The 86,343-nt window shown below is 66.8% G+C and carries 89 protein-coding genes, 4 tRNA genes and 2 pseudogenes; 58 read left to right on the top strand and 37 right to left on the bottom strand.

Annotated features, from left to right (window positions below; genetic code table 11):
* Together dnaE and PMI02_RS02650 are read left to right on the top strand one after the other, a co-directional pair.
* The coding region (gene dnaE / locus PMI02_RS02655; protein ID WP_007678330.1) for a DNA polymerase III subunit alpha at window positions 1–3,364 on the top strand (3,364 nt) is incomplete at its 5' end.
* Window positions 3,365–3,483: 119 nt separating this feature from the next.
* Window positions 3,484–5,082, top strand: coding sequence for a long-chain fatty acid--CoA ligase (locus tag PMI02_RS02650; protein ID WP_007678329.1), 1,599 nt, complete (start codon window positions 3,484–3,486; stop codon window positions 5,080–5,082).
* A gap of 21 nt (window positions 5,083–5,103) precedes the next feature.
* On the opposite strand, the gene PMI02_RS02645 is transcribed toward PMI02_RS02650, so the two are convergent.
* From PMI02_RS02645 to PMI02_RS02630, 4 genes are all read right to left on the bottom strand, one after another.
* Window positions 5,104–5,373, bottom strand: coding sequence for a hypothetical protein (locus PMI02_RS02645; protein WP_007678328.1), 270 nt, complete (start codon window positions 5,371–5,373; stop codon window positions 5,104–5,106).
* A gap of 62 nt (window positions 5,374–5,435) precedes the next feature.
* Window positions 5,436–6,233 (bottom strand): enoyl-CoA hydratase/isomerase family protein, encoded by a 798-nt coding sequence (locus PMI02_RS02640; protein ID WP_036501914.1) that lies wholly within the window; start codon window positions 6,231–6,233, stop codon window positions 5,436–5,438.
* Between the two features lie 92 nt (window positions 6,234–6,325).
* Window positions 6,326–6,859, bottom strand: a complete 534-nt coding sequence (locus PMI02_RS25710; protein ID WP_007678326.1) for a hypothetical protein — start codon at window positions 6,857–6,859, stop codon at window positions 6,326–6,328.
* A 35-nt stretch (window positions 6,860–6,894) separates the two neighbouring features.
* Window positions 6,895–7,965 carry a PA0069 family radical SAM protein gene (locus PMI02_RS02630; protein ID WP_007678325.1) on the bottom strand — a complete coding sequence of 357 codons (1,071 nt, stop codon included), beginning with the start codon at window positions 7,963–7,965 and terminating at the stop codon, window positions 6,895–6,897.
* A 99-nt stretch (window positions 7,966–8,064) separates the two neighbouring features.
* Here PMI02_RS02630 and PMI02_RS02625 point away from each other — a divergent pair, with 99 nt between their 5' ends.
* Together PMI02_RS02625 and PMI02_RS02620 are read left to right on the top strand one after the other, a co-directional pair.
* Window positions 8,065–8,655 (top strand): TetR/AcrR family transcriptional regulator, encoded by a 591-nt coding sequence (locus PMI02_RS02625; protein WP_007678324.1) that lies wholly within the window; start codon window positions 8,065–8,067, stop codon window positions 8,653–8,655.
* 138 nt (window positions 8,656–8,793) lie between these two features.
* Window positions 8,794–9,639 (top strand): TauD/TfdA family dioxygenase, encoded by an 846-nt coding sequence (locus PMI02_RS02620; RefSeq protein WP_007678323.1) that lies wholly within the window; start codon window positions 8,794–8,796, stop codon window positions 9,637–9,639.
* 112 nt (window positions 9,640–9,751) lie between these two features.
* Here the strand turns inward: PMI02_RS02620 and PMI02_RS02615 are convergent, their stop codons facing one another.
* Window positions 9,752–10,975, bottom strand: coding sequence for an NADP-dependent isocitrate dehydrogenase (locus PMI02_RS02615; RefSeq protein WP_007678322.1), 1,224 nt, complete (start codon window positions 10,973–10,975; stop codon window positions 9,752–9,754).
* 145 nt (window positions 10,976–11,120) lie between these two features.
* On the opposite strand from PMI02_RS02615, the gene PMI02_RS02610 reads away from it, so the two are divergent.
* Complete coding sequence (locus tag PMI02_RS02610; RefSeq protein WP_007678321.1) at window positions 11,121–11,882, top strand: crotonase/enoyl-CoA hydratase family protein; 762 nt, start codon at window positions 11,121–11,123, stop codon at window positions 11,880–11,882.
* Window positions 11,883–11,941: 59 nt separating this feature from the next.
* Here the strand turns inward: PMI02_RS02610 and PMI02_RS02605 are convergent.
* Window positions 11,942–12,016, bottom strand: a tRNA-Val gene (locus tag PMI02_RS02605).
* A 132-nt stretch (window positions 12,017–12,148) separates the two neighbouring features.
* Window positions 12,149–12,523, bottom strand: a complete 375-nt coding sequence (gene cpdR, locus PMI02_RS02600; RefSeq protein WP_007678320.1) for a cell cycle two-component system response regulator CpdR — start codon at window positions 12,521–12,523, stop codon at window positions 12,149–12,151.
* A 147-nt stretch (window positions 12,524–12,670) separates the two neighbouring features.
* Between cpdR and PMI02_RS02595 the strand changes: the two genes are divergently transcribed.
* Window positions 12,671–13,618, top strand: coding sequence for an N-formylglutamate amidohydrolase (locus tag PMI02_RS02595; protein WP_007678319.1), 948 nt, complete (start codon window positions 12,671–12,673; stop codon window positions 13,616–13,618).
* A 290-nt stretch (window positions 13,619–13,908) separates the two neighbouring features.
* Here PMI02_RS02595 and PMI02_RS02590 read toward each other — a convergent pair whose 3' ends face one another.
* Complete coding sequence (locus PMI02_RS02590; RefSeq protein WP_007678317.1) at window positions 13,909–14,703, bottom strand: SapC family protein; 795 nt, start codon at window positions 14,701–14,703, stop codon at window positions 13,909–13,911.
* Between the two features lie 114 nt (window positions 14,704–14,817).
* Window positions 14,818–16,239 carry an FAD-binding oxidoreductase gene (locus tag PMI02_RS02585; protein ID WP_007678315.1) on the bottom strand — a complete coding sequence of 474 codons (1,422 nt, stop codon included), beginning with the start codon at window positions 16,237–16,239 and terminating at the stop codon, window positions 14,818–14,820.
* 191 nt (window positions 16,240–16,430) lie between these two features.
* Between PMI02_RS02585 and PMI02_RS02580 the strand changes: the two genes are divergently transcribed.
* The 3 genes from PMI02_RS02580 (at window position 16,431) to PMI02_RS25705 (ending at window position 19,684) form a co-directional block, all read left to right on the top strand.
* Entirely contained in the window at window positions 16,431–17,036 is a 606-nt protein-coding gene (locus PMI02_RS02580) for a hypothetical protein (protein ID WP_007678314.1), read from the top strand.
* 154 nt (window positions 17,037–17,190) lie between these two features.
* On the top strand, window positions 17,191–18,690 hold the full coding sequence (locus PMI02_RS02575; protein ID WP_007678312.1) for a DEAD/DEAH box helicase: 1,500 nt from the start codon (window positions 17,191–17,193) through the stop codon (window positions 18,688–18,690).
* Window positions 18,691–18,871: 181 nt separating this feature from the next.
* Window positions 18,872–19,684 (top strand): sugar phosphate isomerase/epimerase, encoded by an 813-nt coding sequence (locus PMI02_RS25705; protein WP_007678310.1) that lies wholly within the window; start codon window positions 18,872–18,874, stop codon window positions 19,682–19,684.
* A 7-nt stretch (window positions 19,685–19,691) separates the two neighbouring features.
* On the opposite strand, the gene PMI02_RS02565 is transcribed toward PMI02_RS25705, so the two are convergent.
* Window positions 19,692–21,980, bottom strand: a complete 2,289-nt coding sequence (locus PMI02_RS02565; protein WP_007678308.1) for an ATP-dependent helicase — start codon at window positions 21,978–21,980, stop codon at window positions 19,692–19,694.
* Between the two features lie 116 nt (window positions 21,981–22,096).
* On the opposite strand from PMI02_RS02565, the gene PMI02_RS02560 reads away from it, so the two are divergent.
* Window positions 22,097–22,687 (top strand): hypothetical protein, encoded by a 591-nt coding sequence (locus PMI02_RS02560; RefSeq protein WP_007678306.1) that lies wholly within the window; start codon window positions 22,097–22,099, stop codon window positions 22,685–22,687.
* Window positions 22,688–22,757: 70 nt separating this feature from the next.
* On the opposite strand, the gene rsmD is transcribed toward PMI02_RS02560, so the two are convergent.
* Window positions 22,758–23,312 carry a 16S rRNA (guanine(966)-N(2))-methyltransferase RsmD gene (gene rsmD, locus PMI02_RS02555; protein WP_007678304.1) on the bottom strand — a complete coding sequence of 185 codons (555 nt, stop codon included), beginning with the start codon at window positions 23,310–23,312 and terminating at the stop codon, window positions 22,758–22,760.
* Complete coding sequence (locus PMI02_RS27815; protein WP_007678303.1) at window positions 23,309–24,931, bottom strand: pseudouridine synthase; 1,623 nt, start codon at window positions 24,929–24,931, stop codon at window positions 23,309–23,311. Before PMI02_RS27815 ends, rsmD begins: the two co-directional genes overlap by 4 nt.
* Window positions 24,932–25,056: 125 nt before the next feature.
* Here PMI02_RS27815 and PMI02_RS02545 point away from each other — a divergent pair, with 125 nt between their 5' ends.
* The gene (locus PMI02_RS02545; RefSeq protein WP_007678300.1) at window positions 25,057–26,388 is read left to right on the top strand and encodes an MFS transporter; all 1,332 of its coding nucleotides are present in this window, start codon (window positions 25,057–25,059) and stop codon (window positions 26,386–26,388) included.
* A gap of 7 nt (window positions 26,389–26,395) precedes the next feature.
* On the opposite strand, the gene PMI02_RS02540 is transcribed toward PMI02_RS02545, so the two are convergent.
* The 4 genes from PMI02_RS02540 to trpB are packed head-to-tail and all read right to left on the bottom strand — an operon-like array spanning window position 26,396 to window position 29,998.
* A complete protein-coding gene (locus PMI02_RS02540; protein ID WP_007678298.1) occupies window positions 26,396–27,712 on the bottom strand; it encodes a folylpolyglutamate synthase/dihydrofolate synthase family protein in 1,317 nt (438 codons plus the stop codon).
* Window positions 27,712–28,488, bottom strand: a complete 777-nt coding sequence (trpA, locus tag PMI02_RS02535) for a tryptophan synthase subunit alpha (protein ID WP_007678288.1) — start codon at window positions 28,486–28,488, stop codon at window positions 27,712–27,714. Before trpA ends, PMI02_RS02540 begins: the two co-directional genes overlap by 1 nt.
* Window positions 28,488–28,688 carry a hypothetical protein gene (locus tag PMI02_RS02530; RefSeq protein ID WP_238538956.1) on the bottom strand — a complete coding sequence of 67 codons (201 nt, stop codon included), beginning with the start codon at window positions 28,686–28,688 and terminating at the stop codon, window positions 28,488–28,490. Before PMI02_RS02530 ends, trpA begins: the two co-directional genes overlap by 1 nt.
* Before the next feature lie 47 nt (window positions 28,689–28,735).
* Window positions 28,736–29,998 (bottom strand): tryptophan synthase subunit beta, encoded by a 1,263-nt coding sequence (gene trpB / locus PMI02_RS02525; protein WP_007678284.1) that lies wholly within the window; start codon window positions 29,996–29,998, stop codon window positions 28,736–28,738.
* A 288-nt stretch (window positions 29,999–30,286) separates the two neighbouring features.
* Here trpB and PMI02_RS02520 point away from each other — a divergent pair, with 288 nt between their 5' ends.
* Window positions 30,287–30,754: an outer membrane beta-barrel protein gene (locus PMI02_RS02520; RefSeq protein ID WP_007678282.1), complete on the top strand. Its 468-nt coding sequence runs from the start codon at window positions 30,287–30,289 to the stop codon at window positions 30,752–30,754.
* A gap of 94 nt (window positions 30,755–30,848) precedes the next feature.
* Here the strand turns inward: PMI02_RS02520 and PMI02_RS02515 are convergent, their stop codons facing one another.
* Entirely contained in the window at window positions 30,849–31,493 is a 645-nt protein-coding gene (locus PMI02_RS02515) for a phosphoribosylanthranilate isomerase (protein ID WP_007678281.1), read from the bottom strand.
* 48 nt (window positions 31,494–31,541) lie between these two features.
* Here PMI02_RS02515 and PMI02_RS02510 point away from each other — a divergent pair, with 48 nt between their 5' ends.
* Entirely contained in the window at window positions 31,542–31,964 is a 423-nt protein-coding gene (locus tag PMI02_RS02510; protein ID WP_007678279.1) for a DUF4019 domain-containing protein, read from the top strand.
* A 5-nt stretch (window positions 31,965–31,969) separates the two neighbouring features.
* On the opposite strand, the gene PMI02_RS02505 is transcribed toward PMI02_RS02510, so the two are convergent.
* The 6 genes and pseudogenes from PMI02_RS02505 to radC all read right to left on the bottom strand — a co-directional run bounded on the left by PMI02_RS02505 (window position 31,970) and on the right by radC (window position 37,100).
* Entirely contained in the window at window positions 31,970–32,731 is a 762-nt protein-coding gene (locus PMI02_RS02505; RefSeq protein ID WP_007678277.1) for an SIMPL domain-containing protein, read from the bottom strand.
* A 122-nt stretch (window positions 32,732–32,853) separates the two neighbouring features.
* Entirely contained in the window at window positions 32,854–33,546 is a 693-nt protein-coding gene (gene pyrF, locus PMI02_RS02500; RefSeq protein ID WP_007678275.1) for an orotidine-5'-phosphate decarboxylase, read from the bottom strand.
* Window positions 33,543–33,914 carry a LapA family protein gene (locus PMI02_RS02495; protein WP_007678273.1) on the bottom strand — a complete coding sequence of 124 codons (372 nt, stop codon included), beginning with the start codon at window positions 33,912–33,914 and terminating at the stop codon, window positions 33,543–33,545. Before PMI02_RS02495 ends, pyrF begins: the two co-directional genes overlap by 4 nt.
* Window positions 33,915–34,049: 135 nt before the next feature.
* The gene (gene purB / locus PMI02_RS02490; RefSeq protein WP_007678269.1) at window positions 34,050–35,363 is read right to left on the bottom strand and encodes an adenylosuccinate lyase; all 1,314 of its coding nucleotides are present in this window, start codon (window positions 35,361–35,363) and stop codon (window positions 34,050–34,052) included.
* Window positions 35,364–35,512: 149 nt separating this feature from the next.
* Window positions 35,513–36,283 (bottom strand): NRDE family protein, encoded by a 771-nt coding sequence (locus PMI02_RS02485; RefSeq protein ID WP_007678267.1) that lies wholly within the window; start codon window positions 36,281–36,283, stop codon window positions 35,513–35,515.
* Between the two features lie 56 nt (window positions 36,284–36,339).
* Window positions 36,340–37,100 (bottom strand): annotated as a pseudogene (gene radC, locus PMI02_RS02480) (DNA repair protein RadC).
* Between the two features lie 52 nt (window positions 37,101–37,152).
* Here radC and PMI02_RS02475 point away from each other — a divergent pair.
* The 9 genes from PMI02_RS02475 to PMI02_RS02435 all read left to right on the top strand — a co-directional run bounded on the left by PMI02_RS02475 (window position 37,153) and on the right by PMI02_RS02435 (window position 44,377).
* The gene (locus tag PMI02_RS02475) at window positions 37,153–40,380 is read left to right on the top strand and encodes a YdbH domain-containing protein (protein ID WP_007678263.1); all 3,228 of its coding nucleotides are present in this window, start codon (window positions 37,153–37,155) and stop codon (window positions 40,378–40,380) included.
* A 47-nt stretch (window positions 40,381–40,427) separates the two neighbouring features.
* Window positions 40,428–40,679 carry a YnbE family lipoprotein gene (locus PMI02_RS02470; RefSeq protein WP_238538955.1) on the top strand — a complete coding sequence of 84 codons (252 nt, stop codon included), beginning with the start codon at window positions 40,428–40,430 and terminating at the stop codon, window positions 40,677–40,679.
* Window positions 40,679–41,068 (top strand): YdbL family protein, encoded by a 390-nt coding sequence (locus PMI02_RS02465; protein WP_007678259.1) that lies wholly within the window; start codon window positions 40,679–40,681, stop codon window positions 41,066–41,068. The genes PMI02_RS02470 and PMI02_RS02465 overlap by 1 nt, the downstream gene beginning before the upstream one ends.
* Before the next feature lie 360 nt (window positions 41,069–41,428).
* Window positions 41,429–41,749 carry an AtpZ/AtpI family protein gene (locus PMI02_RS02460; protein ID WP_007678257.1) on the top strand — a complete coding sequence of 107 codons (321 nt, stop codon included), beginning with the start codon at window positions 41,429–41,431 and terminating at the stop codon, window positions 41,747–41,749.
* A 54-nt stretch (window positions 41,750–41,803) separates the two neighbouring features.
* Window positions 41,804–42,586 (top strand): F0F1 ATP synthase subunit A, encoded by a 783-nt coding sequence (locus PMI02_RS02455; RefSeq protein ID WP_007678255.1) that lies wholly within the window; start codon window positions 41,804–41,806, stop codon window positions 42,584–42,586.
* A gap of 46 nt (window positions 42,587–42,632) precedes the next feature.
* Window positions 42,633–42,857: a F0F1 ATP synthase subunit C gene (locus PMI02_RS02450; protein ID WP_007678253.1), complete on the top strand. Its 225-nt coding sequence runs from the start codon at window positions 42,633–42,635 to the stop codon at window positions 42,855–42,857.
* A 107-nt stretch (window positions 42,858–42,964) separates the two neighbouring features.
* Window positions 42,965–43,459: a F0F1-type ATP synthase subunit beta gene (locus PMI02_RS02445; RefSeq protein WP_007678246.1), complete on the top strand. Its 495-nt coding sequence runs from the start codon at window positions 42,965–42,967 to the stop codon at window positions 43,457–43,459.
* Window positions 43,452–44,033, top strand: coding sequence for an ATP synthase subunit B (locus tag PMI02_RS02440; RefSeq protein WP_007678241.1), 582 nt, complete (start codon window positions 43,452–43,454; stop codon window positions 44,031–44,033). The genes PMI02_RS02445 and PMI02_RS02440 overlap by 8 nt, the downstream gene beginning before the upstream one ends.
* 155 nt (window positions 44,034–44,188) lie before the next feature.
* Window positions 44,189–44,377: a hypothetical protein gene (locus PMI02_RS02435; RefSeq protein WP_007678239.1), complete on the top strand. Its 189-nt coding sequence runs from the start codon at window positions 44,189–44,191 to the stop codon at window positions 44,375–44,377.
* A 99-nt stretch (window positions 44,378–44,476) separates the two neighbouring features.
* Here PMI02_RS02435 and gloB read toward each other — a convergent pair whose 3' ends face one another.
* From gloB to aroA, 5 genes are all read right to left on the bottom strand, one after another.
* On the bottom strand, window positions 44,477–45,247 hold the full coding sequence (gene gloB, locus PMI02_RS02430; protein WP_007678236.1) for a hydroxyacylglutathione hydrolase: 771 nt from the start codon (window positions 45,245–45,247) through the stop codon (window positions 44,477–44,479).
* Between the two features lie 35 nt (window positions 45,248–45,282).
* Window positions 45,283–45,684, bottom strand: coding sequence for a VOC family protein (locus PMI02_RS02425; protein ID WP_007678234.1), 402 nt, complete (start codon window positions 45,682–45,684; stop codon window positions 45,283–45,285).
* A 158-nt stretch (window positions 45,685–45,842) separates the two neighbouring features.
* Complete coding sequence (gene rpsA, locus PMI02_RS02420) at window positions 45,843–47,564, bottom strand: 30S ribosomal protein S1 (protein ID WP_007678225.1); 1,722 nt, start codon at window positions 47,562–47,564, stop codon at window positions 45,843–45,845.
* 217 nt (window positions 47,565–47,781) lie between these two features.
* On the bottom strand, window positions 47,782–48,402 hold the full coding sequence (gene cmk / locus PMI02_RS02415; protein ID WP_007678222.1) for a (d)CMP kinase: 621 nt from the start codon (window positions 48,400–48,402) through the stop codon (window positions 47,782–47,784).
* Complete coding sequence (aroA, locus tag PMI02_RS02410; RefSeq protein WP_007678219.1) at window positions 48,399–49,730, bottom strand: 3-phosphoshikimate 1-carboxyvinyltransferase; 1,332 nt, start codon at window positions 49,728–49,730, stop codon at window positions 48,399–48,401. The genes cmk and aroA overlap by 4 nt, the downstream gene beginning before the upstream one ends.
* Before the next feature lie 220 nt (window positions 49,731–49,950).
* Here aroA and PMI02_RS02405 point away from each other — a divergent pair, with 220 nt between their 5' ends.
* The 8 genes from PMI02_RS02405 to PMI02_RS02370 all read left to right on the top strand — a co-directional run bounded on the left by PMI02_RS02405 (window position 49,951) and on the right by PMI02_RS02370 (window position 54,970).
* Window positions 49,951–50,271, top strand: a complete 321-nt coding sequence (locus PMI02_RS02405) for a TIGR02300 family protein (protein WP_007678217.1) — start codon at window positions 49,951–49,953, stop codon at window positions 50,269–50,271.
* A gap of 165 nt (window positions 50,272–50,436) precedes the next feature.
* A tRNA-Ala gene (locus PMI02_RS02400) sits at window positions 50,437–50,512 on the top strand.
* A gap of 199 nt (window positions 50,513–50,711) precedes the next feature.
* The gene (gene ffh / locus PMI02_RS02395) at window positions 50,712–52,175 is read left to right on the top strand and encodes a signal recognition particle protein (RefSeq protein WP_007678215.1); all 1,464 of its coding nucleotides are present in this window, start codon (window positions 50,712–50,714) and stop codon (window positions 52,173–52,175) included.
* A 38-nt stretch (window positions 52,176–52,213) separates the two neighbouring features.
* Window positions 52,214–52,675: a 30S ribosomal protein S16 gene (gene rpsP / locus PMI02_RS02390; RefSeq protein ID WP_007678213.1), complete on the top strand. Its 462-nt coding sequence runs from the start codon at window positions 52,214–52,216 to the stop codon at window positions 52,673–52,675.
* Between the two features lie 3 nt (window positions 52,676–52,678).
* The gene (rimM, locus tag PMI02_RS02385; RefSeq protein WP_007678211.1) at window positions 52,679–53,194 is read left to right on the top strand and encodes a ribosome maturation factor RimM; all 516 of its coding nucleotides are present in this window, start codon (window positions 52,679–52,681) and stop codon (window positions 53,192–53,194) included.
* Window positions 53,191–53,892, top strand: coding sequence for a tRNA (guanosine(37)-N1)-methyltransferase TrmD (trmD, locus tag PMI02_RS02380; RefSeq protein ID WP_007678207.1), 702 nt, complete (start codon window positions 53,191–53,193; stop codon window positions 53,890–53,892). The genes rimM and trmD overlap by 4 nt, the downstream gene beginning before the upstream one ends.
* Window positions 53,893–53,932: 40 nt before the next feature.
* Entirely contained in the window at window positions 53,933–54,301 is a 369-nt protein-coding gene (rplS, locus tag PMI02_RS02375) for a 50S ribosomal protein L19 (protein ID WP_007678203.1), read from the top strand.
* 396 nt (window positions 54,302–54,697) lie between these two features.
* A complete protein-coding gene (locus PMI02_RS02370; protein WP_007678201.1) occupies window positions 54,698–54,970 on the top strand; it encodes an HU family DNA-binding protein in 273 nt (90 codons plus the stop codon).
* Between the two features lie 256 nt (window positions 54,971–55,226).
* On the opposite strand, the gene PMI02_RS02365 is transcribed toward PMI02_RS02370, so the two are convergent.
* Both PMI02_RS02365 and PMI02_RS02360 read right to left on the bottom strand, forming a co-directional pair.
* Window positions 55,227–56,078, bottom strand: coding sequence for a hypothetical protein (locus tag PMI02_RS02365; RefSeq protein WP_007678199.1), 852 nt, complete (start codon window positions 56,076–56,078; stop codon window positions 55,227–55,229).
* Window positions 56,079–56,139: 61 nt separating this feature from the next.
* Complete coding sequence (locus PMI02_RS02360) at window positions 56,140–56,970, bottom strand: RNA methyltransferase (protein WP_007678197.1); 831 nt, start codon at window positions 56,968–56,970, stop codon at window positions 56,140–56,142.
* Window positions 56,971–57,153: 183 nt separating this feature from the next.
* On the opposite strand from PMI02_RS02360, the gene PMI02_RS02355 reads away from it, so the two are divergent.
* The 3 genes from PMI02_RS02355 to pssA all read left to right on the top strand — a co-directional run bounded on the left by PMI02_RS02355 (window position 57,154) and on the right by pssA (window position 58,961).
* Window positions 57,154–57,239, top strand: a tRNA-Tyr gene (locus tag PMI02_RS02355).
* A 154-nt stretch (window positions 57,240–57,393) separates the two neighbouring features.
* A complete protein-coding gene (locus PMI02_RS02350) occupies window positions 57,394–58,143 on the top strand; it encodes a phosphatidylserine decarboxylase (protein ID WP_007678186.1) in 750 nt (249 codons plus the stop codon).
* Window positions 58,140–58,961: a CDP-diacylglycerol--serine O-phosphatidyltransferase gene (gene pssA / locus PMI02_RS02345; protein ID WP_007678183.1), complete on the top strand. Its 822-nt coding sequence runs from the start codon at window positions 58,140–58,142 to the stop codon at window positions 58,959–58,961. Before PMI02_RS02350 ends, pssA begins: the two co-directional genes overlap by 4 nt.
* Here the strand turns inward: pssA and PMI02_RS02340 are convergent.
* A complete protein-coding gene (locus tag PMI02_RS02340) occupies window positions 58,933–59,214 on the bottom strand; it encodes a hypothetical protein (protein ID WP_007678170.1) in 282 nt (93 codons plus the stop codon). The genes pssA and PMI02_RS02340 overlap by 29 nt on opposite strands.
* Window positions 59,215–59,608: 394 nt before the next feature.
* Here PMI02_RS02340 and PMI02_RS26870 point away from each other — a divergent pair, with 394 nt between their 5' ends.
* From PMI02_RS26870 to PMI02_RS02270, 15 genes are all read left to right on the top strand, one after another.
* A complete protein-coding gene (locus PMI02_RS26870) occupies window positions 59,609–59,773 on the top strand; it encodes a hypothetical protein (protein ID WP_157222337.1) in 165 nt (54 codons plus the stop codon).
* Between the two features lie 376 nt (window positions 59,774–60,149).
* Window positions 60,150–60,902 carry a 30S ribosomal protein S2 gene (rpsB, locus tag PMI02_RS02335; RefSeq protein WP_007678168.1) on the top strand — a complete coding sequence of 251 codons (753 nt, stop codon included), beginning with the start codon at window positions 60,150–60,152 and terminating at the stop codon, window positions 60,900–60,902.
* A 116-nt stretch (window positions 60,903–61,018) separates the two neighbouring features.
* On the top strand, window positions 61,019–61,942 hold the full coding sequence (gene tsf / locus PMI02_RS02330; RefSeq protein WP_007678166.1) for a translation elongation factor Ts: 924 nt from the start codon (window positions 61,019–61,021) through the stop codon (window positions 61,940–61,942).
* 160 nt (window positions 61,943–62,102) lie between these two features.
* Entirely contained in the window at window positions 62,103–62,399 is a 297-nt protein-coding gene (locus tag PMI02_RS02325) for a hypothetical protein (protein ID WP_007678164.1), read from the top strand.
* A 314-nt stretch (window positions 62,400–62,713) separates the two neighbouring features.
* Window positions 62,714–63,436, top strand: coding sequence for a UMP kinase (pyrH, locus tag PMI02_RS02320; RefSeq protein ID WP_007678163.1), 723 nt, complete (start codon window positions 62,714–62,716; stop codon window positions 63,434–63,436).
* A gap of 3 nt (window positions 63,437–63,439) precedes the next feature.
* Window positions 63,440–63,997: a ribosome recycling factor gene (gene frr, locus PMI02_RS02315; protein WP_007678162.1), complete on the top strand. Its 558-nt coding sequence runs from the start codon at window positions 63,440–63,442 to the stop codon at window positions 63,995–63,997.
* Between the two features lie 31 nt (window positions 63,998–64,028).
* Window positions 64,029–64,718, top strand: a complete 690-nt coding sequence (gene uppS, locus PMI02_RS02310; protein ID WP_007678160.1) for a polyprenyl diphosphate synthase — start codon at window positions 64,029–64,031, stop codon at window positions 64,716–64,718.
* Entirely contained in the window at window positions 64,705–65,481 is a 777-nt protein-coding gene (locus tag PMI02_RS02305) for a phosphatidate cytidylyltransferase (protein ID WP_007678158.1), read from the top strand. Before uppS ends, PMI02_RS02305 begins: the two co-directional genes overlap by 14 nt.
* Window positions 65,482–65,486: 5 nt before the next feature.
* Window positions 65,487–66,638, top strand: coding sequence for a 1-deoxy-D-xylulose-5-phosphate reductoisomerase (gene dxr, locus PMI02_RS02300; RefSeq protein ID WP_007678157.1), 1,152 nt, complete (start codon window positions 65,487–65,489; stop codon window positions 66,636–66,638).
* Window positions 66,639–66,652: 14 nt separating this feature from the next.
* Window positions 66,653–68,032 (top strand): RIP metalloprotease RseP, encoded by a 1,380-nt coding sequence (gene rseP, locus PMI02_RS02295; RefSeq protein WP_007678156.1) that lies wholly within the window; start codon window positions 66,653–66,655, stop codon window positions 68,030–68,032.
* Between the two features lie 174 nt (window positions 68,033–68,206).
* Window positions 68,207–70,858 (top strand): outer membrane protein assembly factor BamA, encoded by a 2,652-nt coding sequence (bamA, locus tag PMI02_RS02290; protein ID WP_036501906.1) that lies wholly within the window; start codon window positions 68,207–68,209, stop codon window positions 70,856–70,858.
* A complete protein-coding gene (locus PMI02_RS02285; protein WP_007678154.1) occupies window positions 70,858–71,556 on the top strand; it encodes an OmpH family outer membrane protein in 699 nt (232 codons plus the stop codon). Before bamA ends, PMI02_RS02285 begins: the two co-directional genes overlap by 1 nt.
* Window positions 71,557–71,575: 19 nt before the next feature.
* Window positions 71,576–72,031 carry a 3-hydroxyacyl-ACP dehydratase FabZ gene (gene fabZ / locus PMI02_RS02280; protein ID WP_007678153.1) on the top strand — a complete coding sequence of 152 codons (456 nt, stop codon included), beginning with the start codon at window positions 71,576–71,578 and terminating at the stop codon, window positions 72,029–72,031.
* A 101-nt stretch (window positions 72,032–72,132) separates the two neighbouring features.
* Entirely contained in the window at window positions 72,133–72,360 is a 228-nt protein-coding gene (gene rpmE, locus PMI02_RS02275; RefSeq protein ID WP_007678152.1) for a 50S ribosomal protein L31, read from the top strand.
* A 208-nt stretch (window positions 72,361–72,568) separates the two neighbouring features.
* A complete protein-coding gene (locus PMI02_RS02270) occupies window positions 72,569–73,165 on the top strand; it encodes a superoxide dismutase family protein (protein WP_007678151.1) in 597 nt (198 codons plus the stop codon).
* 54 nt (window positions 73,166–73,219) lie between these two features.
* Here the strand turns inward: PMI02_RS02270 and PMI02_RS02265 are convergent, their stop codons facing one another.
* Window positions 73,220–73,852, bottom strand: coding sequence for a 2OG-Fe(II) oxygenase (locus tag PMI02_RS02265; RefSeq protein WP_007678147.1), 633 nt, complete (start codon window positions 73,850–73,852; stop codon window positions 73,220–73,222).
* Window positions 73,853–74,022: 170 nt separating this feature from the next.
* Here PMI02_RS02265 and PMI02_RS02260 point away from each other — a divergent pair.
* The 10 genes from PMI02_RS02260 (at window position 74,023) to PMI02_RS02220 (ending at window position 82,452) form a co-directional block, all read left to right on the top strand.
* Window positions 74,023–74,099, top strand: a tRNA-His gene (locus tag PMI02_RS02260).
* Window positions 74,100–74,216: 117 nt separating this feature from the next.
* A complete protein-coding gene (gene ccmC, locus PMI02_RS02255; RefSeq protein ID WP_007678144.1) occupies window positions 74,217–74,948 on the top strand; it encodes a heme ABC transporter permease CcmC in 732 nt (243 codons plus the stop codon).
* 4 nt (window positions 74,949–74,952) lie between these two features.
* Window positions 74,953–75,093, top strand: coding sequence for a hypothetical protein (locus PMI02_RS27560; RefSeq protein ID WP_007678141.1), 141 nt, complete (start codon window positions 74,953–74,955; stop codon window positions 75,091–75,093).
* A complete protein-coding gene (gene ccmE, locus PMI02_RS02250; protein ID WP_007678139.1) occupies window positions 75,093–75,545 on the top strand; it encodes a cytochrome c maturation protein CcmE in 453 nt (150 codons plus the stop codon). Before PMI02_RS27560 ends, ccmE begins: the two co-directional genes overlap by 1 nt.
* Window positions 75,542–77,524: a heme lyase CcmF/NrfE family subunit gene (locus PMI02_RS02245; protein WP_007678136.1), complete on the top strand. Its 1,983-nt coding sequence runs from the start codon at window positions 75,542–75,544 to the stop codon at window positions 77,522–77,524. The genes ccmE and PMI02_RS02245 overlap by 4 nt, the downstream gene beginning before the upstream one ends.
* Entirely contained in the window at window positions 77,521–78,072 is a 552-nt protein-coding gene (locus tag PMI02_RS02240) for a DsbE family thiol:disulfide interchange protein (protein WP_007678126.1), read from the top strand. Before PMI02_RS02245 ends, PMI02_RS02240 begins: the two co-directional genes overlap by 4 nt.
* Window positions 78,069–78,488, top strand: coding sequence for a cytochrome c-type biogenesis protein (locus PMI02_RS02235; protein ID WP_007678124.1), 420 nt, complete (start codon window positions 78,069–78,071; stop codon window positions 78,486–78,488). The genes PMI02_RS02240 and PMI02_RS02235 overlap by 4 nt, the downstream gene beginning before the upstream one ends.
* Window positions 78,485–79,153, top strand: a complete 669-nt coding sequence (locus PMI02_RS02230; RefSeq protein WP_007678122.1) for a tetratricopeptide repeat protein — start codon at window positions 78,485–78,487, stop codon at window positions 79,151–79,153. Before PMI02_RS02235 ends, PMI02_RS02230 begins: the two co-directional genes overlap by 4 nt.
* A 125-nt stretch (window positions 79,154–79,278) precedes the next feature.
* On the top strand, window positions 79,279–81,237 hold the full coding sequence (locus PMI02_RS02225) for a potassium transporter Kup (RefSeq protein WP_007678120.1): 1,959 nt from the start codon (window positions 79,279–79,281) through the stop codon (window positions 81,235–81,237).
* Window positions 81,238–81,330: 93 nt separating this feature from the next.
* Window positions 81,331–82,452, top strand: a complete 1,122-nt coding sequence (locus tag PMI02_RS02220) for an energy transducer TonB (RefSeq protein ID WP_007678118.1) — start codon at window positions 81,331–81,333, stop codon at window positions 82,450–82,452.
* A gap of 22 nt (window positions 82,453–82,474) precedes the next feature.
* Here PMI02_RS02220 and PMI02_RS02215 read toward each other — a convergent pair whose 3' ends face one another.
* The 5 genes and pseudogenes from PMI02_RS02215 to PMI02_RS02195 form a co-directional block, all read right to left on the bottom strand.
* A complete protein-coding gene (locus PMI02_RS02215) occupies window positions 82,475–83,122 on the bottom strand; it encodes an inner membrane-spanning protein YciB (RefSeq protein ID WP_007678116.1) in 648 nt (215 codons plus the stop codon).
* A gap of 1 nt (window position 83,123) precedes the next feature.
* Window positions 83,124–84,086 (bottom strand): signal recognition particle-docking protein FtsY, encoded by a 963-nt coding sequence (gene ftsY / locus PMI02_RS02210; RefSeq protein WP_007678114.1) that lies wholly within the window; start codon window positions 84,084–84,086, stop codon window positions 83,124–83,126.
* Entirely contained in the window at window positions 84,083–85,261 is a 1,179-nt protein-coding gene (locus PMI02_RS02205; RefSeq protein ID WP_007678113.1) for a MiaB/RimO family radical SAM methylthiotransferase, read from the bottom strand. Before PMI02_RS02205 ends, ftsY begins: the two co-directional genes overlap by 4 nt.
* Window positions 85,258–86,076, bottom strand: a complete 819-nt coding sequence (gene dapF / locus PMI02_RS02200; RefSeq protein WP_007678112.1) for a diaminopimelate epimerase — start codon at window positions 86,074–86,076, stop codon at window positions 85,258–85,260. The genes PMI02_RS02205 and dapF overlap by 4 nt, the downstream gene beginning before the upstream one ends.
* 54 nt (window positions 86,077–86,130) lie before the next feature.
* Window positions 86,131–86,343: pseudogene (locus PMI02_RS02195) on the bottom strand (EAL domain-containing protein); the annotation flags it as partial.

Below are 86,343 nucleotides of genomic sequence, written 5' to 3'. Positions count from 1 at the left end.
GGGGCAGACCCTGCCGATCGACTGGCTGGCGCTCTTCGCGCAAAACGAGGCGGGCTGGCTCAACCTGTGCCACCACGTCAGCCGTGCGCATCTCGACCGCCCGCTGGAACTGGACCCGCACGTCAGCCTCGAATCGCTGCGCGGCTATACCGACGGGCTGATCTGCCTCACCGGCGGCAACGAAGGCGCGCTGGCGCGGCTCTATGCAGCCGGCCGCCACGAGCAGGCCGAAAGCTACTGCGACACCCTGCAGTCGCTGTTCGGCGACCGCCTCTATATCGAGATCACCCGCACCGGCGAGCCCGAGGAGGACGAGAGCGAGGAGAACCTGATCGCGCTCGCGTTCGAACGCGAGATCCCGCTGGTCGGCACCAATCCCGCGCAGTACGCCGAGCAGAAGTTCCACGCCGCGCACGACGCGCTGCTGTGCATCGCGAACTCCACCCACATCGACGCCGCCGACCGCCAGCGCTCTTCCTCCGAACGCTGGGTAAAGCCGGTCGCGACGATGCAGGAGCTGTTCGCCGACCTGCCTGAAGCGCTCGCCAACACGCTCGTCGTCGCGCAGCGCTGCGCCTTTGCGCCGCCCAGGCGCAAGCCGCTGCTGCCAAGCCTCGCCGGTGACCGCGAGGGCGAGGCGCGGATGCTCGCCGACGATTCGCGCCGCGGCCTCGCGGCCCGCCTCGCGCCCTACTGGCCCGAGGTCACCGAAACCGAACTCGACGAGGCGATGGCGCTGGCGGGCGATGCGCGCGTCGCCGCGTACGAAGCCTTGCGCGAAAAGGGCGTCACCGAGGACTTCCTCGTCTATGCCGACCGCCTCGATTTCGAGGTCAAGATCATCGTCGGCATGGGCTTCCCCGGCTACTTCCTGATCGTCGCCGACTTCATCAAGTGGTCGAACGACAACGGCATTCCGGTGGGCCCGGGCCGTGGTTCGGGCGCCGGCTCGGTGGTCGCCTGGGCGCTGACCATCACCGGCCTCGACCCGCTCAAGCTGGGCCTGCTGTTCGAACGCTTCCTCAACCCCGAGCGCGTGTCGATGCCCGACTTCGACATCGACTTCTGCGAAACCCGGCGCGGCGAGGTGATCCGCTACGTCCAGGCCAAGTACGGCGGCGACCACGTCGCGCAGATCATCACCTTCGGCAAGATGAAGGCCCGCGCGGTGCTGCGCGACTGCGGGCGCATCCTGCAGATGAGCTACGGCCGCGTCGATTCGCTGTGCAAGATGGTGCCCAACCATCCGACCGACCCGTGGACGCTGACCGAGACGATCAACGGCCGCAAGCAGCACGGCGTGACGAAGGACGGGCCGGTGCCCGAGTTCCGCCGCGAATACGACAGCGACCCCGACGTGCGGCGCCTCGTCGACCTCGCGGTGCAGCTGGAGGGACTGCCGCGCAACTCGTCCACCCACGCGGCGGGCGTGGTCATCGGCGACCGTCCGCTGGCGCAGCTGGTGCCGCTCTACCGCGACCCGCGTTCCGACATGCCGGTAACCCAGTTCGACATGAAATATGTCGAGGACACCGGGCTCGTGAAGTTCGACTTCCTCGGCCTCAAGACGCTGTCGGTGCTGCACAAGGCGGGCGAGCTACTGGCGCGGCGCGGGATCACCATCAACCTCTCGACGCTGGGCTGGGACGACCCTTCGGTCTACGAACTGCTCAAGCGCGGCGACACCGTGGGCGTGTTCCAGCTGGAATCGGAAGGCATGCGCCGCACCCTGGCGGCGGTGAAGCCGACCAACTTCGGCGACATCATCGCGCTCGTCTCGCTCTACCGTCCGGGCCCGATGGACAACATCCCGTTGTTCGGCCGCCGCAAGAACGGCCTCGAAGCCATCGAATACCCGCACGAAAAGCTCTCGGTGATCCTGGGCGAGACCTACGGCATCTTCGTCTACCAGGAGCAGGTCATGCAGGCCGCGCAGATCCTGGCGGGCTACTCGCTCGGCGACGCCGACCTTCTGCGCCGCGCCATGGGCAAGAAGGTCCAGGCCGAGATGGACGCGCAGCGCCAGCGCTTCGTCGAAGGCTGCAAGCGCGAATCGGACATCGAGCCGGGCAAGGCCAACGAGCTGTTCGACCTGATCGACAAATTCGCCGGCTACGGCTTCAACAAGTCGCACGCCGCCGCCTACGCGCTGCTCGCCTATCACACCGCGTGGTTCAAGGCGCACTACCCGCACGAATTCTACGCCGCCGCCATGTGCTTCGACATGCACCAGTCCGAAAAGCTGGCGATCTTCGTCGACGACATGCGCCGCAACGGCATCGAACTCGCGGCGCCCGACATCAACAAGTCGGAGGCCGAGTTCATCGTCGAAGAGACGGCGGAGAGCCACGCGGTGCGCTATGCGCTAGCCGGTATCCGCAACGTCGGCGAGAAGGCGATGGAGGCGATCGTCGCCGAGCGCATGGCGAACGGCCCGTTCGAAAGCCTCGACGACGTGTTCCGCCGCGCGCCGGCCGGCTCGATGAACCGCCGCCAGCTCGAAAGCCTCGGCGCGGCGGGCGGGTTCGATTCGCTCGAGCCCAACCGCGCCAAGGTGCTCGCCAACGCAGACACGCTGCTCGCCGAAGCCGACCGCTCCTCGCGGGAGCGCAACTCCAGCCAGCACGGACTGTTCGGCGGCGAGGAACATGCCGAGCAGGGCCTGCGCCTCGTCGATGCGGAGCCGTGGAGCCGCACCGACCAGATGACCAAGGAGCGCGAGAACTTCGGCTTCTACTTCGCCGCGCACCCGGTAGAGCAGTACCGCGCGGTGGCCTCGGCCAACGGGGCGCGCACTTACGGCAGCCTCATGGCGGGCGGTGGCGGCGGCGGGAGAACCGGCGCCGTGATGGCCGCGATGGTCGAGAACGTGCAGCGCCGGAAGACCAAGCGCGGCAAGGACTTCGTGCTCGCCGACTTCTCCGACCAGTCGGGCAACTTCTCCGCCTCGTGCTTCGAGGAGAGCATGGTCGAGAACTTCGTGCGCTGGGCCAAGGAAGGCGCCTGCATCCTGCTCAACGTCGAACTTGATTCGCCCAGCGCCGACGAGCCGCCGCGCGTTACGGTGCGAGGTGGTCGGCCCCTGGCAGAGGTCAAGGCGGATGCGCGCATGGTGCTCAAGCTCGACATCGACCGGATCGATGCGGTGCAGGAACTTGCGCTGCTGATGCGCCCGGGCGCCAAGGGCAGTGGCGAGGTGATCGCCACGCTGCACCTGGGGCAGGGGCGCGAGCAGAAGATCCGCCTCGGCCGGGACTTCGCGCTGGACGGCGAGTTCGCCGAGCAGTTGCAGAGCGTGACGGGCATCTCGAACGTCTCGCTCACCGCCAAGCGCGGGCCTGAGGGAGTGCGGCTAGCGGCCTGACGGCCCATCATCCCCGGGCAAGCGCGTTTGCCTACAGAGGATACTGTACCGAATTTACAATCCGCTTCGTTGAAAAGAGCGCATGGACCCTCGCGCGACGTGTTAGCGGGAGACACACGGTGCTGGGCGGGATGCAGGACTGGGAAATGCGCGTCTCGGGTCTTATCGACCACGCGGCGCGCGCGCATCCCACGCGCGAGATCGTTACCCACTGGGCCGACGGCACGCAGTCACGCACCAACTGGCACGACCTGCGCTGCGACGCGCTGCGCATGGTGCAGGCACTGCGCCGGCTCGACATCTACCCCGAGGACCGCGTCGCCACGCTGGCCATGAACCACGCACGGCACCTCGCCAGCTGGTTCGGTATCACCGGCGCGGGCTGCGTGCTCCACACCATCAACCCCCGCCTGTTCGACGATCAGCTCGACTACATCGTCAATCACGCGCGCGACCGGGTGCTGATATATGATGTGGCCTTCCACCCCATCGTCGAGCGCATGCGGCACCGCTGGCCGACGATCGAGCACTACATCTGCTTCGACGACCCTCACCATGCCGTGACCTTCGCCGACTGGATCGCGGTCGAAGACGGCGACGCTTTGTGGAACCCCGGCGACGAGCGCGGGCCGTGCATGCTTTGCTACACCAGCGGCACCACGGGCGATCCCAAAGGCGTGCTCTATTCGCACCGCTCCAACGTGCTGCACACGCTGTCGATGCTGCAGCCCGCATGCCTAGCCATCGAGCCGCGCTCGTGCGTGCTGCCGATCGTGCCGATGTTCCACGCCAACAACTGGGGCCTGCCCTGGGCCTGCGCGGCGACAGGGGCGAAGATGGTCTACAGCCAGGTCGCCGATGCCGCCGTACTCTGCGACCTGATCTCCGCCGAGAAGGTCACCCATGTCGGTGGGGTGCCGACGGTGTGGTTTTCGATGTTCGAGCACATGGAGGGGACGGGCAGGCCGATGCCCACCTTCGAGATGGCGCTTTCGGGCGGCTCGGCGGTCCCGGCCAGCGTTGTCGAGCGGCTGATGCGCGGCGGCATTCGCGTGGTCCAAGCCTGGGGCATGACCGAAACCTCCCCGATCGCGACGGTGACTTACGAGCCGCCCGAGTGGGACGCTATGACGTTCGACGAGCAGGTCGCGTGCAAGTCGCGGCAGGGACGCGCGGTCTATGGCAGCGAAGTGCGCGCCGTCTCGCTATTCGACCCTTTCAGCGAAGCGCCTCGCGACGGTGACACCCCGGGCGCGCTGCAGGTGCGCGGGGCCTGGACGGTCAAGCGCTATTTCGAGGCGGAGGAGGACACGGTCGGCTCAGATCGCTGGTTCGACACCGGCGACGTCGCCGCAATCTCGGCGGAGGGGGTGGTACGCCTCACCGACCGCACCAAGGACCTGATCAAGTCAGGCGGCGAGTGGATCAGTTCGGTCGACCTGGAGAACGCGGCTGTCGCGCATCCTGACGTGCTTGAAGCCGCCGCCATTGCCGTTGCCCATCCGCGCTGGGACGAACGCCCGCTGCTGGTCGTGGTTCGGCGACCGGGCGGCGCGGTTTCGGTCGAAGCCCTGCTCGTGTTCCTTGCCGATCGCGTGGCGCGTTGGTGGCTGCCGGATGCGATCGAATTCGTCGAGGCCCTGCCGCACACCGGCACCGGCAAGATCAGCAAGAAGGACCTGCGCCTTCAGTTCCGGGATTATCGCCTGCCGGAGTGATCCACCCCGGCAGGCAGATGCTTACTTGCTGGTGTTCACCGCGTTCTCTGCCGCGTCGCCGACCTTGGTGGCGGCATTGCCGACGTCGCCCGCGGCTTCCGCGATGGCGTTATCCTTGCGGCTCTCGCTCGAGTTCTGCGTGAACAGATAGATCCCGCCAACCACGACGACGAGCAGGATCAGCGCCATGATGATCCCCATGCCGCTGCTGGAACGGGGGCTTTCGTGGATGATCGTGGTGTGCGTTGCCGGGGCGTCCGAAGGCGGAGTGACTACGGTTTCGTCTGCCATGCTAAGCTCCTGTCCGTTATGTTTCTTGGCGGGAGCAACGCGCAACGGGACCAGGGGTTGCCTTAGCGGTCGCGGTACTGCGGGGGGCGCCGCTCCCTGAACGCAGCGACGCCTTCTTCGAAATCCTCGCTCATCAGCATCATCACCTGCTGGCGGTCCTCCAGCGCCATCGCGTCGGACAGGGAGCGCGCATCGAGGTTGCGGTTGATCGCGTCCTTGGTGAGGCGCAGCCCCATCGGCGCGTTGGCGGCCATCTCCTCCGCGAGCGCCAGCCCGGTATCGAGCAGGGCATCGGGCGCCACGACCTCGCTCAGCAGCCCGCACGATAGCGCCTTGTCGGCGGTCATGAAACGGCCTGTCAGCATGTATTCCGACGCGACCGAGGCTCCGACCAGGCGCGGCAGGAAGTAGCTGCAGCCAAGGTCGCAGCCGCCCAGACCGACCTTGATGTAAGCTGCGTTCATGCGCAGGTCGCTCGTCCCGAAGCGCACGTCGCTCGCCAGCAGCAGCGAGAAGCCCGCTCCGCAGGCCGCGCCGTGGCCGAGCCCGATGATCGGCTGCGGGCAGGCGCGCATCAGCTCGAGCAGGCCCGTGATTGCGCGCTGGAGGCGCCAGTAGTGCTGCAGGGTGCCGCGCGACCCGTCGTTCTCCCACCCGCCGAGATCGAGTCCGGCGCAGAAGGCCCGGCCCTCGGCGCGCAGCACGACGACGCGCACGTCGAGGCGTTCGGCCAGCCCGGCAAAATAGTCACGCAGCGCGAAGGTCAGCGGTTCGTCGAGGGTGTTGAGTGCCTGCGGGCGGTTCAGCGAAACGATCTCGGCCGCGCCCCGCCGTTGGATCAGGATGGGGTCGTCGGCCATGGCTGTCCCTTGTGTCATTGCGGCCGACCCTCGGGCGGCCGGAAGGGGAGGGCAAGTCCTGCGGCGGCGGGGCGGATTGTCCGGGGGGGAGATCAGGTCGCGATGTGGACTTGCTCCGCTTCGGCGACCCGGACGTGGACTTGGTAGTAGTACTTGCCCGAGGGCTGGCCGCCGGTCGTGAAATCGATGCGGACCTGCCGGGCGATGCCGCGCACGATCACGCGGTGGCCGTTCAGGCGTTTGCGGATCTGCGCCAGGTCGTTCGTCCCCGCGATCGCCCGCATGGCGCCCGGCGTGACGGCGACGGTCAGGCAGTTGCGGTCGCGGTAGTCCTTCTCGGAATTGAGATAGAACATGCCGTCCTGTTGCCCGACCTCGATCACCGCCATGTCGAATATCCCGGCGACCCCCGCCTTGTCGCCGAGGTAGGAAGCATAAGTCACCGCCTCGATCGCGGAAAGGCAGCCTTCCGCGCAGGATGGGTAGGGGCGCGCGCGCCGTTGTGCCGGCGGGGGCGTGTTCACCGTCTTTACCGGGGGATGCGCGGCGAGGGTGGCAGCGTCGATGGCGGGCGACCGGGCCGTAGCGGGCTCGGCGGCCAGGATCGCAAGAATTGCCGGGATCATCGTCGCATGGCTCCTCGAGATGGCGATGCCCAAAGCTATAACAGCGAGAGTTGACCGTCCAGCGACGGCCGGCGGAACTGCGCGCAGTCCAGTTCAATGCGCGGACCGGTCATGCCGAGGCGGGTGGCGGCGACGCGGAAGCGGCGGCGAAACAGGTCGGCCCAGACGCCTTGTGGGCGCATGCGGGTGAAGAACTCCGGGTCGTTGTCGCGCCCGCCGCGCATCGAGCGGATCGTCGCCATGACTTTCCCCGCGCGGTCGGGGAAGTGCGCGTCCAGCCATTCGCGGAACAGCGGCGCGACCTCGTGCGGCAGGCGCACGATGATCCATGTCGCCGAGAACACGCCCAGAGCCGCCGCTTCCTCGAGGACCGCTTCGAGGAAATGGTCGGTAATCGCCGGGATCACCGGGGCGACCGAGACGTGGGCCGGCACGCCTGCCTGCGCCAGCCGCCCGAGCGCCGCCATCCGCTTGGCAGGGGACGCCGCGCGGGGCTCCAGCTTCTGCGACAGCACCGGATCGAGGCTGGTGACCGAGATGCCGACATGGACGAGGTTTCGCGCCGCCAGTTGCTCCAGCAGGTCGAGGTCGCGCAGCACGCGGTCGGACTTGGTGGTGATTGTCACCGGATGGCCCACTTCGAGGCACAGTTCGAGCACGTCGCGGGTGATGCGATAGCGAGTCTCGATCGGCTGGTAGGGGTCGGTATTGGTGCCCATGGCGATCGGCGCGGGCTTATAGCTGGGCTTGGCCAGCGTCTCCCGCAGGAGCTTGGCGGCGGCCGGCTTGGCGAACAGCTTCGTCTCGAAATCGAGGCCGGGAGAGAGGTCGTGATAGGCGTGGATGGGCCGCGCGAAGCAGTAGATGCAGCCATGCTCACAGCCGCGATAGGCGTTGACCGAGCGGTCGAACCCTATGTCGGGCGAGGTATTGAACGAGAGGATCGAGCGCGGATGTTCTTCCGTCACGGTGGTCTGGGCGTGGCGGCCGGGTCCGTCTACCGTTTCGGCATCGTCGAGCCAGTCCCCGTCGGCCTCGCGGGCAGGCAGGTTGAAGCGCGCGCTTGCCGCCCCGCTCACTGCGCCTCTGCCCTTGATCGTTTCCATGAGTCGCAAATGAACAAAAAGAGAACAAAAGTCAATCCGGTGCTCCCCGGTTGATCTTGCGCCCCCGCGCCCCTAGGCCCGTCACAAAGGGGAAATACTATGGCAGGCGCAGCACGCAGGGTCGGAGCCGAGACGTCCGCGACGCGGGCGCTCATCGTCGATGCGACCAATCAGCTGATCCGGGACGAGGGCTACGCCTCCGTCAGCACCCGCCGCGTCGCCGCCCGGGCAGGGCTCAAGCCTTCGCTGGTCCATTACTATTTCCCGACCACCGACGACCTCTTCGTCGAAGTCTCGCGGCAGGGCGCGGCCGAGAGCGACCGCATGATCGAGGCGGCGCTGACCTCCGAAGATCCGATGCGAGCGCTCTGGCAGTTCTTCGCCGACACCAGCCGCACCGCGATGGCGCTCGAATTCATGGCGCTCGCCAACCACCGCCCGGCCGTGCGCGAATACATGGCCGAGCACAGCGAGGCGATGCGCGCGCGGCAAGTCGAGATCTTCCGCCGCATCCTGGGAGACCGCATCGACCGGCTCGAGGGCTTCGACGCAGCGGGCCTCAGCGTCATCCTCGCAGGGATCGGCCGCGCGATCGTGATGGAGGAGGGGCTGGGCGTCAGCACCGGCCATGCCGAGGCCATGCGCATCGTCGAAACCTGGCTCGAACGCCTGGCGCCGTCCGAGAACTGAGCGACATACCGCGCCAGCGGTGACTTGCACGGCCGATCAGCCTGATCGGGCAACCACGCTTGACCCTCCCATGCGTTTGGGAAATGTGATAACAGCGTTCTCACATCCGAACGATGACCCAACCACGGGAGAGTCCCAATGTCGGTCGAAACCACGACCAAGCTCAAGGTCGAACACGTCAAGCCGAAGATCGGCAGCCGCATCCTGAACACCAAGGAAGAGCTGCTTTCCGGCGAACTCGCGGGCCAACTCCGCGAGGAATTGGAAGCGCGCGGCATCCTCGTGTTTCCGGAAATCCAGTTCGACGACGCCGAGCAGATCGCCTTCACCAAGACGCTGGGCGAATACGCAGCCGAAGGCGCCGACGGCGCGCCGAGCAAGATCACGCTCGACGTGAAGGAAAACCCGGCCGCCGCCGAGTACCTCAAGGGCTCGCTCTACTGGCACATCGACGGCACCCGCAACGAAGTGCCGATCCTGGCCTCGCTGCTTTCGTGCAAGGTGCCGAGCCCCAAGGGCACCGGCAACACCGGGTTCTCGAACACCTACGCCGCCTACGATGCGCTGCCGGACGAGGACAAGGCCAGGTACGAGGACATGCGCGTGCTGCACGGTCCCTGGGCCTCGCTGTTCTACTACGAGCCCGAACCCAGCCTCGCCAAGCTCAAGGGCATGCAGGGCATCGGCGAGAAGGTGCTGCCGCTGGTGTGGAAGCACGCCTCGGGCCGCAAGTCGCTGGTGCTGGGCTGCACCTGCCACCACGTCCTCGACGTCGATCACCTCGAGAGCGCGCGGATCATCCACGGCCTGCGCGAATGGGCGACCTCCGAGGAGTTCACCTATAGCCACGAGTGGTCGGTGGGCGACCTGGTGATCTGGGACAACACCGGCACCATGCACCGCGCCGAGGCCTACGATCCCGAGTGCGGCCGCATGATGCACCGCACCAAGCTCGAGGGCGAGGAGCCCTGGGCGATCGACTGATCCTGCCTCCCGAGAGGGTGAAGAAACGGAAAAAAGGCCCGCCGACTCATCGAGTCGGCGGGCCTTTTTCTGTTGGTGGGCCGGCAGCGTTTCCGCGGCCGGCCTCAGCGGATCAGGCCCAGGTGGCCATTTCCGCGTCGAGGTTCTCGACGATCGCTTCGAAGAACTGCTCGGTGGTCATCCAGGACTGGTCCGGGCCGATCAGCAGAGCGAGGTCCTTGGTCATCTTGCCGCTCTCGACGGTCTCGATGCAGATGCGCTCGATCGTCTCGGCGAACTTCACCACTTCGGGCGTGTTGTCGAACTTGCCGCGATAGGCGAGGCCGCGCGTCCAGGCGAAGATCGACGCGATCGGGTTGGTCGAGGTCGACTTGCCCTGCTGGTGCTGGCGGTAGTGACGGGTCACGGTGCCGTGGGCCGCTTCCGCTTCGACGGTCTTGCCGTCGGGCGAGAGGAGGACCGAGGTCATAAGGCCGAGCGAGCCGAAGCCCTGCGCCACGGTGTCCGACTGCACGTCGCCGTCGTAGTTCTTGCAAGCCCAGACGAACTTGCCCGACCACTTGAGCGCCGAGGCGACCATGTCGTCGATCAGGCGGTGCTCGTAGATGATGCCGGCGGCCTTGAACTTCTCTGCGAAGCCTTCCTTGTCGAACACTTCCTGGAACAGGTCCTTGAAGCGGCCGTCATAGGCCTTGAGGATGGTGTTCTTGGTCGACAGGTACACCGGCCAGCCGAGGTTGAGGCCGTAGTTGAACGAGGCGCGCGCGAAGTCGCGGATCGATTCGTCGAGGTTGTACATCGCCATGGCGACGCCCGGAGCCGGGAAGTCGAACACGTCGAGGTCGATCTTCTCGCCGTTGTCGCCGTCCCACACCAGGCGCAGCTTGCCGGGGCCGGGGATCAGGGTGTCGGTGGCCTTGTACTGGTCGCCGAAAGCGTGGCGGCCGACGACGATCGGGTCGGTCCAGCCCGGAACCAGGCGGGGCACGTTCGAGATCACGATGGGCTCGCGGAAGACCACGCCGCCCAGGATGTTGCGGATCGTGCCGTTGGGCGACTTCCACATCTTCTTGAGGCTGAATTCCTCGACGCGGGCTTCGTCGGGGGTGATCGTCGCGCACTTGACGGCGACGCCGAATTCCTTGGTGGCGTTGGCGGCGTCGATGGTGATCTGGTCACCCGTCTCGTCGCGCTTCTCGACCGAGAGGTCGTAGTACTTGAGGTCGATGTCGAGGTAGGGGAGGATCAGCCGTTCACGGATCCACTGCCAGATGATGCGGGTCATTTCGTCGCCGTCCATCTCGACGACGGGGTTCGTAACCTTGATCTTTGCCATTCAAAAACACTCCCCTGGGGTGAGAATTGCCGCCGTCTCTAGGCAGCGTGGGCGCGCATGGCAAGGCCATGGCTGGGCGCATATCGGCTTTACAGGCCGGGTCGGGGCCTCCAGCCTGTCACTAATCGCAGGAGAGGAGCGACTGATGGAAGATGAGGTGCTCGTTGCCGAGCGCGGCGGCGTGCTGGAAGTCACGATCAACCGGCCGGGCCAGCGCAACGCCATGACCAGGGCCGCCGCGCAGGCGATCGGCGCAGCGATGGATGTGCTCGATGCGCGCGATGACCTGCGCTGCGCGATCCTGACCGGAGCGGGCGGCAGCTTCTGCTCGGGCATGGACCTCAAGGGCTTCCTACGGGGCGAACTGCCTGTCGACGAACGCGGCGGATTCGGCGGTATCTGCACCTGGACGCCCAAAAAGCCAATCATCGCCGCCGTCGATGGTCCTGCGTTTGCCGGCGGGTTCGAACTGGCGCTCGCCTGCGACCTGATCGTCGCCAGTGCCGACGCGCGCTTCGGCATTCCCGAGGTTAAGCGCGGGCTGGTCGCGGGCGGGGGAGGCGTGGTCCAGCTTCCGCGCTTGCTGCCGCGTGCCCTGGCGATGGAACTGGCGCTGACGGGCGACCCGATCGGCGCTGCGCGCGCGCTCGAACTGGGGGTCATCAACCGTGTGACGGAGGGGCCGGCGATCGAGGCTGCACGCGAACTCGCCCAAGTGATCGCCGCCAACGGCCCGCTGGCAGTGGCGGCGTCGAAGGGGATCGTGCGTGATTCGTGGCTCTGGCCGCTGGACGACCTCAGCGCCTATCAGAACCCCTACGTCGCGCCCGTGTTCGCCTCGGAGGATGCGCGCGAAGGGGCGCGGGCCTTCGCCGAAAAGCGCGCACCGGAGTGGAAGGGGCGCTGAAGCGATAGGGCAAGAAAAAGCCCGCCAGGTCACGGGGACCGGCGGGCGTTTTTACGGAATGGTGGGCGTAGCAAGGATTGAACTTGCGACCCCTACGATGTCAACATAGTGCTCTACCACTGAGCTATACGCCCATTCCGTAATGGTTCCCGTCGGCGAGCCGCCGGTGGCCATTCGAGCGCTCCGACCGGGTGTCCCCGCCGGAGGACTGGCCCTTTAGCCTCGGGTTTTTCCCGTGGCAAGCGCCTTGATGAGAAAAATTTCAGTTAGAGGGTCGCGTGCTCGGTGAGGCCGAAAATGCGCTGCACTTCCATAACGATGTCGCGCAGGTGGAAGGGCTTGGACAGCACCTTGGCCTGGGGCGCCTCGCGGCTGGCGCGCAGGGTTACGGCCGCGAATCCGGTAATGAACATCACCTTGGTCATCGGCGAGATCTCGGCGCACTTCTGCGCGAGTTCGATGCCGTCCATCTCGGGCATGACGATATCCGAGAGCAGGAGGTCGAAGTGGTCGCGTTCAAGATGGGGAATCGCCGCAGTGCCGCGGTCCACTGCAACCACGCTGTAGCCCGCATTTTCGAGCGCCCGCGCAAGGTAGGTGCGCATGGCGTCGTCATCTTCGGCGAGGAGAATGCGGATCATCGCTGGGTATCCAATTTCAGTGCGTGCGACGCGTCGTTTTATGTCAGCATCCCATAGCGCACCATCGGTTAAAATTCTCATCCGATTTGACCCTGACCGGGAACGGGACGCTTTGACTCAATCCGGCAAAACGCACAGCGTCGCAACATGATCGAGCGGCCCGATGAGACTGATTCGCAAGTGGAACGCGGTGGACGAATCCCCGGTGCTCCCGGGGCCGCGGCGTTCGTTCTCGACGCCCGCGAGGCCTCCGAAATTCCGGTGGTGATTGCTGCCCCGCATGGCGGGCGGATATATTCGCCGTTCCTGCTGCGCGATTTTCGTCACAGCAAAAGTACCCTGCTCCGGCTGGAAGACCGTCACGTCGACAAGCTGGCGAAGGGTGTGGCGTCGGCCACGGGAGCAAGCCTGCTGGTCGCCCATGCTGCTCGCGCGATGATCGACCTCAACCGCGCGCCCGACGATGTGGACTGGGAAATGGTCGAGCGCGCCGCCCATCCCGCCGGCGGGGCGCCGATGCCCAGCCGACGCGCGCGAAGCGGCCTCGGCCTGTTCCCGCGTCGGTTGCCGGGGCTGGGTGAACTGTGGCGCCGCCGCATGGGCGCCAGTGACCTCGCCGAACGCATCGCCGGGATTCACGAGCCATATCACCTGGCGTTGGAGGCGGAGCTAGCGAGGCTGAAAGAGCGGTGGGGCGCGGCGCTGCTGATCGACCTGCACTCGATGCCGCCGCTCGGTACGCGGCCCGGCGTCCCAGCGGCGCAAGTGGTGATCGGGGACCGATTCGGAGCAAGTTGTCACGGCAGCGTGGTCGCCGCGACCTTCGCCCATTTCGCGCAGTGCGGGCGCGAGGCGGCGCACAATCGTCCCTATGCGGGCGGCTACGTGCTCGAACGCCATGCCAATCCGCGCAAGGGCATCCACGCGCTTCAGGTGGAGATCGATCGCAGCCGGTATCTCGATTCGGCGTTCGCCGAGCCGGGCGCTGGCATGGCGGGGATGATCGAGGACCTGGCGGAGCTGGTACGCCGCCTGGCTCCGGTGGTGGCTGACCTGGGGCAGGATGCCGGGGCCTGGCCACTGGCCGCCGAATAAGCCGGCGCTTCGCCTAAGTTTCTGGCGGACATTAAAAAACCACCTCGCGCGATGCGCGAGGTGGCCAAGGTTCAGGGAGGAGGTGCATCGAAATGCACCAACCCGAACGGGCCATGAGGGTAGCGCCGGCCGGGCAAGACCTACATACGCACCCCTCGGCAGATATTCAAGCGATTCGTCATGACGAGCTGATAAGAAATGTCCAGCTATGTATTGACGATGCTCGGAGAATTGGGCGGGACTGTGACAAAAGTGTCATAACCCCGCCCGCTCGATGGTGAATCAGCCGTTCACGCTGGCGTGGCGTCAGGGGTCTGCGCCGGCAGATTGGGCACCTTGCCCTGCGCGGCCTGGCGGCCGAAAATGTCACGCACGAGGTCGAGCGAGAACAGGTGCGCATAGATGAGCGGCAGCAGGCCGTTCTGGTTCCAGGTACGCAGCACGTCGCCGCGCACTTCGCGCAGCTTGTTTTCGTCGACCATCTGGAAGCCGCGGTAGTTGAACGGGGGCATGCCGTTGCCGAGGTCGATGTTCAGCTCGCCGTCCATCAGCAGCTTGTGCTTGGTCAGCTCGGCCATGAACTGCGCGGTCTTGGTGCCGGCGATCTCGAAGTTCTCGCAGAACTTGAGCATGTTGACGGTGGCGTCGCTGGCCTGGCCGTCTTCGTTGAAGAGGGGCTCACCTTCGTCGAGTTCGCCGACCAGTTCGCTGGTGGGATCGACGCAGAGCGACAGCTCGTCCGCATCCGAACGCAGCTTGGCGAGCATGAAGGGGTAGCGGCGCGCGTAGGCCGGAATGTAGATCGAGTCCTTCACGGAGCCGTCGTCCTCGACGAAGACGTTCACGCCCTCGTTCATGCCCATCAGCACGAGCGGGATCGGGTCCGGGCCGGCGGTGAAGATGATCGGGAAGCTGCGCTGGGCCTGCGGGAACTCCTCGACCGTCAGCGGCACCGAGTTGATCCCGGCGAGCCAGGTCGCCTTGTCGGTCGGGCGGGTCTTCCACGTCGCATGCTGCTGCGAATTGAGCGGAATGAGGTCCTTGTAGAACAGGGGCAGGGCAGGATTCTGAGGCGCGCTGGCCATTGCGATACTCTCCGCGAGGTGGGGCAATCTATGAAGCCGCCCGCTTTAGTGGGTGGACCCCGGCCGCGCAAGCACGGCGCCCCGCCGTTTCGGGGGATTCTGAGGTGGGCGTTCCTAGACCAGCTTTCCCGGATTCAGCAGCCCCTGCGGGTCGAGCGCCTGCTTCACAGCTCGCATCATCAACAACGCTACCGGATCGCCCAGCCGCACCAGTTCGTCGCGCTTGAGCTGGCCGATGCCGTGCTCGGCCGAGATCGAGCCGCCCCACTCGGTAACCAGATCATGCACGCGCCGGCGGATCGCCTTGCCCTCATTCGCATTCCACGCCGCGCCATCGCTCACCTGAGGGGCGATGACGTGATAGTGGACGTTGCCGTCGCCCAGATGCCCGAAGGCGATCGCCTCGGTCCCAGGGAATTCGGCTTCCAGCATCGGCGCGGTGGTCTCGACGAATTGCGGCATCAGCTCGACCGGGACCGAAATGTCGTGCTGCACGGCGGGGCCGCGCGCGCGCTCGGCGGCGGGGACGGTCTCGCGGATCAGCCAGAACGCCTCGGCCTGGCTTTCGCTCGCGGACATCGCGGCGTCTGCTAGCAGCTCGCGTTCGAAGGCGTCGGCCATCATCGCTTCGCAGCGATCGCGCAGGGTGGCGGCCGATGCGCGGTCGGCGACGACTTCGATCAGGACGTGCCAAGGGTGGCGGCCCTCCAGCGGGGCGCGGGCCTGCGGCATATGGTCCTTTACCGCGTCGATGCTGGCCTGGGGCATGACCTCGAAACCTTCGAGGGCCTCGCCGGCCATGTCGTCACAGTGGAGCAGCAGCGCGCGCGCGGCAGGAAGCGAGGAGACTCCCGCCCAGATCACCACGCGCTCGGCGACCGCGGGCAGCAGCTTCAGTGTCGCGGCGGTGACGATGCCCAGTGTACCTTCCGATCCGATCAGCAGTTGCTTGAGGTCGAAGCCGCGGTTGTCCTTCTTGAGCGGGGTGAGCATCGAGAACACCTGCCCGTCCGCCAGCACCGCCTCCAGCCCGAGCACCAGCGCCCGCATCGAGCCGTGCCGCAGCACCTGCGAGCCGCCAGCGTTGGTGGAGATGAGCCCGCCCACTGTCGCCGAACCCTTGCCGCCCAGCGTCAGGGGGAAGCGCAGGTCCTTCGCCTCGGCCGCCTCGTGCAGGGTCTGGAGCACGACGCCGGCCTCGCAGGTGACGCGCCGGGCCTCTATGTCGATCCCGCGGATCGCGTTCATCCGGCGCAGCGAGAGCAGCAGGGCCTCGCCGCTCTGGTCCGGTGTCGCGCCGCCCGACATGCCCGAGTTGCCGCCCTGTGGCACGATCGGCACGCCGTGTCTGCCGCAGAGCCGCACCAGCGCGGACAGCTCGCCCACGTCGGCAGGGGAGGCGAGGGCGCAGGCCCGGCCCGTGAAGCGCCCGCGCCAGTCGGTGAGCCAGGGGCCGATAAGTTCGGGATCTCGCGTCAGGCCGCGCGGGCCGAGAAGGGCGGAAGCCTCGTCGAGGAACGTAGGAGAAGCGGTCATGGCGCCCGATATGGCACAAGGCGCGCGCGGTTTCACCCACCTGCGGCATGTCCTGGTGCGTTGCACAAATGCATCGCCTGGTTTCAGGAGTGATGCAGGAAGGTTAAGCCCGGGTTCAAGCTCTTGCCGTATGGGGGACATGTCGGCATGCCTCAGCACTCGAGGCCGACGTCCGGGACACACGATCGAGAATGAATTTCGCCTCCGCCCTGCTGTATCCCTTCCTCATGCTGCTTCCGGCGGCCGGTGCGGGCGACGTCGTGTTGCCCCAGGACGGCTTGCGCGGGCAGAGTGAAGCGATGGAGGTTCCGGCCGAGGCGCGTGTCTGGCCGCAGGTGGAAATCCCCGGGGCGGCGCCCGATGCACCCTACGCGGGAAGCCTGATCCGCCATGCCTTGCCGCAGGACGCGTGGCAGATGCGCATCGAGCAGCGCATGATCATCCGCATAACGCCGCGCTCCGGCGCTGCGGTGCCGCCTGAAATGTTCATGGACATGCCGGGCGGCGACGGCATTCCGCAGTTCACCGAACGCAAGATCGGCAAATGCCTCTCCATCGCCGGGATCGCCAGCGTCCGACCAGACCGCTCCAACAAGCTCCTGCTGTTCATGCGCGACAGCCGCATCGTCAGCGCGGAACTCGACCGCTCCTGCCGGGCGCGCGACTTCTATTCGGGCTTCCTGCTGGAACGCAGCGACGACGGCCGCATCTGCGTAGACCGCGACAACCTGCTTTCGCGCAGCGGCATGAGCTGCAAGCTGACCCGTATCCGGGAACTGGTCGAACAGGACCGGTGAGTCGCCCACCAGCGCCGAACGCGGAATTCCTTGACTTTCAGGGCGTTTCCCGCAAAGGGCGCACTGTCGCGCAACAGGTGCCTCGACGGGCAATTGCTCCGTCCGGCGCCATGTCGCCCCATTGACCAAGTTTTTCCGGAAAAACCAAACGCCTATGAGCTTTGCCGATCTCGGCCTCTCTGACGAATTGCTCCAATCGGTCGAGGCCGCCGGTTATACCGAGCCGACTCCGATCCAGGCGCAGACGATTCCGCCCGTGCTGATGATGAAGGACATCATCGGTATCGCGCAGACCGGCACCGGCAAGACCGCCGCCTTCGTGCTGCCGATGATCGACATCCTCGGGCATGGCCGCCGCCGCGCGCTGATGCCGCGATCGCTGATCCTTGAGCCTACGCGCGAACTCGCCGCGCAGGTAGCCGAGAACTTCGAGAAGTACGGCAAGAACCACGACCTGAAGATGGCGCTGCTGATCGGCGGCGTGCAGATGGGCGACCAGCTCAAGGCCCTGTCCGCCGGCGTCGACGTGCTGATCGCCACGCCGGGCCGCCTGATGGACCTGTTCGAGCGCGGCAAGATCATGCTCACCGGCTGCGAACTGCTCGTCATCGACGAAGCCGACCGCATGCTCGACATGGGCTTCATCCCCGACATCGAGACGATCTGCTCGAAGCTGCCGGCCAACCGCCAGACACTGCTGTTCTCCGCCACGATGCCGCCGGTCATCAAGAAGCTGGCCGACCGCTTCCTGACGAACCCCAAGTACATCGAAGTCGCGCGTCCGGCCTCGAACAACACCAGCATCGTCCAGCACAAGGTCGCGGTGTCCTCGCGCGGCAAGCGCGAAGCGCTGCGCCAGATACTCAAGACCGACAACGTCACCACTGCGATCGTTTTCGCCAACCGCAAGACCACTGTGCGCGAACTGGCCAAGAGCCTGAAGAGCTACGGTTTCTCGGCGGGCGAGATCCACGGCGACATGGACCAGGCATCGCGCAACGCGGAACTGGAACGCTTCAAGGCCGGTGAGATCAGCATCCTTTGCGCTTCCGACGTCGCCGCGCGCGGGCTCGACGTGAAGGGCGTGAGCCACGTCTTCAACTTCGACACGCCCTGGCACCCGGACGACTACGTCCACCGCATCGGCCGCACCGGCCGCGGCGGCGCCACCGGCCGCGCCTTCACTTTCGTCGCCCCCGAGGACGCCGAGGCGATCGCCAACGTCGAGAAGCTGACCGGCGGCCCGATCCCGATATACGATCTCGCGCTCGGTGAAACGGGCGAAGCGAGTGCGGCAGCGCCGGCCCGCGAAAGCAAGTCGAAGCGCGGTGAAAAGCCCGCCCGCGAGGAAAAGCCCAAGCGCGAACCGCGCGCAAAGCGCGAGCCCCGCGCTGCCATCGAAGCGCCCGAAGCAGTGGAAATCGCGGTCCAGCCCGAGGCAGCGGCGCCGGTGGCCGAACGCGCCCCGCGCGCCGAGCGTGCGCCCCGCGCCGAACGCGCACCTCGCGCTGAGCGGGCTCCGCGCGCGCCGAGCCGCGAACCCGCAGCTGAAGAACGCACGCCCGCTCGCCGCACACCGGCACCCGCCGCTGCGCGCGACGATGCGTGGAACGGCCCGATCCCTAGCTTCCTCAACGTCTCGGCGCTGTTCTGATCCATCTGCGGCCGGGGCCTCCCGGTCGCGGCCGGAACTTCCGCTGAAACCTTCGTCGCCGCCGCGCAGGCGGGGACCTCGTTTGTTCCCTCTGCATTGCAAGGAAGCGGGGGCAACGAGGTTGATGGTGGAGATCTAGATTGTGGTTCATCCCGGGCAGGACAGCCACTAGGCTGGCCGGATGAGCACAGCCCCCGTCCATCCCCGCCTCTCCGTCAGCGTGGTCTGCGCCGCGCGCTGGCCGCTCGAACGCACGCTGGACCTGCTGCGGCGCCTCGGCGTCGGCGCGGTGTCGCTGACCCTGGCGCGGCTGGGCGATCAGCCCAAGGACGCCATCGCCGTGGTCCGTGAAAGCGGGATGTCGGTCGCTTCGCTGGGCACCGGCGGCGCTTCGCTGATAGATGATGCCCAGACCACCCTCGCGCACCTGCGGCCTCTGATCGACACGGCCGCCGCGCTCGGCTGCACCAATGCCTTCACCGTCTCCGGCCCGGCCCGCGCGCACATGCCGACCGATGAGGCGTTCGATCGGCTGACCGCGATGATCGGGCTCGCCAACGGTTATGCGATCCAGTCGGGCGTCAGGCTGGGGATAGAGCACAATTCCATCGCGACGCGGCAACTGGGCTTCATCGGCTCGCTGGCCGACGCCTGCGAACTGTCACGCCGTGCGGATACCGGCGTCGTCGTCGAGCTGCAGAACTGCTGGTACGAACGCGACCTGCCGCGCCTGTTCCGCGAGAACCAAGAGCGTTTCCTGATCGTCAACGTCAGCGATTTCCGCCTCGGCGAGCCGCTCGCCTTCAACCGCCGCGTGCCTGGCGACGGCTCTATCCATCTCGAATGGCTGCTGGGGGAACTGCTGGAGGCGGGCTACGCCGGGCTGTTCGACCTCGAATTCCTCGGCCCCGCTATCGAGGAGGAGGGCTACGAGGCGGCCATCACGCGCGGGGTCGATTGGCTGGCGGAACGACTGGCCAAGTGGGGTGTGTGAGCCGCGCTCAGGCCGGTTTGACGAAGCTGTCGATCACGCGCTTGCGACCCGAGTGCTCGAAGTCGATCTCCAGCTTGTTGCCTTCCTGCGCGGCGACGGCGCCGTAGCCAAACTTCTCATGGAAGACCCGGTCGCCCACGCCGATGTCGGCGCGGGGCTTGGCGGCGAAGCTGGCGGCGCTGCGAGTGCTTTCGGCGACGCGCTTGGGCTTGGTATCGAACTCCTGCGCCGCCGCGCGCTGCCAGCCGGGGCCGCGCGTGACGATCCGCGAGGGCTGGATGCGGGCGACGTCGGCGAAGGGATCGCCGTGCTCCGACCACTGCGCGCGCCATAGCGAGGCACCGCCCGATAGGGTGGTCTCGGCTTCCACATGATCGTCAGGCAGTTCGGCGATGAAGCGCGAGGGGATCGAGCTGGTCCACTGCCCGTAGATGCGGCGGTTGGCGGCGTGGAGGATCGTGCATTTCCGCCGCGCCCGCGTGATCGCGACGTAGGCGAGGCGGCGCTCCTCCTCCAGGCTGGCGAGGCCGCCTTCGTCGAGCGCCCGCTGCGAGGGGAACACGCCTTCTTCCCAGCCGGGCAGGAACACGTTGTCGAATTCCAGCCCCTTGGCGGCGTGCATGGTCATGATCGTGACCTTCTCCTCGTCTGCCGCATTCTCGTTGTCCATGACGAGGCTGACGTGTTCGAGGAAGTCGCCGAAACTTTCGTATTCCTCCATGGCGCGCGCGAGTTCGACGAGGTTTTCGAGGCGGCCGGTCGCCTCGGCGGTCTTCTCCGCCTGCAGCGCGTCGGTATAGCCGCATTCGTCCATGACGGTGCGCAGGAGGTCGGAGGGCTTCTCGGTGGCCGAGATGTCGCGCCAGCGGGCGAAGTCGCGCATCAGCGAGAGGAAGGAGTTGCGGGCGCGCGCCGGTAGCTCGTCACTGTCGGCGATCTCGATCGCGGCGGCCGTCAGCGGGATGCCGCGCCGGCGGGCGAGGGTGTGGATGCCCTCCAGCGCCTTGGCGCCAAGGCCGCGCTTAGGGGCGTTGTAGATGCGCTCGAACGCGAGGTCGTCCTGGGGCTGGGCGATGACGCGCAGGTACGCCAGCGCATCGCGGATCTCGGCGCGCTCGTAGAAGCGGAAGCCCCCGACGATGCGGTACTTCATGCCGATCGAGATGAAGCGGTCCTCGAACTCGCGGGTCTGGTACTGCGCACGCACGAGGATTGCGACCTGGTCGAGCGGGGCACCTTCGCGCTCCAGCCGTTCGATCTCGTCGCCCACACGGCGCGCTTCCTCCGGGCCGTCCCAGACGCCGACGACGCGCACCTGCTCGCCGGCATGGCGCTCGGTCCACAAGGTCTTGCCGAGGCGCTGGCTGTTCTCGTTGATGAGGCCCGAGGCGGCGCCCAGGATCTGCGGGGTGGAGCGATAGTTCTGCTCCAGCCGGATCACCTTGGCGCCGGGAAAGTCCTTTTCGAATCGCAGGATATTGGCCACTTCCGCGCCGCGCCACGAGTAGATCGACTGATCGTCGTCGCCCACCACGCAGATGTTCTGGCGCCCCTGCGCGATCAGGCGCAGCCACAGGTACTGGACCTGGTTGGTGTCCTGATACTCGTCCACCATCACGTACTTGAAGCGCTGCTGGTACTGTTCGAGCACGTCGCGGTGGGTGCGCAGGATGTTGAGCATGTGGAGCAGCAGGTCGCCGAAATCGCAGGCGTTCACCGCCTTCAGCCGGTCCTGGTAGAGCTGGTAGAACTTCTGGCCCTTGCCGTTGGCGTAAGCCTCGCTCTCGCCCGCGTCGATGTCGGCGGGGTTGAGGCCGCGGTTCTTCCAGCGGTCCAGCAGCTGCGCGAGCTGGCGGGCGGGAAAGCGCTTTTCGTCCACGCCCTCCGCCACGATCAGCTGCTTGAGCAGACGCAGCTGGTCGTCGGTGTCGATGATCGTGTAGTTCGATTGCAGGCCTACCAGCTCGGCATGGCGGCGCAGCATCTTGGCGGCGATCGAGTGGAACGTGCCCAGCCACGGCATGCCCTCCACCGCCGGGCCGATCAGGTGCCCCACGCGCTCACGCATCTCGCGAGCGGCGCGGTTGGTGAAGGTGACGCAGAGGATTTCGCTCGGCCAGGCGAGGCGATTGCGCACCAGATGCGCAAGCCGGGCGGTCAGCGCCGCGGTCTTGCCGGTGCCTGCCCCCGCCAGCATCAGGACCGGCCCCTCGGTGGTCAGCACGGCCTCGCGCTGAGGTTCGTTGAGGCCTTCGATCAGGGCCTCGGGAGGAGGGGGGGCTTGCAGATTGTTCACCGTGAACAACTAGGGAACGGGATGGCTTGGTGCAAGCCCGCTTCGTCGCAGGCACGGAACAATTCCCGGTGCGGTTCGTCGGTCAGGTAGCAAGAAATATAAATGGAGAGTGAGAAATGCGTAAGTTATTGCTCGCAGGTTCCGCTGCCCTCGCCATGATGGCAATTCCCGCCGTCCATGCGCAGGACGCGGGCGCCATGCCCGCCGCTCCAACAGCGGCATCCACCCCCGCTGCTCCCGCCCTGACGGCCGAGCAGAAGGCGATCCACGACGCCTGGACGCCGGAGCAGAAGGCCGACTACGCCTCGTGGCCGAACGACTACAAAGTCTATTACTGGACGCTCAATGCCGAGCAGCAGAAGGGTTACTGGGCTCTGACCGGCGACCAGCGCGGCCAGATCTACAAGATGTCGCCCGAGCAGCGCCAGATGGCGTGGAACTCGGTCGTACAGCAGATGAACGGCCAGACGCCGGCTACCCCTATGGGCCAGGCGAATCCTCCGGGGGAGGGCATGCCGACCGCCGGTGTGCCTGATCCGCAGATGGCCGGGCAGTCCGCTCGCCCCGCCATGCCGGCGGATGAGAACTACCAGGGCGGGCCGTACAAGGGCGCGCTGACGCCTCCGCCCGCGACGGCGATGGACAAGAAGTACCCCAAGTGCAGCAAGACTGTGACGGACGGCTGCGTCAATCGCGGCGGGGTCTGATATAGCGATAGGCCATCCCGACCGTCATCCCAGCGTAGGCTGGGATGACGGTCGATTTGAAGCCGCCGTTCTAGCCCGTTCGACGCATCAGGTGCAGGCGGGCCTTGCCGACGTCGCGCTCGGTCTCGGTTTCGAAGCCGCGGATCGACACGCTCTCGCCCTTGGCGGTTTCGAGGCTGACCCAGGTGGTTTCGCCGATCCAGCCGAGGCGGGCGAGCTTGTCGATCGCCACCGCGCCCGCGCCCGTATCGTAGGGCGGGTCGAGCAGCACGAGGTCGAGCGGCTCCTTGGCCGGGCCCAGCGACATCACTGAACTCGCCCGTACGTCGCAGCTGGCCTGCGCGCGCAGGGCGGCGATGTTGGCGCGCAGCGCGCGGATCGCGGCAGCGTCCTGGTCGACGAAGAGGCAATGCGCCGCCCCGCGCGAAAGGGCTTCGAGGCCCAACGCACCGGACCCGGCGAAGAGGTCGGCGACTTTCAGGCCCTCGAAGTCGCCCAGCCGGCTCACCAGCATCGAGAACAGCGTCTCGCGCGTGCGGTCGGCGGTGGGACGGGTAGTGTCCCCCTGCGGCGCGGCCAGTTTGCGGCCGCGCCATTCTCCGGCGATTATACGTAGTCCGCTCAAGCCTCGGGCTCCTCGGCCTCGGGTTCGTTGGCTTCGGGCGCGGCAGGCTTGTCAGCCCGGGCATTGGCTTCGCGCGCGGCGCTTTCCTTCAGCGTGCGGCGGAAGTTCTCGAGGTCCTTCTGCGACACTTCGCCCGCCGTCCCCTTGGGCATGTCGCCCAGCACGAAGGGACCGTAGGCGACGCGCAGCAGGCGGCTGACCTGCAGGTCGAGCGCTTCCAGCACGCGGCGGACTTCGCGGTTCTTGCCCTCGGTGAGCGTCATCTCGATCCACTGGTTGCGCCCGGTACGGCGCTCCATGTTGGCGTTGATCTTGCCGTAGATCACGCCGTCGACCTCGATGCCTTCCATCAGTTCCTCGAGGCGGCTTTGCGTGATGTCGCCGAAAGTACGCGCGCGGTAAGTGCGCGGCACGCCGGTCGAGGGCAGTTCGAGCTGGCGCTTGAACTCGCCGTCGTTGGTCAGCAGCAGCAATCCCTCGGTGTTGAGATCGAGGCGGCCGATCGGCATCACGCGGCCCGAACCTTCGGGAAGGGCGTTGCGAAGCGCGCTGTAGATCGTCGGCCGTCCGGCGGGATCGCGCTCGGCGGTGATGAGGCCGGCAGGCTTGTGGAACAGGAACAGACGGGTGTGTTCCGGTTCCGCGATGAGGTTGCCGTCGACGGTGACGCCGGCCAGGCTGGTCAGCACCGTGGAGGGCGCCTCGACGATTTGATCGCCGATGCGCACACGGCCTTCGGCGATCAGGCGCTCCACTTCGCGGCGGCTGGCGACGCCGGCACGGGCGAGCAGCTTGGCGATCCGCTCGCCGTCGCGGGCGGGGAGAAGCGGGTTCTTGGGCGTCGGCTTGGCGGCGCGGGGCGCCGGGCCGGGGTTGGCGATGGGCCGGGGCGGGCGCGGAGCATCGCCGCGTCCGAAACGTCCGCCGCCGCTACGCTCGTCGCGCCGATCGTCACGGGGACCTCGCGAGTAGGTGGCGCGGGGGGCACCATCGCGCGAGGCGCCGCGCGGAGCGTCGTCGCGCGAATAGGCACCGCGCGGCGTGCCGCCCCGGTAGGCCTCACGCGGCGCTGCGTCACGCGGCGCATCGTCGCGGCGAGGAGGGCGCGGGCTGGCGCCATCGCGCGGTGCGCTGCCGCGCGGGGAATCGCCGCGAGGGCCGCCGTCACGGGAGTAACCGCCGCGTTGCCCGCCACGAGGCGAGTCCTCGCGGCCTGCGCCGCCACGGTATCCGCCGTCACGCGGCGCGCCGCTGCGGGGGGCATCACCGCGAGGGGCTCCGTCGCGCGAACCGCGATACCCGCCGTCGCGAGGAGCCGCGTCGCGCGAATAGCCGCCGCGCGAGCCGCCGCCGCTGCGAGGGCCGTCGTCGCGGCCGCCTCCGCTGCGCGACCCGCCTGAATTGTAGCGCGGAGCGCCGCCGCCAGGGGTTTCCTCGCGGCCTCGGCCGCTACGGGGCGCGTCGCCGCGCGGGGAGCCCTCACGAGCGCCGCCGTCACGGCTGCCGCCGCGAGGGGAACTGCCGAACGAGGAACGATCGCGGGAAGAGCCGCCGCCGGAAGAACCATGGGGCGGACGGCCGCGACCGGAGCCGCCGGACTTGCTGGGTGGTTTGGACATGACGGGCCCATACCTGTTGATCGCCGCTTCATCCAGCCTTCCCTTCGCGGCAGGCCCCGCTAAGTTGCGGCCATGTTCGCCCAGGTGGCGCCCATGTACGCTTAGGTAGCTTCAAGGAGACAGGCGTGGACGCCGATAGCAGTGTTGAGCGTCGCGGTGCCTGGGGCTCGGTAAAGCCTTATTTTGAAAAGGAATCGCTCGCCTCGTTCATGCTCGGGCTGTCCTCGGGCTTCCCCTATGCGATGATCGGCGCGACGCTGACGACCCGCCTGGCGCAGGACGGGATCGACAAGAAGGTCGTGACCGCCTTCACTCTCGCCTTCCTCGTCTACAACCTGAAGGTCTTCTGGGCCTGGATCATCGATGGCGTACGCCTGCCGCTGCTGCACCGCATGGGCCAGCGCGTCTCGTGGATGCTGGTCTGCGGGCTCGCGGTGATGGCCGCCGTCGTCAACCTTGCGCTGGTCGATCCCGGGGCCAACCTGCAGGCCACCGTCATTGCGGCCGTGCTGGTGGGCGTGGCCGGTGCCAGCTTCGACATCGTCATCGACGCCTACCGGATCGAGACGCTCAAACCTTATCAGCTCGGCACCGGCTCGGGCATGAGCCAGTACGGTTGGCGCATCGGCTCCGCGGGCGCGGGCGCTTTGGCGCTGGTGCTGTCGGCGCGCTACGGCTGGAGCGTAGGCTACATGGCCTGCGCGCTGTTCGCACTGCCGGCCATGCTCACCGCCCTGTTCCTCGGCGAGCCCGAGCGGCGCAAGGTGGTGGTCGAGAAGAAGGGCGTCGCAGAAGTCTGGAGCTCGATCGTCGGCCCCTTCGGCGAGTTCTTCCGCCGCAACGGGGCGTTCCTGGTGCTGCTGTTCATCCTCGTCCACAAGATCGGCGACACGCTGGCGAACCTGACCTTCCGCCTGCTGTTCGACGACCTTGGCTTCACCAACGACGAGATCGCGATCTACGATATCGGGCTGGGCTTCTGGGCCTACATGATCGGCGTCTTCATCGGCGGCGTCGCCTATGCGCGGATGGGCCTGAAGCGGTCGGTCATGCTCTCGCTGGTGCTGATGGGCGTCTCCAACCTCAGCTTCGCGGCGTTGGCAGCGGCGGGCCACAGCAACTGGGGCATGGCCGGCGCGATCGGCTTCGAGAACATCGCCAGCGGCTACGGCGGCGTGGTGGTGATCGCCTATTTCTCGGCCCTGTGCGACCTTCGTTACACCGCCTCGCAATACGCGCTGATCTCGGCGGCGGCGAGCGTGGTCGGGCGGCTGCTTACCGGCACGACGGCGGGCGCGCTGATCGAGGCTATGGGTTACGTGAACTTCTACCTGCTCACCACGGTCGCTTCGTTGCCGGGCATGGTGCTATTCTGGTGGATGAGCCGCTCGGGACTCGTCGATCAGGCAATGGGTTCGGCGGGCGAGGTGGACCCGGACGAGGACGTGTTTGCCTGAGAGGCCTTCAGTCCGGCCACTCACCGTTCTCACGCAGCACCGCGCCCGCGAGGTAGAGCGACCCAGCGACCAGCACCGAGCGCGGGTTTCGGCGTTCCAGCTCGCGCAAGGCGGTCGCGACGTCCGGCGCGCACGTGGTCTCCACCGGCCAGCCTGAGAAAGCCTCGGGGGGCAGGCAGTTGTGGCCGGGCACCGGCACCAGCGTGACGCTCTCGACGTGGCGGTGCAGCGGATCGAGCAGGGCGCCGGGGTCCTTGCCCTCGATCATGCCCAGGACGAGATGCGGCGCGATCTCCTGCTCTGCGAGGAACGTCGCGAGCGCCAGCCCCGCATCGCGGTTGTGGCCGCCGTCTAGCCACACCGGGGTGCCGGGAACGAGCCGGGTGAGGGGGCCGTCACCCAGTAGCTGCATTCGAGCGGGCCAGCGCGCGGCGCGGATGCCCTTGGCCATCGCCTGCGGGTCGATGCGCAGCAGGTCCTGCCGGCGCAGCATGGCGACGGCGAGTGCGGCATTGTCGGCCTGATGGACGCCGGGGATATGCGGCAGCGGCAGGGTCAGCGACCCGTCGCCGTCCTCGAAGTATAGGGCGTCGCTGGTCGCTCGCGCGTTCCAGCAGTCGCCGCGCCAGAACAGCGGTACGTGTTCGGAGGCGGCCAGCGACTGCAGCACGGCCATGACGGGCACCGGATACCCTTGCGTCACCAGCGGCACGCCGGGGCGGCGGATGCCCGCTTTCTCGAAGGCGATCCGGGCAAGCGGTTCGGCGGGAGTGCCGTCCTCAGGCGCGAGGAGGAAGCGTTCGTGGTCGATCCCCAGCGTCGCGATCCCGCAAACGAGTGGGGCGGGCAGGACGTTGGTTGCGTCGAACCGGCCGCCGAGGCCGACCTCGATCACGCAGGCGTCGGCCGGATGGCGGTAGAAGGCGAGGAAGCTGGCGGCGATGGTGACTTCGAAGAAGCTGACGCTCAGGCCTTCCGAGGCATCCAGCACTTCGGCCAGCAGTGAGGCCAGCTCGTCGTCGCCGACAAGCTCCCCTGCAATGCGGATGCGCTCGTTGTAGCGGACGAGATGCGGGCTGGTGATCGCGTGGACGCGGTAGCCCTGCGCCTCCAGGATCGCACGCAGGTAGGCACAGGTCGAACCCTTGCCGTTGGTACCGGCTACGTGGAAGGCGGGCGCTATCGCCAGGTGCGGATCCCCCAGCCGCGCCAGCAGTTCGCGGATCGCGTCGAGCCCGATGCGTCCCTGCGGCAGCGACAGCGCGGCGAGCCGGTCGAGCTGGGCCTGGACGGCGGCCGCGTCGGACACCGCGAAGTCGCGCATCAGCGCGCCGAATGCACCGCTTGCGCCAGCGCCGAGGTCAGCTCCCTGAGCGGGCCCGCGGCCTTGTCGCCGTGCTGCTTGACGAGGTCGACGAGCGCCGAGCCGACGACGACGCCGTCGGCAACCTTGGCGATGGCGGCAGCCTGCTCGGGCGTGCGCACGCCGAAGCCCACCGCGACCGGGATCGTGCTTGCGGCCTTCAGCCGGGCGACCGCTTCGTCGATCGAGGTCTGCGCCGCCTGCTGCATGCCGGTGATGCCCGCGACGGAGACGTAATAGAGGAAGCCCGAAGAACCCTCCAGCACCGCCGGAAGCCGGCCGGCATCGGTGGTCGGCGTGGCGAGGCGGATCAGCGAGACGCCCTGTGCGCGCAGTGCCGGACCGAGCGCGGCGTCCTCCTCGGGCGGGATGTCGACACAGATGACGCCGTCGACGCCGGCCTTGGCGCAGGCATCGGCGAACCACTCGGGGCCGCGCACGGTCATCGGATTGGCATAGCCCATCAGCACCAGCGGCACCTGCGGATGGCGCGCGCGGAAGGCGGTGGCGATGGCGAAGATGTCGGAGGTCTTGGTGCCCGCTGCGAAGGAGCGCAGGTTCGCTTCCTGGATCGCCTGGCCGTCGGCCATGGGATCGGTGAAGGGCATACCCACCTCGATCACGTCGGCGCCGCCCTCAACCAGCGCATCGAGGTTGGCGGCGGTATCGCCGTCGCCCCCGGTAATGAAGCAGACGAGCGCGGGGCCTTTGGCGAATGCGGTTTCGAAGCGGGTCATCAGGAGAACAGCGTCTTTCCGGAAAAGCGGAGAATGGCGGCGGTCAGGCCGATGAACAAGGCGAGGTAGGCGAGACTGACGGCGATGTCGGCCCAATCACCCCGGAACGCGAATGCCCAGAAGTAACCCGCTCCCGAGAGATTGAAGGAGCGGGCGCGCACGAGGTCCGCGAGCACCCGGATCGCCGGGAAAACCGCCATCCAGAGGACGGCGGCGTCGATCAGCGACCGTTGCCACCCGCCCTTCTTCAAAGTTCGACCCCCAGCGCCTCGGCAACGGTGAAGATGTCCTTGTCACCGCGTCCGGAGACGTTGACGACGAGGATCTTGTCCTCGTCCATCTCGGCGGTCAGCTGCGGCAGGGCGGCGAGGGCGTGGGCGCTTTCCAGCGCGGGGATGATGCCTTCGAGCGCGCAGCACAGCTGGAACGCCTCGAGCGCCTCGTCGTCGGTGATCGGCACGTAGCGCACCCGGCCGCTCTCGTGCAGCCAGGAGTGCTCGGGCCCGAGGCCGGGGTAGTCGAGGCCCGCGCTGATCGAGTGGGCCTCGGTGATCTGGCCGTCTTCGTCCTGCAGCAGGTAAGTCTTGTTGCCGTGGAGAATGCCGGGCTTGCCGCCGGTAAGGCTTGCCGCGTGCTTGCCCGTTTCGACGCCGTGGCCTGCCGCCTCGATCCCGACCATCGCGACTTCGGCGTCGTCGAGGAAGGGGTGGAACATGCCGATAGCGTTCGATCCGCCGCCTACGGCCGCTACCAGCATGTCGGGCAGGCGGCCCTCGGCCTCCAGCATCTGTTCGCGCGTCTCGTTGCCGATTACGCTCTGGAAGTCGCGGACGAGTTCCGGATAGGGGTGCGGGCCGGCAGCGGTGCCAATGATGTAGAACGTGTCGTGGACGTTGGCGACCCAGTCTCGCAGCGCCTCGTTCATCGCGTCCTTCAGTGTTTCCGCGCCGCTGGTAACGGGGTGGACCTCGGCGCCGAGCAGCTTCATGCGGAAGACGTTGGGCTTCTGCCGCTCGACGTCCTTGGCGCCCATGAAGATGACGCAGGGCAGACCGAAGCGTGCCGCGACAGTGGCAGTGGCGACACCGTGCTGGCCCGCGCCGGTCTCGGCGATGATGCGGGTCTTGCCCATGCGCATGGCGAGCAGGATCTGGCCGACGCAGTTGTTGATCTTGTGCGCGCCGGTGTGGTTCAGGTCCTCGCGCTTGAAATAAATCTTCGGGCCCTTGCCCTCCGGCGCGAGCGCGCGGAAGTGCTCGGTGATGCGGGGCGCGGGGTAGAGCGGGCTCGGGCGGCCGACGAAGGTCTTGAGCAGGTCGTCGAACTGCGCCTGGAATTCCGGATCATGCCGGGCCGCGCGGTATTCCTTCTCCAGATCGAGAATCAGCGGCATCAGCGTTTCGGCGACGTAGCGTCCGCCGAACTGACCGAAGTGGCCTGTCTCGTCAGGGAGCGTGCGCCAGGAATTCTTGGCCAGGTTCGCGGGCGCGGGAGTCGGCGAGGAAGTCATGGGCGGATGATCTGTCATGACACCGGCGATTGGCAGAGGGGCAGGCGGTTGTCCAGACGCCTTTGCAGCAGGGGCCCGCCTGCATGGGCGATGGGAATGGACCGGCTCCCCTTCAATTGCAAACAACGCAACTGGCTTGCCGCAAAAGCATCATAATGTCTCAAAGCTGCAGTTTCGTGACGTTTTGGCGCATTTAAAGTAATTTTCGTTCATCTGCGCGCAAGGAGGGCAGGCCCAGCGGCGGGGCTCCCGGTGAGGGCCGGGACTTTGAATACTGGAGTTTAGAATATGCGTATTGCACTTGTTTCGTTTGCCGCCGTTGCCACCCTGGCTGCCGCCGCTCCCGCCATGGCCAACGAAGCCCGCGTCGAAACGCGCGGCGGCGTGATTTGGAACAACAGCGACACCGAAGCGACCGCAGGCATCGCGGCCGGCTACGACTACGACCTTGGCGACAAGCTGTTCGTCGGTGTGCAGGGTTCGGCCGACAAGATTCTTACCGGCGGCACGCGCGTGTCGTGGGGCGCCGGTGGCCGCGTCGGCATGAAGCTCACGCCCGCCACCAAGGCTTACGCGCTGGCGGACTGGGAGTCGAAGAACACCCGCTACGGCAACAGCGCCGTGGGCGTCGGTGGCGGCATCCAGCAGGACGTCGGTTCGCGCTACTACGTGAAGGCGGAGTACCAGCACCTGCTGGTCGGCGACAACACTCCCGACGCCGATCGCGGCGTGGTGGGCGTGGGCGTGAAGTTCTGATCGTTCGCGACTGATCAGCTTACGCTCGCCGCAAGTCCCGAGTGGGCGAGCGTGAAGCCAAGGAAAGGGCGGTCCGGCAACGGGCCGCCCTTTCTTATTGCGCGGAGCGGACGGCGGCGCAGAAGGCGGCGATGCGGCTCTCGTCCTTGACGCCGGGCGCGCTCTCGACGCCGGAGGAAGTATCGACCAGCGGCGTGCCCGTCCGCCGGATGGCATCGGCCACGTTGGACGGATCGAGGCCGCCCGCGAGGCCCCAGGGGGCGGGCCCTTTCCAGTTGGCCACGAGGCTCCAGTCGAAGCTGAGGCCCATGCCGCCGGGCAGGGTGCCCTTGGGCGTCCTGGCGTCGAACAGGATCAGGTCGACCGCGTCGGCATAGGCGGACGCGCGCTCGACGTCGCGGGCGCTGGCCACGGGCAGGGCCTTCCACACGGGAATGCCGAAGCGGGCCCGAAGCTGGGCTGCGCGCTCGGGCGTTTCCTCGCCGTGGAGTTGCAGGGCGTCGAGGCGCGCGGCGGTCACCGCCTCGCCGAGCAGAGTGTCGTCGGCATCGACGAACAGGCCGACGCGGCCGATCCGGCCCTCCGCCCGTTCGGACAGCAGCGCGGCCTCGGCGGGCGTCACGGCGCGAGGGCTCTTCGGAAAGAATACGAGCCCGATGTGCGCGGCACGCGCGCGCATTACCGCCTCGAGGCTGGCGGGCGTGCTGATGCCGCAGATCTTTATCGCCGCTGTTGGCATGTGCGCTTTCCGGACTAGATTGCGTGCCGCACCGTCAGGGGGACACCGATGAAACGACTGGGCCGCTATCTAATGCCATTCGCTGCCGCCGCAATGCTCGGCGGGTGCAATGTGCAGGCCTCGATAAAGGAAGCCGAAGCGGAAGTGGGGCACTTCCATCACGAACTGGATGCGGGGAACTGGCAGGCGGTGTGGAAAGGAGCCGACCCGGAACTGCGCAAGGCCGGTACGCGGGCGCAGTTCGGGCAGTTGCTCGAGGCGGTGCACCGCAAGCTGGGCAATGTGAAGTCGACGAAGCAGGTCGGCTGGAACGCCAATGCGACCACCGGCGGCAGCTTCATCACTGTCGCCATGGAAACCACGTTCGAACGCGGCAGCGCGGCCGAGCAGTTCGTCTATCGCAAAGGCAACGCCGACCAGCTTACGCTGGTCGGCTACCATATTCAGTCGGAGCAGATGATGGTGAACTGACGTTCTTACGGGGCCAGTTCGAACTGCACCGTCACGTTGACGTTCATCTCCAACTCCCCAGCGGCGACCGGCGGCGAGGGCGCGGCGGCGACGTCCATCGCTTCCTTGCGCATGTACATCACCGGCTGCGGGGCATAGCCGCCGCTCTCACCGATCGAGACGATGCGGGCGACGCGAAGGCCCGCAGCCTTGGCGTAGAGGTCGGCGCGGGCGCGGGCGACCTTCATCGCTTCGATCCGGGCTTCGTCCTGCGCCGCCTCGGGCTTGTCGAGCATGAAGTTCGGGCCGTTCACCTGGTTCGCGCCCGCCGCCACGAGCGCGTCGATCACCTTGCCCATGTCGCCCAGCTTGCGCTGACGGACCGAGACGTTGTTCGTGGCTTGGTAGCCGACGATCCGCTGCGGGCCGTCCTCGTAACTGCCGTCGGGCAGGCGCTTGGGCTGCGAATAGACGGGGTTGACGCTGAGGTTGCTCGTCTGGACATCGCGGTCGGCGATACCGGCACGCTTCAGCGCGGCGATCACCTGCGTCATGCGCGTGGAGTTGGCCGAAAGCGCCTCACTCGCGGTGGCGCCCTGCGTCGTGACGCCGGCCGAGTAGCTCGCGAGGTCGGGCGTGCGGGTGGACGAACCCTGCGCGCTCACTGTCAACAGCGTGTGCCCGGCTTCGATCGCGGGGACAGGGCCCACCTGCTGGGCCAGCGCGGGTGCGGCGGGAAGCATCGCTGCGCCCAGGGCACTCGCGGCGATCAGGTTCAGGTGTTTCATTTCAGGTCGCACTCCGTTCACTTGTTTCCGGAGCAACGATCTGGAGGCCGAGGGGTTTCGCGGCGCTGAACGGCAGGGTGAGTGATTGTTAAGGTGAGTGGATGTTAGGGTTGATCCAAACCTTAGAGGGTAGCCTCGATCGCTCGGGCGGCCGCCAGCGGGTCCTCCGCCCGGCTGATCGGGCGGCCGATGACGAGTACGCTGGCGCCGGCGTCGCGAGCTTCGCGCGGAGTGACGATGCGCTTCTGGTCGCCGTGGGCGCCGTTCGCCTTGCCGTCGGCGGGGCGCAGGCCGGGGACGACGAAGTAGCCGTCCTTCCACTGCCTGTGGACCGCGCCGACCTCGTGGCCGGAGCAGACGATGCCGTCGAGCCCGGCGGAGTGGGCGAGTTCGGCAAGGCGCAAGGCCTGCTCGTGCGGGTCGGCGGCAGTGACGCCGATCGCGGCGAGATCGTCGCCGTCGAGGCTGGTGAGCACGGTGACCGCCACGACCTTGCAGTTTTCTCCGGCAGCGGCCTTGGCATCCTCCATCATCGCCCGGCCGCCGGCGGCATGGACGGTGACGATCGAGGGCTGGAGGACGTGGATCGCCTGCATCGCGCCGGCGACGGTATTGGGAATGTCGTGCAGCTTGAGGTCGAGGAAGATCGGCAGGCCGGTCTTGTGCAGTTCGTGGACGCCGTGGTGGCCGTGGGCGCAGAAGAATTCGAGCCCCAGCTTGATCCCGCCGATGTGCCCGGAAACCTTGCGCGCCAGAGCCTCGGCGGCGTCGAGGCGGGGCAGGTCGAGGGCGAGATAGACGGGATTGTGGTTCATGGTTTCAGCGGTTCCGACGGGTTTTCGATGGCGAAGGCGGGGTCCGTCTCGGGGACGGCCGCCGGAGTGGTGACGGGCACGGTCGCGGGATTGGTCAGCGCGGCGGTGGAATTCGCGCGGAGCGAATTTTCCAAGCTGGCGATGCGGCGGTTGAGCCGCCAGCGCACGGCGCGCAGGTAGAGCCATACCGGCAGCATGCCGAGACCGAAGAACAGCAGGGCGACGAAGCCCACCGGCCAGTCGAAGTGGATGTAGTTGCCGTTTTCGAGCGGCCAGAAGTTCACCGGCGCGGTGTTCCAGTTCATCGCGATGAACGCCACGAGAATCGCGGTGACCACGACCCACGCGATAGTGCGGATGACCTGCATGCTACCTCCTGCTTTCCCCCGCGGAAACACGGATGCTAGGCGGGATTTTTGGGCAAGGGAAGGGTGGTCCTTGGCCGATTGCTGCACCTTTTCCTCGATCCCGATTTTGCAGGACCGAGGAAAGGGAAAGCAGGCTCAGGCGCCGAACACCCGGGCGAAGATCGTGTCGACGTGCTTGAAGTGATAGTCGAGGTTGAACTTGTCCTCGATCACTTCGGCAGGCAGCGCGGCGGCGACTTCGGGGTCGGCCTTGAGCAGTTCGAGCAGGCTGAGCTGGCCGTCCGATTCCCACACCTTCATGGCGTTGCGCTGGACGAGGCGATAGCTCTCGTCGCGCGAGAGGCCGGCCTGCGTCAGCGCCAGCAGCACACGCTGCGAGTGGACGAGGCCGCCCATGCGGTCGAGGTTCTTCTGCATGCGCTCAGGGTAGATCAGCAGCTTGTCGATCACGCCGGTCAGACGGCCCAGCGCGAAGTCGAGAGTGATCGTCGCGTCGGGGCCGATGAAGCGCTCGACCGACGAGTGCGAGATGTCGCGCTCGTGCCAGAGCGCTACGTTCTCCATCGCCGGGACGACCGCCGAACGGACGACGCGGGCGAGGCCGGTGAGGTTTTCTGTGAGCACAGGGTTGCGCTTGTGCGGCATCGCCGACGAGCCCTTCTGGCCGGGCGAGAAGTATTCCTCGGCCTCGAGCACTTCGGTGCGCTGGAGATGGCGGACCTCGACGGCAAGACGCTCGATCGAGGAGGCGATGACGCCCAGCACCGCGAAGAACATGGCGTGGCGGTCGCGCGGGATGACCTGGGTCGACACGGGCTCGATGCCGAGGCCCATCTTGTCGGCGACATATTCCTCCACCGCCGGATCGACGTTCGCGAAGGTGCCCACCGCGCCCGAGATCGCGCAGGTCGCGACGTCCTCGCGGGCGGCGACGAGGCGCGCGCGGCAGCGGGTGAACTCGGCGTAGGCTTCGGCCAGCTTCAGGCCGAAAGTCACCGGCTCGGCATGGATGCCGTGGCTGCGGCCGATGGTCGGGGTGTACTTGTGCTCCTCGGCACGGCGCTTGATCGCGGTCAGCAGGGCGTCGAGGTCGGCGATCAGGAGGTCGGCGGCCTTGACCAGCTGCACGTTGAGCGTGGTGTCCAGCACGTCGGAGCTGGTCATGCCCTGGTGCATGAAGCGCGCTTCGGGGCCGACCTGCTGGGCGACCCAGTCGAGGAAGGCGATGACGTCGTGCTTGGTGACGGCCTCGATGGCGTCGATCGCGGCGACGTCGATCGTCGGGTTCGTCGCCCACCAGTCCCACAGGGCCTTGCCGGCGCTCGGCGGCACGGTGCCCATCTCGCCCATCTTGACGGCGGCGTGCGCCTCGATCTCGAACCAGATGCGATAACGCGCTTCGGGCTCCCAGATCGCGGTCATCGCGGGGCGGGAATAGCGGGGGACCATGTTCGACTCCTGTGGCTCTGACCGGCGAGCCGCTAGGCGGCGGGGGCTCGAAAGGCAAGGGTGGTGGCGGGGCAAGTTGATGAAGTACGTGCGGGCGGGGTGTGTATGAAAGGGTTTTTCTCCGGCGGACATGATGGCCCGCGGGCATCCTAGCGGCGATCGGCCTTGTAGGAAAATCCCGGGTGATCGCGCCGAGGCCAGGCGAAATCGAGCCGCACCTCGCCGGCCGCCCGGCCTTTCGCGTCGAAGCTGCGCTCGACGATGGTGCCGCGCCCCTGCCGGTCCACCGCGGCGACGGTGCTGCAGCGCGTGCCGTAGACCTCGTCGCGGATGAAGACCGGGGCGAAGCGCGGCTCCGGTCCAAATTCCGGGCGCATGGGCGAAGGAGCCGGCTTCTCGTCACGCAGGGCGGCGAGCAGCGGCTCGACCTCGCGTTCGCCGACCACGAGCCAGTCGGCGATGGCCTGGCCGACCTGCAGCGTCTTGGGCCAGGGCACGTCGAACCCGCCGTTCGAGAGGCCGTGGATGCCGGGCGTGAGCGGGCGGGTCTCGACTGCGGGATGGTTGGTCAGGAACGACGCCTGTCCGCCCTCGGCGAGGATCAGGTTGAACGGATTCATCCGTGCCATGTCGTCCGGCGTCGTGCCCGTCAGCAGGTCCGTCACCAGCCGCCCGCGCGAGGGCCGGCCGGGCTGGGCGCCTTCGGGCACGCGGTAGTTGGTGACGAGCGCGAAGCGGCCCGCCTCGGTGACGCCGAGCCAGGTGCCGCCGCCGGTCAGGTCGGTGCCGGCGATGATCCCCGACCCGTCCTGCCAGCGTGAAAGCGGCGCGGCCGGGCGGGCGTGGAACTCGTCGCGGTTGCCGGCGGCGACAAGCAGCCAGTCGGGATGCATGTCCCAGGCGATCGCGGCGACGCACATGTCAGGTTGCCCCTGCGACGGTCATGCGCCGGAATGACGGGCAAGGAAAATCCATCTCAGATCAGCCCCTTGGCCTTGAGGCTGACATGCCCCTCGCGTCCGATCACGACATGGTCGTGGACCGTCACCCCGAGCAGGCGCCCGGCCTCGGCGATGCGGTTGGTGATCTCGATGTCGGCGCGGCTGGGCTGGGGGAGCCGGAGGGATGGTTGTGGACGAGGATCAGCGCCACCGCGCCGAGGTCGAGCGCGCGGCGGATGACCTCGCGCGGGTGGATCGCCGCCTCGTCGATCGAGCCCTCGCCGACCAGGTCGTCCAGGATCAGCATGTTGCGGGTGTTGAGATAGAGTACGCGTACGCGCTCGACGGTGAGGTGCGCCATGTCGATCGTCAGGTAGTCGATCAGCGCCTGCCACGAGGCGATCACCGGGGCCTCGCGCACTTTCTGGCGCGCCATGCGGGTGGCGGCCACGGTGACGACGCGCAGCGCCGCGGCGGTCGCCTCGCCCATGCCGGGATGCAGGGAGAGCGTGCGAGGATCGGCCTGCAGCACGCCCGCGAGCGAGCCGAAGCGCTGCAGCAGGCTGCGGGCGAGGGGCTTCATGTCGCGGCGCGGAACCGCCTGCATCAGCAGGAGTTCGATGACCTCGTGATCGCCCAGCGCTTCCGCGCCGCCGCCCAGCAGCCGCTGGCGCAGGCGCGTGCGGTGGCCGCTGGCGTCATGAATGGGGGCGTGGGCGACGACCGGGACGGCGTCGTTCACCACGTCGGGCGAAATACGCGGGCTGTCATCGAAGAGTGGTGGCTGGTCTGGCATGTGCGCACAAACAATTGCCTTTCCCGCGCGTCCAGCGCAAGTGATGGAGCGCATGGCGCAAGAGCAGGACCAGTTCCCGGACACCGACGAAACTGCAACCGGGGAAGCCCGAGTGCGGCGCATGCGCTGGCGCGGGCCGGTCATCGGAGTGGGGGTGCTGCTGTTCGTGGCGCTCGGCGCCGCGTGGCTGTCGCGCGAGGAGATCGCTGGGAACCTCATCCAGCGCCAGCTCGATTCGCTGGGGCTTCCCGCGCGCTACGAGATCGTCAGCATCGGCCCGTCCGAGCAGGTGATCCGCAACCTCGTCATCGGTGATCCGCGCCGTCCCGACCTGACCGTGAAGGAACTGCGCGTCGCCACCCGGCTGGCGTGGGGCCTGCCGGGGATCGGGCGCATCACCGTCGTCAAGCCGCGCCTCTACGGGTCTTATCGCGCCGGGAAGGTCAGCTTCGGTAGTCTGGACAAGGCGCTGTTCACCGGCGAGGGCGGGCCGTTCACGATGCCCGACCTCGATCTCGGCATCGTCGACGGGCGCGCGCTGATCGACAGCGACCATGGGCGCATCGGCGTCAAGCTGGCGGGCGAGGGCGCCCTGCGCGGTGGGTTCTCGGGCGAGGTGGCGGCAGTATCGCCGGCGCTGGAGAGCGGCGGCTGCAAGGCAGGCCGCACGACGCTTTACGGCAAACTCACCACTTCCGCCGCGAAGCCGCGCTTAGTGGGGCCGGTGCGGATTCAGGGACTATCGTGCCCCAGCCAGGGGATGCGGCTGGCGCAGGCCGGTGCGCAGCTCGACCTGACGCTGGACGAGGCGCTCGACGGCGGCGAGGGCACGGTCGGCCTCTCCGCCGGCGCGGCGAACTACGGCGTGCAGACGATCGCGGGCCTCTCCGCCACGAGCCGGCTGACCTATCGCAAGCAGGCGCTCAACGCGACCTACCGCGTCACCGTGCGCGGACTGGCGACCCCGCAGGCGCGCCTCGGCAACCTGGTCTTCGACGGGCGCGCGCGTTCGGCGGGCGGCTTGGCCCGCTTCGACGTCGAGGGCGACCTGACCGGCAAGGGCATCGCGCTGGGTGACACTCTCGACCGCGCGCTGGCGTCGGCACAGGGCGCGGCCGCCGGTACACTGGGTGCGCCGATCGCGGCGAAGATTCGCGGCGCGCTGGCGCGGGAGACGCGCGGCAGCACGCTGGACGCCAACCTCATCGTGCGGCGGTCGCAGGACGGGCTCAGCCTCGTCGTCACGCGCGGGTCGCTGCGCGGGGGGAGCGGCGCCTCGCTGCTGGCGCTCTCCCGGGTGCAGGCGCTGTTCGATGGACCGGGCGGCGGCGCCCCGCGCGTCACCGGCAACTTCGCGACCGGGGGCAGGGACCTGCCGCAGGTCTGGGGCCGGATGGAGACGGCGGGCAATGGGCGCCTGACGATGCAGGTCGCCATGCCCGACTACCGGGCCGGATCGGCCATGGTCGGCGTGCCGCGCCTGTCGCTGGAGCAGGGGCGCGACGGCGCGCTCGCCTTCACCGGGCAGGTGCTGATGAGCGGCGAACTGCCCGGCGGCTCCACCCGCAACCTGCTCGTCCCGCTCGACGGACGCTGGAATGCGAACGGCAGCCTCGCGGTCTGGCGTGGCTGCACCGACGTCGCCTTCGACGCCTTGCAGTTCTCCAGCCTAGCGCTCGACCGGCGGCGGCTGACGCTGTGCCCGTCGCGCGGCGGCGCGATCGTCCAGGGCCAGCCCGACAACCTCCTGTTTGCGGCGGGCGCCACCGCGCTCGATCTCTCGGGCAAGCTGGGCGAGACGCCGATCCGCATCGCCACCGGACCGCTCGGCTTCGCCATGGGGGGCGGCAGTCCCGGCGTCATCAAGGCGAGCGCGATCAAGGTCGCCCTCGGCCCGGCGCAGACCGCCTCGCACTTCAATATAAGCCGCCTCGACGCGCAGGTCGGCAAGGACATCGCCGGCACTTTCGACGAGGCAGACATCGGCCTTGCCGCCGTCCCGCTCGACATGAAGCAGGCGGCGGGCCGCTGGAACTACGCCGGCGGCGTGCTGGCGATAGAGGGTGCCCGCTTCACGCTGGTGGACCGCCAGCCGGTTGCCCGGTTCCAGCCGCTCGTCTCGCGCGACGCCGCCCTGCGTCTCGTCAATAACCGCATCACCGCGCAGGCCCTGCTGCGCGAGCCGAGCACCGACCGCGCCATCGTGCGCGCCGACATCGCGCATGATCTCGGCACCGCCGCCGGGCACGCCGACCTCGCCGTGGACGGCATCGTCTTCGACGACCGGCTCCAGGCGGACACGCTCTCGCGCACGCTGCTGGGCGTCGTCTCGGGCCTCAAGGGGCAGGTCCACGGCACCGGCCGGATCGACTGGAATGCGAAGGGCGTGACCAGCCATGGCCGTTTCGCTACCGAGGGCGTTGACTTCGCGGCGGCCTTCGGCCCGGTGCAGGGCCTCTCGGGCGAAGTTGTGTTCACCGACCTGCTCGGCATGGTCACCGCGCCGAACCAGACCGTGCGCATCGCCTCGGTCAATCCCGGCATCGAGGTGATCGACGGCACGCTCTCCTATGAAGTGAGACCCGGCTACAACCTCCAGGTCAACGGCGCGCAGTGGCCCTTCATGGACGGCACGCTGAACCTCGATCCCGCGCGCATGCAGATCGGCGTCGCCGAAACGCGCCGCTACACCCTGCGCGTCACCGGCCTCAATGCCGCGACCTTCGTGCAGCATCTCGAGATGGAGAACATCAACGCCACCGGCATCTTCGACGGCGAGATGCCGATGGTGTTCGACGAGAACGGCGGGCGGATCGAGAACGGCTTCCTCGTCAGCCGCGCGCCGGGGGGCAACGTCTCCTACATCGGCGCGCTGACCTACAAGGACCTCTCGGCGATGGGCAACTTCGCCTTCGATGCGCTGAAATCGGTCGATTACCGCAACATGGAGATCGGGCTGGGCGGCTCGCTCTCCGGCGAGATCCTCACCCGCATCAGCTTCGACGGGTTGAGCCAAGGCACCGGCGCCAAGCAGAACTTCCTGACCAAGCAGATATCCAAGCTGCCGATCCGCTTCGTGGTCAACGTCAAGGCGCCGTTCTTCAGCCTGTTCGGCTCGATGCGCTCGCTCTACGACCCGGCCTTCGTCACCGACCCGCGCGTGCTAGGCCTCGTCGGCGCCGACGGCAGCCGCAGCGAATCCGCTCCTGACGCGACTGTCATCCCCCCGCCGGTTCCACCCACCGCTATTCAGCCTCCAGTCAGCGAGAAAACTCCATGACGTCGTTCGAATTGACCGGAAGCGTTCCGGCTGCGAGAAACCCGGCGATGAACGAACGCCGAAACAGGATCGAGCAGCAGGGGCAAATCCGGTCCGGCAGGCGCGCCGCTAGCGCCGCACGGATGGCCGGGTTGACGATGGCGATCTCGGGCATGGTCGGATTGGGGGGCTGCATCCAGGTGGCTGCGCCCGACAAGCCGATCGTGATCGAGCTCAATATCAACATCCGGCAGGAAGTGGTCTACCGCCTCGCCGCCGATGCGGCGAAGACGGTGCAGCAGAACGAGGGTATTTTCTGATGACGAGGATCCGTTTTTCGAGCGCAGTTGCCGCCGCGGCGGTTCTCATTGTGGCCGGCACCTCCGTCGCCGAGGCGCAGAGCGCGCGCAGCCCGGCCTACACCGCCGCGCGCGCGGCCGGGCAGGTGGGCGAGCAGACAGACGGCTATCTCGGCGTCGTGGGCGGCCAGGGCGCTGACATCGCCGCCATGGTGCGCGACCTCAACAACCAGCGCCGCGCGGTCTACACCAGCGCGGCCTCGGGCAAGAGCACGATCCAGGAATACGCCTTCACCACCGGCTGCAAGCTGATCCGCGACACCCGCCCCGGCGAGAAGTACCAGGGCCTCGACGGCTCGTGGAAGACCCGCGGCGCAGGCGCTCCCGAACTCGACCCGCGCTGCCCCTGACGGCGCATGGCAAGGCGCGGGCGGTGACCCTGTCCAAAAGCACTGGTCGCCGCTGCCAAGCTACATCGCATGCCTTGCGACGAATCAAGAAAAGGCCGGGAAGCGACCTCCGCTTTTCCGGCCTTTTTCGTGGGCTTCTCAGGCGTATCGCCATCGCGGTATTGGGCGGCGGGCAGGGGGCTCTTCTTGGCTACGCGCGGTTGTAAAGCGCCGTGGCTGTCAACAATGCGTCAACATCCGGCAAAGCTCGGGCCGGGGCACGGTTGACTCGGGAAAAGCCCCACCCTAAGGGGGCGGCGCTCTTGGCGGGCAGCCGTCGTTTGCGTCCTGCGTTCCTGTTGTCATAATATGGAGCCTGACATGACCGACGAGCCACCTGTCCAAGGCCCTGTAGGCGAGGATGCGCGCATCGATTCGCTCGACGAGAGGCTGAAAGCCCTTCGCGAGCGGGAAGAGGAACGCAACCGACCGAAGGCCGGTGCGGAAACCGATGCGAGCTATCGCCTTGGTAACCGCGTCCTTTCGGAACTGCTGGGGGGTCTTGCGGGCGGACTGTTCCTGGGGTGGTTGATCGACCATTTCGCTGGTACGTCCCCCTGGGGTCTGATGGTGATGCTGTTCGTCGGAATTGGCATTGCCTTCAGGAACATAATCCGGATTACGAACCGGCGCCCGGACTGACCCAAAAGGGGGGATGGTGGGGCGCTGTCGTTCATTGGCGACAGGGATATTCGCGTGGCAGCCGAAGCGAAGCTCGACCCGATGCACCAGTTCCAGCTCGAGAAGCTGGCGGGCGCGGACTGGAACATTGCCGGTTACAACGTCGCTTTCACCAACAGCGCGCTGTGGATGGCCATCGCGACGCTCGCGCTGATCGTGTTCGTTGCAGGCGGCATGAAGCGCGCGGTCGTGCCCGGCCGCTGGCAGATGGCGGTGGAGACCTTCACCGGCTTCATCGACGGCATGCTCGCCGCGAACGTCGGCAAGGCCGGCAAGAAGTACGTCCCGTACATCTTCTCGCTGTTCATGTTCATCCTCTTCGCCAACTTCCTCGGCCTGATGCCGCTGGGCGTGGTGGGCGTTCATGCCTTCACCTTCACCAGCCACTTCTCGGCGACGGGCGTGCTCGCGGTGATGTCCTTCGGCATCGTGCTGATCGTCGGCTTCGCCCGGCACGGGCTGCACTTCTTCTCGCTGTTCGTGCCGCACGGCACGCCGGTCGGCATGATCCCAATCATCTTCGTGGTCGAGCTGATCTCGTTCCTCGTGCGCCCGTTCAGCCTCGGCCTGCGACTGTTCGTCGCGATGATGGCCGGCCACGTCCTGCTTGAGGTGCTTTCCAGCTTCGTCATCAGCGGCGGCAACAACGGTCCGATCATGTTCGTGATCGCCGGTGTTCCCAGCTTCGTCCTGATGGTCGGCATCTGCGCGCTCGAGCTGCTGGTCGCCGGCATCCAGGCATACGTCTTCGCTCTTCTCACTTGCGTCTATCTGAACGACGCAGAGAACCTTCACTAATCTTTATTTCCGCCGCAACGCGGGTTTTCCAAAGGGAGTTTTTGAAATGGACGCAGAAGCTGCAAAGATGCTCGGTGCCGGTTTTGCCGCTATCGGCGCTGGCCTGGCCTCGATCGGCGTGGGCAACGTCTTCGCGAAGTTCCTTGAAGGCGCGCTGCGCAACCCGGGCGCCGCTGACGCCCAGCAGGGTCGCCTGTTCATCGGCTTCGCCGGTGCAGAGCTTCTCGGCCTGCTGTCGTTCGTCATTGCCGCGCTGCTGATCTTCGCCTGATCGCACGCGATACCGGATCGGCTTCGGCTGCCTGAACCCTTTGGTCAGGTAGCCGGAGCCTTCCCGGCACAAGTTTTTTTACGGCAACCTCGAGACAGGGCTGACCCATGCCTCAGATCGCACAGCTAGGCGAGTTCTACTCCAGCCAGATTTTCTGGCTGCTGGTCTTCTTCGGCATCACCTTCTTCGTCGTCGGACGGGGCATGGTTCCGAAGGTGATGGACACCGTCGCAAGCCGCGACAAGCAGATCGCCGACGACCTCAAGGCTGCCGAAAGCGCTCGCGCCCAGGCCGACCAGGAAGAGGCTTCGTGGCGCGCCCGTGAGAACGCCAACCGCGCCGAGGCGCAGGGGCTGATCGCGGATGCCCGTGCCAAGGCCGCCGCCGCCACCGCCCAGCGGCTGGCCGTCGCCCAGGCCGGCATCGACGCCACCATCGCCGGCGCGGAAACCCGCATCGCCGACGCGCGCCGTGCCGCCGCCGACGAAATCGAAACCGTCGCCGCCGAAGTCACCCGCGACATCGTGAGCCGCATCGCCGGCCTCTCGCTCGACGACGCCGCCGTGCGCGGCGCGGTGAAGGAGAACCTGGTCCATGGCTGAAACCAACGCCGCCGTTCAGCAGGGCCTCGCCCATGAAGGCGCCGAAGTGACGGGTGCCGAAACGCACGCCGGCACGGAGCATCACGCCGAACCGCTGCTGCTCGGCTTCGCGCCGCCGGTGTCGATCGTCAGCGCCTCTATGCTGGTGCTGATCGCCATCCTCGTCTGGAAGGGCGTTCCCAAGCTGCTCGCGGGCGGCCTCGACGCCAAGATCGCCGAGATCAAGGCCCAGCTCGAGGAAGCCAAGACCCTGCGCGCCGAGGCGGAAGCCCTGCGCAAGGAGTACGCGGACAAGATCGCCGGCGCCGAGAAGGACGCCGTCGCTATGCTCGACCACGCCCGCCACGAAGCCGAGGCGATCGTCGCCAAGGCCCAGGTGGACGCGACCGAGACCGTGGCTCGCCGCGAGAAGATGGCGCAGGACAAGATCGGCGCCGCCGAACTGACCGCCATCACGCAGCTGCGCAACCAGGCCGCCACCGCCGCCGCGGCCGCAGCCCGGACCCTGATCGCCGCCAACCACTCGGCCGCTGCCGACAAGGCGCTGGTCGACCAGGCGATCGCCGGAATCTGATCCGCCTCATCCAGGCAGGTCCAAAGAGCCTCCGTCCTCGGGACGGGGGCTTTTTTGCGTTCTGGGCGGCGAAAGAGCCCGGTGCTTACGAAGGTGTTTGGCAAATCGCCGAGAGGCCGTAATCTCCACGTCCGATAAAAAAGGAGAGGTGATTCATGTTCGTGCAGTTCACGGGAGCCGATCGCACCGCCACCGCCGTCAATGCCGCGCAGGTCACCTTCATTTCGCAGGTAACCGAAGGCACCCGCATCCGCTTCGGAGAAGGACGTGCGGTCACCGTCGTTGAACCGCTTCCCGAGGTCATGGAAAAGCTCAACCACACGCTGTCTTTCCCGGACACCTGAGGGGGCGGTAATCCAGGGCCCTCGCGCATCTTCGACTTCACCGTTCGCTGACGAACCGAATCGGCCGGTTCGGGAAGTCACCCGCTCCGGTCGTCCGGCCTAGAAGCTATCCTTCGCGCTCCGGAGCGCCGCGAAGGTCGCCACCGCGTCGCCGCTATGGCCTTTGGGCGCCCAGTGGGCCTGTAGCTCCGGGTCGTCGGCGCGTAGGAAGGGGTTGGTCGCGAGTTCCCGCTCGAGCTTGGTGGGCACGGTCGGCAGGCCCTTTTCGCGGCGGCGGGTGATCTCCTCGGCGTAGTCCTTGAGCTCGGCATTGTCCGGGTCAGCGTGGAGTGCGAAGCGGGCGTTGGAGGCGGTGTACTCGTGCGCGCAGTACATCATGGTCGCGCCGGGCAGGGCCTTCAGACGCTGAAGCGAGGCCCAGAACTGCTCCGGCGTGCCTTCGAACATGCGGCCGCATCCCAGCGCGAACAGCGAATCGCCGACGAAGGCGATGCAGGCACCGGGGAGGTGGTAGGCGATGTGGCCGTTGGTGTGGCCGCCGACGTCGATCACGAAAGCCTGGCGGTCGCCGATGGTGGCGATGTCGCCCTGGCTGACCGTACGGTCGATCCCTTCGATCTTGTCGGCGTCGCCCACGGGGGCGGTCACCTTGCAGCCGGTCACGGCCTTGATCGCGGCGTTGCCGCCGGCATGGTCGCGGTGCCAGTGGGTGTTCCAGATCTGGGTGATCTGCCAGCCCTTCGACGCCGCCTGCCGCAGGTATTCGTCGGCGTCGGGTGTGTCGATGCACACGGTCTCGCCGCTCTCGGTGTCGTGAAGCAGGTAGCCGTAGTTGTCGGACAGGCAGGGGAACTGGTGGACTTCGAGCATGGGGCCTCTCTCCTTGCGAAGAGGGATGTAGGCGTTCAGCCCTCGTCCGGGAAGGGCAGGTTGAGCTGCCAGCTGACGCCGTGGGGATCGCTGAGCCAGGTGAACATCGCCGAGAACTCGTAAGCGTCGAGCGGCATCATCACCTTGCCGCCTTCGCCAAGTACCCGCGCTGCGTGGCGGAGCTGCTCCTCGTCGTCGCAGTCGACGAAGATCGAGGTCGAGGGGGTGAAAGTGAAACCGTGCGGCACGTCGCTGTCGAGCACGTGCCACTCGGTCCCGCCGAGCGCGAGGCGGGCGCGGGCGATCTGGCCCTCGAATTCGCCGGCTCCGTGATGGTCGAGCGGCGTCACCTCGAGGTGATCGGGAAAGGCGCGCTTCCACAGCATCAGCGCATCCTGCGCATCGCCCTGGAACATCAGGAAGGGGGTCGCGTGCATGGGGGGCTCCTCGCTGCTCTCGCAGGACAAAGCGGGGGGCGGGGGGATGTTCCCCGCGCGGCCCCGGCCCAACCGCGGCCGACGAGGGCCAAGCAAAAGCCCGCCCGGATCGCTCCGGACGGGCTCTTGTTGGTTTGCCGACTGGCAGCCCCGCAGGATCAGTCCTGCTTGGCCTTCAGCGCCGCGCCGAGGATGTCGCCGAGCGACGCGCCCGAGTCGGACGAGCCGTACTGCTCCACGGCTTCCTTCTCTTCGGCCAGCTGGCGGGCCTTGACCGAGAAATTCGGCTTCTTGGAACGGTCGAAACCGGTGACCATGGCGTCGAGCTTCTGGCCGACCTGGAAGCGGTCGGGGCGCTGCTCGTCGCGGTCGCGGCCGAGGTCCGAACGCTTGATGAAGCCGGTGGCACCATCGTCGCCAGCCTGGACTTCCAGGCCGCCGTCGCGGACTTCGAGGATGGTCACGGTGGTGACCTGGCCACGGCGCAGGCCGCCTTCGCCGCCCGCCGAGGCAGCAACGCCGCCCGCTGCCGGAGCGCCGCGCTCGAGCTGCTTCATGCCGAGGCTGATGCGCTCCTTCTCGACGTCGACGTCGAGAACCACGGCCGAAACCTCTTCACCCTTGCGGTGCAGAGCCAGCGCGTCTTCGCCCGAGATGCCCCAGGCGATGTCCGACATGTGGACCATGCCGTCGACGTCGCCGTCGAGGCCGATGAACAGGCCGAATTCAGTGGCGTTCTTGACTTCGCCCTCAACCTGCGAACCGACGGGGTGCTTCTCGGCGAAGGCTTCCCAGGGGTTCTGCTGAGCCTGCTTGAGGCCGAGGCTGATGCGGCGCTTGTCCGAATCGACCTCGAGCACGACCACTTCGACTTCCTGCGAGGTCGAGACGATCTTGCCGGGGTGGACGTTCTTCTTGGTCCAGGACATTTCCGAAACGTGGACGAGGCCCTCGATGCCGGCTTCCAGCTCCACGAAGGCGCCGTATTCGGTGATGTTGGTGACAGTGCCCGACAGCTTGGCGCCGACCGGGTACTTGACGGCTGCGCCTTCCCACGGATCGCTCTCCAGCTGCTTCATGCCGAGGCTGATGCGCTGGGTTTCCGAGTTGATGCGGATGATCTGCACCTTGACGGTGTCACCGATGGCGATGACTTCGCTCGGGTGGTTGACGCGCTTGTAGCTCATGTCGGTGACATGGAGCAGGCCGTCGATGCCGCCGAGGTCGACGAACGCACCGTAGTCGGTGATGTTCTTGACGACGCCGTCGATGACCTGGCCTTCGCTCAGCTTGTCGATCAGCTCGCTGCGCTGCTCGGCGCGGGTCTCTTCGAGGACGGCGCGGCGCGACACGACGATGTTGCCGCGGCGACGGTCCATCTTCAGGATCTGGAAGGGCTGCGGCACATCCATCAGCGGGGTGACGTCGCGCACGGGGCGGATGTCGACCTGCGAGCCAGGGAGGAAGGCGACGGCGCCGTCGAGGTCGACGGTGAAGCCACCCTTGACGCGGCCGAAGATCACGCCTTCGACGCGCTTGCCTTCACCGAATTCGTTCTCGAGCTTGTCCCAGGCGGCTTCGCGGCGTGCGCGGTCGCGCGACAGCATCGCTTCGCCGTCGGCGTTCTCGACGCGGTCGACGTAAACTTCGACTTCGTCGCCGACCTTGAGGCCGTGGTCTTCCTCACCGCGGGCGAACTCGCGCAGGCTCACGCGGCCTTCGCTCTTGAGGCCCACGTCGATGACGGCCTTGTCGTTCTCGATTGCGGTGATGGTGCCCTTGACGACACGTCCCTCGAAACCATCGTCGGCAGCGCCGCCGAACTGGTCGTCGAGCATTTTCGCGAAATCATCGCGAGTCGGATTGGCAGCAGATGCCATTAAGACATTTCCTTCGTTCGATTTTCCGGCCTGGCGGTTGGATCCGCCGGTCTTTTCTCCGCCTCCCGCACCATGCGGGCCACGGGCCAAAGGGGCCGAACTGCCGCGGCGGCCGAATGCCGGTCGCGGCGCCCAGACTGCGCTTGCGCACCTCCCGGACCGGCGGCGCTTAGTCCCGGAAGCGGCGAAATGCAAGGGAAATGGGGGCGCCGAAGCGTCAGGCGCGGGCTTCCGAGACGATCCGGATCGCCTCCGCCACCGCTCGGTCCCGGCCGAGGTCCGAGGTGTCGAGTACCACGGCGCCGTCGGCCACGACCAGCGGGGCATCCTTGCGAGAGGCGTCGCGTTCGTCGCGGGCGGCGAGGTCGGCCGCGATGGCCTCCAGCGTGATGTCGCGGCCCTGGCTCCGCATCTCGGCGAAGCGGCGCTCGGCGCGGGCGCGGGTGCTGGCGGTGACGAAGAGTTTCACCTCGGCGTCCGGCGCGATGACGGTGCCGATGTCGCGGCCGTCGAGCACGGCCCCGCCCGCCTGCGTGGCGAATGCGCGTTGGCGTTCGTACAGCGCCTGGCGGACGGCCGGATGCACGGAAACCCGGCTGGCGAGGCCGCCGGTCGCTTCCGAGCGCAGTTCGGGGTCGAGCAGCAGGCCTTCGGGGAAGGCGCAGGCGGCAAGCGCCGCGACCGGATCGTCAAGGTCGCCGCCATCGAGCAGGCACTGGCGGCCGACTGCGCGGTAAAGCAGTCCGGTATCGAGGTGCGGCAGGCCGAAGTGTGCGGAGAGGGCGCGGGCGATGGTGCCCTTGCCGGAGGCGGTAGGGCCGTCGACGGCAATGATCATGCAGCGGGCCCCTCTTGCCCGAGGCCATCCAGCATGGTCTCGAACAGCGGGAAGCTTGTCGCAATCGGGCGCGTGTCGTCAACCTCGACGCCGGCTTGGCTGGCGAGCCCGGCGATGGCCATGGACATGGCGATGCGGTGGTCGAGGTGGGTGGCGATGGCCTGCTGCGTCCCGGGAAGCGGCGCGCCGGCGGTGCCGGTGATGACGAGGCCGTCCTCGCGCTCCTCGATCCGCGCGCCGGCGGCCGTGAGTGCGGCGGCCATGACGGCGATGCGGTCCGATTCCTTGACGCGCAGTTCGTCGAGGCCGCTGGTGACGGTGACGCCCTGGGCCATTGCGGCGGCGACGAAGAGGGCGGGGAACTCGTCGACCATGCTGGGCACGATGTCAGGGTCGACCTCGATGCCCTTGAGCGCCGAGTGGCGCACGAGCAGGTCGGCGACCGGCTCGCCGCCGACTTCGCGCGGGTTCACTTCCTCGATGCTGCCGCCCATCAGGCGCAGCACTTCGACGATCCCGGCGCGCGTGGGGTTGAGGCCGACGTTCTCGATCATCACTTCGCTGCCCGGCACGATCAGGGCGGCGACGATGAAGAAGGCGGCGGAGGAGGGGTCGCCGGGGACTTCGATGACCTGCGGCTTCAGCTCGGCCTCGCCCCGGATCGAGATGGCGCGGGCGCCCTCGGCGTCGGTCTCCACGGTCAGCTCGGCGCCGAAGCCGCGCAGCATGCGCTCGGAGTGGTCGCGCGTGGGTACGGGCTCGATCACGGTGGTGATGCCGGGCGTATTGAGCCCGGCAAGCAGGATCGCGCTCTTCACCTGCGCCGAGGCGACCGGCAGGCGGTACGTGATCGGCACGGCGGGCGAAGCGCCCTTGAGGATGAGGGGCAGGCGCCCGCCCTCGCTCGCCTCGAAGCTGGCGCCCATGGTGGTGAGCGGGTCGATCACCCGGCCCATCGGGCGCTTCGAGAGCGAAGCGTCGCCGGTGAAGGTGGCGGTGATCGGATGGCTGGCGACGAGGCCCATGAGCAGGCGCGTCGACGTACCCGAGTTGCCCATGTCGAGCGGCGCCTCGGGCTGGAGCAGGGCGCCTACGCCGACGCCGTTGATGACCCATTCGCCGGTATCGAGGCGCTCGACGCTCGCGCCCATCGCCCGCATGGCGGCGGCGGTGGCGAGCACGTCCTCGCCTTCGAGCAGCCCGGTGACGTGCGTCTCGCCCACGGCCAGCGCGCCCAGCATGATCGAGCGGTGGCTGATCGACTTGTCGCCCGGCACCCGGATCCGCCCCTTGAGAGCCCCGGTGGGCATGAAGCGGCGGGGGCGCATGGCGGATGTATCGTGGCTCACGGCGTCAGGTCTTTCCGGGGCGGGAGGGTGCGAAAATCGGGGCGGCTTTTGACAGCGCGTGCCGCCTATGGCAAGGCGCGCGCCCTGATGGGGCAAGCATGCGCGATTTCGCCGCGCTTGACCTTGTGGGCCCGCCTCACCATCAAGACACGAGAATTTTCGCCCGCGCCATTTGGGACGGGCTAGACGAGGACTTTCCATGGCCAAGCCTGAATGGGGCGCCAAGCACGGCTGCCCGAAATGCGGCACCCGCTTCTACGACCTGGGCAAGGATGACCCGGTCCACTGCATCGAATGCGGCAACGAATGGCACCCCGAGCCGGTGCTGAAGTCGAAGCAGCCGATTCCCTACGAGGAAATCCAGAAGAAGGAAGTCGTCGAGCGCGAGGACACCGATCTGGCCGAAGAGGATCTGGACATCGACGAGGACGGCGATTCGCCGGACAACGACGTGGACCTCGGCGGTGACGACGACCTCGGCATCGGCGCGGCCGACGACGACAACGACATCGACACCTGATGTTCCGGGGCGCCGGATGGAAAAAATCCGGCGCCCCGAATTTTCCTCTTGCCAACATTTCAGGTCGCCACTAGATGGCGGCCTCCCAAGCGGAACGGCTTCTACGGAACGCCGGAAAGTGGCGGAAAACGGGTCGAACCTCCCAGGTTCGATCGCTGAATTGATGGGGCCTTAGCTCAGCTGGGAGAGCGCCTGCATGGCATGCAGGAGGTCAGCGGTTCGATCCCGCTAGGCTCCACCATTTCCAACGAACCGATTTTGTGATAGGTTCGACATTGCAGTTTCGCATGATTGCGAGCGCGCTGGTTGACGAGGTTTCGTCCACCGGCGTTTTTCGCATAGAGTCATGCACGCCGGTCAGCGAGGTTTCGCCCACCGGCGTTTTTTGCGTTTCGCGGCGCGGGTCTGATCAGCCCGGCCTTTGATGGAGTGAGCAGCCCATGTTCGACAGCCTTTCAGACCGCCTTGGCGGTGTGTTCGACAAGCTGCGCGGGCGCGGCGCGCTCAAGGAGCAGGACGTCCTCGATGCCATGCGCGAAGTGCGCATCGCGCTTCTCGAGGCCGACGTCGCGCTTCCCGTCGTGCGCCGCTTCATCGACCAGGTCACCGAAAAGGCCGTCGGCCAGAACGTCCTGCGCTCGGTCACGCCGGGCCAGCAGGTCGTCAAGATCGTCAACGACGCGCTAGTCGACATGCTCGGCGGCGAGGATGTCCCCGGCCTCGACCTGAACGCCGCGCCGCCCGTAGTCATCATGATGGTCGGCCTCCAGGGCTCGGGCAAGACCACCAGCACCGCCAAGATCGCCAAGCTCCTCAAGGAGAAGCAGGGCAAGAAGGTTATGATGGCCTCGCTGGACGTCAACCGTCCGGCGGCGCAGGAACAGCTCAAGGTGCTCGGCGAGCAGGTGAGCGTCGCCACCCTGCCGATCATCACCGGCCAGCAGCCCACCGAGATCGCCACGCGCGCCATGCAGGCCGCGCGCCTCCAGGCGGTCGACGTGCTGCTGCTCGACACCGCAGGCCGTCTCCACGTCGACCAGCAGCTCATGGACGAGATGAAGGCGGTCGCCGCCATCTCCACCCCGCGCGAGACGCTGCTCGTCGTCGATTCGCTCACCGGCCAGGACGCGGTGAACGTCGCCCAGTCCTTCGCCGGACAGGTCGATCTCACCGGTGTCGTGCTGACCCGCATGGACGGCGATGCGCGCGGCGGCGCGGCGCTCTCGATGCGCGCCGTCACCGGCAAGCCGATCAAGTTCGCAGGCACCGGCGAGAAGATGGAGGCCCTCGAGGTCTTCCATCCCAGCCGCGTCGCCAACCGCATCCTCGGCATGGGCGACATCGTCTCCATGGTCGAGAAGGCCGCCGAAGCGGTCAAGGTCGAGGACGCCGAGGCGCTCGCCAAGCGCATGGATCAGGGCAAGTTCGACATGAACGACCTGCGCATGCAGCTGAAGCAGATGCAGTCGATGGGCGGCCTCGGCATGCTGGCGGGCATGATGCCCGGCATGAAGAAGGCCAAGGCGGCGATGCAGGCGTCCGGCATGGACGACCGCGTGCTGCTGCGCATGGATGCGATCATCGGTTCGATGACGCCGAAGGAGCGCACCAATCCCGCGCTGCTCAACGCCAAGCGCAAGATCCGCGTCGCCAACGGCTCGGGCACCCAGGTCCAGGACGTCAACAAGCTGCTGAAGATGCACCTCGAGATGTCCAAGGCCATGAAGCAGATCAAGAAGATGGGCGGCCTCAAGGGGCTGGCCGCGATGTTCGGCAAGGGCGGTCTCGAAGGCGCCATGCCGGGCCTCGGCGGCGCCTTGGGCGGCGGCGGTCAGGGGATGGGCGGGATGCCCGGCCTTGGCGGTCCCGGCGGTCCGGACCTCGGCAAGTTTCTCAAGAAATAAATCCAAACATTCCTAAGATTTGAAGAAAGGTAAGAGCAATGTCCGTTTCGATCCGTCTTTCGCGCGGTGGTGCCAAGAAGCGCCCCTACTACAAGATCGTCGTCGCCAACTCGCGCGCTCCGCGCGACGGCGCCTATCTCGAGCAGGTCGGCACCTACAACCCGGTCCTCGCCAAGGATGACGAGAACCGCGTGCGCCTGGTCGAAGACCGCGTGCGCTACTGGCTCGGCGTCGGCGCCCAGCCGACCGACCGCGTTGCGCGCATGCTCGACAAGGCCGGGATCAAGGAGCGCGTCGCTACCGTGAACCCGAACAAGGCAGAGCCGGGCAAGAAGGCCAAGGACCGCGCTGAAGACCGCGCGACCAAGCTGCGCGAAGCTGAAGAAGCCGCCGCCGAGGCTGCTGCCGAAGCCAAGGCCGCTGCCGAAGCGCCCGCCGTCGAGGAAGCTGCCGCCGAGGAAGCTCCTGCCGAGACGACCGAGGCATCGACCGAGGCCTAAGCCTTGTCGACTTCTGGCCAAGATCGCCCCGTCACGCTCGCCGCCGTCACCGGTGCGCACGGCGTAACGGGCGACGTTCGCCTCAAGCTGTTCGGAGAAGGCGTGGCCGCGCTCAAGCGCTACCGCGCCTTCAACGATTCAGCCCTGACGGTGTCCAAGCTGCGCGACGACGGGAAGGGTGGCGCGATCGCCCGCTTCGTCGAGATCAACGATCGCACGGCCGCCGAAAAGCTGCGCGGTACCGCGCTCACCGTCCCCCGCTCGGCGATGCCGGCGCTGGAGGAAGGCGAGTATTACCACGCCGACCTGCTGGGCCTGCCTGCCGTCTCGGACGCTGGTGAATCCCTGGGCACGTGCGTGGGAATCGAGAACTTCGGCGCGGGCGACGTGATCGAGATCGAGCGCCCCGCCGGCGCCGACGGTAAACGGCTCCGCTTCATGGTGCCGATGACGCCTGCCGCCGTGCCCGAGTGGGACGGCGAGCGGATCGTCATCAACGCGGCGTTCGCCGAGGCATGACTTTCGCGGCCACCGTCCTGACGCTCTACCCGGACATGTTCCCCGGTCCGCTCGGCGTCAGCCTGGCGGGCAGGGCCATGGCCGAGGGCAAGTGGACGATGACGCCGGTCCAGATCCGCGACTTCGCGGCCGACAAGCACCGGACTGTCGACGATACTCCGGCGGGCGGCGGCGCGGGGATGGTGCTCAAGGTCGACGTGCTCGCCGCGGCCATCGACCACGCGCGAACGCTGGCACCGGATGCTCCGGTGCTCGCCATGACCCCGCGCGGCAAGCCCATCTCGCAGGAGCGCATCCGCGAACTGGCGGCGGGGCCGGGCGTCACCATCCTGTGCGGCCGGTTCGAAGGTTTCGACGAGCGCATTTTCGAGGGCCGCGAGGTAGAGGAAGTGTCGGTCGGCGACATCGTCCTGTCGGGCGGAGAATGCGCCGCGCTGATGGTTCTGGACGCTTGCATTCGGCTGCTTCCCGGCGTAATGGGCGCGGCTTCCAGCGGGACCGAGGAATCGTTCGAGGACGGACTTCTCGAGTATCCGCACTATACCCGGCCCACCACGTGGGAAGGGCGCACGATCCCTGAAGTGCTGCGATCGGGGGATCATGCGAAGATCGCCGCCTGGCGGAAACGACAGGCGGACGACGACACACGGTTACGCAGGCCTGACCTATGGGAGCGTCACAGGGACGCTCGGGTCTAGTCTGCCTCTGGCGCGCGGCATGAAAGAAGGATTTAGGTTCATGAACCTGATTCAGCAGATCGAAGCCGAAGAAATCGCCAAGGCCGCCAAGGATATCCCCGAATTCCGTCCGGGCGACACCGTCCGCGTCGGCGTGAAGGTCGTCGAAGGCGTCCGCACCCGTGTCCAGAACTACGAGGGCGTGTGCATCGCGCGCTCGAACCGTGGCATGGGCTCGAACTTCACCGTGCGCAAGATGAGCTTTGGTGAAGGCGTGGAGCGCGTATTCCCGCTCTACTCGCCGAACATCGATTCGATCACTGTGGTCCGCCGCGGCGTCGTGCGCCGTGCGAAGCTGTACTACCTGCGTGGTCGTACCGGCAAGCGCGCCCGCATCGCCGAGCGTCGCATCAACGACACCCAGGGCTAAGCTTCGGCTTTTCCCGGGATGGGTGTTCGGTCGCGAGGCCGGACAACACGAAGAGGCGGTTCGTAAAGAGCCGCCTTTTTTGTGTCCGCCCCTTTGGGGTGACCCGAAAGTTGCGTACCGTAAAGAGACGTCAACTACATTTCGAGCGCGGCTCGTTAACCACTCGATGTCGTTCGTCAGGCATCGCGAGTCGCCAGGTGGCGGCATTGTTCATGCTGCGCCGCAAAATGACCGATCGTTGCAGGACCGGCGGAAAAACGCGATTAACTGCCAGTTATCGGCGGGTTTAGCCCTTGCCACCTTGAGGAAAACCCGCTCAATTCCGTCGCCCATCGTGAGGCGAATCTGAAAATTTCATCTTCATCCGCTCCACTGAAAGGTAAGGGGGTTCCCATAATGAACAAGAACGATCTCATCAGCGCAGTTGCCGATTCGAGCGGTCTGACGCGCAGCGATGCCACCAAGGCTGTCGAAGGCGTGTTCGACGCCATCTCGGGCTCGCTGAAGAAGGGTGACGAAGTGCGCCTCGTCGGCTTCGGCACTTTCTCGGTCGCCAAGCGCAAGGCGTCGACCGGACGCAATCCGCGCACGGGCGAGCCGATGGAAATCAAGGCATCGTCGCAGCCGAAATTCAAGGCCGGCAAGGGCCTGAAGGACGCCGTCAACTAAGACGGCAGGCGGCCTGTAGCGCCTCGCAGGTCAATCGGATCACGCCGCGCGGCCCAACGGCCAGCGCGGCGTTTTTCTTTGGAAAGAGCAGGCGGTGACACCCGCTACGCCTTCTGCCGCTAGGCGCACCTGACGCGGCCCAAGTCTGCGCACCTGCCGGTAGACGATTTCGATGGCTCGGCACGTTCGGGGGGTGGTGTGCCGGACGGCCGCTGCGTGCGGGACCTCTGGTTCTAAAGGCCGCGCACGCCGGGCATCAACGCGCCAGCTTCAACAGCGCGGTGGGTGCCGCCGGGGTGCGGGGATTGACCTTCCAGGTCAGCATCCTGCCGCCCGGAGACACCGCGGGACCTTCGTCGGTATTGTTCGCAAGTATCTCGCCGTTGGTCAGCACTGCAAAGCTGCCGTCGGCGAGGCTGGTGGGACCATCGCTGGAATCACCGCCCTCGCTGCCCGATGCTGCCATACCCGCCATCATGCCGGCCATCGCCTGCCCGCCGCCCTGGGGGCCGAACCCGGGTGCGTCGATGCGCACCGTCCCGTCCTGGCGCGCGATGACCTGCACGAACGCGTTGCTCATCGGGAAGCCTTCGAGCGTGGGGAACGTGAAGTCGTGGTCGAGTTTGCCGGCGATCGCGAAATCGACGTCGAACTTGCCGTCGCCAACGTACTCGACCTTCTTCCAGCCGGCCTGACGGCGCAGCTTGGCGGCGAGTTCCTTGCCCGATTCGGGATTGCTCGGGTCGATCCCGCCAAGCAGCATCTTCGCGGCCTCCGCATCGCTTTTCCGCTTCTGCTCCCGCGCCTGCTCCCAGTCTGTCTTCTGCCGGGCAAGTTCGTCGGCGGTGCAGTCACGCTCTTCGAGCGTTTCGTCGTTCTGGCAGGCGGTCGCCTCGAACGCCTCGTCCTTGCCGGTCTTCATCAGCGGGATCATCAGGATCTCGCCGGTATAGCGGAAGGCGAAGCTGCGGTCCTTCCTGAGGTCGAACTGCGAGGCGAATTTCCCTGGCGCCAGAATGCAGGCGGCGGCCAGCAGCGCCAGCGCGGCGACGGCGAACGCCCTGCGCAAGGGCAAGCGGCTAGAGAGGCGATGCGGATCGGTCTTCACGTTATCCCCCTGAGGTGCCCGGTTCGGCGCCGCTCCGGTTTCGAGGCGGCGCCGGGATGGCTCATTCCGTTTCGCGAGTGGCCGCGGCGTAAAGCGCGATGGCAGCCGCATTGCTGACGTTCAGGCTTTCCATAGCCTCGCTGATCGGCAGCTTGGCGAGAGCGTCGCAGTGCTGCGTGATGTTGTGGCGCATGCCGTCGCCTTCCGCGCCGAGCACCAGCGCGACCGGGCCGGTGGGCAGGGCCTCGCCCAGCGTCGTTTCCGCCGTGCCGGTCAGGCCGATGCGCCAGTAACCGGCCTCGGCGATCTCTTCGAGTGCGCGGGCGAGGTTCACCACGCGCACCCAGGGCAGCACTTCCAGCGCGCCCGATGCGGACTTTGCGAGCGTGCCCGATTCGACGGGGGCATGGCGGTCCTGGGTGACGATGGCGCAGGCGTTGAAGGCCGCCGCCGAACGCATGATCGCGCCGACGTTGTGCGGGTCGGTCACCTGGTCGAGCACGATCACCGGGCGCAGCGGATCGTTGTCGAGCACGTCGGCGAGGAACATGTCCTCCAGCGGGTCGCATTCGAGGACCAGCCCCTGGTGCGGCGCATCGCGCGCGACGAGCCGGGCAAGGTCGGCACCCTGCGCCCACTCCACGGCGAAATTCTCTGGCAATTCGCCGTCCAGCGAATCGACGCCCTCGCGCGTGGCCCAGAGCTTGCGGTGGACGCGGTCGGGATTCTTCAGCGCCGCTTCCACGGCGTGACGACCCCACAGGCGCACGGCGCCCGAGCCCGCGCGGCCGCTGCCGCGCCCGTTCTTCATCCGGCCTGCGCGGCCGCGCAGGGCTTTCGCCGGGCGGGCATCACCCTCGCTGCCGGCTTTTCCGCCGCTACGCTTGTTCATTCATCGTCCTTTCGAAAACCGAATATGGCAAATTTCTTGCCCCCTCTGACAGGGAGGCCATTGACAGGCAAGGCTCGCTTCGGCAAAGGCCCGGCTCCTCGGCAACGAGGCCCCTTTCGGAGCCTCGACCAACGCCGGAATTTCCCGCTTTCGCAGGGGATTCCAGCAGCCAGCAACTGGTGTGGACAGGTGGCCGAGTGGTTAAAGGCAGCAGACTGTAAATCTGCCCGTGCAAGCGTACGCTGGTTCGAATCCAGCCCTGTCCACCACCAGCTTCCCGCAAGAGCGGGCCCGGCGCCCCGCAGAGGGGCCATTCCCGAAAACGCCGCTTCACCGCATTTATCCGCAGGCGCCTGCCCCGCGAGGGAACACCGCAAGGCCAGCGGCATTGCGGTACTAGTGCGCACTGTCTAGATGAGAGCGATGCCCGGAGAAATTCTCGATAATCAGGGCCGCGGCGAAGCGTCGTGGCAGTGGCCCTCCATTCACCCCGAAGGCCGCAAGTTCGGCGCCATCGCCGGCGTCGTCGCGCTGGCCGGCTGGATACTGCTCGGTCCGTGGGTAGGCTGGCCGCTCGCGGTGCTGACGTTGTGCGTCCTGGCGTTCTTCCGCGATCCTGTGCGTGTCACCCCCCAGGACGAACGAGCCATCATCGCGCCAGCGGACGGCCTAGTCACGCTGATCGGCAAGGTCCCGCCGCCCCGCGAACTGACAGTGGACGACGGCACGGGTTCCGCGCCGATGTCCTCTGAACCCGTGACGCGCATCTCGATCTTCATGTCGGTGTTCGACGTCCACATCAATCGAACGCCGATTGCCGGTTCGGTCAAGCGGGTGATCTACATCCCCGGCAAGTTCGTCAACGCCGACCTCGACAAGGCGAGCGAAGAGAACGAGCGCCAGCATATCCTCATCGAGCGTAGCGATGGCCTGCGCATCTGCTTCACGCAGATCGCCGGTCTGGTCGCGCGCCGCATCGTGCCGTTCGTGAAGCCGGGTGACATCATCGCCGCCGGACAGCGCATCGGCCTGATCCGCTTCGGCAGCCGCGTCGATGTCTATCTCCCTGCCGGCACCGAGCCCAGGGTGCTGATGGGCCAGAAGATCATCGCAGGGGAAACCGTGCTGGCCGTGCTCGCCAGTGCCTCGGTGATTGAGGGCATCGCCCAGTGATCGACGACCCGGACTACGAGGCGGAGGCCGCTTTCGCCGGCAGGCCGGACATGCGACGCAGACCGCGCCGCAGGCTTGCCGCCGGGCTTTCCATGCGCGCGATCGTGCCCAACGCGATCACCGCAGCTGCCTTGTGTTCGGGACTTACCGGTATCCGCTTCGCCATTGCTGGCGATTTCGAGAAATCAGTGCTGGCGATCATCCTTGCCGGCCTGCTGGACGGGATCGATGGGCGCGCCGCCCGTCTGCTCAACGCCCAGACCCGCTTTGGCGCCGAACTCGACAGCCTGGCCGATTCGATTTCCTTCGGCGTCGCCCCGGCACTGATCGTCTATCTGTGGACTCTTCATCAGATTCCAAGCCTGGGCTGGATCGCTGCACTCGCCTTCGCGATCTGCTGCGTGCTGAGGCTTGCTCGCTTCAACTCGCGCCTCGACATGCTGGAACAGCCGCACAAGGCCGCCGGTTTCTTGACGGGAGTGCCTGCGCCTCTGGGCGCAGGGTTGGCGTTCCTGCCGATGTATTTGTGGATCGCCACGACACGCTCGGAATTTGCCAACCCGGTTGCCGTGAGCATCTGGATGGTCGTGATCGCGTTTTTGATGATCTCGTCGATACCGACGCTGGGATGGTCGCGGCTACGACCGCCCAACTCGCTGCGCCTCGGCGTGCTGGCGCTGGTAGGTCTGGCCGTGGCGGCCTTGTTGACCGAAACATGGTACACGCTGGTTGCGATAACACTCGTTTATCTTGTGCTGCTGCCCGTCGGCCTGGTCACTTACGCCAAGGTCAGGCGGCAAGCTCCAGTGCCGCGCTGACCTGCGGCCACTCCAGGCCTGCCGGCATTCGGCGTGCCATACGCCTCCTGAATTCAGGAATCCTGATTTCCGCCAGAGTTGGGACGGCCACTCGCTCGACGGATTTCCATTCCAGCGTCATCGCACCCGGGCAGGCATCGAATTGCTCCCGCAGCAGTATCGCGTTCGGACCGTAACGCCGGATTGTCGCGCCGATGCTCCATGCCGATGCAAGGGCGGCGAGGGTAAAGAGGCAGGCAACGAATGCAGTCATGACCATTCCTTTCGAACCATCGCCCCGAACCCGGCGGAGGGCTGTGGACAGCTTGTGGAAAACGCGAATCTGTTCTATCAATGTTCTACAGGCGCAGTAGTTCACTTTTTGTTCCAAGTGAGTCAAGTGGAATTTGCGCTTGCTTGAATCGGCAAGAATCCATGACGGCAATCCAATGGCACTAAGTTCCGGCCCTGGTGCCCAACGAAACTGCGCTACGTTTGCCTGTTTCGACGCTTTTCGATGTCCGCCTCAGGCTGCGTGAGTGCGGTGCGGGAATTGGTGAAGCCGGTGGGTCACCGGTTTTCGGACACGCATGGCGGCGTGCGCGTACGATCTGTCGGCGGGATGCAGCCGGGCGTTCGATCGAGGTGCGTAAATCCAGGCTGGCCACATGAATGACCCGTTCCAGCGAAGTCTCGGCCAGTTGCCTGCGCAGGCTGCGGACGACAGGGAGGGCGGTCAGCGCGCTTTTCCAGATCGTGAGGACAGCGGCCAAAGCGGCGAGGGAAAAGAGGACGGGTGGAACGATACTCATCATGAGCTTGCCTTCTTGTAAGTCGCTGCCCCCGACTGAAAATCCCCGCTGTTCCTGCTGAATGATCCGTTAGGTTAACAACTTATCACCAGCCATGCTAAGGAAAGGCCCTTGGAAAGGAGTTGGTTCCTGCTCAAACCCCTTGATTTAGAGGGTTATGGCGGATTCTGACGATGAGGTGACAGCAGCTTGCGGTAGACGGCTTTGGCCCCGCCTTCAGGAAGGGCTGGATTCCGGCGCAGGATCAGTCTAAGGGCGGCCCCGCTTGTGAGATTCAAGCCGGATCGTCCGGCGCGACTCGCAGGCAATCCACATGGAAGGCGTTCATACCGGTGCCGCAGCGGGGTCCCCGCACGGTTCCAGTCTTCCAGAGGTTCAACCGGAAAGGAATTATCTTATGGCGGCTCCCGTCGTCACCATGTCGCAGCTCATCGAAGCCGGCGCACACTTCGGTCACCAGACCCACCGCTGGAACCCGCGCATGAAGCCGTACATCTTCGGCGCGCGCAACGGCATCCACATCATCGACCTGTCGCAGACCGTGCCGCTCTTCGCGCGCGCGCTCGACTTCGTGCAGTCGACCGTCCAGGCCGGCGGCAAGGTCCTCTTCGTCGGCACCAAGCGCCAGGCGCAGGAGCCGATCGCCCAGGCCGCTCGCGCCTGCGGCCAGCACTTCGTCAACCACCGCTGGCTGGGCGGCATGCTCACCAACTGGAAGACCATCTCGGGCTCGATCAAGCGCTTCAAGGCGCTCGAAGAGCAGCTCGCAGGCGACACCGCCGGCCTGACCAAGAAGGAAGTCCTCCAGCTCACCCGCGAGCGTGACAAGCTCGAGCTCTCGCTCGGCGGTATCCGCGACATGGGCGGCATCCCGGACGTGATGTTCGTGATCGACGCCAACAAGGAAGAGCTGGCGATCAAGGAAGCCAACGTACTCGGCATCCCGGTCGTCGCCGTGCTCGACACCAACGTGAACCCGCAGGGCATCGCGTTCCCGATCCCGGGCAACGACGACGCCAGCCGCGCCGTGCGCCTGTACTGCGACGCGATCGCCCAGGCAGCGACCAAGGGTCACCGCGAAGGCGTGATCGACAGCGGCATCGACATCGGTGCCATGGACGCTCCGGTCGAAGAGACCGTCGAGGCCTGATAGGCCCCGGCCGACGACACTTTCGTCATGGAATTGTCGCGCGCCGGGTCCAATGGGCCTGGCGCGCATCCATTTCAGGGGCTGAGATGCCTCTAATCAACAAAAGGATTTGAGCGATGGCTTACACCGCCGCTGACGTGAAGAACCTGCGCGAGCGCACTGGCGCCGGCATGATGGACTGCAAGAAGGCTCTCGACGAGACCAATGGCGATCTCGAAGCCGCCGTCGATGCGCTGCGCGCCCGCGGTCTGGCCGCTGCCGCCAAGAAGTCGAGCCGCACCGCCGCTGAAGGTCTGGTCGGCGTTGCCGTCACCGGCACCAAGGGCGTCGCCGTCGAGGTGAACTCCGAGACCGACTTCGTCGCCAAGAACGACCAGTTCCAGGACTTCGTGCGCAAGACCACCGAAGTCGCGCTCGGCGTTGCCGGCAACGACGTGGACGCGCTCAAGGCCGCTGCCTACCCGAACGGCGGCACCGTTGCCGACGCGCTGACCAACAACGTCGCGACCATCGGCGAGAACCAGCAGGTTCGCCGCCTGAAGACCGTCGAAGTGTCGAACGGCATCGTCGTGCCCTACATGCACAACGCAGCCGCTCCGAACCTCGGCAAGATCGGCGTGCTCGTCGCGCTCGAATCGGAAGGCCCGGCCGACAAGCTCGAAGCCCTCGGCAAGCAGATCGCGATGCACATCGCCGCTGCCTTCCCGCTGGCGCTGAACGCCGAGGACCTCGATCCCGAGCTGATCGAGCGCGAGCGCAAGATCGCACAGGAAAAGGCCGCCGAATCCGGCAAGCCCGAAGCCGTGCAGGCCAAGATGGTCGAAGGTGCGATCTCGAAGTACGCCAAGGAAAACGCGCTGCTCTCGCAGGTCTTCGTTCTCGACAACAAGACCCCGATCCAGCAGGTCGTCGACCAGGCGGGCAAGGAAGCCGGCGCGAAGATCGTCCTCAAGGACTACGTGCGCTTCCAGCTCGGTGAAGGCATCGAGAAGGAAGTCTCCGACTTCGCGGCCGAAGTGGCTGCCGCCGTCGCCGGCTAAAATTCTCCGTCTTCCTACGGGAACGGAACATGCGGGTCGGGAAGCGATTGCTTTCCGGCCCGTTTTTGTTGCCCTTTCTCTGGATGGGTAGGGGTTTGTACTAAGGGATCAAACGAGCCGCCTGTGCGTTGAATGGGGACAACTTACCCGGAGACGCACCATGAATGCGATCACGACCATCGCCGAATTCCGGCAGTCGATGCCGGCCTGCCCCATCTCGGATGAGCTGGGTTCACTGCACAAGGCTGTCGAGGATGCCTGCCCCCCTGCCAGCATAGTCAGCTTCCTATTCGACGGCCGTCTGCGGATTGCAGTCGACGTCCACACCTTCGAGGAAGCGAGCGAAGTCGAAGCCCTGCTACCGGCCATCGGCGGCGGTGTGTTTCACGACGTGGCACGCGGAAATACCCCGGGGATGTCGTTCCGGCGGCGGGTGAGCGCGCTGGTCGATCGCTGACCTGCCGGCGTTTCCCTTCCTGACCTCGGTACGCGGCGGTGAACTGCGCGGACGTGCTTGTGTGCTGCCAGTTTGTCCGCCATCGCGGTCGCGTAGTCTGCGAAGGGGTGGTTCTCTGGCGCATGTCTTAGTGGCCTGCTGACCGGCACGGGACGGGAAGACTGTTTCGTTCGACCTGAATGCGCTCAACGGCCTGCCGGTGCAGCTGCCGGGCCAAAAGGCGCCGGGCTGAACGCGCGCCCGGGCCTAGCCCCTTGGCAATCCGGCCACACGCTCCTAAAGCCGGGCCACCCGTATCCAGGAGACCCAGCGGCATGTCATCCTCCCCCTACAAACGCGTCCTGCTCAAACTCTCGGGCGAGGTGCTGATGGGGAGCCAGCAGTTCGGGATCGATCCTGACTTCGTCGCGGAACTCGCAGGTGAAGTGAAGGCTGCCAAGGAAACGGGCCTGGAAGTCTGCCTCGTCATCGGCGGCGGCAACATCTTTCGCGGCATGGCCGGCGCGGCGCGCGGCATGGACCGCGCCCAGGCGGACTACATGGGCATGCTCGCCACCGTCATGAACGCGCTCGCGATGCAGAACGCGCTCGAGCAGATCGGCGTGGAGACGCGCGTGCAGTCGGCCGTGCAGATGGACCAGGTCTGCGAGCCGGTCATCCGCCGCCGCGCCGAGCGCCATCTGGAAAAGGGCCGCGTGGTGATCTTCGCCGCGGGCGTCGGCGCTCCCTATTTCACCACCGATTCCGGCGCCGCCCTGCGCGCCGCCGAGATGAAGTGCTGCGCCCTGCTCAAGGGCACCAGCGTCGACGGCGTCTACGACAGCGATCCGAAGACCAACCCTGACGCCAAGCGCTACGACAGCGTCGACTACGATACCGTCCTCGCCGACAACCTGAAGGTGATGGACGCCTCCGCCGTGGCCCTGTGCCGCGACAATGCAATTCCGATCGTCGTGTTCTCGATCCGCGAGAAGGGCAACCTTGCCACCGTTCTCGCCGGTGGCGGAACCAAGACGCTCGTCCAGAAGGGAGCCTGAACCATGGCCAAGTACGACAAGGCGGACCTCGAGCGCCGCATGAAGGGCGCCATCGACGCGCTGAAGCACGACCTTTCCGGCCTGCGCACCGGCCGCGCGAACACCGCGCTGCTCGAGCCGATCACGGTCACCGTCTACGGTGCCAACACGCCGATCACGCAGGTCGCCACGATCTCGGCGCCCGAGCCGCGCATGCTCTCGGTGCAGGTGTGGGACAAGAACAACATCGGTCCGGTCGAGAAGGCGATCCGTTCGGCGGGTCTGGGTCTCAACCCGATCAACGACGGCAACACCCTGCGCCTGCCGATCCCGGACCTGACCGAGGAGCGCCGCAAGGAACTCGCCAAGCTCGCCAGCTCCTACGCCGAGAAGGCGCGCGTCGCCGTGCGCAACGTGCGCCGCGACGGCATCGAGAACCTCAAGGCCGACGAGAAGAAGAAGGAAATCTCGGAAGACGACCGCAAGCGCGGCGAAACCGAAGTCCAGAAGCTGACCGACGAGCAGATCAAGGCCCTCGACGACGTCTTTGCAGCCAAGGAAAAGGAAATCCTCGGCAAGTGAGGTTCGATTGCCTCGGGGTGAGGGAGGCCTGATGGCCAAGGAGGAAGCCATTGGCGCCCGGCATGTCGCCATCATCATGGACGGCAACGGACGCTGGGCGAAGAAGCGCCACCTTCCGCGCGCGCTGGGGCACCAACGCGGCGTGGAGGCGGTGCGCCGCGTCGTGCGCGGTGCGCGCGAGATGGGCCTCGAGGCGCTGACCCTCTACGCCTTCTCCACGGAGAACTGGCGGCGGCCCGAGGAAGAGGTTTCCGACCTCATGACCCTGATGAAGCGCTTCATCCTCTCCGATCTCGACGAGTTCGCGAATGCCGGCGTCCGGCTGAAAATCATCGGCGATTACAAGGCTTTCAAGCCGGATGTTGTCGAACTGGTCGAAGGCGCGATGACGCGTACCTCGGGTAATACCGGCACGACGCTGGTCGTGGCGCTGAACTACGGCTCGCAGGACGAGATCGCCCGCGCCGCTACCAAGGCCGCCGCCAAGGGTCCCATCACGCCCGAGACCATTGCCGCCGAGCTGGACACTGCGGACCTGCCGCCGCTCGACCTGCTGATCCGCACCTCCGGCGAAGTGCGGCTGTCGAACTTCCTGCTCTGGCAGGCGGCCTATGCCGAGATGCTGTTCACCGACGTGCTCTGGCCGGACTTCACCGCCGAGCATCTGCGCGATGCCCTCGAAGCCTTCACCACCCGCGAGCGGCGCTATGGCGGGCGCTAAGAGGCCGAGGCGCGGCGTGTCCGACCTTGGCGTGCGGACCGTGTCCGCCGTCGTCATGCTGGCCGTCGCCGGCTCAGCCCTGTGGCTGGGCGGGGCGGTGTGGATCGCCTTCGTCTGCGCCGTCTCGGTGGGGGTGCTCTACGAGTGGATACGGCTTGCCCGCCGTGCCACGCCCGGACCGGGCGCTCGGGCCGCCTGGAACTTCCTCGGTATGCTCTATGTCGGCGTAGGTGCAGCCATGCTGCTGTTCCTGCACAACGACGCTTTCACGCTCGCGCCGGTCCTGACGCTTCTGGCGACCGTCATCGCCGTCGACGTCGGCGCGTATTTCACCGGCCGCACGCTGCGAGGCCCCAAGATCGCGCCTTCGATCAGCCCGTCGAAGACCTGGTCCGGCCTCATGGGCGGCGTGCTGGGCGCGACGCTGGCGCTCTTCACCGCCGCGCGGCTGTGGCAGGACGGGGCGATCCGGCTCACTCCGCAGGTTTCCGCCGCCGACGCCGTCTCATGCTTCGGGACCGAGCCGTGCTGGTACGCCAGCGCCGGGGCAGTGCCCTTGTTCGCCAGCTGCCTGATGACCGGCATCATCGTCGCCGTCTGCGCGCAGGCGGGCGATTTCTTCGAGAGCTGGATGAAGCGGCGCGCCGGGTTCAAGGACTCAGGCAACCTCATTCCCGGTCACGGCGGTTTCTTCGACCGCGCGGATGGCTTGCTGGCGGTGCTGTTCGTGCTAGGGCTGATGATCCTGTTCCAGCCGCGATGAGATCCATGCGCACACTTACCGTCCTCGGCGCTACCGGATCGATCGGCGCTTCGACGCTCGACCTGATCCGCCGCAACCGCGGCGACTGGCGCGTCACGGCGCTGACCGCGCATTCCAATGCCGCTGAACTGGCGCGTCTGGCCCGCGAATTCGGGGCAGAGGTCGCCGTCGTCGCGGATGAAACGCACCTTCCTGCGCTGCGTGATGCTCTCGCCGGTTCGGGCATCGAGGCGGCAGGCGGTCCCGCCGCATTGGTCGAGGCGGGCGCGCGGGGCGCCGACGTTACCGTGGCCGCGATCGTCGGCTGCGCGGGGCTCGCACCGACGATGGCTGCGATCGAGCAGGGCGGGGTGATCGCGCTCGCCAACAAGGAAGCACTGGTTTCCGCAGGCGAGGTCATGCTCGCCGCCGTCGCACGCCACGGCGCCACGTTGCTGCCCGTCGATTCCGAGCACAACGCGATCTTCCAGTGCCTGTGCGGCAACGATACCGCCGACGTCCGCTGGATCACCCTGACCGCGAGCGGCGGTCCGTTCCGCGACTGGTCGTGGGACCGTCTCACCGCCGCCACGCCGGCCGAGGCCGTGCGCCATCCCAACTGGGACATGGGCGCCAAGATCAGCGTCGACTCGGCGACGATGTTCAACAAGGGCCTCGAACTGATCGAGGCGCATCACCTGTTCCCGGTCGGCCTCGACCGGCTGCGTATCATCGTCCACCCGCAGTCGGTGGTGCATTCCATGGTCGAGTACCGAGACGGCTCGACGCTGGCGCAACTGGGGCCGTCGGACATGCGCGTGCCGATCGCCTCGGCGCTCGCCTGGCCGCGCCGCATGGACACGCCCTGCGCCCCGCTCGACCTTGCCGAGATCGGCGAACTGACCTTCCGCAAGCCCGACGAGGTGCGCTTCCCCGCCACCCGCCTGGCGCGCGAGGCGGCGCAGGCGGGTGGCGCGGTTCCGGCCGTGCTCAACGCCGCCAACGAGATCGCCGTCGCGGCGTTCCTCGGCGGTCAGATTTCGTTCACCCGTATTGCCGCACAAGTGGAGGACGTACTGGGTTCCTATGCGCCGCCCGCGCCCGGCTCCCTGTCCGACGTCCTCGAAGTGGACGGCGAGGCAAGGGCAAGGGCGCGGCTGCTCGTGACCAGTACCTGACGGAGATTGCTCGCTTGACCGGATCACCAGGACTTCTGACGACGATCTTCGCCTTCCTCCTGGTTCTGGGCCCACTGGTCCTGATCCACGAGCTGGGGCACTACCTGGTCGGGCGGCTGTTCGGGGTGAAGGCCGATGCCTTCTCGATCGGCTTCGGCAAGGAACTGGCGGGCTGGACCGACAAGCGCGGCACCCGCTGGAAGCTCTCGGCGCTGCCGCTGGGCGGCTACGTCCAGTTTTCCGGCGACATGAACCCGTCGAGCGCGCCCGGCGCGCTGGACGACCGTATGACGGCCGAGGAGCGCTCGCACACCTTCCACGTCAAGCCGCTGTGGCAGCGCGCGCTGATCGTGCTCGCCGGTCCGATGACCAACCTGCTGCTCTGCGTGGCGATCTTTGCCGCCTTCTACGGATTCTACGGCCGTATGGTGACCGACGCGGAGGTGAGCGCCTTCGCGCAGAATTCGCCGGCCCAGCAGGCCGGCCTGCGCATCGGCGACCGCATCGTGGCGATCGACGGCGACCGCATCGGGGACGTCCGGGAAGTCGCCGACCACACGATCTACTACCCCAGCAAGACGCTTTCGATCTCCATCGAGCGCGACGGCGAGACGGTGACTCTGCCGGTCACGCTGGCCACGCGCGAGTTGAAGGACAGGTTCGGCAACGAGGCCAGGATCGGTGACCTTGGCGTAGACCTGACGCCTCCGCTGGTCGGCGGGTTTCACGGCGATTCGCCGGCTGAAAAGGCCGGGTTGGAGATCGGCGACCGCATCCTGGCCGTCGATGGCGCCCCGGTGGGCAGCTTTACCGACATTCCGCGCCTGATCCGGCCCAATGCGGGCCGCAGCGTCGACGTGAAGGTCCGGCGCGGCACAGAGGTCCTGACGCTCCCCGTGGCGATCACCGCGGGCACCGTCATCGATGAGCAGGGCAAGGCCGTGCAGGTCGGTCAGATCGGTATCAGCGTAGGCAGGCTGGAGACCTTCGGCCCGCTTGGGGCAGTCCGGAAAGGCTTCGATGAGACCTTCCACGCCATGGGCACGATGGTCACGGGGATCGCCCAGATCTTCACCGGCGATCGCTCGGTCAAGGAACTGGGCGGGCCGATCAAGATCGCCCAGTATTCCGGGCAGCAGTTCACCCTCGGCTGGGAGGCATTCGTGTCCTTCGCGGCGCTGATTTCGATTAACTTGGCATTCATCAACCTCCTGCCAATTCCTGGCCTCGACGGCGGGCACCTAGCCTTCTACGCGGCTGAATTCGTGCGCCGGAGGCCACTGGGAGTACGTAGTCAGGAATGGGCGATCCGAACGGGCGTGGCACTGGTTCTGGCTCTCATGGTTTTCGTCACGGTCAACGATCTGGCTCAACTCCCGATTTTCGGGGGATAGCCTGGAGGTTTTATCCAGCGATCACATTATTGCCGGGTTTTGTCTGCTTGATCGGATGCGCTCCATCGGGCAGATGGCTGCGGTTGCCTGCAGGGTCCGGTGCGCGCCCTGCATGTCGATTTGGCCCGGGTGGTCTATTTTTCTCGCGAAAGCGAATACGGGAATTTGCGTAGAATGATCGGATGGGAAATGGTTCGCTGCACTGACGAACGCCGTGCCTCGCAGCTTGCGGCAGTTCTGCTGGGGACCACGATCCTCGCGGGTGTTCCCGCCGAAGCCCTGGCTCAGGCTCCTGCTCCGTTGAGGTCGGGAGCGCCGCGCGCCGCCGCTCCGGCGACCCCGGCTCCTGCCCCCGTCGTCGATCCCGATGCCGGTCCGGCGATCCAGACCATCCAGGTCAAGGGCTCCGAACGCCTCGAGCCGCAAACGGTGATGTCCTACATCAAGCTGCGTGTCGGTCAGCCCTACACCAAGACCGCCGCCGACGCCGCGCTGAAGGACCTCTACGCGACCGAACTGTTCAAGGACGTCCAGATCAACAACGACAATGGCGTCGTCGTGATCCAGGTCCAGGAAAACCCGGTCGTCAATCGCATCATCCTGGAGGGCAACAAGCGGATCAAGGACGACAAGATCCTGCCCGAGATCAAGGTCGCGCCGCGCCAGATCTTCACCCGTTCCAAGATTCGTGCCGACGTTGCCCGCATCATCGAGCTTTACAAGCGCCAGGGCCGCTACGCCGCGACGGTCGAGCCCAAGATGGTTTCGCTCGACCAGAACCGCGTCGACATCGTCTTCGAGATCACCGAGGGCGACAAGTCCAAGGTCCGCCAGATCAACATCATCGGCAACGAGAAGTTCTCCGACGGCGACCTGCGCAGCCAGATGGTGACGAAGCAGGCGCGCTTCACCCGCCTGTTCAGCTCGGGCACCAGCTACGATCCCGACCGCATGGCCTTCGACCAGCAGAAGCTGCGCCAGTTCTACCTGACGCAGGGTTATGCCGATTTCCGCGTGGTTTCCGCCGTGGCGGAACTGACGCCGGACAAGAAGGACTTCATCATCACTTACGTGGTGGAAGAAGGCCAGCGCTACAAGTTCGGCGACGTCAAGGTCGAGAGCCAGCTGCGCGACTTCGACGGCGACAAGGTGGCCAAGAACCTCGTGATGCACAAGGGCGACTGGTACAACGCCAAGCAGGTCGAAGACACGATCGACAGTCTCAACGAGACTGCCGGTGCCTTCGGCTACGCCTTCGCCGACGTGCGGCCGCAGTACGATCGCGATAAGGAAGCCCTGACAATGGGGCTGACCTTCGTGATCCAGGAAGCCCCGCGCGTCTATGTCGAGCGTATCGACATCAACGGCAATACGCTGACGCAGGACAAGGTGATCCGCCGCGAATTCCGCATCGCAGAAGGCGACGCGTTCAACTCGCTGCAGGTCAAGCGCTCGACCAACCGCATCAAGTCGCTCGGTTACTTCCAGGAGAAGTTCGAAGTCGAGCAGAAGCCGGGCAGCGCCGACGACCGCATTCTGCTCGAAGCCAACGTCGAGGAGAAGCCGACCGGCGAACTCCAGCTTTCGGCCGGTTTCTCGAGCCTCGAGAGCTTCATCTTCCAGGCGTCGATCCGCCAGCGCAACTTCCGCGGCCGTGGTCAGACGGTCGGTCTGTCGGGCAGCCTCTCGCGCTATTCGAAGAGCATCGAGGCGAGCTTCGTCGAGCCGTACCTGTTCGACAAGAACATCTCGATGGGCGTGGATATCTATCGCCGCGACTACAACAGTTTCAATTATTCCAACTCGGACCGCAACACGACCTACGAGCAGTCGACCACCGGCTTCCAGGTCCGTGCGGGCGTGCCGCTGACCGAGTTCCTGACCGCAGTGGGGCGCTATACGCTCAACTACGACGACGTCAGCCTGGACGAAGGCACGTATTACACCACTCGCCAGAATCCGCCGAACCTGGAGTGCGACCCGCTCTACGCAGGCCGATACCTGTGCGACGCGATCGGCAAGCGTCTGAGCTCGATCGTCGGTCTCTCGGTGATCTATGACACGCTCGACAACCGCGTCCGTCCGACGCGAGGCACCACCGCCTCGATCAACGTCGACTTCGCGGGCCTCGGCGGCGACGTCAAATATGCCCGCATCCGGGCCAATGCGTCGAAATTCTTCAACCTCGGCAAGGGCTTCATCTTCTCGCTTTCGGGCGAGGGCGGGGCGATCAAGGGACTGAGCGGAGACGATGTCCGCCTGACGGACCGCTTCTACCTGGGTGAGCCACAGATCCGCGGCTTCGCCATTCGCGGCGTGGGGCCGCGCGTCCTGCGCAAGCAGCTTGACGCCGACGGCAATCCCACCACCAGCCGCAGCCAGTGGACCGACGACGCGCTCGGCGGCAACTACTACTACATGGGCCGCGCCGAAATGGAGATTCCGTTGGGATCGGGCGCTCGTGAAATGGGTCTGCGTCCCTCGATCTTCGCCGACGTCGGCGCGGTCTGGAGCGTCAAGCAGCCGCAACTGACGCAGTGCGATCCGGGCTGCAACCAGCTCTATACAAACGCCGCGGGCAACTCGACGACCGACGCGACGGACCCGACGACGGGCCTGCCAAACACCATCGTTCCGGGGAGCTATCAGTTCTCCTTCGTCGAGGAATTCAAGGGCGACACCTGGAAGCCGCGTGTCGCCATCGGCATCGGCGTGAACTGGAACTCGCCATTCGGCCCGTTCCGCATCGACTTCTCGCGCGCTCTTCTCAAGCAGGACGGCGACGATCCCAAGGCCTTCACTTTCAACGTGGGAACACAATTCTGATGAGCACCATGACCAAGACCGTCGCGCTGGCCGCTGGCCTCGCGCTCGCCACCGTTGCCGCACAGCCGGCTCTCGCCCAGAAGAAGGGCGCCGCTGCCCCCGCCGCCACCGGCGGGACCATCGTGCAGGGCCTCGGCGTCGCCAGCTTCGATGCGGTGATCGCCAACTCGAACGCCTACAAGGCCGCCGAGACTCAGCGCCAGACGACCTACAAGGCCCAGTACGACCAAGCCCAGGCGCGTAACACCGCGCTCAACGCCCAGATCAAGCCGCTGGTCGACAAGTTCAACGCCGACCGCCAGGGCGGCAAGGTCGCCGACGCGCAGCTGCAGCAGCAGGCCGGCGCGATCCAGCAGCTCCAGGAGAACGGCAAGGCCGAGCTCCAGCGCATCCTGCAGCCCGTCGGCCTCTCGCAGGCCTACGTGAACGAGCAGATCGAGGACAAGCTGAACGACGCCGTCAAGGCGGCGATGAGCAAGAAGAACGTCTCGATCCTGATCTCGCCCGATGCGATCCTCGCGGTCAACGGCGGCGCCTACAACCTCAACCAGGACATCCTGACCGAGCTGAACACGGCGCTGCCTTCGGCGCAGCTCGTCCCGCCCGCCGGCTGGGAACCGCGCCAGATCCGCGAACAGCGCGCCCAGGCCGCCGGGCAGCAGGCGCCTGCTGCCGCGACCGCACCGACCGGCCGCTGATCCCGGGATCGGACAGGGCATGAGCGAAGTCGTCGAAACGGCCTACGACACGGCGAAAATCCTGGCGGCGCTTCCGCACCGCTATCCGATGCTGCTCGTCGACCGCGTGATCTCCATCTCGGAAGAGGAGGGGATCCACGCGGTCAAGGCGGTCAGCTTCAACGAGGACTTTTTCCAGGGTCACTTCCCCGGCCGACCGATCATGCCCGGCGTCCTCCAGATCGAGGCACTGGCGCAGGCGGCCGGCATCCTGGCGATAGAGACCCTCGGCCTCGCGGGGACCGGCAAGCTGGTCTACTTCATGGCGATCGAGGAAGCGAAGTTCCGCGCCCCCGTGACCCCCGGCCACCTGCTGACCCTGCGCGCGGGCTTCGTCCAGAAGCGCTCGCGGGTGTGCAAGTTCTGGGGCAAGGCCTCGATCGACGACAAGGTGACCTGCGACGTCAACTTTACGGCGATGATCGCGGATAGCTGAGGGGCCGCGCCCTACTTGCATTTCGGCGTCCTTCCCTGTAAGGGCGCCGCTTTCCCAGCCAGGCCGGTCGGAACCGGCCACATGCAAAAGAGACCAGACCCATGAAGGCCGATACCCATCCCGACTACCACTCGATCACCGTTCAGATGACCGATGGCACCACCTTCCAGACCCGCTCGACCTGGGGCAAGGAAGGCGACACGCTGGTTCTGGACATCGATCCGACCTCGCACCCGGCATGGACCGGCGGCAAGGCCCAGCTTCAGGATGGCGGCCGCGTTGCGCAGTTCAACAAGCGCTTCGGTGGTCTGTCGCTCACCAAGAAGTGATCGGAGCGGCGTTCGCGCCGCTTGCAGATTCGCAAACGAACGAGGCGGTCCTGCGGGGCCGCCTTTTTCGTTTCAGGATTGCAGCTCCGGAACTTTCGCCCTGCCGGGACGATTGCCTTTCGCGTCCAGCCCCTTAGGCTTCGTGACCGTCCAGTTCGATGTGGGTCGACCCGACAGACCGTGCAGGCCCGAAACCCGGAGAATCCCGATGAGCAGCCGAACCCGTATTCTTGCCGCCCCCGCCGCTGCCTTCGCCTTTCTGGCGATGACCGCCTGCGCGCACGCCGAAGCGCAGCACGCCCACGCCGCCTCGCCTGCCGCGGCCGCCGCGACGGCTCCTGTCTCGCCTGGGATGGTTCATGCCGATGTCATCGGCCTCGACGGCAAGAAGCTGGGCATGGTGATGTTGCAGGAAACCCCGGCGGGCGTACTGGTCAGCGGCGACGTGAAGGGCTTGCCGGCCGGCGAGCACGGCTTCCACTTCCACCAGAAGGGCCTGTGCGACACCGCCACCAAGTTCGACAGCGCCGGCGGCCACTTCACCGGCGGTGACCACCAGCACGGCTACATGGCCGCCAATGGCCCTCACGGCGGCGACATGCCCAACCAGCACGTTGGTGCGGATGGCCTGCTCAAGACCCAGATCCTCAACACGGGCGTCACGTTGTCGCCCGGCGCCAAGTCGCTGTTCGATGCGGACGGCACCGCGCTCGTCATCCACGCAGCAGCGGACGACTACAGCAGCCAGCCCTCGGGCAATGCCGGAGGCCGGATCGCCTGCGCGGTGATCAGCACCGCGAAATAGCAGGAACGACGATCCGCCTCTCCTTTCCGAAGGAGGGGCGTCATCGCGAAGCCTTCAGCCCCAGTGCCTTTCGCGATACCATTGCGTGATCACGTACTTGTAGCCCTTGCGCACCTTCATGGCGTGATGGAGCGTCGCGGCGTTGGGAGTGCCATCGGGGCGGCGGTTGTTCCAGGCGATGAGCTTGCCGATTTCGGGCTGGATCATCTTGTCGATCACCCGGAACCGCGTGGCGCCGCCCGCCTCGACCTCGTTGAGATAGATCATGAAGGTCCAGGTCCGCTGACCGGGGACCGCGCAATACTTGTCATAGTCCGCGTTGCCGGGCTCGAAGTAGTCCGTGTGCGCCTTGAACTCCTGCCCGACCTCGTAGCGCTGGCCCTGCAGCGGTTCGGCATGAGCGAGGTCTATGCCTGACAGGCGCGACAATGCGGCCGCGAGATTGGCCACCACGGGCACGTCGGTGGACAGGTCGCAGGTGGAACTGGTGCGGAAGGCATCATCACCATTGTAGTCGGCGATCGTCGAAGGGCGGTGGCTGTCCTCGATCAGCGCCATGAGCTCCGCGCACTGCTCCGCCGCCACGAAGTTCTTCAGGATGAACAGGTCGAGGCGTGAGGACGGGAAGCGCTGCACGCCGGCATGAGAAAGCAATTGTGCAGCTGACGATTCGCCGGGTCCGTTCATGGACGCGACCTTAGCGGCCGCCCGGGCACAGGAAAATCGCTCCGTGACATGCCCGATCCGAATTTTTGCTTTGCAAGCATGCCATCCCTGTGCAAAGGCGCGCTCCCGCACAGGTTGCAGCCCAGCTGCTTCCCATGTGCGGTTAGCGTGGTCTTCAGGACCATGCTGTGGCGATCGTAGCTCAGTTGGTTAGAGCGCCGGTTTGTGGTACCGGAGGTCGTGGGTTCGAACCCCATCGATCGCCCCATTTTCCACCACATCGATATCGTGAGTGGGGCAAACGCCTCATTGGCGGGTGAAAAGCGTCGCGCTTTCATCTGAGTCACTTGCTCCTCGCACCACTCTCGATAGAAGCGCGACTGTCATGCACGGCTTCGCCAATCCCGCCCGTTTCCTGCGTATAGCCCGCTGGCTTATGCCGCTGTGCATGGGCGTGGGCCTTGCCACGGCGGCGCTGGCGCTGGGATGGGGGCTAATCCTCGCGCCCGCCGAGCGGCTGCAGGGCGAGACGGTGCGGATCATGTACCTCCACGTGCCCTCGGCATGGCTCGGCATGGCGGGCTGGATGGGCATCGCCGGGGCGAGCTTCACCGAATTGGTCTGGCGTCATCCGCTGTCCGCCATCGCCGCGCGCGCCTGCGCGGTGCCGGGCGCGGTATTCACCGCCGTCTGCCTCGTTACCGGTTCGCTGTGGGGACGGCCCGCCTGGGGGACCTGGTGGGTCTGGGACGGGCGGCTGACCTCGATGTTGGTGCTGCTGTTCCTCTACTTCGGCTGGATGGCGCTCGCGCAGGCGAGCGAATCCTCCGACGGCGGCGAGAACCGCGCGCCCGCGATCTTCGGCCTCGTCGGCGCGGTGAACATTCCGATCATCCACTACTCGGTGATCTGGTGGAACAGCCAGCACCAGCCGCCCAGCATCACCATGGGCAAGTCGGCGATGTCGGGCGATTTCCTGATCCCGCTGCTCGCCGCGACGCTGGGCTTCACGCTGATCTTCGCGGGCGTCGTGCTGGCGCGTATGCGGGCGATCCTCGCGAACCAGCAGGCCGAGGCCCGGCTGCGGCGCAAGGCCTTCAGCGAAGTGGAATTCTGAGCCGATGCGCGAAGCGATGGACCCCTGGACCTTCGTGGTCGCAGCCTATGTGATCGGCGTGGGCGCGACGCTCGCGATGGTCGCATGGTCGCTGCTGACGATGCGCAGCGCCGAGAAACGCCGCGACGAGGCGAGGAAGCGCTGATGGCCGTGAAAGCCAAGCACCAGCGGCTCATACTGCTCGTGGTCGCGCTGGTCGTGCTGATCGGCGCGGGGCTGCTCGCGGCCTGGGCGCTGCGCAATCAGGCGAGCTACTTCTACGTGCCGAGCGATATCGTCGCCAGGCCGCCCGAGCCCGGCCGCGCCGTGCGCCTCGGCGGCATGGTCGAGAAGGGGTCGCTCAAGACCGCGGCCGACGGCGTGACGATCGCTTTCGTGGTGCAGGACGGCAAGGCCAAGGTCCCGGTGACGTTTCGGGGCATCGTGCCGTCTCTGTTCGTCGAGGGTTCCGGCGTGGTCGCCGAGGGACGCATGGGTACGGACGGCATATTCGTCGCCGACAACCTGCTCGCCAAGCATGACGAGAATTACGTGCCGCGCGAGATGCAGGACATGACCAAGGATCAGGCCAAGCAGGTCGTGGCGGAAACGCAGTGATCGCGGAACTCGGACTTGCCGCCCTGTGGCTGGCCGCCGCGCTGGCCGCTCTGCAACTGCTTGCCGGAGCGCTCGGCCTCACCGCGCGCGGAGCCACGCTGGGGGAGGCGGTGCGGCCCGTCGCCATCGCGCAGGGCCTGCTGGCGCTGCTGGCCTTCGCCTGCCTGATCTACGTCTTTTCGGTGACCGACCTGTCGGTGAAGCTGGTCGCGCTCAATTCGCATTCGATGAAGCCGCTGGTGTTCAAGATCGCCGGTGCCTGGGGCAACCACGAGGGCTCGATGCTCCTGTGGGTAACGGTCATGGGCATGGCCGGCGCCTTCGTCGCGCTGGTCGAGCGGCGGCTGCCGGAGCGGACCATGCTGGCGACGCTGGCGGGACAGGCCTTCGTGAGCCTGGGTTTCTACGCCTTCCTGCTGCTCGCCTCGAACCCGTTCGAGCGTCTGTCGCCAGTGCCGGCTGAGGGCAACGGGCTCAACCCGCTGCTGCAGGACCTCGGTCTCGCGTTCCATCCGCCGACGCTCTACCTCGGCTACGTCGGGCTTTCGATCGCCTTCAGCTTCGCCATCGGCGCGCTCATCACGCGCGAGGTCGGGCCGACCTTCGCCAAGGCCATGCGGCCCTGGGTGCTGGGGGCGTGGATATTCCTGACGGTGGGCATCGCGGCGGGCTCCTACTGGGCCTACTACGAGCTGGGCTGGGGCGGCTGGTGGTTCTGGGACCCGGTCGAGAACGCCTCGCTGATGCCGTGGCTGGCGGCGACCGCGCTGCTCCATTCGTGCAGCGTTCTGGCCTCGCGCGATGCGCTGCGCTCGTGGACGGTGATGCTCGGCGTCGTCGCCTTCTCGATGTCGATGATCGGCACGTTCCTCGTGCGCTCGGGCATCCTGACGAGCGTGCACGCCTTCGCCGTCGACCCGCAGCGCGGCACCTTCATCCTCGGCCTGCTGGCGATCTACATCGGCGGCGCGCTGACGCTGTTCGGCCTGCGCGCCTCGACGGTGGCGGAGGGCGAGCGCTTCGCCCTGGTCAGCCGCGAGGGCGCGCTGGTGGTCAACAACGTCATGCTTTCGGCGATCCTGGGGATCGTGTTGTTCGGCACGCTCTACCCGCTGGTGGCTGAGGCGATGGGCGCCAAGGTCTCGGTCGGACCGCCGTACTTCAACCCGATGAGCGCGCTGTTCGCGCTGCCGATGCTGGTGGTGCTGGCAGTCGGCCCGCTGCTGCGCTGGCGGCGAGACAAGTTCGCGCGGGTGGGCCGCAATCTCGTGATCCCGGCTATGCTGGTCGTCGCGGCGGGGATCGCTCTGGTGCTGATCGGCGGCGTCTCGTTGCTGCCCTTCCTCGGCCTCGCGCTCGCCGTAGGCCTCGGCTGGGCGAGCGTGCTGCCGCTCAAGGGCCGGAACCTGCGCCGCACGCCGCTGCCGATCTGGGGCATGGTCGTCGCGCACTTCGGGATCGCCGTCGCCCTGTTCGGGATGAGCAGCGAGAGTGCTTTTTCGATCGAGAAGCTCGTGGCGGTGAAGATCGGCGAGGTCACGCAGGTGGGCCCGTGGGGCATCAAGCTGGACACCGTCGAGCCGGTTGCGGGTCCCAACTGGACCGCGCTCGAAGCGCGGCTGCTGGTACGGTACGGCACGGACGGCAGGGTGACGCGGATGCTCCCACAGTCGCGCAGCTTCTGGGCGCCGGTGCAGCAGACGAGCGAATCGGCCCTGCTGACGCGCTGGAACGGGCAGCTCTATGCGGTGCTTGGTGGCGAGGCGCCTTCGGTCGACGGCAAGGATGAAGTCAATGGCTCAGGCAATCGCTGGCAGCTGCGGCTGTGGTGGAAGCCCTTCGTGCCGCTGATCTGGGTGGGCGCGCTGCTGGTGGCGCTGGGCGGCGCGCTGGCGCTTCTCGGCCATGTGCTGAACGACTGGCGCCGCCGCGTGGTGCGGGGCAAAATCGCCTATCGCCGCGAGAGGCAGGGCCGATGACCGACACTTCCGCACGCGCCCCGCGCTGGGCGATCTGGTTGCCGCTGGCGCTGTTCCTCGGCTTCGTCGCGCTGGTCCTGATCGGGCTCTACCGCCCGGCGGATCGCAACGTCGCCAGTGCGCTGGTGGGCAAGGCGATGCCCGAGTTCGACTTGCCCGCAGCACTACCGGGCCGTCCGGGGCTGGACAGCAAGGTACTCGCCAACGGCAAGCCGCACCTCGTCAACGTCTTCGCCAGCTGGTGCGTGCCATGCCGAGTCGAGGCGCCGCAACTGGGCGAACTGGCGAAGGCGGGCGTGCCGATCGAGGGTATCTCGGTGCGCGACACGACGGAAAACCTTCACGCCTTCCTCGAGGAAAACGGCGATCCGTTCCAGCGCATCGGCGCGGACGACGACGGCAAGGTGCAACTCGCGCTCGGTTCCTCGGGCGTTCCGGAGACCTACGTCGTCAATGGACGGGGGAAGATCGTCTACCAGCATATCGGCGAGATTCGGCCGGAGCATCTCGGCCTGCTGCTCGAGAAGCTGAAGGAGGCGGGCCAATGAAACGCCTTCTTGTCCTCGCGGCGCTGCTGCTGACGGCCCCGGCTTTGGCGCAGGAAGAGCAGTCCACTGCGCCCTACGCCTATCGCCAGCTCGACGATCCGGCGCAGGAGACCAAGGCGCAGGACCTGATGGAAAGCTTGCGCTGCCTGCAGTGCCAGGGCCAGTCGATCGCCGATTCGGACGCGCCGATCGCGGGCTCGATGCGCAGCCTCGTGCGCGAACGCATCGCCAGCGGCGAGGAGCCCGAAGCGATCCGTGCCTGGCTGATCGAGCGTTACGGCGACTACGTCAGCTATGCCCCGCAGCTGACCACGCTGACCTGGCCGCTGTTCGCGGTGCCGGCGGTGCTGGTGCTGATCGCGTTCCTGCTGCTGCGCCGCCGCTTCACCCGCACGCCTACGGAGAACGGCCAGTGACCTGGGTTCTCGTCATCGGCCTTGCTCTTGTTGTGCTGGCGTTTCTGCTGTTCGTTGTGAAAGTGCCGCGCGGCGCCCGGGAAGCGGTGGCCTCCGCGCTGCTGCTGGGGATCGCTGGCTACGTCACGCAAGGCTCGCCCAGCCTGGCGGGAGCACCCCGGGAAGGCCGCGAATCGATCTCGGGCGATCCGGCCGCGATGGTCGAGGCGCGGGGCAAGGTCACCAACAGCGGCATCCCGACGCTCAACCGCTGGGTCGTCACCGCCGATGCCTTCGCGCGCAACGGCAACTATGCCGATGCCGCCGAAGTCCTGCGCATCGCGGTGAACGAAGACCCGAAAAGCTCCGAAGCATGGCTGGCGATGGCCAACGCGCTGTTCGGGCACGCCGACGACACGCTGACGCCCGCGGCGCTCTACGCCTACCGCCGCGCCGCCAGCGCCGACCCCGATGCGCCGGGACCGCCGTTCTTCCTCGGTCTCGCCTTCGCGCAGGAGGGCAAGCTGGTCGAGGCGCGCAGCCTCTGGGCGGGTGTCCTGCTGCGCGCGCCGGACGATGCGCAGTGGCGCGGACCGCTGTTCCAGCAGCTCCAGCGACTCGACGCGGTGATCGCAGCGCAGAAGAGCGAATCGGCGCCCGTTCAGGGGCAATCATCCGTTCCCTGAACGGCAGGTTTCCGGGCGCCCGTCTCCTTGTAAGTATCGTTGCTTGCCCCCATCCATGCTGCTAACGGCGCAAGCCTTGCCGCAGCAGTGAATGCGCTTCTGCGAGTCCACGACGGGACGCTTGAATGAGTGATGGAACTGCGGATGCGTCTGACGTGCCGGCGGTGATAGACCCGGCGGCGTCCACTGCTCCGGCGTCGGGTCATGGCGGGGGCTCGGGCAACATCACCAAGCTGGCGATGGGCGCGGTGGGTGTCGTCTTCGGCGACATCGGCACCAGCCCGATCTATGCTTTTCGTGAAACCTTCGTCGGCCCGCACCCGCTGGCTATCGACGAACTGCACATCCTCGGCGTGGTCAGCCTGATCTTCTGGTCGATGACGCTGGTCGTCTCGGTCCAGTACGTGGGCGTGTTGATGCGCGCGGACAACAAGGGACAGGGCGGCAGCCTCGCGCTCGTCGCGCTGATCTCGGGCGTGATTCGGAAACGGCATTACGGCGGCCTCGTGGTCCTGCTCGGCGTCTTCGCGACCTCGCTGTTCTACGGCGATTCGATGATTACCCCTGCGGTCTCGGTGCTCTCGGCGGTCGAGGGTCTGACAGTGGTCCAGTCGGACATGGCGCCCTTCGTGCTGCCGATCGCGCTGGTGCTGCTGGTCGGGCTGTTCGTGATCCAGAAGAGCGGAACCGCAAAGGTCGGCGCCCTGTTCGCGCCCGTCATGGTGACCTACTTCATCGTGCTGGCCGTGCTCGGCATCTACCACCTAGTACAGATGCCCGAGGTGTTGAAGGCGCTGAACCCGTGGTTTGCGGTGCAGTTCTTCCTGACCGACAAGATGCTCGGCTTCCTGGCACTGGGCTCGGTCGTGCTGGCGGTGACCGGCGCCGAGGCACTCTATTCCGACATGGGGCACTTCGGGCGCGGGCCGCTGCGCCTGTCGTGGTTCGGCTTCGTGATGCCGTGCCTGCTCATCAACTACTTCGGCCAGGCCGCGATGATCCTGCGCCTCGACGACGCGCAGGCAGCGGTGGCGATGGAGAACCCGTTCTTCAACCTCGCCCCCGAATCGCTGCGCCTGCCGCTGGTGATCCTGGCGAGCGGCGCCGCCTTCATCGCCAGCCAGGCGGTGATCTCGGGTGCGTTTTCGATCACCCACCAGGCGATGCAGCTGGGCTTCATTCCGCGCCTCTCGACCCGCCACACCAGCGAGCACGAGGTCGGGCAGATCTACATCCCGTTCGTGAACTGGGCGCTGATGACCGGAGTGATCGTGCTGGTCCTGGTGTTCCAGAACTCGTCGAACCTCGCCTCGGCCTACGGCATCGCGGTGACCGGCGCGATGCTCATCGACACCTGCCTGATGGCGGTGCTGCTGATTGCGCTGTGGAAGTGGAAACTGTGGCTGGCGGTGCCGGTGATCGTGACCTTCTTCGTGGTCGACGGCGCCTACTTCGCGGCCAACGCCACGAAGGTCCCCGACGGCGGCTGGTTCCCGCTGCTCATCGGCGGTGTCGCCTTCACGCTGCTGACGACGTGGAACAAGGGCCGCCGCCTCATGCGGGACCGCATGACCGAGGCTGCGCTGCCGCTCAACGTCTTCGCCAAGAGCGCCCACGGCAGCGCCGCGCGGGTGCCGGGGACCGCGATCTTCATGGCCTCCACCAACATGGGCGTGCCTTCGGCGCTGCTTCACAACATCAAGCACAACAAGGTGCTGCACGAGCGCGTCGTCGTGCTCACCGTCGAGGTGCAGGACGGCCCCTACGTCGAGCCGGCGGAGCGCTTCTCGGTCGTCGAACTGGGGCAGGGCTTCTACCGCATGACGCTGCGCTACGGCTTCATGGAGGAAACCGACATTCCCGCCGCGCTCGCCCATGCACCGATGTGCGGTGGCCCGTTCGAGATGATGAAGACCAGCTTCTTCCTCTCGCGCCAGACGCTGGTGCCTTCGGAGAAGCCGGGGATGATGATCTGGCGCGAAAAACTGTTCGCCTGGATGATGCGCAACGCGGCGAGCGCGATGGAGTTCTTCCGCCTCCCCACCAACCGCGTGGTGGAGCTGGGAAGCCAGCTGGAGATCTGATCCGCGTCTGCGCGTTAACATCGCGCAATCCGACATTGTCCAGTCTTTCGATCGTGTTAGCTTGGCTGCGACACGGTCTGCGGAGTGGTGACGATGTGGCTTTCGATCCTGGCGCTATCAGCCGCACTAACCGCCGCGCCGCCGCCTTCACACCCGCCCATGGGCATAAGCCAGCGCTCGCAGCAGGCGAGCGCCCTCGCCACGTGGGGCGCGGGCGAAGTGCGGTGCGAAGGGAGCGTGGTGATTGCAGGAGATCGCATCCGCAGGCCTTTCAGCGTCCTCACTTATCCGGCAGCGGCGCAGCGTCCCCCGATGACGCTCTCTTTCGACATCGATGCCTCGGGCCGGCCTGTGTCGATCAAGGCCGAGAATCGCTACCACTTCAACGACGACGTTGCTCCCGCGCTTGCCGCAAGCCGGTTTCCGGCGGTCGCGCGCAGGGGATGTTCGGTGAACTTCTCGGCGGACATCCGGCCGATGTCCACGGCGTTCCCTGCGGATCTGGTGGCCTACACGATGATGCCCACTTCCGGCCCGCTGCCTCCCGAGGGCTGGAAGCGCATCCGGCAGGACGGAACCTGCGGAGACGGCCCGCGCCCGCAGCCGCGGCTACGGGCCTATCCTGATTTCGCATCGATCGCTGCCACGCCCGGCGCCAAGGACTGGTCCCTCGTCGCTTACGACACCGATGCGGGCGGCAAGCCCGTCGCCGTGCGCACCGCATTGGGCACGGGGAACAAGGCGCTGGATGCCGAGGCGGTGAAGGCGGTTCGCAAGTCCCGTTTCTCAGGAGGCGGGCGCAAGGCTTGCCTCTATCCATACTGGCGCGCGCCCGCGACTTTGCCGGCGCCCCCGATGCCGCAGGATCTGCCGCGTCCCGCGGACGCGACCTGCGCAGCGGACCGCAAGTGGGTGCGGACGCCCGAACTACAGTTTCCGGCGGCTTACGGCAGGCGCAGGATAGAGGGCTGGGCGGTGGTCAGCTTCGATACGGCTCCGTGGGGCGCCGTGGGCAACGTGCAGGTGCTGGAGGCGCAGCCTTCCGACGACTTCGGCAGGCAGGCTGCGCAGATGATCCAGCGCGCCGCCGTCGCATCATCGCCGCAGGGCTCGACGGGATGCGTCGAGCGGGTGAAGTTCGTGATGCCGGGCGAGGACAAGGCGCAGTACGGTGAAGGGGCGCAGGAGGAACCCGCTCCCGAGCCAGCCCACTGACAGGCGGTCCGTCCCGACCCCGTCAATCGTGGGGCGGGTTCTCGATCAGCTCTTCCTTCGCCTCGGCGCCCATCCCATGCCTGAGCACCATGGGCAGCTGCGAGAAGGTGAACAGGAACGAGAGCACCGTGAAGCCCCAGAGCTTGGCCTGCATCCAGGTGTCGAAGCTGACCGTGTAGACCAGCGCCGTGTTCAGCACCGCTAGCACCAGGAAGAACCACGCCCAGTTGCGCGAAAGCTTCATCCAGCCTGCCTCGTCCAGCCCCTCGAAGGCGGACTGCAGGAGGTACTTGAGCATCGGCTTGCCCTTGAACAGGCCGACGAACAGCACGACCGAGAAGAGCAGGTAGACGGCGGTGGGCTTGATCTGGACGTAGAACGGATTGCGGAAGATCACGGTCAGCGCGCCGAAGCCGAGGATCAGCACCGTCGTCAGCCACAGCATCGGCGAGACGTGGCCGAGGCGCCATTTCGATACGGCCAGCGCGATCACGGTGGCGACCATGAAGGCGACGGTGCCCTTGATGACGGCGCCGACGGTGCCGACCATGTTGTTCTCGTCCCCCGGCGCGAAGTGGCGATAGGCGAGGAAGAAGACGAGCAGCGGCCCGAAATCGACGACGAGATTGACCCAGGAACTCTTGGGCTTGGGCTTGGTCTGGGCGTTCATCTTATGCGATTCCCGCGATCACCCGCGCGAGCAGGTCGGGGTTGAAGGGGCGCAGGTCGTCGATCTTCTCGCCGACGCCGATGGCGTGGATGGGGAGCCCGTACTGCTCCGCCGCCGCGACGAGGACGCCGCCGCGGGCGGTGCCGTCCAGCTTGGTCATGATGAGGCCGGAGACGCCCGCCACTTCCTTGAAGATCTCGATCTGCGAAAGCGCATTCTGGCCATTGGTCGCGTCGAGCACGAGCACCACGTCGTGCGGTGCCTCGGGATTGATGCGGCCCAGCACACGGCGGATCTTGGACAGTTCGTCCATCAGCTCTCGCTTGTTCTGGAGGCGGCCGGCAGTGTCGACGATCAGCGCGTCGATGCCGGTGTCGGTCGCGGCCTTGACGGCGTCGAACACGACCGAGGCCGGGTCACCGCCTTCGGGACCGGTGATGATCGGGATAGACAGGCGGTCCGCCCAGACGCGCAACTGGCCGATCGCGGCGGCGCGGAAGGTATCGCCCGCCGCCAGCATGACCGAATAGTCCTGCTCCTGGAACAGGTGCGCCAGCTTGGCGATCGTGGTGGTCTTGCCCGATCCGTTGACGCCGATCACCAGGATCACCTGTGGACGCGGGAAGGCGACGACGTCGAGCGGCTTGGCGACCGGGCGCAGGATCTCGGCGATCTCGCGGGCGACCACTTCCATGATCGCGCGCTCGTCCGCGTCGCGCTCGAAGCGTTCGTCGGCGAGGCGGGCGCGGATGCGGGCGGCGGCGCGGGGGCCGAGGTCCGACATGATCAGCGCATCTTCGAGATGGTCGAGCTGCGTCTCGGTCAGGCGGGTGGCGCCGACGATACCGGCCAGGTTGCCGGCGAGACGCTCCGAGGTCTTGCGAAAGCCTCCGAAGAGGCGCTCGGACCAATCGTTACCGGTGTCCGCCGCGATGGGCTGGCCGGGCTGGTCCTCGATACTCATGCTTCCAGTATTCCTTCGACTACCCTTGCGGGCACAACGCTGACCAGCGCGCCGGGGTGCGTCTCGGCGGGCACGCGGACCGGGGCGAAGTCCGGCGCATGGCCGGTCCCGCCCCTTTCGGCGAGCACCCATAGCGGCTTGCCCAGATGCGCGGCAAGCCACGATGCCCGCACTTTGGAGACGGTTTCCCGCAGCTGCGCGGCGCGCGAGCGGATCACGGCATGCTCGACCTGTGGCATCCGCGCCGCCGGGGTGCCGGGGCGCGGCGAATAGGGGAAGACGTGCCCGTGGACGACGCCCAGTTCCTCGACGATCGAGAGGTTCGCGGCGTGCGCGGCCTCATCCTCGGTCGGGAAGCCGGCGATGAGGTCGGCGCCGATGGCGATGTCCGGGCGGCGGGCGCGCAAGGCGGCGACCAGCGTGACAGCGTCGGCACGGCTGTGGCGGCGCTTCATGCGCTTGAGGATGAGGTCGTCGCCATGCTGCAGCGAGAGGTGGACGTGCGGCATGACCCGCGCTTCCCCCGCCAGCAAGTCGAACAGAACGTCGTCCACCTCGGCGCCGTCGATCGAGGAGAGGCGCAGGCGAGCGAGGGTGGGGAAGCGGGAAAGGATGGCCTCGCACAATGTGCCGAGCCGTGGCTCGCCGCGAAGGTCGCCGCCCCATGAGGTGAGGTCCACGCCGGTCAGCACGATCTCGCCCACGCCTGCCTCGAGATGCAGCGCGACGTCCTCCAGCACCTCGGCAATGCTGCGCGAGCGGCTGGGACCGCGGCCCTGGGGAATGACGCAGAAGGTGCAGGCGTGGTCGCAGCCGTTCTGCACCTGCACGAAGCCGCGCGTATGGCTGCGCTGGGCAGGCCGGACGGCGGGGACAGGGACGTTCCAAGCGCGCGGGTCGAGCTTGGCGGCGTTGGCGACGAGGCCGTCGACCTCGGGCATCGCAGCCAGCGCCTCGTGCTCCACCTCGGCCGCGCAACCGGTGACGAGCAGGCGCGCGTCGGGGCGGGCGCGGCGGGCGCGGCGGATGGCCTGGCGGGTCTGGCGCACGGCCTCGGCGGTGACGGCGCAGGAGTTGATGACGACGAGGTCCTGCGCCTCGCCCAAGAGGCCGCGCAGGCTCTCGCTCTCGGCGAGATTGAGCCGGCAGCCGAGCGAATGGACCTCGACGGTCAAGTGGTGATCCTGAAGTCCGCCGGATCGAAGCTGCCACGGAATGCCTCGGTGGCGGGGCCGGTCATGACGATCTCGCCGTCCTCGCGCCACTCGATGACGAGCGGGCCGCCGGGGAGGGTTACGGTGACGCGCCGGTCCACCAGCCCGCGCTTCATCGCGCCGATGGCGGTGGCGCAGGCACCCGTCCCACAGGCGCGGGTGAGCCCGGCGCCGCGCTCCCACACGCGCAGGGTGATCGATTCGCGCGAGGTGACGGCGGCGACGTTGACGTTGATGCGCTCGGGAAACAGCTGGTCGGTCTCGATCAGCGGCCCGAGGCGGGCCATGTCGATGGCGTAGGGATCCTCGACGAAGAATATGACGTGCGGATTGCCGACGTTGACGGCGATCGGGTTCACCAGTTCCTCCCAGGCGACGGGCATCGCGTGGGTGTCCATCGGGTAGGCGAGGGGGATCATGTCCCAATCGAAGCGGGGCTTGCCCATCTCGACGCTGATCCCGGCCTCCGCAGGCGTGGAGCTTACGAGGCCGCCCAGGGTCTCGATCCGGGCGGGAGCGCCGTGGAGCAGTCCGACCGCACGCGTGGCATTTCCGCAGGCCTCGACCTCGCTGCCGTCACCGTTGAAGATGCGCATGCGGAAATCGGCGGTGTCCGAGGGTTCGAGCACGATCAGCTGGTCGCAGCCGATGCCGGTGTGGCGGTCGGCAAGCGCGGCGGCGAACCCGGCGTCGACGTTGGGCAGAGGCGCCCCGCGCGCATCGAGGACGACGAAATCGTTGCCCAGCCCGTGCATCTTGGTGAATTCGATCCGCATGCCGCGCGATCTAGGAGTTGGCGGGGCGAAGGTCCAGTGTTGTCGTCGTTCCCGTCAGGCGCGGCGGACGTGGAGTGGGTCTTCCACGGTAGTCGCCTCTGGCTCCACCGTCGCGCGCTGGCCGGGATCGAGCCATTCGCCAAGCTCGCTCGCCGGGCGGGGGCGGCCGTAGAGGTAGCCCTGCCCGGTGATGTCGCCGTATTGGCGCAGGTGGTCGAGCACGTCCTGCGTCTCGATACCCTCGGCGGTGACCGGCAGGTCGAGCCC

Origin of the sequence: Novosphingobium sp. AP12, assembly GCF_000281975.1 — a bacterium.
Lineage (GTDB): Bacteria > Pseudomonadota > Alphaproteobacteria > Sphingomonadales > Sphingomonadaceae > Novosphingobium.
This window is presented reverse-complemented; position numbering and strand designations above follow the sequence as displayed.

Coding starts and splice junctions, on each gene's coding strand:
- PMI02_RS02645 (WP_007678328.1), bottom strand. CDS start 5,373: ATGGCAGACGAAACCGTAGTCACTCCGCCTTCGGACGCCCCGGCAACG.
- PMI02_RS02640 (WP_036501914.1), bottom strand. CDS start 6,233: ATGGCCGACGACCCCATCCTGATCCAACGGCGGGGCGCGGCCGAGATC.
- PMI02_RS25710 (WP_007678326.1), bottom strand. CDS start 6,859: ATGATCCCGGCAATTCTTGCGATCCTGGCCGCCGAGCCCGCTACGGCC.
- PMI02_RS02630 (WP_007678325.1), bottom strand. CDS start 7,965: ATGGAAACGATCAAGGGCAGAGGCGCAGTGAGCGGGGCGGCAAGCGCG.
- PMI02_RS02625 (WP_007678324.1), top strand. CDS start 8,065: ATGGCAGGCGCAGCACGCAGGGTCGGAGCCGAGACGTCCGCGACGCGG.
- PMI02_RS02620 (WP_007678323.1), top strand. CDS start 8,794: ATGTCGGTCGAAACCACGACCAAGCTCAAGGTCGAACACGTCAAGCCG.
- PMI02_RS02615 (WP_007678322.1), bottom strand. CDS start 10,975: ATGGCAAAGATCAAGGTTACGAACCCCGTCGTCGAGATGGACGGCGAC.
- PMI02_RS02610 (WP_007678321.1), top strand. CDS start 11,121: ATGGAAGATGAGGTGCTCGTTGCCGAGCGCGGCGGCGTGCTGGAAGTC.
- cpdR (WP_007678320.1), bottom strand. CDS start 12,523: ATGATCCGCATTCTCCTCGCCGAAGATGACGACGCCATGCGCACCTAC.
- PMI02_RS02595 (WP_007678319.1), top strand. CDS start 12,671: ATGATCGAGCGGCCCGATGAGACTGATTCGCAAGTGGAACGCGGTGGA.
- PMI02_RS02590 (WP_007678317.1), bottom strand. CDS start 14,703: ATGGCCAGCGCGCCTCAGAATCCTGCCCTGCCCCTGTTCTACAAGGAC.
- PMI02_RS02585 (WP_007678315.1), bottom strand. CDS start 16,239: ATGACCGCTTCTCCTACGTTCCTCGACGAGGCTTCCGCCCTTCTCGGC.
- PMI02_RS02580 (WP_007678314.1), top strand. CDS start 16,431: ATGAATTTCGCCTCCGCCCTGCTGTATCCCTTCCTCATGCTGCTTCCG.
- PMI02_RS02575 (WP_007678312.1), top strand. CDS start 17,191: ATGAGCTTTGCCGATCTCGGCCTCTCTGACGAATTGCTCCAATCGGTC.
- PMI02_RS25705 (WP_007678310.1), top strand. CDS start 18,872: ATGAGCACAGCCCCCGTCCATCCCCGCCTCTCCGTCAGCGTGGTCTGC.
- PMI02_RS02560 (WP_007678306.1), top strand. CDS start 22,097: ATGCGTAAGTTATTGCTCGCAGGTTCCGCTGCCCTCGCCATGATGGCA.
- PMI02_RS27815 (WP_007678303.1), bottom strand. CDS start 24,931: ATGTCCAAACCACCCAGCAAGTCCGGCGGCTCCGGTCGCGGCCGTCCG.
- PMI02_RS02540 (WP_007678298.1), bottom strand. CDS start 27,712: ATGCGCGACTTCGCGGTGTCCGACGCGGCCGCCGTCCAGGCCCAGCTC.
- trpA (WP_007678288.1), bottom strand. CDS start 28,488: ATGACCCGCTTCGAAACCGCATTCGCCAAAGGCCCCGCGCTCGTCTGC.
- PMI02_RS02530 (WP_238538956.1), bottom strand. CDS start 28,688: ATGGCGGTTTTCCCGGCGATCCGGGTGCTCGCGGACCTCGTGCGCGCC.
- trpB (WP_007678284.1), bottom strand. CDS start 29,998: ATGACTTCCTCGCCGACTCCCGCGCCCGCGAACCTGGCCAAGAATTCC.
- PMI02_RS02520 (WP_007678282.1), top strand. CDS start 30,287: ATGCGTATTGCACTTGTTTCGTTTGCCGCCGTTGCCACCCTGGCTGCC.
- PMI02_RS02515 (WP_007678281.1), bottom strand. CDS start 31,493: ATGCCAACAGCGGCGATAAAGATCTGCGGCATCAGCACGCCCGCCAGC.
- PMI02_RS02510 (WP_007678279.1), top strand. CDS start 31,542: ATGAAACGACTGGGCCGCTATCTAATGCCATTCGCTGCCGCCGCAATG.
- PMI02_RS02505 (WP_007678277.1), bottom strand. CDS start 32,731: ATGAAACACCTGAACCTGATCGCCGCGAGTGCCCTGGGCGCAGCGATG.
- pyrF (WP_007678275.1), bottom strand. CDS start 33,546: ATGAACCACAATCCCGTCTATCTCGCCCTCGACCTGCCCCGCCTCGAC.
- PMI02_RS02495 (WP_007678273.1), bottom strand. CDS start 33,914: ATGCAGGTCATCCGCACTATCGCGTGGGTCGTGGTCACCGCGATTCTC.
- purB (WP_007678269.1), bottom strand. CDS start 35,363: ATGGTCCCCCGCTATTCCCGCCCCGCGATGACCGCGATCTGGGAGCCC.
- PMI02_RS02485 (WP_007678267.1), bottom strand. CDS start 36,283: ATGTGCGTCGCCGCGATCGCCTGGGACATGCATCCCGACTGGCTGCTT.
- PMI02_RS02475 (WP_007678263.1), top strand. CDS start 37,153: ATGGCGCAAGAGCAGGACCAGTTCCCGGACACCGACGAAACTGCAACC.
- PMI02_RS02470 (WP_238538955.1), top strand. CDS start 40,428: ATGAACGAACGCCGAAACAGGATCGAGCAGCAGGGGCAAATCCGGTCC.
- PMI02_RS02465 (WP_007678259.1), top strand. CDS start 40,679: ATGACGAGGATCCGTTTTTCGAGCGCAGTTGCCGCCGCGGCGGTTCTC.
- PMI02_RS02460 (WP_007678257.1), top strand. CDS start 41,429: ATGACCGACGAGCCACCTGTCCAAGGCCCTGTAGGCGAGGATGCGCGC.
- PMI02_RS02450 (WP_007678253.1), top strand. CDS start 42,633: ATGGACGCAGAAGCTGCAAAGATGCTCGGTGCCGGTTTTGCCGCTATC.
- PMI02_RS02445 (WP_007678246.1), top strand. CDS start 42,965: ATGCCTCAGATCGCACAGCTAGGCGAGTTCTACTCCAGCCAGATTTTC.
- PMI02_RS02440 (WP_007678241.1), top strand. CDS start 43,452: ATGGCTGAAACCAACGCCGCCGTTCAGCAGGGCCTCGCCCATGAAGGC.
- PMI02_RS02435 (WP_007678239.1), top strand. CDS start 44,189: ATGTTCGTGCAGTTCACGGGAGCCGATCGCACCGCCACCGCCGTCAAT.
- gloB (WP_007678236.1), bottom strand. CDS start 45,247: ATGCTCGAAGTCCACCAGTTCCCCTGCCTGTCCGACAACTACGGCTAC.
- PMI02_RS02425 (WP_007678234.1), bottom strand. CDS start 45,684: ATGCACGCGACCCCCTTCCTGATGTTCCAGGGCGATGCGCAGGATGCG.
- rpsA (WP_007678225.1), bottom strand. CDS start 47,564: ATGGCATCTGCTGCCAATCCGACTCGCGATGATTTCGCGAAAATGCTC.
- cmk (WP_007678222.1), bottom strand. CDS start 48,402: ATGATCATTGCCGTCGACGGCCCTACCGCCTCCGGCAAGGGCACCATC.
- aroA (WP_007678219.1), bottom strand. CDS start 49,730: ATGCGCCCCCGCCGCTTCATGCCCACCGGGGCTCTCAAGGGGCGGATC.
- PMI02_RS02405 (WP_007678217.1), top strand. CDS start 49,951: ATGGCCAAGCCTGAATGGGGCGCCAAGCACGGCTGCCCGAAATGCGGC.
- ffh (WP_007678215.1), top strand. CDS start 50,712: ATGTTCGACAGCCTTTCAGACCGCCTTGGCGGTGTGTTCGACAAGCTG.
- rpsP (WP_007678213.1), top strand. CDS start 52,214: ATGTCCGTTTCGATCCGTCTTTCGCGCGGTGGTGCCAAGAAGCGCCCC.
- trmD (WP_007678207.1), top strand. CDS start 53,191: ATGACTTTCGCGGCCACCGTCCTGACGCTCTACCCGGACATGTTCCCC.
- rplS (WP_007678203.1), top strand. CDS start 53,933: ATGAACCTGATTCAGCAGATCGAAGCCGAAGAAATCGCCAAGGCCGCC.
- PMI02_RS02370 (WP_007678201.1), top strand. CDS start 54,698: ATGAACAAGAACGATCTCATCAGCGCAGTTGCCGATTCGAGCGGTCTG.
- PMI02_RS02360 (WP_007678197.1), bottom strand. CDS start 56,970: ATGAACAAGCGTAGCGGCGGAAAAGCCGGCAGCGAGGGTGATGCCCGC.
- PMI02_RS02350 (WP_007678186.1), top strand. CDS start 57,394: ATGCCCGGAGAAATTCTCGATAATCAGGGCCGCGGCGAAGCGTCGTGG.
- PMI02_RS02340 (WP_007678170.1), bottom strand. CDS start 59,214: ATGACTGCATTCGTTGCCTGCCTCTTTACCCTCGCCGCCCTTGCATCG.
- PMI02_RS26870 (WP_157222337.1), top strand. CDS start 59,609: ATGAATGACCCGTTCCAGCGAAGTCTCGGCCAGTTGCCTGCGCAGGCT.
- rpsB (WP_007678168.1), top strand. CDS start 60,150: ATGGCGGCTCCCGTCGTCACCATGTCGCAGCTCATCGAAGCCGGCGCA.
- tsf (WP_007678166.1), top strand. CDS start 61,019: ATGGCTTACACCGCCGCTGACGTGAAGAACCTGCGCGAGCGCACTGGC.
- PMI02_RS02325 (WP_007678164.1), top strand. CDS start 62,103: ATGAATGCGATCACGACCATCGCCGAATTCCGGCAGTCGATGCCGGCC.
- pyrH (WP_007678163.1), top strand. CDS start 62,714: ATGTCATCCTCCCCCTACAAACGCGTCCTGCTCAAACTCTCGGGCGAG.
- frr (WP_007678162.1), top strand. CDS start 63,440: ATGGCCAAGTACGACAAGGCGGACCTCGAGCGCCGCATGAAGGGCGCC.
- uppS (WP_007678160.1), top strand. CDS start 64,029: ATGGCCAAGGAGGAAGCCATTGGCGCCCGGCATGTCGCCATCATCATG.
- PMI02_RS02305 (WP_007678158.1), top strand. CDS start 64,705: ATGGCGGGCGCTAAGAGGCCGAGGCGCGGCGTGTCCGACCTTGGCGTG.
- dxr (WP_007678157.1), top strand. CDS start 65,487: ATGCGCACACTTACCGTCCTCGGCGCTACCGGATCGATCGGCGCTTCG.
- bamA (WP_036501906.1), top strand. CDS start 68,207: ATGATCGGATGGGAAATGGTTCGCTGCACTGACGAACGCCGTGCCTCG.
- PMI02_RS02285 (WP_007678154.1), top strand. CDS start 70,858: ATGAGCACCATGACCAAGACCGTCGCGCTGGCCGCTGGCCTCGCGCTC.
- fabZ (WP_007678153.1), top strand. CDS start 71,576: ATGAGCGAAGTCGTCGAAACGGCCTACGACACGGCGAAAATCCTGGCG.
- rpmE (WP_007678152.1), top strand. CDS start 72,133: ATGAAGGCCGATACCCATCCCGACTACCACTCGATCACCGTTCAGATG.
- PMI02_RS02270 (WP_007678151.1), top strand. CDS start 72,569: ATGAGCAGCCGAACCCGTATTCTTGCCGCCCCCGCCGCTGCCTTCGCC.
- PMI02_RS02265 (WP_007678147.1), bottom strand. CDS start 73,852: ATGAACGGACCCGGCGAATCGTCAGCTGCACAATTGCTTTCTCATGCC.
- ccmC (WP_007678144.1), top strand. CDS start 74,217: ATGCACGGCTTCGCCAATCCCGCCCGTTTCCTGCGTATAGCCCGCTGG.
- PMI02_RS27560 (WP_007678141.1), top strand. CDS start 74,953: ATGCGCGAAGCGATGGACCCCTGGACCTTCGTGGTCGCAGCCTATGTG.
- ccmE (WP_007678139.1), top strand. CDS start 75,093: ATGGCCGTGAAAGCCAAGCACCAGCGGCTCATACTGCTCGTGGTCGCG.
- PMI02_RS02240 (WP_007678126.1), top strand. CDS start 77,521: ATGACCGACACTTCCGCACGCGCCCCGCGCTGGGCGATCTGGTTGCCG.
- PMI02_RS02235 (WP_007678124.1), top strand. CDS start 78,069: ATGAAACGCCTTCTTGTCCTCGCGGCGCTGCTGCTGACGGCCCCGGCT.
- PMI02_RS02225 (WP_007678120.1), top strand. CDS start 79,279: ATGAGTGATGGAACTGCGGATGCGTCTGACGTGCCGGCGGTGATAGAC.
- PMI02_RS02220 (WP_007678118.1), top strand. CDS start 81,331: ATGTGGCTTTCGATCCTGGCGCTATCAGCCGCACTAACCGCCGCGCCG.
- PMI02_RS02215 (WP_007678116.1), bottom strand. CDS start 83,122: ATGAACGCCCAGACCAAGCCCAAGCCCAAGAGTTCCTGGGTCAATCTC.
- ftsY (WP_007678114.1), bottom strand. CDS start 84,086: ATGAGTATCGAGGACCAGCCCGGCCAGCCCATCGCGGCGGACACCGGT.
- dapF (WP_007678112.1), bottom strand. CDS start 86,076: ATGCGGATCGAATTCACCAAGATGCACGGGCTGGGCAACGATTTCGTC.